General features: G+C 68.8%; 101 protein-coding genes and 7 pseudogenes (1 of these 108 running past the window's edge). 67 read left to right on the top strand and 41 right to left on the bottom strand.

Translation table 11 applies throughout. The features are described from left to right. Positions 1–319: 319 nt before the first annotated feature. Positions 320–1,510 (bottom strand): Fic family protein, encoded by a 1,191-nt coding sequence (locus PSR88_RS36865; RefSeq protein WP_016884937.1) that lies wholly within the window; start codon positions 1,508–1,510, stop codon positions 320–322. Between the two features lie 338 nt (positions 1,511–1,848). On the opposite strand from PSR88_RS36865, the gene PSR88_RS36860 reads away from it, so the two are divergent. The 3 genes and pseudogenes from PSR88_RS36860 to PSR88_RS36850 all read left to right on the top strand — a co-directional run. Next, positions 1,849–2,163 carry a hypothetical protein gene (locus tag PSR88_RS36860; protein ID WP_016884936.1) on the top strand — a complete coding sequence of 105 codons (315 nt, stop codon included), beginning with the start codon at positions 1,849–1,851 and terminating at the stop codon, positions 2,161–2,163. A gap of 1,423 nt (positions 2,164–3,586) precedes the next feature. Beyond that, positions 3,587–4,237, top strand: coding sequence for a hypothetical protein (locus PSR88_RS36855; protein ID WP_029539789.1), 651 nt, complete (start codon positions 3,587–3,589; stop codon positions 4,235–4,237). A gap of 273 nt (positions 4,238–4,510) precedes the next feature. Continuing rightward, a pseudogene (locus PSR88_RS36850) lies at positions 4,511–4,807 on the top strand (hypothetical protein); the annotation flags it as partial. A 307-nt stretch (positions 4,808–5,114) separates the two neighbouring features. Here the strand turns inward: PSR88_RS36850 and PSR88_RS36845 are convergent. Continuing rightward, complete coding sequence (locus PSR88_RS36845) at positions 5,115–5,570, bottom strand: SDR family oxidoreductase (RefSeq protein WP_009472498.1); 456 nt, start codon at positions 5,568–5,570, stop codon at positions 5,115–5,117. Between the two features lie 295 nt (positions 5,571–5,865). Here PSR88_RS36845 and PSR88_RS36840 point away from each other — a divergent pair, with 295 nt between their 5' ends. Then, positions 5,866–7,368, top strand: a complete 1,503-nt coding sequence (locus PSR88_RS36840) for a wax ester/triacylglycerol synthase family O-acyltransferase (protein WP_342338896.1) — start codon at positions 5,866–5,868, stop codon at positions 7,366–7,368. 954 nt (positions 7,369–8,322) lie between these two features. On the opposite strand, the gene PSR88_RS36835 is transcribed toward PSR88_RS36840, so the two are convergent. Then, positions 8,323–8,742: a DUF1931 family protein gene (locus tag PSR88_RS36835; RefSeq protein WP_009472502.1), complete on the bottom strand. Its 420-nt coding sequence runs from the start codon at positions 8,740–8,742 to the stop codon at positions 8,323–8,325. Between the two features lie 347 nt (positions 8,743–9,089). Here PSR88_RS36835 and PSR88_RS36830 point away from each other — a divergent pair, with 347 nt between their 5' ends. Then, positions 9,090–9,458 carry a WhiB family transcriptional regulator gene (locus tag PSR88_RS36830; protein WP_009472503.1) on the top strand — a complete coding sequence of 123 codons (369 nt, stop codon included), beginning with the start codon at positions 9,090–9,092 and terminating at the stop codon, positions 9,456–9,458. 670 nt (positions 9,459–10,128) lie between these two features. Here PSR88_RS36830 and PSR88_RS36825 read toward each other — a convergent pair. Then, complete coding sequence (locus PSR88_RS36825; protein WP_011593342.1) at positions 10,129–10,356, bottom strand: hypothetical protein; 228 nt, start codon at positions 10,354–10,356, stop codon at positions 10,129–10,131. Positions 10,357–11,659: 1,303 nt separating this feature from the next. Between PSR88_RS36825 and PSR88_RS36820 the strand changes: the two genes are divergently transcribed. From PSR88_RS36820 to PSR88_RS36785, 8 genes and pseudogenes are all read left to right on the top strand, one after another. Next, positions 11,660–12,937, top strand: coding sequence for an IS256 family transposase (locus PSR88_RS36820; RefSeq protein ID WP_016884933.1), 1,278 nt, complete (start codon positions 11,660–11,662; stop codon positions 12,935–12,937). A 1,447-nt stretch (positions 12,938–14,384) separates the two neighbouring features. After that, complete coding sequence (locus tag PSR88_RS36815; RefSeq protein WP_016884932.1) at positions 14,385–14,687, top strand: hypothetical protein; 303 nt, start codon at positions 14,385–14,387, stop codon at positions 14,685–14,687. Positions 14,688–14,796: 109 nt separating this feature from the next. Further along, positions 14,797–15,435, top strand: a pseudogene (locus tag PSR88_RS36810) (TnsA-like heteromeric transposase endonuclease subunit); the annotation flags it as partial. Between the two features lie 71 nt (positions 15,436–15,506). Then, positions 15,507–15,773, top strand: coding sequence for a hypothetical protein (locus PSR88_RS36805; RefSeq protein WP_020476878.1), 267 nt, complete (start codon positions 15,507–15,509; stop codon positions 15,771–15,773). After that, positions 15,770–16,570, top strand: a complete 801-nt coding sequence (locus PSR88_RS36800) for a hypothetical protein (protein ID WP_202801325.1) — start codon at positions 15,770–15,772, stop codon at positions 16,568–16,570. Before PSR88_RS36805 ends, PSR88_RS36800 begins: the two co-directional genes overlap by 4 nt. Next, a complete protein-coding gene (locus tag PSR88_RS36795; RefSeq protein ID WP_342338894.1) occupies positions 16,455–17,849 on the top strand; it encodes a Mu transposase C-terminal domain-containing protein in 1,395 nt (464 codons plus the stop codon). Before PSR88_RS36800 ends, PSR88_RS36795 begins: the two co-directional genes overlap by 116 nt. Next, entirely contained in the window at positions 17,843–18,748 is a 906-nt protein-coding gene (locus PSR88_RS36790) for an ATP-binding protein (RefSeq protein WP_342338893.1), read from the top strand. Before PSR88_RS36795 ends, PSR88_RS36790 begins: the two co-directional genes overlap by 7 nt. Beyond that, on the top strand, positions 18,745–18,885 hold the full coding sequence (locus PSR88_RS36785; RefSeq protein ID WP_167540914.1) for a hypothetical protein: 141 nt from the start codon (positions 18,745–18,747) through the stop codon (positions 18,883–18,885). Before PSR88_RS36790 ends, PSR88_RS36785 begins: the two co-directional genes overlap by 4 nt. A gap of 1,052 nt (positions 18,886–19,937) precedes the next feature. Here PSR88_RS36785 and PSR88_RS36780 read toward each other — a convergent pair. After that, on the bottom strand, positions 19,938–20,483 hold the full coding sequence (locus PSR88_RS36780; RefSeq protein WP_011598942.1) for an Lrp/AsnC family transcriptional regulator: 546 nt from the start codon (positions 20,481–20,483) through the stop codon (positions 19,938–19,940). A gap of 156 nt (positions 20,484–20,639) precedes the next feature. Between PSR88_RS36780 and PSR88_RS36775 the strand changes: the two genes are divergently transcribed. The 7 genes from PSR88_RS36775 (at position 20,640) to PSR88_RS36745 (ending at position 27,389) form a co-directional block, all read left to right on the top strand. Further along, the gene (locus PSR88_RS36775) at positions 20,640–22,031 is read left to right on the top strand and encodes an NAD(P)/FAD-dependent oxidoreductase (RefSeq protein WP_011598941.1); all 1,392 of its coding nucleotides are present in this window, start codon (positions 20,640–20,642) and stop codon (positions 22,029–22,031) included. Positions 22,032–22,132: 101 nt separating this feature from the next. Then, positions 22,133–22,780, top strand: coding sequence for a hypothetical protein (locus PSR88_RS36770; protein WP_011598940.1), 648 nt, complete (start codon positions 22,133–22,135; stop codon positions 22,778–22,780). 175 nt (positions 22,781–22,955) lie between these two features. After that, complete coding sequence (locus tag PSR88_RS36765; protein ID WP_192815037.1) at positions 22,956–23,819, top strand: metal ABC transporter substrate-binding protein; 864 nt, start codon at positions 22,956–22,958, stop codon at positions 23,817–23,819. Next, positions 23,816–24,553 (top strand): metal ABC transporter ATP-binding protein, encoded by a 738-nt coding sequence (locus PSR88_RS36760; RefSeq protein WP_011598938.1) that lies wholly within the window; start codon positions 23,816–23,818, stop codon positions 24,551–24,553. The genes PSR88_RS36765 and PSR88_RS36760 overlap by 4 nt, the downstream gene beginning before the upstream one ends. Positions 24,554–24,559: 6 nt before the next feature. Continuing rightward, positions 24,560–25,486: a metal ABC transporter permease gene (locus tag PSR88_RS36755; RefSeq protein ID WP_011598937.1), complete on the top strand. Its 927-nt coding sequence runs from the start codon at positions 24,560–24,562 to the stop codon at positions 25,484–25,486. An 85-nt stretch (positions 25,487–25,571) separates the two neighbouring features. After that, a complete protein-coding gene (locus tag PSR88_RS36750) occupies positions 25,572–26,771 on the top strand; it encodes a Fic family protein (protein WP_016880362.1) in 1,200 nt (399 codons plus the stop codon). Between the two features lie 141 nt (positions 26,772–26,912). Beyond that, a complete protein-coding gene (locus tag PSR88_RS36745) occupies positions 26,913–27,389 on the top strand; it encodes a hypothetical protein (RefSeq protein ID WP_016880361.1) in 477 nt (158 codons plus the stop codon). A gap of 13 nt (positions 27,390–27,402) precedes the next feature. Here the strand turns inward: PSR88_RS36745 and PSR88_RS36740 are convergent, their stop codons facing one another. The 3 genes from PSR88_RS36740 to PSR88_RS36730 form a co-directional block, all read right to left on the bottom strand. Beyond that, the gene (locus PSR88_RS36740; RefSeq protein WP_011598934.1) at positions 27,403–28,614 is read right to left on the bottom strand and encodes an RNA polymerase sigma factor; all 1,212 of its coding nucleotides are present in this window, start codon (positions 28,612–28,614) and stop codon (positions 27,403–27,405) included. A gap of 1 nt (position 28,615) precedes the next feature. Continuing rightward, a complete protein-coding gene (locus tag PSR88_RS36735; protein ID WP_005255108.1) occupies positions 28,616–28,975 on the bottom strand; it encodes a YciI family protein in 360 nt (119 codons plus the stop codon). 119 nt (positions 28,976–29,094) lie between these two features. Then, the gene (locus tag PSR88_RS36730; protein ID WP_011598933.1) at positions 29,095–29,649 is read right to left on the bottom strand and encodes a helix-turn-helix domain-containing protein; all 555 of its coding nucleotides are present in this window, start codon (positions 29,647–29,649) and stop codon (positions 29,095–29,097) included. A gap of 93 nt (positions 29,650–29,742) precedes the next feature. Here PSR88_RS36730 and PSR88_RS36725 point away from each other — a divergent pair, with 93 nt between their 5' ends. From PSR88_RS36725 to PSR88_RS36710, 4 genes and pseudogenes are all read left to right on the top strand, one after another. After that, positions 29,743–30,417 (top strand): AzlC family ABC transporter permease, encoded by a 675-nt coding sequence (locus tag PSR88_RS36725; RefSeq protein WP_011598932.1) that lies wholly within the window; start codon positions 29,743–29,745, stop codon positions 30,415–30,417. Then, positions 30,414–30,737, top strand: a complete 324-nt coding sequence (locus PSR88_RS36720; protein ID WP_011598931.1) for an AzlD domain-containing protein — start codon at positions 30,414–30,416, stop codon at positions 30,735–30,737. The genes PSR88_RS36725 and PSR88_RS36720 overlap by 4 nt, the downstream gene beginning before the upstream one ends. Positions 30,738–30,754: 17 nt before the next feature. After that, positions 30,755–31,579, top strand: coding sequence for an MBL fold metallo-hydrolase (locus PSR88_RS36715; protein WP_016880360.1), 825 nt, complete (start codon positions 30,755–30,757; stop codon positions 31,577–31,579). Between the two features lie 60 nt (positions 31,580–31,639). Further along, positions 31,640–31,845, top strand: a pseudogene (locus tag PSR88_RS36710) (helix-turn-helix domain-containing protein); the annotation flags it as partial. A 39-nt stretch (positions 31,846–31,884) separates the two neighbouring features. Here the strand turns inward: PSR88_RS36710 and PSR88_RS36705 are convergent. After that, positions 31,885–33,084 carry an RNA-guided endonuclease InsQ/TnpB family protein gene (locus tag PSR88_RS36705; protein ID WP_011598929.1) on the bottom strand — a complete coding sequence of 400 codons (1,200 nt, stop codon included), beginning with the start codon at positions 33,082–33,084 and terminating at the stop codon, positions 31,885–31,887. Positions 33,085–33,129: 45 nt separating this feature from the next. Here PSR88_RS36705 and tnpA point away from each other — a divergent pair. From tnpA to PSR88_RS36685, 4 genes and pseudogenes are all read left to right on the top strand, one after another. After that, a pseudogene (tnpA, locus tag PSR88_RS36700) lies at positions 33,130–33,486 on the top strand (IS200/IS605 family transposase); the annotation flags it as partial. A 29-nt stretch (positions 33,487–33,515) separates the two neighbouring features. Next, positions 33,516–34,112 (top strand): annotated as a pseudogene (locus PSR88_RS36695) (transcriptional regulator); the annotation flags it as partial. 13 nt (positions 34,113–34,125) lie between these two features. Then, positions 34,126–34,299, top strand: coding sequence for a hypothetical protein (locus PSR88_RS36690; protein WP_009480519.1), 174 nt, complete (start codon positions 34,126–34,128; stop codon positions 34,297–34,299). Between the two features lie 182 nt (positions 34,300–34,481). Next, positions 34,482–35,876: an NAD(P)/FAD-dependent oxidoreductase gene (locus tag PSR88_RS36685; protein WP_011598925.1), complete on the top strand. Its 1,395-nt coding sequence runs from the start codon at positions 34,482–34,484 to the stop codon at positions 35,874–35,876. 80 nt (positions 35,877–35,956) lie between these two features. Here the strand turns inward: PSR88_RS36685 and PSR88_RS36680 are convergent, their stop codons facing one another. Both PSR88_RS36680 and PSR88_RS36675 read right to left on the bottom strand, forming a co-directional pair. After that, positions 35,957–36,418 (bottom strand): PaaI family thioesterase, encoded by a 462-nt coding sequence (locus PSR88_RS36680; RefSeq protein ID WP_005255099.1) that lies wholly within the window; start codon positions 36,416–36,418, stop codon positions 35,957–35,959. 250 nt (positions 36,419–36,668) lie between these two features. Further along, the gene (locus PSR88_RS36675) at positions 36,669–37,442 is read right to left on the bottom strand and encodes a hypothetical protein (protein ID WP_011598924.1); all 774 of its coding nucleotides are present in this window, start codon (positions 37,440–37,442) and stop codon (positions 36,669–36,671) included. Between the two features lie 185 nt (positions 37,443–37,627). Between PSR88_RS36675 and PSR88_RS36670 the strand changes: the two genes are divergently transcribed. The 3 genes from PSR88_RS36670 to PSR88_RS36660 are packed head-to-tail and all read left to right on the top strand — an operon-like array spanning position 37,628 to position 41,030. Further along, positions 37,628–39,097, top strand: coding sequence for a FecCD family ABC transporter permease (locus tag PSR88_RS36670; RefSeq protein WP_016880358.1), 1,470 nt, complete (start codon positions 37,628–37,630; stop codon positions 39,095–39,097). Beyond that, positions 39,094–40,200 (top strand): FecCD family ABC transporter permease, encoded by a 1,107-nt coding sequence (locus PSR88_RS36665; RefSeq protein ID WP_029537786.1) that lies wholly within the window; start codon positions 39,094–39,096, stop codon positions 40,198–40,200. The genes PSR88_RS36670 and PSR88_RS36665 overlap by 4 nt, the downstream gene beginning before the upstream one ends. Beyond that, positions 40,197–41,030: an ABC transporter ATP-binding protein gene (locus tag PSR88_RS36660; RefSeq protein ID WP_009480514.1), complete on the top strand. Its 834-nt coding sequence runs from the start codon at positions 40,197–40,199 to the stop codon at positions 41,028–41,030. Before PSR88_RS36665 ends, PSR88_RS36660 begins: the two co-directional genes overlap by 4 nt. A 6-nt stretch (positions 41,031–41,036) precedes the next feature. Here PSR88_RS36660 and PSR88_RS36655 read toward each other — a convergent pair whose 3' ends face one another. After that, on the bottom strand, positions 41,037–43,625 hold the full coding sequence (locus PSR88_RS36655; RefSeq protein ID WP_016880357.1) for a phosphatidylglycerol lysyltransferase domain-containing protein: 2,589 nt from the start codon (positions 43,623–43,625) through the stop codon (positions 41,037–41,039). Positions 43,626–43,800: 175 nt separating this feature from the next. Between PSR88_RS36655 and PSR88_RS36650 the strand changes: the two genes are divergently transcribed. The 11 genes from PSR88_RS36650 to PSR88_RS36600 all read left to right on the top strand — a co-directional run bounded on the left by PSR88_RS36650 (position 43,801) and on the right by PSR88_RS36600 (position 57,770). Beyond that, entirely contained in the window at positions 43,801–44,214 is a 414-nt protein-coding gene (locus PSR88_RS36650) for a BlaI/MecI/CopY family transcriptional regulator (RefSeq protein ID WP_005246077.1), read from the top strand. Positions 44,215–44,240: 26 nt separating this feature from the next. Next, positions 44,241–45,194: a M56 family metallopeptidase gene (locus PSR88_RS36645; protein ID WP_009480512.1), complete on the top strand. Its 954-nt coding sequence runs from the start codon at positions 44,241–44,243 to the stop codon at positions 45,192–45,194. A gap of 225 nt (positions 45,195–45,419) precedes the next feature. Further along, complete coding sequence (locus PSR88_RS36640) at positions 45,420–47,318, top strand: DEAD/DEAH box helicase (RefSeq protein ID WP_011598919.1); 1,899 nt, start codon at positions 45,420–45,422, stop codon at positions 47,316–47,318. Positions 47,319–47,470: 152 nt separating this feature from the next. Then, positions 47,471–48,922 carry an NADP-dependent phosphogluconate dehydrogenase gene (gene gndA / locus PSR88_RS36635; protein WP_009480510.1) on the top strand — a complete coding sequence of 484 codons (1,452 nt, stop codon included), beginning with the start codon at positions 47,471–47,473 and terminating at the stop codon, positions 48,920–48,922. Between the two features lie 96 nt (positions 48,923–49,018). Next, complete coding sequence (locus tag PSR88_RS36630) at positions 49,019–50,416, top strand: DEAD/DEAH box helicase (protein ID WP_342338887.1); 1,398 nt, start codon at positions 49,019–49,021, stop codon at positions 50,414–50,416. 5 nt (positions 50,417–50,421) lie between these two features. Beyond that, positions 50,422–51,300, top strand: coding sequence for a DMT family transporter (locus PSR88_RS36625; protein WP_016880355.1), 879 nt, complete (start codon positions 50,422–50,424; stop codon positions 51,298–51,300). 3 nt (positions 51,301–51,303) lie between these two features. Continuing rightward, complete coding sequence (locus PSR88_RS36620; protein WP_009480507.1) at positions 51,304–52,740, top strand: GuaB1 family IMP dehydrogenase-related protein; 1,437 nt, start codon at positions 51,304–51,306, stop codon at positions 52,738–52,740. A gap of 305 nt (positions 52,741–53,045) precedes the next feature. Next, positions 53,046–54,416: a hemolysin family protein gene (locus tag PSR88_RS36615; RefSeq protein WP_011598916.1), complete on the top strand. Its 1,371-nt coding sequence runs from the start codon at positions 53,046–53,048 to the stop codon at positions 54,414–54,416. Continuing rightward, entirely contained in the window at positions 54,409–55,497 is a 1,089-nt protein-coding gene (locus tag PSR88_RS36610) for a hemolysin family protein (protein WP_011598915.1), read from the top strand. Before PSR88_RS36615 ends, PSR88_RS36610 begins: the two co-directional genes overlap by 8 nt. 4 nt (positions 55,498–55,501) lie before the next feature. Then, positions 55,502–56,362 carry a hypothetical protein gene (locus PSR88_RS36605; RefSeq protein ID WP_011598914.1) on the top strand — a complete coding sequence of 287 codons (861 nt, stop codon included), beginning with the start codon at positions 55,502–55,504 and terminating at the stop codon, positions 56,360–56,362. Positions 56,363–56,462: 100 nt separating this feature from the next. Next, on the top strand, positions 56,463–57,770 hold the full coding sequence (locus PSR88_RS36600) for a CoA transferase (RefSeq protein ID WP_011598913.1): 1,308 nt from the start codon (positions 56,463–56,465) through the stop codon (positions 57,768–57,770). On the opposite strand, the gene PSR88_RS36595 is transcribed toward PSR88_RS36600, so the two are convergent. Continuing rightward, the gene (locus tag PSR88_RS36595; RefSeq protein ID WP_011598912.1) at positions 57,754–58,383 is read right to left on the bottom strand and encodes a maleylpyruvate isomerase family mycothiol-dependent enzyme; all 630 of its coding nucleotides are present in this window, start codon (positions 58,381–58,383) and stop codon (positions 57,754–57,756) included. The genes PSR88_RS36600 and PSR88_RS36595 overlap by 17 nt on opposite strands. Before the next feature lie 90 nt (positions 58,384–58,473). Between PSR88_RS36595 and PSR88_RS36590 the strand changes: the two genes are divergently transcribed. Then, positions 58,474–58,941: an OsmC family protein gene (locus tag PSR88_RS36590; RefSeq protein ID WP_029537779.1), complete on the top strand. Its 468-nt coding sequence runs from the start codon at positions 58,474–58,476 to the stop codon at positions 58,939–58,941. Then, positions 58,938–59,975: a nucleoside hydrolase gene (locus PSR88_RS36585; protein WP_009480500.1), complete on the top strand. Its 1,038-nt coding sequence runs from the start codon at positions 58,938–58,940 to the stop codon at positions 59,973–59,975. The genes PSR88_RS36590 and PSR88_RS36585 overlap by 4 nt, the downstream gene beginning before the upstream one ends. On the opposite strand, the gene meaB is transcribed toward PSR88_RS36585, so the two are convergent. The 3 genes from meaB to mutA are packed head-to-tail and all read right to left on the bottom strand — an operon-like array spanning position 59,964 to position 65,174. Continuing rightward, entirely contained in the window at positions 59,964–60,968 is a 1,005-nt protein-coding gene (meaB, locus tag PSR88_RS36580) for a methylmalonyl Co-A mutase-associated GTPase MeaB (protein WP_011598910.1), read from the bottom strand. The two genes, PSR88_RS36585 and meaB, sit on opposite strands and share 12 nt — an antisense overlap. A gap of 1 nt (position 60,969) precedes the next feature. Then, positions 60,970–63,261 carry a methylmalonyl-CoA mutase gene (scpA, locus tag PSR88_RS36575; RefSeq protein ID WP_011598909.1) on the bottom strand — a complete coding sequence of 764 codons (2,292 nt, stop codon included), beginning with the start codon at positions 63,259–63,261 and terminating at the stop codon, positions 60,970–60,972. Next, the gene (gene mutA, locus PSR88_RS36570; protein ID WP_011598908.1) at positions 63,258–65,174 is read right to left on the bottom strand and encodes a methylmalonyl-CoA mutase small subunit; all 1,917 of its coding nucleotides are present in this window, start codon (positions 65,172–65,174) and stop codon (positions 63,258–63,260) included. The genes scpA and mutA overlap by 4 nt, the downstream gene beginning before the upstream one ends. A gap of 117 nt (positions 65,175–65,291) precedes the next feature. On the opposite strand from mutA, the gene PSR88_RS36565 reads away from it, so the two are divergent. From PSR88_RS36565 to PSR88_RS36545, 5 genes are all read left to right on the top strand, one after another. Then, positions 65,292–66,113 (top strand): PaaI family thioesterase, encoded by an 822-nt coding sequence (locus tag PSR88_RS36565; protein WP_016880349.1) that lies wholly within the window; start codon positions 65,292–65,294, stop codon positions 66,111–66,113. 49 nt (positions 66,114–66,162) lie between these two features. Then, positions 66,163–66,873, top strand: coding sequence for a TVP38/TMEM64 family protein (locus PSR88_RS36560; protein WP_272942771.1), 711 nt, complete (start codon positions 66,163–66,165; stop codon positions 66,871–66,873). Between the two features lie 59 nt (positions 66,874–66,932). Further along, positions 66,933–67,514 (top strand): hypothetical protein, encoded by a 582-nt coding sequence (locus tag PSR88_RS36555; RefSeq protein WP_011598905.1) that lies wholly within the window; start codon positions 66,933–66,935, stop codon positions 67,512–67,514. Beyond that, positions 67,511–68,038, top strand: a complete 528-nt coding sequence (locus tag PSR88_RS36550; protein WP_009480493.1) for a hypothetical protein — start codon at positions 67,511–67,513, stop codon at positions 68,036–68,038. The genes PSR88_RS36555 and PSR88_RS36550 overlap by 4 nt, the downstream gene beginning before the upstream one ends. Before the next feature lie 318 nt (positions 68,039–68,356). Then, positions 68,357–68,608 carry an acyl carrier protein gene (locus PSR88_RS36545; protein ID WP_011598904.1) on the top strand — a complete coding sequence of 84 codons (252 nt, stop codon included), beginning with the start codon at positions 68,357–68,359 and terminating at the stop codon, positions 68,606–68,608. Positions 68,609–68,876: 268 nt separating this feature from the next. On the opposite strand, the gene PSR88_RS36540 is transcribed toward PSR88_RS36545, so the two are convergent. Continuing rightward, positions 68,877–69,632, bottom strand: coding sequence for a hypothetical protein (locus PSR88_RS36540; RefSeq protein ID WP_342338886.1), 756 nt, complete (start codon positions 69,630–69,632; stop codon positions 68,877–68,879). Further along, entirely contained in the window at positions 69,614–70,492 is an 879-nt protein-coding gene (locus tag PSR88_RS36535) for a hypothetical protein (RefSeq protein ID WP_342338885.1), read from the bottom strand. Before PSR88_RS36535 ends, PSR88_RS36540 begins: the two co-directional genes overlap by 19 nt. Before the next feature lie 162 nt (positions 70,493–70,654). Here PSR88_RS36535 and PSR88_RS36530 point away from each other — a divergent pair. Continuing rightward, a pseudogene (locus PSR88_RS36530) lies at positions 70,655–70,854 on the top strand (8-amino-7-oxononanoate synthase); the annotation flags it as partial. Between the two features lie 22 nt (positions 70,855–70,876). Here the strand turns inward: PSR88_RS36530 and PSR88_RS36525 are convergent. Then, positions 70,877–72,679 (bottom strand): zinc ribbon domain-containing protein, encoded by a 1,803-nt coding sequence (locus tag PSR88_RS36525; protein WP_016880348.1) that lies wholly within the window; start codon positions 72,677–72,679, stop codon positions 70,877–70,879. 684 nt (positions 72,680–73,363) lie between these two features. On the opposite strand from PSR88_RS36525, the gene PSR88_RS36520 reads away from it, so the two are divergent. The 3 genes and pseudogenes from PSR88_RS36520 to PSR88_RS36510 all read left to right on the top strand — a co-directional run. Further along, complete coding sequence (locus PSR88_RS36520; protein ID WP_063721805.1) at positions 73,364–74,185, top strand: IS110 family transposase; 822 nt, start codon at positions 73,364–73,366, stop codon at positions 74,183–74,185. A 262-nt stretch (positions 74,186–74,447) separates the two neighbouring features. Next, the gene (locus PSR88_RS36515) at positions 74,448–75,155 is read left to right on the top strand and encodes an aminotransferase class I/II-fold pyridoxal phosphate-dependent enzyme (protein WP_411755684.1); all 708 of its coding nucleotides are present in this window, start codon (positions 74,448–74,450) and stop codon (positions 75,153–75,155) included. A gap of 4 nt (positions 75,156–75,159) precedes the next feature. Continuing rightward, a pseudogene (locus PSR88_RS36510) lies at positions 75,160–75,774 on the top strand (thioesterase II family protein); the annotation flags it as partial. A 102-nt stretch (positions 75,775–75,876) separates the two neighbouring features. Here PSR88_RS36510 and PSR88_RS36505 read toward each other — a convergent pair. The 3 genes from PSR88_RS36505 to PSR88_RS36495 are packed head-to-tail and all read right to left on the bottom strand — an operon-like array spanning position 75,877 to position 78,359. Beyond that, complete coding sequence (locus PSR88_RS36505; protein ID WP_009480482.1) at positions 75,877–77,079, bottom strand: SPFH domain-containing protein; 1,203 nt, start codon at positions 77,077–77,079, stop codon at positions 75,877–75,879. Continuing rightward, the gene (locus PSR88_RS36500) at positions 77,080–77,511 is read right to left on the bottom strand and encodes an NfeD family protein (RefSeq protein ID WP_005241863.1); all 432 of its coding nucleotides are present in this window, start codon (positions 77,509–77,511) and stop codon (positions 77,080–77,082) included. A gap of 8 nt (positions 77,512–77,519) precedes the next feature. Next, the gene (locus PSR88_RS36495) at positions 77,520–78,359 is read right to left on the bottom strand and encodes a DUF3097 domain-containing protein (protein ID WP_011598895.1); all 840 of its coding nucleotides are present in this window, start codon (positions 78,357–78,359) and stop codon (positions 77,520–77,522) included. A 67-nt stretch (positions 78,360–78,426) separates the two neighbouring features. Here PSR88_RS36495 and PSR88_RS36490 point away from each other — a divergent pair, with 67 nt between their 5' ends. Beyond that, the gene (locus PSR88_RS36490; RefSeq protein WP_029537773.1) at positions 78,427–79,236 is read left to right on the top strand and encodes a hypothetical protein; all 810 of its coding nucleotides are present in this window, start codon (positions 78,427–78,429) and stop codon (positions 79,234–79,236) included. Here the strand turns inward: PSR88_RS36490 and PSR88_RS36485 are convergent. From PSR88_RS36485 to PSR88_RS36450, 8 genes are all read right to left on the bottom strand, one after another. Further along, the gene (locus PSR88_RS36485) at positions 79,202–80,311 is read right to left on the bottom strand and encodes a ferrochelatase (RefSeq protein ID WP_016880341.1); all 1,110 of its coding nucleotides are present in this window, start codon (positions 80,309–80,311) and stop codon (positions 79,202–79,204) included. The two genes, PSR88_RS36490 and PSR88_RS36485, sit on opposite strands and share 35 nt — an antisense overlap. A 41-nt stretch (positions 80,312–80,352) precedes the next feature. Further along, positions 80,353–81,150 carry an NADH-dependent enoyl-ACP reductase InhA gene (inhA, locus tag PSR88_RS36480; RefSeq protein WP_005241845.1) on the bottom strand — a complete coding sequence of 266 codons (798 nt, stop codon included), beginning with the start codon at positions 81,148–81,150 and terminating at the stop codon, positions 80,353–80,355. Between the two features lie 47 nt (positions 81,151–81,197). Further along, entirely contained in the window at positions 81,198–81,947 is a 750-nt protein-coding gene (gene fabG1 / locus PSR88_RS36475) for a 3-oxoacyl-ACP reductase FabG1 (protein ID WP_005241843.1), read from the bottom strand. 63 nt (positions 81,948–82,010) lie between these two features. Next, complete coding sequence (locus tag PSR88_RS36470) at positions 82,011–82,991, bottom strand: VWA domain-containing protein (protein WP_009480477.1); 981 nt, start codon at positions 82,989–82,991, stop codon at positions 82,011–82,013. Then, positions 82,988–83,962, bottom strand: a complete 975-nt coding sequence (locus PSR88_RS36465; protein ID WP_011598892.1) for a DUF58 domain-containing protein — start codon at positions 83,960–83,962, stop codon at positions 82,988–82,990. Before PSR88_RS36465 ends, PSR88_RS36470 begins: the two co-directional genes overlap by 4 nt. Further along, positions 83,959–85,134: an AAA family ATPase gene (locus PSR88_RS36460; protein ID WP_011598891.1), complete on the bottom strand. Its 1,176-nt coding sequence runs from the start codon at positions 85,132–85,134 to the stop codon at positions 83,959–83,961. Before PSR88_RS36460 ends, PSR88_RS36465 begins: the two co-directional genes overlap by 4 nt. 204 nt (positions 85,135–85,338) lie before the next feature. Then, a complete protein-coding gene (locus PSR88_RS36455; RefSeq protein ID WP_009480474.1) occupies positions 85,339–86,862 on the bottom strand; it encodes an NlpC/P60 family protein in 1,524 nt (507 codons plus the stop codon). 358 nt (positions 86,863–87,220) lie between these two features. Next, positions 87,221–87,826: a DUF6676 family protein gene (locus tag PSR88_RS36450; RefSeq protein WP_009480472.1), complete on the bottom strand. Its 606-nt coding sequence runs from the start codon at positions 87,824–87,826 to the stop codon at positions 87,221–87,223. A gap of 305 nt (positions 87,827–88,131) precedes the next feature. On the opposite strand from PSR88_RS36450, the gene acnA reads away from it, so the two are divergent. Next, positions 88,132–90,936 (top strand): aconitate hydratase AcnA, encoded by a 2,805-nt coding sequence (gene acnA / locus PSR88_RS36445; protein ID WP_009480471.1) that lies wholly within the window; start codon positions 88,132–88,134, stop codon positions 90,934–90,936. A 180-nt stretch (positions 90,937–91,116) separates the two neighbouring features. Continuing rightward, complete coding sequence (locus PSR88_RS36440) at positions 91,117–91,683, top strand: TetR/AcrR family transcriptional regulator (protein ID WP_009480470.1); 567 nt, start codon at positions 91,117–91,119, stop codon at positions 91,681–91,683. Between the two features lie 25 nt (positions 91,684–91,708). Here PSR88_RS36440 and PSR88_RS36435 read toward each other — a convergent pair whose 3' ends face one another. After that, the gene (locus PSR88_RS36435) at positions 91,709–91,924 is read right to left on the bottom strand and encodes a helix-turn-helix domain-containing protein (RefSeq protein ID WP_005255033.1); all 216 of its coding nucleotides are present in this window, start codon (positions 91,922–91,924) and stop codon (positions 91,709–91,711) included. A gap of 73 nt (positions 91,925–91,997) precedes the next feature. Then, positions 91,998–93,629, bottom strand: a complete 1,632-nt coding sequence (locus PSR88_RS36430) for an ABC-F family ATP-binding cassette domain-containing protein (RefSeq protein WP_009480469.1) — start codon at positions 93,627–93,629, stop codon at positions 91,998–92,000. 644 nt (positions 93,630–94,273) lie between these two features. Here PSR88_RS36430 and PSR88_RS36425 point away from each other — a divergent pair. Further along, positions 94,274–95,422 (top strand): lycopene cyclase family protein, encoded by a 1,149-nt coding sequence (locus PSR88_RS36425; RefSeq protein WP_029537770.1) that lies wholly within the window; start codon positions 94,274–94,276, stop codon positions 95,420–95,422. 31 nt (positions 95,423–95,453) lie between these two features. Beyond that, complete coding sequence (locus PSR88_RS36420; protein WP_009480467.1) at positions 95,454–96,350, top strand: Ku protein; 897 nt, start codon at positions 95,454–95,456, stop codon at positions 96,348–96,350. Positions 96,351–96,416: 66 nt separating this feature from the next. Here the strand turns inward: PSR88_RS36420 and PSR88_RS36415 are convergent, their stop codons facing one another. The 7 genes from PSR88_RS36415 to PSR88_RS36385 all read right to left on the bottom strand — a co-directional run bounded on the left by PSR88_RS36415 (position 96,417) and on the right by PSR88_RS36385 (position 103,035). Next, positions 96,417–96,836 carry a metal-sulfur cluster assembly factor gene (locus PSR88_RS36415; protein WP_009480466.1) on the bottom strand — a complete coding sequence of 140 codons (420 nt, stop codon included), beginning with the start codon at positions 96,834–96,836 and terminating at the stop codon, positions 96,417–96,419. Further along, positions 96,833–97,348, bottom strand: coding sequence for a Fe-S cluster assembly sulfur transfer protein SufU (gene sufU, locus PSR88_RS36410; protein WP_009480465.1), 516 nt, complete (start codon positions 97,346–97,348; stop codon positions 96,833–96,835). The genes PSR88_RS36415 and sufU overlap by 4 nt, the downstream gene beginning before the upstream one ends. Next, on the bottom strand, positions 97,345–98,604 hold the full coding sequence (locus tag PSR88_RS36405; RefSeq protein WP_009480464.1) for a cysteine desulfurase: 1,260 nt from the start codon (positions 98,602–98,604) through the stop codon (positions 97,345–97,347). Before PSR88_RS36405 ends, sufU begins: the two co-directional genes overlap by 4 nt. A 6-nt stretch (positions 98,605–98,610) precedes the next feature. Then, positions 98,611–99,420 (bottom strand): Fe-S cluster assembly ATPase SufC, encoded by an 810-nt coding sequence (gene sufC, locus PSR88_RS36400; protein WP_009480463.1) that lies wholly within the window; start codon positions 99,418–99,420, stop codon positions 98,611–98,613. Between the two features lie 45 nt (positions 99,421–99,465). Beyond that, complete coding sequence (sufD, locus tag PSR88_RS36395; protein ID WP_009480462.1) at positions 99,466–100,695, bottom strand: Fe-S cluster assembly protein SufD; 1,230 nt, start codon at positions 100,693–100,695, stop codon at positions 99,466–99,468. Beyond that, on the bottom strand, positions 100,695–102,155 hold the full coding sequence (sufB, locus tag PSR88_RS36390; RefSeq protein WP_009480461.1) for a Fe-S cluster assembly protein SufB: 1,461 nt from the start codon (positions 102,153–102,155) through the stop codon (positions 100,695–100,697). The genes sufD and sufB overlap by 1 nt, the downstream gene beginning before the upstream one ends. Positions 102,156–102,249: 94 nt before the next feature. Beyond that, positions 102,250–103,035: a helix-turn-helix transcriptional regulator gene (locus PSR88_RS36385; protein WP_009480460.1), complete on the bottom strand. Its 786-nt coding sequence runs from the start codon at positions 103,033–103,035 to the stop codon at positions 102,250–102,252. A 96-nt stretch (positions 103,036–103,131) separates the two neighbouring features. On the opposite strand from PSR88_RS36385, the gene mptB reads away from it, so the two are divergent. The 5 genes from mptB to PSR88_RS36360 all read left to right on the top strand — a co-directional run bounded on the left by mptB (position 103,132) and on the right by PSR88_RS36360 (position 109,138). Further along, the gene (gene mptB, locus PSR88_RS36380; protein ID WP_011598888.1) at positions 103,132–104,916 is read left to right on the top strand and encodes a polyprenol phosphomannose-dependent alpha 1,6 mannosyltransferase MptB; all 1,785 of its coding nucleotides are present in this window, start codon (positions 103,132–103,134) and stop codon (positions 104,914–104,916) included. A gap of 6 nt (positions 104,917–104,922) precedes the next feature. After that, entirely contained in the window at positions 104,923–105,867 is a 945-nt protein-coding gene (locus tag PSR88_RS36375) for an ABC transporter ATP-binding protein (RefSeq protein ID WP_011598887.1), read from the top strand. Then, the gene (locus PSR88_RS36370; RefSeq protein ID WP_011598886.1) at positions 105,864–106,664 is read left to right on the top strand and encodes an ABC transporter permease; all 801 of its coding nucleotides are present in this window, start codon (positions 105,864–105,866) and stop codon (positions 106,662–106,664) included. The genes PSR88_RS36375 and PSR88_RS36370 overlap by 4 nt, the downstream gene beginning before the upstream one ends. After that, positions 106,661–108,106, top strand: a complete 1,446-nt coding sequence (locus PSR88_RS36365) for a hypothetical protein (protein WP_016880339.1) — start codon at positions 106,661–106,663, stop codon at positions 108,104–108,106. The genes PSR88_RS36370 and PSR88_RS36365 overlap by 4 nt, the downstream gene beginning before the upstream one ends. Before the next feature lie 69 nt (positions 108,107–108,175). Further along, on the top strand, positions 108,176–109,138 hold the full coding sequence (locus tag PSR88_RS36360; RefSeq protein WP_011598884.1) for a COX15/CtaA family protein: 963 nt from the start codon (positions 108,176–108,178) through the stop codon (positions 109,136–109,138). Here the strand turns inward: PSR88_RS36360 and PSR88_RS36355 are convergent. Further along, on the bottom strand, positions 109,135–109,500 hold the full coding sequence (locus PSR88_RS36355; RefSeq protein ID WP_016880338.1) for a hypothetical protein: 366 nt from the start codon (positions 109,498–109,500) through the stop codon (positions 109,135–109,137). The two genes, PSR88_RS36360 and PSR88_RS36355, sit on opposite strands and share 4 nt — an antisense overlap. 80 nt (positions 109,501–109,580) lie before the next feature. Between PSR88_RS36355 and PSR88_RS36350 the strand changes: the two genes are divergently transcribed. After that, a complete protein-coding gene (locus PSR88_RS36350) occupies positions 109,581–110,546 on the top strand; it encodes a quinone oxidoreductase family protein (RefSeq protein WP_011598882.1) in 966 nt (321 codons plus the stop codon). Positions 110,547–110,655: 109 nt separating this feature from the next. Here PSR88_RS36350 and PSR88_RS36345 read toward each other — a convergent pair whose 3' ends face one another. Beyond that, complete coding sequence (locus PSR88_RS36345) at positions 110,656–111,639, bottom strand: heme o synthase (protein ID WP_009480452.1); 984 nt, start codon at positions 111,637–111,639, stop codon at positions 110,656–110,658. A gap of 216 nt (positions 111,640–111,855) precedes the next feature. On the opposite strand from PSR88_RS36345, the gene tkt reads away from it, so the two are divergent. The 3 genes in view from tkt to zwf are tightly spaced (at most 6 nt apart) and all read left to right on the top strand, a layout consistent with a single transcriptional unit that may run on beyond the window. Beyond that, on the top strand, positions 111,856–113,964 hold the full coding sequence (gene tkt / locus PSR88_RS36340) for a transketolase (protein ID WP_011598881.1): 2,109 nt from the start codon (positions 111,856–111,858) through the stop codon (positions 113,962–113,964). A 6-nt stretch (positions 113,965–113,970) separates the two neighbouring features. Beyond that, a complete protein-coding gene (gene tal, locus PSR88_RS36335; RefSeq protein WP_011598880.1) occupies positions 113,971–115,095 on the top strand; it encodes a transaldolase in 1,125 nt (374 codons plus the stop codon). A gap of 3 nt (positions 115,096–115,098) precedes the next feature. Further along, on the top strand, positions 115,099–115,343 hold the 5' portion of the coding sequence (gene zwf, locus PSR88_RS36330; RefSeq protein ID WP_016880334.1) for a glucose-6-phosphate dehydrogenase. 1,300 nt of this gene lie beyond the right edge of the window; 245 of the gene's 1,545 nt are visible here — the first part of the coding sequence; the start codon lies at positions 115,099–115,101; the stop codon falls past the right edge of the window.

Genomic DNA, 115,343 nt, shown 5'->3' with positions numbered 1-115,343 from the left:
ACCCAGCGGACGCCGCGCGCAACCTCGACATCACCGAACGCGTTCATGCTGCAGTGGCACCAACGACGGGCGTTCAGCGCCTCCGCCTTTCGTGTCCTGCCTAAATCTTTCGTGTCCAGGATCACCCGCGCCGCCCTCGGTGGGGCTTGCCATCGCCGCCACGTCCGTGACCCGGCAGAGCGCCAGCCGACAGTGGCAGGTTCTGCGCTACCGTGTATTTCGTTGCTGCTGCGGAGCTCTCGCCGCCGGGGCCCTAACCGAGCAGCACCCGTCGCCGCGACGGGTGCCGAGGGCGCAGAGCGGCGGGCCCTGCGGAAGGCTACAGGTGCTCGGTGGTGCGCCTGCCGATGGTGGTGCTCAGGGCGTCGAGTTCGGCGAGCACACCGGTGGCGGCCCAGATCTGGTTGCGCTTGCTCTCGGAGAGCACCTCGAGCACCCCGGCCGCGGTGAGCCGGCCCAGCGCGCGGTACGCGCTGGCGTCGGTGGTGCCGGTGATCTGCTGGGCGGTGTCGGCGCCGAAGATCGGCGTGCCGAGGAGGGCGTCGATGATCTTCTCGTCGGCGGAGTTGCTGCGCGGCCGCGCGATATCGCGCCAATAGCTGGGGAGTTCGGCCAGGGCGCGGGCAGAGTCCTGCGCGGCCTCGCTGGAGACGATCGCCGCGCGGGCGACGTACTCGACGAACCCGTCGGCATCACCCGCCCGGTAGCGGGTCAGGTGGTCGAAGTAGCGGCGGGTGTCGGCGAGCATCACCGACGCCAACGGGACGGTGACCCGGTGGGTCAGGCGGCGGCGGCGCAGGATCGCGCTGATCAGGGCGCGGCCGATGCGTCCGTTGCCGTCGGTGAACGGGTGGATGGACTCGAGCTGGGCGTGTGCGATCGCGGCCTGCGCGAGGATCGGCAGGTCGGTGCGGTTCGCGAACTCCAGCAGGTCCGCCATCAGCTCGTCGACCAGTTCCGGTGGCGGGGGCACGAACAGCGCGTCGATCGGGGTGTAGTCGCTGCCGCCGATCCAGTTCTGCACGTCGCGGAGTCGGCCGGAGTCGCGGGCGGTGTAGTAGTCCGGTGCCATCAGCAACCGGTGCGCACCGAGCAGGGTGTCACCGGTGATCGGGCCGTCACCGGCCGCGTCGACCATCGCGATCAGGGCCTTGACCGCGGCGAGCTGGGACTTGGCCTCCGCGCTGGACTTGCCACCGGCCAGCGCCTTGCCGAACGCGCGCCAGCCCGCGTCGATGTGCTCGATCTTCGACGACGCCACCGACTCGCTGCGCAGCAGGAAGTCCGACAGCGGCGCCAGGTGCTCGCCGAACCCTGCTTCGAGGCGGGCCACCGCGATGACCGCCTCCTCGTGCGCGCGGGCAACAACACCGACCAGATCGCAGTCGAGGGCGCCGATCATCGGCGGGATCATCACGTCGACGGTCTCCAGGGTGCGGTCCGCGCGCGAACCCTGCCGATGACGCGGGTTCCAGGGCCGAGTCTCGATACGATGCTCCGGCCAGATCACAGACCTTCTCCCCCTGGTTCGGTGCAAACGTAGACAACAGACATCTTAGCGTACTTTTACTACCTTAAACGTAGTCAACGACATTGATTGGTATACGCACGGCGGCAGGACACCCACCCCCGCAGGTCGGCGCCTGATGTCGTCCACGCCCGGCAGATCACCGCCCGGTCGGGTGACACCGTCACTCGTCGAACCCGACCCCGCACCGTGCCCCGAGCCATGCCGGAACCTGACTTCGCCGCGACCGAAACAACCTGCCCGGATTTGCCGCTCGTTCGAGAAGCTGATGGCGTTCGGCCGCCGCGACGAATGGTCTGATCACACCATGTCCGCCCACAATGATTCGGCACATCCTTCCAAACCTTCTGCGGGACTTAACGGGCAAGCGGTCAGGCGACGACAGGTCTGACGACAACGCCGACGACAGCTCAACCCGTCGCGTCCCGGTCGCGGTGGTCGAGTCGTTGTTGGCCGCTCCCGATGCGCTGACACCCGCACAACCTGAAGAGCTTGTCGCGCAGGCGCGCCGCGTTCAGCGCGAATGGCAGATTCGGCTCCGCAACCTGGGCTACTTCATGGCCGACGACGGGGTGTTCTTCGGCTCGACCATCCTCGACACGGTGTGCAGCACACTCTTCTCAGCCGCACCCTGAACAGCCTCTACAGCGGGCCGATCACACCGTTTCCACAACCGCGGGGACGACCTCGACGGATTGCATACGGCTCTGGCCGCCGCGTTCAAGGAGGTCGAGATCACCGTCGCTGTGTTCGCCGCCCGCCGCCCGCGACGTCCCGGCAGCTGATGCGCCGCGCGGGACCGCTGGCCGCGGTAGTCATCGGGATCGCGGTCTATCTGGCCGCGTTCATCTCTCACCCCCCACAGGAGATTTGCCGCGGACACCACCGCTTCCCCGAGGACGTGCTCAACCAGTACGGACTCGTCATCGCCGAACAGCACTCCAGCCGAGCAAAGATGCCCACCGTGGCCGCGCACTGCACCCTCCACCTCGTCTCCGGCCCCGAACCACCCCCACCGTCTTCGTGGTCGATTGGCACGCGACCGGACTGGCCCTCGCCGGTGTCGTCCTCGCCGCCGGCGGCGTCTGGCTCCGGTGGCGATCCCCGCTCCGCAGCACGGACCGAACGAGTTGGGCCGGAGCGACCGCACCGCCGCGCTGCCTGTGATCCGCCGTTGCCGCCTGCCGACCGAGAGGAACCCCAGTGCCGACACCCGAACCTGACGACCAGACGACCAGACGATCGTCAGTCTGAACGCGGTGCGTCAGAGGACAACCGACGACCTACTGTCCGGGCACGTACCACTGACGTCGCTGCTGTACCGCCGACGCGACCGAATCGCCGCCGACCTACTCGTCTCCGACGTCCTCACCACATACATGCGCGGTCACGGGATCGGCCGGCCGGGGTCATGGTCATGCTCGGCATCGCCGACGACGCCCGGGCCCGCGACCCGACCGCCGAACAGCGCGGGCAGATCACCGACGCGATCGCCGCGACGAGCGAGCGATAGGGGACGTCTAGCTCCGCTGTCCAGATGGCACTACTCGTCCGGGTCAGGACTCGACCGGGACCCACCGCTCCAGGCGGGCATGGCAGGGGAACTGCCCCGGGGAACGTCGCCGCGCATCGACTCGATCACCGTGTCCTCGCCGTCGACGCATGCGCGTGCGGATGATCTGGCGGAGATCGTCGACCAGAGGCGCTCACCGAGCACTACGCCGCCGACTGCATGCCCTGCCCGCCACCGGAATCGCTCCACAGCTCCCCCCTCCGAAGCCGAGGTGTGCACGGGCAGAGTTGGCGGCAAGAGCGCTTCTGGCGTCGAGGACAGACATGCCCACCCTTCGTTGTTGCACCAAATTTGCACACCACTGTGGAAGTCCCGATCCGACAGCGAGCGCACCCCGGAAACTGTCAGCGTCCGATCCAGCACCCGTCGCCGAACCCGCAATCCGGTCCGGCGCGGCATTCATTCCCGTCGCCTGCCGCCGCCGCACCATGGGCGAACTGGTAGACAGACCAGATGTGGTGGAACGCTCTGATCAGGAGGCCCCGATGCCACGACCATCATCATGGGTGAGGACGACGGCCTCCGCCCTCGGTGAGGAGCTGGCACGGATCGGTCTGACCGTCCCCGCCGACCGACTCGAGGACCTGCTCACCGACCGAGTCGCCGCCGTGGCAGAGCGGATGCACATCACCGAACGCACCGCCCGCCGGTACTTCGATCCTCACACACTGCGCACCCTCGCCCGTGAACTGGCCCTGCGCATCAACGATGAGGCACCCGGCGCCGACCTGCTGACACTGCCCCGCACCATCGCCATGCCCCTGCCCACCCTCGGTGCGACAATCGCCGCCCTCGTCGAGGTCGCCGCCCTCGCCGGCGCCGACACCGGTCCCGACGAGCCGGCGACAGCGATGTCGATGATCTCCACCCTCGGCGTCCTGACCAGAGAACACGACGGTCACCTTCCCACTGTCTGGGTGCCGGAGCCGCTCCTCGTGCGAGCGGTGCGGCTCATCGAGAACACCGCCGACCTCGTGCACCACGGCTGCACACTCCCACCAGGCGTCGCCGAGGACGTACGCCCCCACCTGCGGAAGGCACTGAGCGACGACGCCGCCCGGCTACGGGCACTGACCCCCCACACCGGCCGACGGACCGGCCCGGGCCTGTGGGCGGTTCCCGACGATCCCCGGTGAACACCGCGACTGCCCCGAAGGCATTCGTGACACAGAAACGCAGGAGAAACGAGATCTTCTGGGTAGTGGCTTCGGTGGCTTCGGTGGCTTCGGTGTCCTCGGCCGGTTTGCTCACGGACAGGTTGAGCGTGGGCAGCCCGTACTCGTCGGTCGGTGTGGTCCCGGTGACCACACCGCCGCCCGTCGAAGTCAACGCTGCCGCCCGTGCCGATGGACGTCACCCATTCCGCGCCTTTCATTGTCGAGGTGTTGCGTCGACCGGTTGAACCTGGTCGGTTCCGTTCCGGAATGTTCGTAGAATTGTTGGCCTGCAATAGCTTACGAGTTTCTATGAGAAGGTTGGGGCATGGGTGACAATGCGGCGATGGAATCGTTCTTCGCGTTGCTGCAACGCAATGTCCTCGACCGTGGCCGCTGGAGCAGCCGTGAGGAACGACGGTTGGCGACCGTCGGGTGGATCGAGACGGCCTACCACGGCGGCGCCGGCAACGCGGTTTCGGTCGACTGAAGTGCTGCCACACAATCATCACCGGCAGCTGGAAAAGACCGCCAGCAGCGGCCCCGCGATGACGCCCAGTGAAATCCGCGGTCCTTTCCACCCATCATCCGCAACACGCCTCCCGATCACATCCGGGACCCGACATATTCCCAGATCAGAGCATTCGCCCGGGCCACGGCTCTATCCTGTCCATCCTGCGACACTCGCCGTCTCACGTCAGGACGAGGACCGACAGGCGTCCGCGCGGTGAGAGAGCGCGGTGACCTCGACCGTACGATTCGCGTCGTTGATCAGATACAGCCTTTGACTACTCGAGACCGCCGTCGCTCTGGAGAAGTTGGGCGTTGATCCCTCCGCCCTCCGCCGGGCAGAGGAACGTCACCAGATTCGCGCAAGTCCTGCGGCATACCGAGGCGTCCCAGAGATGTGCAGGTGATCATGTGCGCCTTCTGCTGTTCGGTTCATCCACCCGGTGTCGGTCGGTCCGGGATTGATCGCGTTACAGGTCACGCCCAGATCGGCAAGCTCACGGGCGGCGGCCAGCGTGATCCGGTCCATCGCCCCCTTGCTCGCCCCACAGGCCAGGTTGCCGACGGTGTGATCGCTGGTCAGGCTGACCACCCGCCCGGTACCGTGCTGTCCGCGAAATCGCAGCCCGTACCCCCGGATCAGCAGCCACGACGCCCGCGTACTGACCGCGAAGTGCCGATCGAAGCTCTCCACCGTGGTGTCCAACCGGCCGGAATCGACCGACTCGCAATGGCAGAACACCAGCGCGGAGACGTTTCCCAGTTCGCGCTCGACGCTGTCGAAGAGCCGATGGGTCAACCCCACTTCTCTCACGCTCCCCCGGCGGAGGTTCTTTCCGTACTCGGCGCGATCGCCGAGTTCTCTGGTGTCCGGACACGCCGGGATGTCACGAACCCTCGCTGCCGCCCGCGTGCGGCCGCACCGGCGGCGCAATTCGAATCTCGGTGTGCGCCAATTCGAAATTTTCGAGCGAAGCTCAGCGCGGATTCGGTCAACGACCTGCTCGGACACCACGGGGGGCGCGCCGCGGCGTAGCGTTGGGGTGACGCCTTGTGGGCTCGCCCAGCACGTTGGCTCACCCAATCCAGGTAAAACCCTTATGCACCAGCTCAGTTCACTCGATGCGCAGTTCCTCGACGCCGAGACATCCACCACCTCCACCCATGTCGGGATCCTGAGTGTCCTCGGCCCCACCACACCGGGTGGCGGGCTCACGGTGCAGGCCCTCCGGGCGCTCGCCGATGGCCGATTACACCTGGTGGGGCCACTGCGGTGGCGGCTACAGCAGGTACCTCTCGGGCTCGACCGGCCCTACTGGGTGGACTCCGAGTTCCTCGACCTCGGCTATCACATCCGGGAGGTCACCCTGGCCGGTCCCGGCACCGACGAACAGCTCGCCGAGCAGATTTCCGGTCTCGCGGCACGTCCACTGAGCCGCGACCGGCCCCTGTGGCAGTGCTACCTGGTGAACGGGCTCACCGGTGGCCGGCAGGCGATCTACACCAAGGTGCACCCCGCGGTGATCGACGGCCTGACCGCGGCGCAGGCTCTCGCGGTGCTGATGGACACCACCCCGCAACCCCGCACGGTGCCGCACCGGCTCAGCGACGAGCAGTACCAGGCGGCCGGCGCCCTGGGGATGCTCGGCAACAGTGCCTGGCATCTGGCACTGTTGCCCGCGCGGCTGATGTGGTCCTCGCTCCGGCTGGCACCGCACCTGCCCGAGCTCGCCGACGCCCTCACCCACCCGGGCGCGGACCTGCTGGGCACACTCGCCCGGAGGCTGACCCCGCGCACATGGCGGCGGTCGGCCGACGAGGCGACGGCCGGGGCACCGGCACCCCCCGACACCCCATTCCCCGGCCCCGACACCGCGCGCCGACGGTTCGCGTTCACCTCGCTGCCACTCGGCGAGGTCGATGCGGTCAGGACCGCGCTGGGGTTCACCGTCGACGACGTGGTGACGGCGCTGTGCACCACCGTGCTGCGTCGCTGGCTCATCGACCACGATGCCCCGCCAAACACGGCGCTGGCCGCGGCCATGCCGATCGCGCGGCGCACCGACGCACAGTTCGCGGCCGCCGACCATCGACTCTCCCTCCTGCCCATCGCCCTTCCGATCAACGAAGCCGACCCGGCCCGCCGCCTGCACAAGGTGCACACCTCGCTCACGGCGGCACCCCAACGTTTCCGCGCCGCACCCGCCACCCTCGTCCGCGACGTCGGCGCCGCGCTGCCGCGAGCACTGCGCGGCCCGATCTCACGCACACCGCTGCGGGCACTGACCCTGCCCACGCCACCGGTCAACCTGATCATCTCCCACGCCGCCGGCCCTGCTCGGCCGCTGTACACCGCGGGCATCGAGGTAACCGGGAACTTCCCCGTCTCCGCCGTCAGCGACATGACCGGCGGCATCACCATCGCCGCCATGTCCTACGGCCGGCACCTCGACGTCGGCATCATCACCTGCCGAAACCTCGTCCCCGATGTGTGGGACGTCACCGGCCAACTACACCAGGCCCTCTCCGAACTGACCGCGTGCACCCGCAACGTCCGATACCTGCGCCCCGCCCGTCCCCCGCACCGACCGATGTCGAGGTAACCGCGCTCTCGTCATCGGCCCCACCATCTACCGACCCGAAAACGCAAATAGTCCCGGCTCTACCCGGAGGCGATTTTGCGTGGAGGCCGTCCTGTCGAGACGATCCTTGGGCAGGAAGGATTTTCGAGGTTGGCGCGGCGCTCGATTTCCGTCTACGAGGCCGACCGGCTTCAGCCGGGGCCGGCTACCGGAACGCCGCGTCGGCAGTTCCTCGAGGGGAACGGATCGTCGCCACTGAGCGAATCGGTGATCTCGCGATACGCCGGTGGTGGGGCGGCGGCGGCAAGTATGAGTTCGTCCGCGCAAAGGTGCCGGATGCGGCCGTTGGCGAAATGCACGGTCGAATCCGATACTGCCCCAAGGCTTCCATCAGCATGCGGATCAGGTCCAGATGGGAACCCTCCGACCGAAGGGGTCAGGCGGCCCGGAGGATCCGGGCTCTCGCGCGGGTTTGCCGTCCGAGGCCACGCGGCAGCACGCGCATCGGATACCCCTATCCGACCGGTTCACTCCTCGAGCCGACAGGCGCATCGGTCCAGCGCACCGAGGGCGCCTGCCGATCGCATCGGTGACCAATGCCAGGGGCACGGGGATGAGTGCACGGCGGCTCGCCGTGCACCTGTTCCCACGAGCAGCCTGCGGACGTTCGACGGTCACCGCAACGTCGACATGAACATCACGGGGCGCCTCCGGACGGAACTATCCCATCACTGAACATGGAATGTGCTGTGCCATAGCCAGATTGACCGGACAGACGGCGAACGACACGATGCCGATGCTGTCATCGACGCGTCGGACCATCCGGCGCATCCTGCCGCCGCACCCGATCGGGTATTCACCTCAGCCGGCCCGGGCACTGCGTTTCACCCGCAGCCTCGGTCGGCATCGGCACTTCGGCGACCCGGGACGGGACAACCCTTCGGTCTCAGAGGTAGAGGTCGAGAGGGACACCGATCATCGAGCGGTGTCCGACCGTGGGCGCGCACCGTCTTCACCTCGGGATACGGTGCGGAAGGTCCGCGCGAACCTCACGCGCAGCCCGCCGGTGGTGTCGCGGGCAGCCACGACCGGGGTTTCGGTCGCGAGCATCCGGTCGAGCGACGGATAGCCGGCCAGCCACCCGAGGATCGGCTCGACTGACAAACGGTGACCTGAGCCTCGCGGAACAATCGCTGTTCTCCTGTAAACCCATGTGATCGGTATGTCCGTACAATCGATGATGTTGTGGCGAAGGGCCGCGGCAACCGCCGCGGCGACGAAGAGCAGATCGCATATTCTCCTGGCGCCAACCTCGCCGAACCGGCGACAGTCGCCCCTGCCGACGCCGCGAGCGGCCACCACCCGAAAGCTGTCCTCGAACTGATCGAGCGTCATCTTCCATCCCACCCCGGGTGGCCGGCAGGGGAAAGTCGCATACGTACAGCACAAGAGCCACAAGCCTCCCGAGGCGGGAGCCATGACACGGCATCACCCCGATGGGGCCCACACCGCCACCGCCACCGCCACCGCCACCGCCACCGCCACCGCCGAGGATTGGACACTGGACCGCCTAGCGGCAGACACCAGGCCATCCGCACTACCCGTCAAACCAAGGTGCCCGGTTTGTTGTCCGGAACGAGCCGCAACCGAGACCCCACGACACATCGACAACACAGAAATTCAGTTTCCGGAGTCCGGATCTGCCCACAGATCCTCCCGTTCGGGAACGAAAGGAACCGCACTTGCTCCCCGCACGAACCCCATCCACGCCGACCCACCAGGTCCTGAGCGGACCCGAAGGGTGGCGGGACAGCGCCGCGTGCCGCGGTATCGAACCGTCGATGTTCTTCTCCCCCGACAATGAACGCGGCATCGCCCGAAGTCACCGCGAATCACGGGCCCGGCAGATCTGCCAGGACTGCCCCGTACTCACCCAGTGCCGCGAGCACGCCCTGACGACGGGCGAACCGTACGGAATCTGGGGCGGCATGACCGAAAACGACCGCAAACGACACACCAACCGAGCTCGCCGCCGCGAGCACCGACCCCTCGCGCCCCGGCACGCGACACCGGCCACCGCCGACGCCCTGCACCTGAGCTCCGCCCGGTAACGAGCGCGTCCAACGCGGCATCCCGACGACCCCACCACCCCACGGAGAACCCCAGCTCCAGCACCAGAATACGAACCAGATCAACGGTTTTGGACCAACCAGAGTCCGATGGAGCATCGCCGATCGAGACGCCCGAACGCGTCAACGACGCGATGCTCCCGGCCCCGAAAGCGAGCACGGTGCTCTCCGAAGCGACGAAACACCGATTGTCACCGGTCGCGATGACGAACTGCCCTCCCGGAGCAGCGAAGGTCGCCGACCGCAGCGGGCCTCCGGTTCCTCGACCCTTTCAGGTTCGGGCAGGTTGAGCGTGGGCAGTCCGTTCTCGCCGGTCGCAGCGGCGGCCGTCATCGCAGCCTGAGCCGGATCGGGATTGCCCTCGCCCATCGGGTCGTTCGCCACCCCCACGGCGGCAACGCAGGCGGCGGTGATGCCCAACGCGGCTGCGGTCTTCACGTATGGGCGGCCACCCGAAGGGCCACGCATTCCCCGGGCTTTTAGTCGGTAGTCGCTTGGCCGGCCCCCGGCACCGCACCCGCGGTGCGGGCGCCCGGGGGTTGTCACGAGGGTTACCGCTGGCGCCGCCGAACAGAGAAGCGTCCGGAACGCCTGGACACCGAGCACGCGGCCCACGCCCCGAGCGGGTTGAGTTCCTCGAGTCGCTCTCGAGTCACTCTCGGGTCGCTCTCCGCTCTCGGGTCGAGTTCCTCGAGTCGCTCTCGGGTTGCTCTCGGGTCGCGTCGTCACCCGTCTTCGCCAGCCGCTGCCACTTGCCGGAGAGAATGAAGAACTCGTCGAGGACCGCGATCATCAGCGGTAGCTGCGAACCCTCGATCTTCTTGTGGTGAATGTAGGCGTTGCGGGCCATCATCTCGGTGTGCAGCGCACGCACGAACATTGCCGCGCGGAGCGCGTCCTACACGATCGCGCCACAACCGGGGTAACCCTCGAGTGCCGTCGAGTTCGATCATCTTCGGATCGACACCGACGAACGGGATGCCACGGCGCACCGCCTCGGTCAGCAATCGTGCGGATCACGAACCCCTTGCCACCGCCGGTCGGCCCCACGATCACGCAATGCGGCCGGTTCGAACTCGTCGACACATCCCAGAACATCGTCAGGTCCGCCGCGCCGGTCGCATACGGCAGGTGCCGCAGGTCCTCGTCGACCAGGGCGAACGGGTACTCCACCCCGGTCGGCACCGCAGCCACGAGCCGCATCACCAGGTGGCCCTGCGAAGGGGTCCACTCCGTGGTCCAGGTCCGGCCGGACTCGTGCACGCCCGCAAGAGATGCCAGGGCTTCGTCGACCTTCGCTTGGAAGCCGCGGCCACCGGAGTTCATCGACGGCTCGAACGTGCTCTCGACGCCGTTCTCGAGCCGTTCTCGACGCCGTACTCGTCGACCGAGTCGACGGTGACCCTCGCGTCCTTGAGGATTGCGCCGGCATCGAGCGCCGCCTGCAGCGCCTTGTGCCGCGCGGAGCGAGTGTCGGGGATGACTTCGGCGCGGGTGATGAGGATTCGATTCCTGTGCCCCTCATGCTCGACGCGGACCTCCCACTTGCCGCGGCCAGCGAATGCCTCCTCGATGGCCCGGGTCAGCTCGTGAAAACGCCTTCGGCCGGATCACGGTGCCGGGGTGCAGTGTGATCGCCGCCCGGCAGACGGTCCGTCGCCGGGGAGCCAGTGACACGATGACCTTCCGGCGACGGTGACCGGTGGTCTGACGCACCACGGATTCGAGCATCCGAGTCGACTTGTGCGCGCGGTAGCGGGACACATCGAGCGCGCACAGTGCGGCAGCGCCAGCGAGCAACGGGCCACTGGTAGCCGTGCAGCTGGGTGAGGGACGTCGGTCGCGGTCTCGTTGCCGTCGACGGCCGGCAGCAGCCGTGGCGCGTACACCGCGGCGGCGCCGGCCACAGCGATCGGTGAGGTGGGGGTGAAGCGGCCGATGCGCGCCCGGTCGGGCGGCCGAATCGACCTGCGTGCCTGCGCGTGCGGTGTCGCAGTCGCCGAAGATCTCGCGGTACTGCTGAACCACCCAGTCCTCGACCGGGTCACGACGTGGTTTGAGTCCCCTCGGGTGGTGTAAATCCGGAAGGCCCGAGGGTGACCGCGTGTCGTTCCCTATGAGGACGGCCACCGCGTGAGGCTCTGTGAGAAACCGACCAAAGTTTCCACGAGAGGAGCCACGCGATGGCCCTGGACCAGTCTGCCCTACTCGCCCTGACCGAGTCACTGCGCACCGCCGACGGCGGCGACGTGATGCGGACATTGCTGACCACGATCCTGCAGGCACTGATCGAGGCCGAGACCACCGCCCACATCGGCGCCGACCGCTACCAACGCACCGACGAGCGCACCACCAGCCGCAACGGCACCCGAACGAAGACGGTCACCACCACCAGCGGCGACCTGGACGTCAAGATCGCCAAGCTGCGGTCCGGATCGTTCTTCCCGTCGCTGCTCGAGCCCCGCCGGCGCGTCGACCGTGCACTGCACGCGGTGATCATGGAGGCCTACGTGCACGGGGTGTCGACCCGCAAGGTCGACGACCTCGTCACCGCTCTCGGATCGGACACCGGAATCTCCAAGTCCGAGGTCTCGCGGATCTGCGCCGACCTGGACGAGGAGGTGACCGCCTTCAACACCCGTGAGCTGGGCGGACAGGAGTTTCCGTACGTGTTCCTCGACGCCACCTACTGCAAGGCCCGTGCCGGTGGCAGGCGCGGCGGGCGAGGAGCTGCGGTGGTCTCACAGGCGGTGGTGATCGCCACCGGGGTGGCCGCCGACGGGCGACGCGAGGTCCTGGGCTGCGCGGTCGGGGACAGCGAGACCGAGGCGTTCTGGGCCGAGTTCCTGCGGAGTCTGCGTGCACGCGGCCTGCATGGGGTTCAGCTGGTCATCTCCGACCACCACAGCGGTCTACGGGCCGCGATCGACACCGTGCTGCTCGGGGTGGCGTGGCAGAGGTGTCGGGTGCACTTCCTGCGCAACGTTCTCGCCCGTGTCCCCAAGGGGCAGGCGGAGATGGTCGCCGCCGCCATCCGCACCATCTTCAGCCAACCCGCCGGGAAAGATGTGCGGCAACAGGTGGACACCGTCGCGGCCATGCTCGAACCCCAGTTTCCCGCGGTGGCAACGATGTTGAGCGACTGCAAGGAGCAGATCACCGCGTTCGCGGACTTCCCCAAACCGCACTGGTGCAAGGTGTGGTCGACCAATCCCCTCGAACGCCTCAATCGGGAGGTCAAGCGCCGCACTGACGTGGTGGGGATCTTCCCCAACCCCGCGGCGCTGCTCCGGTTGGCGACCTGTGTGCTCATCGAAACCCACGAGGAATGGCAGGTCGGTGACCGCCGCTACCTATCCGAGGAATCGATGGCACAACTGCGCGCCCCCGAGCCGGAATCCTCGGCCGGGCACGCCGACATCCCCGCGAAGAAGGAGGAATCCACCGCCCTTACGGTATGATCACCGCAATCACAGCGCCACGCGCTCAACGATTTACACCACTCCACGGGGCTCTATCCACGACGTGCGTTCACCGCGGGCTCCTTTCGCTCGGCCCGACACCACTGCGGGAGTGATGCGGGAGCACTGTGGCAACAAACGCGCGCCGGGTTCAACGGGGTATGTGGATAACTTCCGAGCGGCGCGTTCGACGAATCGTCCCGAGCCTGTCGGTGCCCCACGTAGAGCATCCCGGCGACCCCCGGATCCCAGCGGTCCGCGCGCCGCTCACCGAGACCCGGTGTGTGCCGCATCGCACGCCGTGGCGAAGCAGGCATCCAGGGGACTCGTTCGCTGTGTCGGCGGTGTTCGCCGCACGGTGCCGGAACGGTGCGGGTGCGGCCGCGGACCCGCCCGCCGCAGCGCTCCGAACAGCAGTCGCGGACCCCCGTCGCAGAGCGCTCGAATCAGCGGTCACGGACCCCCGTCGCAGAGCGCTCGAATCAGCGGTCGAATGAGCGGTCGAGTTCCGGGCGTTTCGACGGTGATTCGACCGCTGCGGCGAGCACGTCCGAGCACGCGTGTGAGACGCCTCTCCGCGAGCGATACCGGCAGGGTCGGTGCGGCGGTCGACGCGGTCCCGATGCCGGCGCGGCGAGTCCACGAAGGGCGCGCCGAACCGGCGCCCCGCTGCGCGGTCGACACAGCACCGCCGCAGGCGTGTGACATGGGGCGTCCCGAAATAGGTTGGCGCGGCGCAATTTCTAGTAGTACACTCCCCCCTAGGCCCGAAGGGCCGGGGGGAGTGACCCCCGAAGGGGGTGGGGTTCCCCCGCTTTTCCGGACGCTCGATTCGGACGCCCGTTCTCATGCCACGGCAGAGCACCCTCCGATCGGTGCCGCAGCACCACCTGTTCGATCCCCATTTCGAGGGCAATAAGACGCGCACTCGTGTGCGCCTGAACACGGGCGGTCCGGCACCACATTGCAGCGCTGAATTTCGCGCTTCCACGGCCCTGCCGCCACCGTTGCTCCGCCGGGTTCTCCGGGCACCACCCCACCGGGCGGCCCGTTGCGGTGCTCGGCGGGCCCCGATCTCTGACCGAGAGGGGTCAAGCGCACACCGAACCACCCACGACCCGTCAGAGGTCCACGCGCGACACCCTCACCGCCCACGCAACCGATGCCCGCGCCCAGCCCATGCGTGGGTCACCAGATGGCCGAAAAGCACGCACCCCCGCTGCGCCGACGACCACCGCTGCGCCTTCGCACAAGGAAGCTATCCACATACCCCGTTGACGTCGGCACGCGATCTTTCTTCACGTCGCCCGCACCACATTTCAAAAGCTGTCGCCAGATCCGACCCGAGAAGAACCCCATCTGTGTTGCGTCCACCGTCGTCGACGCCGCACTCGCTTCACCCACACACCCCCACATCGGTGATCACTTTCTTGCTCCGGAAACCGAGGTGAACACCAACAACCTCGAGGACTGGATCGGCGACAACGTCTTCGCCGGTGATCTTCCCCGCTGGTTGCCTGCGCGATCACACTCGGAGCCCGCCACAAGCAACTTCTCGAAGTCGGCGGACCGATCTGTCGCCGCGATCACCTTCTTCGTGCTCGCCGGTAGCCAGAACGCAATGAACGGGCTCGGAACCTTTTCCCTCAGCCTCTTCGGCGTCGACGTCTCACGCGTGCTCGTCCCTTGCGAACACATCCTCGAAGGGAGTGAGCACGTAAACGCCGACCGACCCGCTCTACCCGCGTAGACGCGCACTACCTCGGCCCCCGCGGGCAGAACCCTCCCCCGACTCGCATCCGGTACTCCGCCGTCGGGGTGAATGCAACGATCGCGGTCACGGCCTCGTCGTCGCCCGCATGATCATCGACGTCCCTCCGGGCTTCACACCACTGGCCGTGATGCTCACGCTCACCGTCTCTCTCACCACCACGATCACCGATACATCAACGCCGACCGACCCCCGCACTTTCCGTGTTCATCGCGGCATGGAACGACGTGGTGGCACCACGACCGCCTCAGACCCGGACAGAGCGCCCCGGCCCCGGCCCGCCGGTGCTCGACCTGTCCACTACCGAAGATCGACGGTGAAATCCGATCAGCCCCGAACAAGGACATCGCCGCCGGTGCTCGACCCGAACTTCGACGAGCCGCAGCCGCCGGTCCTGCCGCCGGAAGCCCCGCCTCCCTCCCGCGCCGCGCCGGTGCGGACGTTCCGCTGGTCGCGTGGGCTCGGTCATTTCCCCGGGTGGTGGTGGTCGGTGACAACCGGCCACCATGTGGGTTACGAGTCCTGGCTGGAGCGCGATCGTGTCCGCGCGCTCGATTTCGATCGGGACGTCGTCGGTATCGCGTCGCAGCCGTTCTGGCTGCACTGGAGCGATGGCAGACGCCAGCGCCGCCATGCCCCGGACTATTTCGCTCGCGTGGTCGACGGGTCGGGTGTGGTGATCGATGTCCGCGCCGATGACGCGATCGAGCCGAGGGACGCCGAAGCGTTCACGGTCACGGCGCAGGCGTGTGAGCAGGTGGTCGGCTGGCGATATCGGCGAGTGGGGTGCTGGATCCGATGCTGGCGGGGAACGTGCGGTGGCTGGCACGCTACCGGCATCCGCGGTGCGCCGGCCGGGCCGAGATCGGGCAGCGGCTGCGGGAGGTGTTCGCGTCACCGGCGCCGCTGCTGGCGACCGCCGAGCGTGCCGGAGACCGGATCGCGGTGCTGCCAGCACTGTTGCACCTGATGTGGCAGCAGGAGCTGGTGGCCGATCTGGCGGCCGCCAGGCTGGGCCCGACCACTCTGGTGGCGACTGTGGGTTCGGTCGGTGGTGCTCGGTGAGCGGGGGATCTGCGCCTCGGCGGCCTGCGCGGTTGTCGATCGGTGATCGCGTGCGGCTGGCGGGAACGTTGCACACGGTGATCGTGGTGTCGGGAACACGAATACAGCTGGCGGACACCGGCGGTCAAGTCGCCGAGGTTGGTCTGACCGACTTATTGGCGGCCGGAGACTTCGAGGCGGTGAGTGCGCCGGCGCAGGCTCCGGTTCCCCCGTCCACGCTGTTGGACGGTGTGCCGGAAGCTGTGGCGGCGGAGGCGTTGTGGTGGGAACAGCACATCGTCGAGGTGTTGCGCGGAATCCCGCCGCAGGCCCCGGCGGGGACCAGGCCGAAACGGGAGTACGACCCGGAGCGGGTGTCGCTGACCCGCCGCGAGCAGGCCAAGGCCGCGGAGCTGACCGGGGCCGGTCGTCCGGTGACCGCGAGCGCGATCACCAAACGCCGACGCCGCTACGAAGCGCGCGGGCTGGCCGGGATGGTCGATCATCGGATCGACAAGCCCGTCACCGCGCACGGTCGGGCCGATCCGCTGGTGGTGGCGGCGCTGCAACAAGCGATCGCCGAGGCGACGCAGGAGTCCTCCCGCACGGCCACCTACCTGTTCTGGCGGACCGGCCAGATCCTGGAGGCCGCCCACGGTCCGGGGGGCCGTTCGGTTGCCGTCGCAGCGCAGCCTTTACCGGTTGCTGGAGAAGCTGGCGGTGGGCAAGCACACCACCGGATCGGCTCGCACCCGCCGGTCGCTGGCCGACCGCCCGGACGGGCCGTTCGGCGAGGCGGACGCGTGGGCGCCGGGTGAGGTGATGCAGATCGACTGCACCCCGCTGGACGTGCTGGTCCGCCTGGACGACGGCGTTACGGGCCGGATCGATTTGACCGGCATGATCGATGTCGCGACCAGGACCGTGACCGCGGCGGTGTTGCCTCCGACGACCAAGTCGGTGGACGCGAGCGTGTTGCTGGCCCGCACCGTCACGCCTGAACCGATGCGGCCGGGCTGGTCGCAGGCGCTGGCGATGTCGCGGTCGGCGCTGCCGTTCGAGCGGCTGCTGGACATCGATGCCCGTATGCAGCACGCCGCGGCCCGGCCGGTCGTCATTCCCGAGACGATCGTGGTCGACCAGGGAAAGGTGTTCATCTCCCGCAACTTCCGGGCCTCCTGCAACTTCCTGGGCATCAACTTCCAGCCCGTCCACGACGCATCCGGCTGGGAAAAGGGGCATATCGAGCGGATGCTCGGCTCGGTCGGCACGCTGTTCGCCCAGTTCGTCGCGGGCTACACCGGATTCAACGCCGAACGCCGGGGCCGCCACGTCGAGCAGCAAGCGGTGTGGTCGGTGACGGAGTTGCAGGAGCTGCTGGACGAGTGGCTCGTGGCAGCCTGGCAGAACCGGCCCCACGACGGGCTCGGCGACCCCGTCCATCCGGGACGGATGTTCAGCCCGAACGAGAAATACGCCGCGCTCATCGAAACCGCAGGCTATGTCCCGGTCGCACTGTCGGCGGACGACTACGTCGAACTGCTGCCCGCGACCCGGCGGGCGATCAACGCCTACGGCGTGAAGATCAGCCATCGCACCTACCACGACAAAGCCCTGAACCCGCTGCGGCACCAGCGATCCGGCGTGACCGACCATCGGGATCTCTGGGAGATCCATTACGACCCCTACGACCTCTCACGCGTCTGGGTCCGCAACCACTGGAAGGGCGGCTGGATCACCCTGTTCTGGAGGCACCTGCACCGCGTCGCAGCACCGTTCGGGGAACTGGCCTGGGACCACACCCACCGCGCCCTACCGGGCGCGACCGAAGAAGAAGTCGCCGACGCTGTCGCCGACCTGCTCAAACGGGCCCACCAAGGTCCTTCCGACAGTGAGGGAAAGGCCTCGGCGAAACTCACCGCCGGGTCGCCGCGCGCACCAAGGCCAGCTCACCGGCTGCCCCGATCCCACCGCGGCCCGCTGCGCGGGACAGCATCGACGAGGAACCGGACCCGGTCCGCAACAACTCGTCCGGGCGCCAAGGTGGTAGCGCTGCCGATCTTCGACCCCTGCGCCGAGGCGGACAAGCGATGGTGACCCGCACGGCCCGTCACGGATCCGATGACGAATCCGGTGATGCCGACTACGGACACCTGCAGCTGACCACGCTGGACGGGTGGCGCGGCTTCGTCGCCGAGATGCACACCGCGCCGAACCTGCTGCCCACAGCGGTGTGGACGGGCCTGGCCGAGGACAAACGCGACTACTACGACGACGATCGCATCGATCACCATTCCCGGTTGCTGGTGGTCCAGACACCCACGATCCGCCAGGTCATCGCCTCCGGTCGCCGCCTGGTCCAGCTGAACCGCAACGCCCACTCCGGGCGATGCGGCTTGATGGTGTCCGGGCCCGCCGGAACCGGTAAGACCACCGCACTGACCCAGCTCGGCAAGACCGTCGAGGTGATCCACCGGCGACGTCACCCGCACGCGGCGGACGACATTCCCCTCGTCTACATCACCATCGCGCCCGCCGCCACCCCGAAGATGATCGCGATGGAGTTCGCGCGGTTCTTCGACCTGCCGATCTCGCGGCGCGCCAACATCACCGACATCGCCGACGCGGTCTGCGGCGTGAGCCGCGACGCCCGCGTCACCCTCGTCGCAGTCGACGAACTCCATAACCTCAACACCCGCACCCGCACCCGCGCGGGCGCCGACGCATCCGACACCTTGAAATACTTCAGCGAGAGGACCCCAGCCACCTGTACATATGCCGGGATCAGCCTGGAACGCACCGGGCTGCTGTCCGGCACCCGCGGCGAGCAGATCGCCGGCCGATTCGAACATGGTCCGCACCGGTCCGTTCAGCCAGGACCAACAATGGACCGCGCTCATCGCCGCCTTGGAAGACAGTCTGCGACTACACCGGCACCGGCCTGGATCACTGCCCGAGCTCGACCGCTACCTGCACAGGCGCACCCACGCAAATGATCGGCAGCCTGCTCTGGCTGATCCGCAGCGCGGCCATCAACACCGTCCTCGACGGCACCGAGAAAATCACCACGAAGTCCCTGGACGCCGTCGACGCCGACATCACCTCCGAATCCTCGGCCCCTCCCGTCGGATAAGCGGCGAGGTCCCACATGCTGCCCCGCGATCGAGCCGAGCTGATACCGGCCCTGGGCAAGGCCGGATGGTCGGTGAACGCCATCGCCGGGGCAGCTCGGCTACAGCCCGACGACGAACCGCTCCTCCCTGACCGGACACACGAGACCCGGAGTCCGAACCGCACGCACCCGCCTGCTCACCGATGCCTGGCCGACTACAGCCGCCAGCACCTCACCGACGACCCACAGCTACGACCCACAGCTACGACCCCACGCCCTGTTCAAAGAGTTGAAAGAACTCCGATTCCAAGCCAGCAAAGCGACCTTCAACCGCGAGATGCAACAGCTCCGGCCACCCGCCGCACAGCCGGCTCCCCCGCGCCCGCTCGGGCAGTCCAGACGAGCACACGGTCGTGCTGCCACGGCCGGTCGCACCGATCACAGGGCAAACGCTGAGCTCCTACCTACCTCGGCTCGCCCGAACCAACCACCTCACCCTCACCGAGGTCCTGGCCACACTGCCGCCCTGGTTCTCCACGAAGATCAACAACCCCGACGAACTCTCCCAGCACCACATGCTCGTCCCCGCGACCACCGACGCACTATCCGCGTCACACAGGCCCCCGTACCGAGATCTTCCTTCCGAGGAGGAGACCAATCAGCGGCAAGCCCGTGCACCCGCTTACACAACAAAGGAGCGGCGTGGACATGCTCACCGATCAGCGAGCAGACAGCGCAGGCGTTGACATGGCATACGCATCGGCGAAGCCGACCATCCCACCCATCCCTGATTGACTTCGCCGGGTGCACGATGGCGGTGCGGCGATCTGCCATCTCCCCATTGCCGATCGCGCGAATACCATTGGCGCACCAAATCTTAGCAACTGATACCCGACATCGAGTCCGAAAACTCGTGCCGGCCACCGACCTCCTCCGACGCCGACAACACCCCGCCCGCCCCCCACAACAGGACGCGCGAACAGCGCCAGGACAACGACACGCCAACCACCGGCAAAGACAACATCCGACCGACGCACCCGATCACATCCATCGCCAAGCAGTTCCGCTCCCCCTCAACGGCCCGAAGACTGCTCGGTCCGGGGCGCTCGGTGCCGCGGGCGCACGTGCTCGAAGATCAGGATGGTCTCCGTCGAGGCGACCGCGGGATGCGCGCTGAGGTGGTCGAGGACGAAGCGCCTCAGCTCTTCGCTGCTCGCGGTGGCGACGTGGATGAGGTAGTCGTCGGCGCCGGCGATGAAGTACACGTTCAGCACCTCGTCGAGGGTGGCGAGTTGCTCGGCGAGCTGCCCGAGATGCTGTCTTGCGTTGGCCTGTACTCGAACTGCGATCATTGCCTGCAGGTCCCTGCCAAGGGTGGCGGGATCGATGTCGGCATGGAAGCCGCGAATCACTCCGCGATCGATCAGGGAACGCACGCGGCCCAGGCACGTCGAGGGGGCGATGCCCGCGAGGGCGGCGAGGGCGTTGTTCGGGGTACGCGCGTCGCGCGAGAGTTGATCGAGGAGGATCCGGTCGATCTCATCGATCGGCGCCCCCGTTCGAACATCATTCGATCCCGAGCCTTCGACATACGGCTCGCCTGAAACATTCTTCTTCACCGGCTCAGTCTAGAGAATTTTGTTCTCTCACCTTGGCTTCCCTGCGCCGCTTGTTCACTATTGATGCCTGTCAGTCGAATTGCTGGTCTGAACCCCGACATCCATCTCCCCCGACACCGAGATCGTCGCCCCTGGGCGTGATCGGAAAGGCTCACCATGAGCAACCCCCAGTCCCCGCCCGCGCGCCACCGCGTCGTCGTCATCGGATCTGGCTTCGGTGGGCTGTTCGCGACGAAGGCCCTCCGCCGCGCGGAGGTGGACGTCACGGTGATCGACCGCACCACCCACCACCTGTTCCAACCCCTCCTGTACCAGGTGGCCACCGGTATCCTCTCCGAAGGCGAGATCGCCCCCTCGACGCGGATGATCCTCAAGGACCAAGCCAACGCCGCCGTCCGACTCGGCGACGTCACCACCATCGACCTGACCGAACGTACGGTGACGTCCGAACACCTCGGGCAGATCACCGTCACCGGATACGACAGCCTCATCGTCTCCGCCGGGGCGCAGCAGTCCTATTTCGGCAACGACCACTTCGCCGAGCACGCACCCGGCATGAAGACGATCGACGACGCCCTCGAACTCCGCGGCCGGATCCTCGGCGCGTTCGAGCAGGCAGAGGTCACCACCGACCCGCGGGAGCGGGCACGCCTACTCACCTTCGTCGTGGTCGGTGCCGGCCCCACCGGCGTCGAGATGGCCGGCCAGATCGCCGAGCTCGCACACCGCACACTCGTCGGGGCGTACTCCAATTTCGATCCCCGGGATGCGCGGATAGTCCTGCTCGACGCCGCCTCGGCGGTACTGCCGCCGTTCGGGGACAACCTCGGTTCCGAGGCGGCGGAAACCCTCGAAAAGCTGGGCGTCGAGGTGCGGCTGGGTGCGTCGGTGACCGACGTTGACGCCGACGGACTGACCGTTCGTGATGCCGACGGCACCGAGCACCGCATCGAGTCCGTCTGCAAGGTCTGGTCCGCGGGAGTGGCAGCGAGTCCCCTCGGTCGCCGGCTCGCCGAACAGTCCGGTGCCGACATCGACCGCGCAGGCCGGGTCGCCGTCGACGAAGACCTCACCCTGCCGGGCAATCCGAATGTGTTCGTTGTCGGCGACATGATGTCGCGCGATCGTCTCCCCGGCGTCGCCCAGGTCGCGATCCAAGGGGGCCGCTACGCCGCGAAGCAGATCGCCGCCGAGGTCTGCGCCGCAGCCAAAGGACGCCCGGTACCGGAACGGAACCCCTTCCGGTACCGCGACAAAGGCGCGATGGCAACCATTTGCCGATTCAGGGCGGTCGCCAAGATCGGCGGCCTCGAGCTGACCGGTTTCCTCGCGTGGATAATGTGGCTGGCCGTGCACGTCGTCTATGTCGTCGGCTTCCGCAGCCGCCTCGCGACCCTGCTGTCGTGGGCCTGGACCTTCCTCGGTACCTGGCGCGGCCAACTGACCAACACCCACCAGCAGATCACCGCCCGCAACGCGACCGCGCAACTGCGCCACCTCGAATGCCGCATCGAGGACACGGAAGCCGACGTCGCGCGGGCGAGCTGACACGACACCGACTCCGGTCCACACGCGACCACCGCCTGGCCGCCAGCCCGCCGTCGCTACCCCGATTGCGGCCGGCGGACCTCTTTGGAAACCTCTAAGACATGATGCTGGCGAACGCCTGCGAGCTGTATCGAGACGCGGGTTTCATCGGGCAGCCGGCGGCCGCCGTCACCAGCCTCGCCTTCGTGATCGCCGGTCTCGCGGTCGTCGCGCGTCGTCCGCACAGTGCGCCGATCGTGACGTACGGCCTCCTCGTCATCGCGGTCGGCGCCGGGTCGCTGGTTGCGCACGGACCCAACCCGCCATGGCAGGCCTACGCCCACGACGTCCCGATCGCGACATTGCTAGCCTTCATCGCCGTCGACGCCGCCTCCGACCGGTTAGGCCGGCGGCTGTCGCCGGTGTGGTGGCTCGTCGTCCCGGTCGTGATGATCCCCGCGGTCGCGGCCGGCCCGACGGCCTCCACGGCCGCGCAGGCCATACTCGCCGCGGTCGCGGTGGGACTCGGTCTGGAACGCGCCCGCGTCCGTCCGCAGCTGCGGCGCACGACCATCGTCGCGGCACTGCTTCTCGCGTCCGGCGCGCTACTCGGCACGGGCAGTGTCCTGCAGGGCCACGCGCTGTGGCACGTTCTCGCCGCCGCTGGATTGTGGCGGCTCGCGCCCACGATCGGGTCCACCGCCGACACGGTCGCGGCACGGCGCTCCCAGACGGGCACCAACGGCGACTTCCGTCGACCGAGATCGTGACTGCGGCGGGTGTGGGCGCATTCGGGGGCACCGTCCCGAGGGGTGGTCACGCGGATGCCACCACTTGTGGTTTCGGCAAGCCGAACATTATGATTCGACCGTGAAAACAACGGGCTTCAGGGTGGGTGTGCGACGACGGCCGGCCGCGGTGCTGACAGCGCTTGCCACGGCGCTGATGTTGTCGGGGTGCGGCACGGGTGACGGGCCGGAAAACGACAAACCGGTGGTGTTGACCACGTTCACCGTTCTCGCCGATATCGCCGCCAACGTCGGAGGCGAGCACGTGACCGTCGAGTCGATCACCAAGGCCGGCGCGGAAATCCACGGATACGAGCCCACCCCGGGCGATATCAAGAAGGCAGCCGAGGCCGACCTGATCCTCGACAACGGGATGAACCTGGAGGCGTGGTTCGCCCAGTTCGTCGACGGCTTGGACGTCGAGCACGTGGTCGTGAGCGACGGCGTCGAGCCGATCGCCATCGGCGAGGATGCCTACGCGGGCAAACCGAATCCGCACGCCTGGATGTCACCGCTGAACGTGCAGATCTACGTCGACAACATGGTCGCCGTGTTCAGCGAACTCGATTCGGCCCATGCGGCCGACTATCGCATCAACGGCGACGCGTACAAGGCGCAGTTGCAGAAGGTGCAGGACGAGTTGGTCGCCGAGCTGGGAGCGCTGCCGGTCAACGAACGGGCGCTGGTCACGTGCGAGGGAGCGTTCTCGTATCTGGCCCGGGATGCCGGGCTGACCGAGAAGTACATCTGGCCGGTCAATGCCGAACAGCAGGCCACGCCCCAGCAGATCGCGTCGACGATCGAGTTCGTCAAGGACAACCGGGTTCCGGCGGTGTTCTGCGAATCCACGGTGTCGGATGCGCCGATGCAACGCGTCGTCGAAGCCACGGGCGCCGCGTTCGGCGGCACCCTCTACGTCGACTCCCTGTCCGAGGCGGACGGGCCCGTGCCGACGTACCTCGATCTGATCCGGCACGACGCCGACACCCTCACCTCCGCACTGAACGGGCAGCAATCATGACCACCCAGCCGACCGTCGAGGTACAGGACGTCACCGTCCACTACGGCGATGTCCTTGCGCTCGACCAGGTCTCACTTGCCCTGCAGCCCGGACGCGTCTGTGGCCTCGTCGGCATGAACGGTTCCGGAAAGTCCACTCTGTTCAAGACGATCATGGGCACGGTCAAACCCGACTCCGGCACGGTCCGCATCAACGGCACGGCGCCGGTCGCGGCACGCAAGACCGGTGTGCTGGGTTACGTTCCGCAGAGCGAGGACGTGGACTGGACGTTCCCGCTCTCGGTGCGTGACGTGGTGATGACCGGCCGCTACGGGCACATGGGGCTGACCCGGCGTCCCGGCAGCGCTGACCGCGAGGCCGTCGACCACGCCCTCGAACGCGTCGAACTGACCGAACTGGCGGACCGGCAGATCGGGCAACTGTCCGGCGGCCAGAAGAAACGCACCTTCGTCGCCCGCGGAATCGCACAGGGCGCCACCATCCTTCTCCTCGACGAACCGTTCGCCGGGGTCGACAAACGCTCCGAGGCCACCATCACCGCACTGCTGCGTGAACTCGCCGCCGCGGGTGCGGCGATCCTGGTCTCCACTCACGACCTGCACGCGCTGCCCACCCTGGCCGACGAGGCGATCCTGCTGATGCGCACCGTCCTCATGCACGGCGACCCGACGGTCGTGCTGCAACCGGAGAACCTGGCGGCCGCCTTCGGCCTCGACGTCATGACAAGGACCTGAGAATCAATGGACGTCATCGACTTCTTCGTCGACCCGTTGCGCTACGACTTCATGGTCCGCGCGCTGATCACCACCCTGATCGCCGCCGTGGTGTGCGCGGTGCTGTCGTGCTGGCTGGTTCTGATCGGCTGGTCACTGATGGGTGACGCGGTCTCGCACGCCGTTCTGCCCGGCGTCGTCCTGGCGTACATCGTCGGTGCCCCGTTCGCGATCGGCGCGGTGATCTTCGGGTTCCTGGCCGTGGCACTGATCGGGGTGGTCCGCGACACCAGCCGCGTCAAGGAGGACGCGGCGATCGGCATCGTGTTCTCCACCCTGTTCGCGCTCGGGCTGGTGCTGGTCTCGGTCACCCCGAGCCAAACCGACCTCAATCACATCATCTTCGGCAACCTGCTGGGCGTGAGCCGGTCCGACCTCGTCCAGATCGCCATACTCGGGGCCGTCGTCTTCGTCGCACTGATCGTCAAGCGCCGCGACTTCACCCTGTACGCCTTCGACCCCACCCACGCCCACGCGATCGGCCTGAACCCGCGCCTGCTCGGGGCCGCGCTCCTGGGGCTGCTGGCCCTGACGGCGGTCGTGGCCCTGCAGGCCGTCGGCGTCATCCTGGTCGTCGCGATGCTGATCATTCCCGGGGCCACCGCGTACCTGCTGACCGACAGCTTCCACCGGATGCTGGTCATCGCCCCGGCGATCTCGGCGGCCTGCGCCGTCATCGGCCTGTACCTGAGCTATCACCTCGACACGGCCAGCGGCGGCATGGTGGTGCTGTCCCAGGGCGCGGCATTCGCGCTGGTCTATCTGTTCGCACCCCAACACGGAATCGTCGGTCGCCGAATCACCGCGTCCCGGCGACGCCGGACAGCACGTGACGACCGCGGGAACACCGAGATTCACGGGGAACGCGATTGGGCGCCGGAACCGAAGTCGTAGATCTGGCGCCCGATCGCGTTGTACACCGTGACTACCGGCGGTCCATACCATTGGATAACTTATTAACCAATGATATGCTGGCTGGGTGGCATCGGTTAACGGCGGACTGTTGTGGCCCCCTGTCGCCTACGAGCAGCATCCCTGGGTCAGCACCGCCGGCGACTACGGCTCTCGGCGCGAGCGACGCCTCACTGCCGGCCCCTACCGTGCGGCAGTACCGGCGTTCATTGCCGATCAGTCCATCTCACTGAGCGGCGAGCTGCAATCGCTGACGGAGGAAGCTGCGACCGAGCTCACCCGTTTCGACGTCGAAGTCGGCCACATCACCGCCCCGTTCGCCTCCATTCTGCTCCGCACCGAGAGTGCGTCGAGCTCGGAGATCGAGAACCTCAGCAGCGGGGCGCGGCAAATTGCGCTGGCCGAACTCGGCGAGCACGCCTCCCGCAACGCCCGCCTGATCGTCGGAAACGTCCGCGCCATGCACGCCGCGTTGGAGTTGTCCGACTCCATCGACGCCGAGGCGATCCTGCAGATGCATCGCGCGCTGCTCGAAAACGGCGATCCGAACATCGCCGGTCGATGGCGGCAGCAGCAGGTCTGGATCGGCGGCGGAAGCCTCGGACCCCACACCGCGCAATTCGTCCCCCCGCACCATGACCGGGTTCCCGAACTGATCGACGACTTGATCGTCTTCGCCAACCGCGTCGATGTGCCCGTGATCGCGCAGATAGCGATCGCGCACGCGCAGTTCGAAACCATCCACCCGTTCCCGGACGGCAACGGGCGTGTCGGACGCGCCCTGATCCAGGCGATGCTGCGCGGCGGACAGCTCACCCGCAGTGTTCCCGTTCCGGTGTCCGCGGGCCTCCTACACGACACCGCAGAGTATTTCGACGCACTCGGCGAGTACCGGTCCGGGAACGTCGAGCCGATCGTCCGGTCGATCGCGGAGGCATCGTTCGGTGCGGTCGCCAACGGTCGCACCCTCGTCCAGGACCTGGAAGCGGTTCGAGCCGACTGGCGCACCCGAGTGACGGCGCGGCGCGGCGCGGCGGTACACCGGCTGGTGGACTTGCTCCTTCGCCAACCGGTCGTCGACAACAAGCTCGTCACATCGACGCTCGGGGTGACCGGCGCCAACGCGCAGATCGCGATCGACCGCCTGGTCGACGCCGGGATCCTCGCCCAGATCACCGACGGGCGACGGAACCGGATCTGGCAGGCCGAGGACGTGGTCCGGGTGCTGGACGAGTTCGCCGCCCGCGCCAAACGCCGCCGACACTGAATGCTCCGATCCCCGGCGGGTGCCGTCGAATGATCCACCGGGGGAACATGACGTGTCGCCCGCCGCCGTTTATACGCCCACACGCCGGGTATCAATACCGCGACGTCCGGAGTGAGACCGCCGAGAACGAAGGTTCCGCTGATGACACTCGTGCCCCGGGCCGCGGTCACGCTGATCGCCGCAGGCCCCCTCGCCCTGTTCCTGGCCGCTCCCGCCGCCGCGGACCCACCCGATGTGACCCTCACCGCCGCCGTGGCCGGGAGCACCGTCACGACGACGATCACGAACGACACCGGCGCGGACATCGTGTGCGGACTCGGCGGACTGCATGCGGCGGACGACATCGTGAACCCCGAATCCGTGGCGGTGTTCCACGCATCGAATGTGGTGATCGGGCCGGGACCGCGGGACTTCGTGTTCGACGCGGTGCCCGACGGCGACTACCTGATCCACTGGATCTGCAGTGAGAACGCGGGCCCCGGTGACGAGGTGTGGGGTTCGGCGCCGCTCCCGGAGACCGCGGACGCGAAGCCGGCGACGGCGGACCCTCTCCCCGTCACTGTGCGCACGGAGACGTGTTTCGGCTCGGTGTGCCTGCCACCGGGGGTGGGTCTCTGACCGGCAGCCCGTATCACCGGAGCGAATCGCGCTGTTCCCGAAGGAATTCCCGCTCGGCCACGTTCTCGGTGCGGTCGCGCGCCGCATCGTAGGCGCGCGCCGCCTCGTCGGGACGTCCGAGGCGGCGGAGCAGATCGGCCCGCACCGCGTGGTATAGGTGGTAGTTGTCGAGGTCGAGTTGGTCGACGAGGGCCAGCCCCTGCTCCGGTCCCCTGACCTCGGCCACGGCGACCGCCCGGTTCAACGCCACCACCGGACTCGCCGCCAGCGGCATCAACTGGTCGTACAGCTGCAGGATCTGCCACCAGTCGGTGTCGGCGGCCGTCGCCGCGTCGCTGTGGACGGCGTTGATCGCGGCCTGAATCTGATACTGCCCGGGCGTGTTCCGTCGCAGGCATTTCCGCACCAGCGACTGCCCCTCGGCGACGAGGTCACGATCCCACCGACTGCGGTCCTGATCGGGCAGGAGCACGAGCCGGCCGTCGCCGTCGGTGCGGGCGTCTCGCCTCGACTCGATCAGCACCATCAACGCGAGCAGCCCGGTGACCTCCGGTTCGTCGGGCATCAGCGCGGCCAGGACCCGGCCGAGGCGGATGGCCTCGGCGCACAGGTCCGCTCGCGTCAGCCAGTCCCCCGAACTGGCCGTGTATCCCTCGTTGAAGATCAGATAGACGACGGCCAGGACGGCGCGGAGGCGGTCCGGCAGATCGGCCTCGTTCGGCACCCGGTACGGGATCCGGGCGTCCCGGATCTTCCCCTTGGCCCTGACCAGGCGCTGCGCGATGGTGGGCTCGGCGACCAGGAATGCGCGCGCGATCTCCGCGGTGCCGAGCCCGCCGAGGAGGCGGAGGGTCAGCGCGACCTGGGCGGCGGGGGCCAGCGCCGGGTGGCAGCACGTGAAGATCAGGCGTAGCCGGTCGTCGTGCACGACGCCCTCCTCCACCGGTTCGTCGCGGGCGAGCAGCAGGGCGGCCTGCGCGTGGCGGTCGTGCCGGGAGGCCTCGCGCCGGAGCCGATCGATCGTGCGGCGCCGGGCGGTGGTGATGATCCATCCGGCCGGGCTCGGCGGCAGCCCGGACGACGGCCAGCGCCGCACCGCCTCGGTGAACGCATCCTGGACGGCGTCCTCGGCGATGTCGATGTCGCCGAACACCCCGACCAGGACGGACACCGCGCGACCGTGTTCTTCAACGAACACGTGTTCGATGTCGGCGGACCCGACCACGTCAGTCGCCGGCTCCGTCGTGGTGAGCGAACGGCCGGACCTCGATCGGGAGGGTCGTCGCCCGGGTGAGCTTGCGACCCCATTCGAGGGCGGCGTCCAGGTCGGGCGCCTCGACGATGGTGAATCCGCCGAGATGCTCCTTGCCCTCGGTGTACGGGCCGTCGGTGACGAGCACGTCACCGCCCCGGGCCCGCAGCACGGTCGCGGTGGTGGGGGCGCACAGTCCCCCGCTGAACACCCACGCGCCCGCGGACACCATCTCCTGGTTGAGGGCGTCGAGATCGTCGCCGATCTTCGCGAGGACGTCGGGTTCGGGAGCGGGTCCGTCGGGTTGGTACACGCTCAACAGGTACTGGGTCATCTCGGGTTCCTCCTCGGATCGGACAGCCGGCGCCTTCGGATATGGCCGGCCCTCACCTCCTATACGAACGTCACCCTTCCGAATCGACACCCTGCACGGAGAAATTTCGCCGAATGACCTCAGTTGTGCTCGGACACCAGGACGGCGCGGGTGCCCGCCTCCAGCGCTTCGAACACATGTGCGACATCGCCAGGGTAGGCGATGTAGTCACCGGGTCCGAGTTCGACCGGATCGCCCGCCACGCCGACCAGTGCGCGCCCGGCGCTGAGGATGACGTGTTCGACCACACCGGGCATGTGCGGTTCGGATTCCCGGGCCGGGCCGGGTTCGACGGCGAGGCGGTACAGATCCCGGCGCGCCGACGGCGGGCTGGACGCGACGAGAGTCGCACGGTAGTCGGACCGGTCGGACGTCAGTTCCGGCCCCTCGTCGGCCCGGATGACCTGGACGCGGGGCCGCGGCGGGTCCAGGAGTTGAGACATCTGCACGTCCAGGGCGACGCAGAGGGCCCACAGGGTTTCGACGCTCGGGTTGCCGCCCCCCGATTCGAGTTGGGACAGAGTGGATTTCGCGACCCCGGCGCGGCGGGCGACCTCGGTCAGGGACATGCCCGACCGTTCCCGTTCGCGACGCAGCGAGGGCCCGATGTAGCCCAGCGGGGACTGCCCTGCCATGGTTCCCCTTCCCGACTTCCGACTTCGTGTTCATTATTTTGGGCGCTGCGTTCGTCTTGACGAACACCGCACCATGTGTTCAGTATAGAAGTCATGCGTTCGATGAAGCGAACACTCGATGTGCGGGTCCTCCGGAACATCGCGCTGGTGTGCCTGGCCGATGGACTGGTCGGCATGTCGTACGGCGCCATCGCGGTGGGTTCGGGCCTGGACGCCTGGTTGCCCGTCGCGCTGTCGGTGCTGGTCCTCGCCGGTTCTGCGGAGTTCCTGTTCATCGGCATCGTCGCGGCAGGCGGCAGCCCGGTCGCGGCGACCATCGCCGGGCTGCTGGTGAACGCGCGGCATGTGCCGTTCGGTCTGGCGGTCGGGGACGTGCTGGGGCGCGGGCTGCGCCGCGTCCTCGGCGCTCATCTGATGAACGACGAGTCGGTGGTGTTCGCCCTCGGTGAGACGGACCCCGGCCGCAGGCGCGCCGCGTACTGGGCGTGCGGTGTGGGGATCGCGGTGTGCTGGCCGCTCGGGGCCGTGCTCGGCGCGGTGGCGGGCACGGCGATCGGCGACCCCGCCGTGCTGGGACTGGACACCATGTTCCCGGCGGTGCTGCTGGCGCTGGTGCTGCCGGCGTTGCGCGATCGGGACGTGCGGGTGCCGGTACTGGCCGGCGGTGTGATCGCCCTGGCCACTACTCCCTTCCTGCCCGCCGGGCTTCCGGTGCTGGCGGCGCTGGTCGGGTTGCTCGCGGGTGTGCGGCGGAAGGTGCTGCGGTGACCGGGCACCTCGTGCTGATCGGGTCGGTCGGGGTTCTCGCGGCAGGCACCTTCGCCTTCCGATTCACGGGCCCGGCGCTGCGGCCGCGGATCGCCACCCGGCCCTGGGTGGAGCGGACCATGGCGACGGCCGCCGTGGTTCTGCTCACCGCACTGGTCGGCACGACGGCGCTCACCGAAGGTCACGACCTCGCCGGGGTGGCGCGTCCCACCGGCATCGTCGTCGCGGGCCTACTCGCCTGGCGGAAGGCACCTTTCGTCGCCGTCGTCTTGTCCGCGGCCGCCACGTCTGCCGGATTGCGGCTCCTCGGGGTGCCGTGAGGATGCATGATCGAGGGGTGTTATTTCATCTCTGCGCCACGTGCGGCGTCGAACAGGACCCGAACACCCCGCTCCCCGACGAGTGCGCGATCTGCGCGGACGAACGCCAGTACATTCCGCTGGGCGGTCAGGAGTGGACCACCGTGGAGAAGCTGGCCGGTGCGGGGTACCGCGCGGTCGAGCACGAGGTCGAGCCGGGGCTGCACGGCCTGTACGTGGACCCGAAGACCGCGATCGGCCAGCAGTCCCTCGTGATCCGCACCCCCGCCGGGTCGCTGCTGTGGGATCCGATCGGGTTCGTCGACGACGCCGCCGTCGCCGCCGTCGCCGCGCACGGCCCGGTCCTCGCCGTCGCGGGCAGCCACCCGCACATGTTCGGCGTCCAGACGCAGTGGTCCAAGGCGCTCGGCGACGTGCCCATCCTGGTGGCCGACGCGGACCGCGGATGGCTGGCACGGTCCGACGGCCCGATCGTGTTCTGGTCCGGCACCCACGAAGTGACGCCGGGTCTGACCCTGCACCAGATCGGTGGGCACTTCCCGGGCAGCGCCGTCGCGCACTGGCGGGACGGCGCCGACGGCCGCGGGGTCCTCCTCACCGGGGACGGCGTGTTCCCCAACCCGGACCGCCGCACGGTGTCGTTCCTCCGGTCGTACCCCAACCGACTGCCGCTGTCCGCGGCGGTGGTGCGGCGCATCGCGGACCAGTTGTCGCACCTCGAATTCGACCGCATCATCGGCAACTTCGACAACGTGATCGACAACGCCGGCCGGGAGGCGCTCGAATACTCGGCCACCCGTCACTGCGCGTGGGTGACCGGGGAGTTCGATCACCTCACCTGACCGCTGACCATGACGTCCGAGGTAATGATCACGACGATCCGGCCGCCCTAGACTGGCCGCATGACCACCCTCGACGATCGGCGAACGTCGCATGTCGGCACCCATCTGCGGACGCGGCGGGAACGCCGCCGGCTCAGTCAGCTGGAACTGGCGAACCGGGCGGACATCTCGGCCGCCACGTCAGCTTCCTGGAGACCGGGCGGTCGAATCCCACCCGGGCGATGCTGCTGCGGCTCAGCGAGCATCTCGACATTCCCCTGCATCAACTACCCGGTCCCGAAGGACGCGGGTTTGCTGCTCACGTTCTAACTGGCTGTTAGAGGGGTGGCTGCTTTAGGCACGGTTGATTGGGCGGCCCGGTAGTTGGTGTGTCCGAGTGCGGCAATGTTGGCGGCGGCGTTATGGTCGGCGTGGCCGGTCCATCCGCAGCCGCGGCACCGGAAGAGTGCTTGACTGTGCCTGTTCGCGGTGTCGCAGTGCCCGCACTGGTGGCATGTTTTACTGGTGTTGCGCGGGTTGACCACCTGTACCGGCAGTCCTGCGGCTTGCGCCTTGTAGGTGATCTGGTCACGCAGTTGCGCGTATGCCCAGGAGTGCAGTTGTTGCCGTTGTCTGCGTGCGAGCCGTACCCGGTCCCGGATCCCCGACAGGTCTTCTACCGCGATTCCTTGACCGGTGCGTTGTGCTTGGGCAACAATCGTTTTCGAGAGTTGGTGATTGATGTCGGTGGCGTACCGAGTCTCCTTCCTACGCCGCTTCTTCAGTTTCCGTTTCGCGGACTTGGTCCCCACCTTCTGCAGCGCGGACCGCATGGTTTCGTTCTTTTTCCGGCGGGCGGTGACCGCACCACCGGACCACCGGACGTCGAGTTCGGCCGGGTCATCTGCGGTGGTCACCGCCAGGTTCACGATCCCCAAGTCCACGCCCAGCCACCCGTTGGGGTCGTCCGCGGGGACCAGCTGATCCGGTGCGTCGGTGTCGACGTTGGCGTGCAGGTAGAAAGATCCGTCGCGGAAAATCAGATCCGACTCGCCTTTGCGGTCGGCGAGCATTTTCAGCTGCCACGGCGCGCACACGAATCCGACGTTGCGCATCCGGCCCTCGGTCGTCCAGATCGACACCGTCGATCGATCGATCTGCCACGACAAACACCGATCGTCGAACGGTTGGCCCGCGTCCTCGCGGAACACGATCGCCTTACCTGCCACCTTCGCATACCGTTTCGATCCTGGCGTGCCGTAATTCCCGTTAAGCAGGTTCGCCTTCCGGGTCGCGTACGCATCCGCGACTTTCTTGAGGACCCGGATCGCCGGTTGCGCCGACAACCCGCGCGCTTTGAGCTGGGCATAGACCTGCTTTTGCAGCGCGAACGGGCGTCGATCAGTGGCGGTGTGCGCGAACTGCGAAACCATGTTCGCCCCCGCGTTGCACAACTCCAGCGTCGATTTCAGCGCCACATACTGCCCCGGGGTGGGAGCCAGCTTCACGACAACGATCCGCTTCACACCCTGCGCCTTTCCCTGCTGAGGCCCATTGGTCTATGTCACCGGCAGATCATGGCAGAGGTGTGTGACAAGTTCGGCGCAACGTTGACCGAGTTCAACGGAGAAACCGACCACGTCCACCTATTGATCCACTTCCCACCCACCGTGCAACTCTCCACCCTGGTCAATAGCCTCGAGGGCGTCTCCGCTCGATACCTGCGCCAAGAGTTCCCCGACCACATCCGGAAATACCTGTGGCGCAATCACTTCTGGTCACCGTCCCACTTCGCCGCCTCCGCAGGTGGACGCCCACTCGCCATCATCGCCGAGTACATCACTAACCAAAAACGACCAGAACCCACGAAAGAAAGCGACCCCGCTACGGCGCTCGCGCAGACAGAATCAGCTTCCTCCCGGCCCTGAAGGGCCAGGCTTCCTCTGTTTAATCCGGTGAGCGCAATTCGCTGCTCCTCGCGGGCGGTTTCGCGCCCGCCTTCCCGGAGCATCGACTGTCGGATGTGCCGATGGCGTCGATCGCCGATGCCATCGGGAAGATCCTCACCGCGCATTCTCCGTACCCGGCGGTGGTCGTCGACCGGCACTGGAACATGGTGGACGCCAACGACGCGGTCGCGGTGCTGACCGAGGGGTGCGCCGCGGAATTGCTCGAGCCGCCCGTGAACGTCCTGCGATTGAGCCTGCACCCGGACGGCATGGCACCGCGCATCCTGGACCTGGCGCAGTGGCGGGGGCATCTCCTGCACCGGCTGCGGCATCAGATCGCGGTCACCGGCGACGACGGACTGCGTGACCTGCTGCGGGAGTTGGAGGGCTACCCCGGTGGCACAGTCGGCAGCGCCGAACTGCCGGGGTCGCTCGTCGTGCCGTTGCGGATCCGGCACCACGAGACGGTGCTGGCGTTCCTCAGCACGACCACGATGTTCGGCACTCCCCTCGACGTGACGGTCGCGGAGCTGGCCATCGAATCGTTCTTCCCCGCCGACGCGGTGACAGCGGCTACCCTCCGCAGTAGCGTGAGCAGCGACTGAGGAGGTAGGTCTGATGGACTTGACAGCAATTGGTGTCGGTTTCGGCTACGTGGTCGTAGTCCTCACCATTCTTGTCGTCGTGGTCGGGGTGTCGGCACTGTTCGTGTTCTCGATCAAATCGGATTTCATTCCGCCGGAATCGCCGGGGACTCCCACGGGGCGGAAGCGGATCGGCCGGGCGGAATAGCCGCGTACGCACCGGAAGGCGGGCGGTTCCTCACGGAGGGCTGCCCGCCTTCGCGTCGGCACTCGGCCGCCGGTTTCTGGATCGATTCCGCTGTGCGGGCCGGGGGAAGCAACGCTTACTGAGACGCTCGGGAACAAGGCGACTACCGTGACAGGAGTCGCCTATTTATCGAGGAGCACGGAATGAGTATCAAGTCGGTAGAGTCACGCCGCCATCGCGTCGTGGTCATTGGATCCGGCTTCGGTGGGTTGTTCGGCACACAGGCGCTGAAGAATGCCGATGTCGACATCACCATGATCGCGCGCACCACCCACCATCTGTTCCAGCCGTTGCTGTACCAGGTGGCGACCGGCATTCTCTCCGTCGGCGACATCGCTCCCGCCACCCGGCTGGTTCTGCGCAAGCAGAAGAACACCAAGGTCCTGCTCGGCGATGTCGACAAGATCGATCTCGAGGCGAAGACGATCACGTCCCGGTTCCTGGACCGGACCACCGTCACCCCGTACGACAGCCTGATCGTCGCGGCGGGCGCAGGCCAGTCCTACTTCGGCAACGATCATTTCTCCGAGTTCGCGCCGGGCATGAAGACGATCGACGACGCCCTCGAACTGCGCGGCCGCATCCTGGGCGCCTTCGAGCAGGCCGAATTGTCGAGCGATCCCGCCGAACGCGCCCGGCTGCTGACGTTCGTCGTCGTCGGCGCCGGTCCGACCGGTGTCGAGCTCGCCGGCCAGATCGCGGAACTGTCGCGGCGCACCCTGTCGGGGGCGTTCCGCAACATCGATCCCCGTGAGGCGCGCGTGATCCTGCTGGACGGCGCGGACGACGTGCTGCCCGTCTACGGCGGCAAGCTGAGCCGCAAGGCCCGCCAGCAGCTGGAGAAGCTCGGCATCGAGATCCAGCTGGGGGCGATGGTCGTCGACGTCGATGTGGACGGCCTCGTCGTCAAGGACAAGGACGGCACGCAGCGCCGGATCGAGTCGCAGTGCAAGGTGTGGTCGGCCGGTGTGCAGGCGAGCCCGCTGGGCAAGCAGATCGCGGAGCAGTCGGACGCCGAGATCGACCGGGCCGGTCGCGTCCTGGTGAAGCCGGACCTGTCGGTGCCCGGCCACCCCGAGGTGTTTGTGATCGGCGACATGATGGCGCTCGACAAGTTGCCGGGTCTGGCGCAGGTCGCGATGCAGGGCGGCAAGTACGCGGCCAAGCAGATCCAGGCGGGACTGAGTGGTCACAAGCCGGAGGACCGGCCGCCGTTCAAGTACTTCGACAAGGGCAGCATGGCCACCATCTCGCGGTTCAGTGCGGTGGCGAAGGTCGGGAAGCTCGAGATCAGCGGGTTCATCGGCTGGGTGGCCTGGCTGGCGATCCACCTGATGTACCTGGTCGGGTTCCGCAGCCGGCTGTCGACTCTGCTGTCGTGGACGGTGACGTTCCTCGGCCGCGGGCGCGCGCAGATGGCGTCCACGGAGCAGTGGGTGTTCGCCCGCAACGCGATGGAGCAGCTGGAGCGGCACGAGCGGGAGAAAGAGGCCGCCGAGAAGTCGTCCGGCGGCGCGCAGCGCAAAGCCGCGGGGTGACGCAGACGCGCCCGTGACGTGAACAGAGCGGAGGGGACGGACCTGTCGGGTCCGTCCCCTCCGCCGACCGCGGGTGGTCGTCAGTTGCCGAGGCGGCCGGTGTCGGTGATGTTGGCGAGCCGGACCTGCCCTTTGGAGACGAGTCGGTCCTGTTCGTCGGTGATCCGGACCTCCCACAGCTGCTGGGTGCGTCCGCGGTGGACGGGGCTGGCTTCGGCGGTCAGCGTGCCCTCCCGGGTCGCGCGGAGGAAGTCGGTGTTGTTGTTGACACCGACGACGTGTCCGCGTCCGCCGAGCCACACCGTGCCCGCTGCGCTGGCCACCGATTCGATGACGGAGCAGTAGACGCCGCCGTGCTGGATTCCGGCCGGCTGCTGCAGGTCCGGGGTGACCGTCCATTGCGCTCGCACACGGTCGGGTGAGAGTTCGGTGTATTCGAGTCCGATGAGGGCGTCGAAGCCCTTGCCCAGTTGATCGGCCAACGCGGCGGTGTCGATCCGCCCGTCGCCGTTCGATGCCTGCTGTTCCCCGGAATCCACCATCACACTCTCCATCGGATCGCTGTGCGCTCTCGCGGCGCACCCGATGTCCTGCCTACACGACGGGGCGGGGGGCGGGAAAAGCAGGTGGGGCAAACGGATCGGCGGGCCTCACACTGTGTCAGCGTGAGGCCCGCCGTGGGATGGACCTGGGAGTCACTGCAGCCCTCAGGACTCCGGCGCGGTCCGGTAGTTCGGTTCTCGGCGCCGGCATTTCTGCTCGACGACTGGAACGAGTATAGGCAAGGCTGCCCTAATTAAGCAAGCGCTTCCTCGCCTGCCCGAGCCGGCCGCAGTGCGGGCGCGTGATCCGGCTCTTCGAGCGGACCGGCACCCCGGCCGCCACGAAGGCGTCCAGGATCCCCTGACCACGACGCTGCGCGGCGGCCTCGCCGCCACCGGCGAGGATCGGCACGTATGTCGCGGCCCCGAGCACGGCCTCCCCCACGAGCCCCCAGAAGCGGGACGCGTCGATCGGCGTCAGCCGGGCGACGGCGTCGAACACCGCATGCAGTGACGTGAGACTGCGGTGCACCGTCCAGAGCAGCAGCGCCCGCTCGCACGGCACGGTGACCGTCCGGGGTGCGCCGGCGTAGGGGTCGTCCGGCAGCACGCGCATGGTGTCGTCGGCGACACCCGCCCAGTCGACCCCCTCGTCGCTGTCCATGTGGATCCACAGGTTCTCGAGCCCCGGGTCCCACGCGCGGCCCTCCAGGACGACGAGCGCCGTGACACGCCCGATCACGGCGTGGATGAGCGCGGTGGCCACCTGCATCGCGGCGACGTCCGGGTCGGGAACATCCTCGAGCGAACGGGCCCACATCCGGGGCACCCGGTCGCCGTCGAGGTCGTCCGCCAGCGACCACCACCGGCGTTTACCCTCGTCTGCCATCGTCGCGACCGCGTACATACGCGGATATTCGGCGTTCAGCGCGCGAAGTCGTGTGCAGGACACGTCCAGTGCGGTCGCGGGGGCGGACAGGGTCGAAGTCACCGTGCACTCCAATCGGTCGGGATGGAACACCACCAAACATAGGTGAGCCTAACCAAATATCAAGAGTTGACATCATGTGATGTGAGGCACCCCCGCCGACCGCAACGCCCGGGGCGTCCCGCCGGATGTGGCATCAGAGATAGGGTTCCGTAACCTAAGTAGTTGAATTCGGTGCAGATCCGGTGCACAGGCACACACGTCAGGAGCCTCCCCCGCCAGTGACGACGACGAGACAGTTCGGCAGCGACATCCCGCACCTGCCGACCGACGAGCCCTACGGGAAGCGCGACGTCCCGCGCGGTCCCGCCCCGCTGTACCTCCGGGCACTCGCGGGACTGCTCGACATCGGGATAGTGGCCATCCCCCTCGTCCTCGGCTGGTACATCGTCGACTCCCTCCGCGACGACAACGGCGGCGGGCAGGCGGACCGGGTCGTCTTCGGCGGCGCCGCTGTCGCGATCGCCCTCGGACTGGCCGTGTGGAACCGCGGTTTCCGCGAAGGCAACACCGGCCGGAGTTCGGGCAAGGGCTGGGTCGGCCTGGTCACCCGCGACACCCACACCCACGACGCGGTCGGCCCGAAACGGTCGCTGCAGCGGGTGTTCCGGCGCTCCGGAACCGAGGTCGTGCGGGAGAGCACCGCGTCCGACGAGGGCTTCACCGTCCGCGAGAAGGACGTGTCGGTCGCGGCGATCCGGCGTCGTCGGCTCGTCGGGCTGGGCGTCCTCGTGGTCCTGCTCGGGTTGGTGCTGCTCGCCAGCGTCGCCGTCGGGGCGCGGCCGCTGTCGTTCGCGGAGATCTTCCACGCCCTGTTCGATGCGGACGGTTCGCAGACCGACATCATCGTGCGCACACTCCGCGGCCCGCGTACCGCGCTCGGACTCGTCGTCGGGATGGCGCTCGGCGTCGCGGGCGCCCTCATCCAGGGGCACACCCGCAACCCGCTCGCCGACGCCGGCCTCCTCGGTCTCAACGCGGGCGCCGCGTTCCTCGTGGTGCTGTCGATGTACCTGTTCGGGTTCAGCGCGCCCAGCGAATACCTGTGGTTCGCGTTCGCCGGGTCGTTCGCCGCCAGCGTGGTCGTGTTCGGGCTGTCGTCGATCGGAAGCGGGGCGGCGAGCCCGCTGAGCCTGGCCCTGGCCGGCGCCGCCGTCGCGTTCTTCCTGCAGGCGATGACCAACGCGATCATCATCGTCGACCAGTCCAGCCTCGACTCCTACCGCTTCTGGGTGGTCGGGTCGGTGGCCGGCCGCGGCTTCGACGTGCTGTGGCAGGTGCTGCCGTTCCTCGCCATCGGTCTGATCCTCGCCCTCGTCAGCACACCGGGCCTGAACGTCCTCAGCCTCGGCGAGGACGTGGCACGATCGCTGGGCACGAACATCGCGGCCAGCCGCGCACTCGGCATCGTCGCCATCACCCTCCTCACCGGTGCGGCCACCGCGGCGTGCGGTCCGATCGCGTTCATCGGTCTCGTGGTCCCGCACGTCGCGCGGGCGATCACCGGACCCGACTACCGGTGGCTGGTCCCCTACGCCGGGCTCCTCGGCGGCGTCATGCTCGTGACCGCCGACGTCATCGGACGCGTCGTCGTCCGGCCGGGCGAGCTGCAGGTGGGAATCGTGCTGGCCGTGTTCGGTGCACCGTTCTTCATCGCGTTGGTTCGGCGCAGAAAGTTGGCAAGCCTGTGAGCACTCGTGACGAAGTGCGCCCCGACCTCGGGGCCGCCCCGGCGTCCCGCGTCCCGGCCCGCCCCGCGTTCCGGCTCGGACCGATCTCCCTGGTCCTGCGCCCCCTCGGCATCGCCGTGAACGTGGCCCTGCTGGTGGCGCTGTTCCTGGTGCTGTGCCTCAACATCGGTCGCGGCGACTACCCGCTGTCGATCCCCGAGGTCACGCGGGTGCTGTTCGGTGGCGGCACGAAGGCCCAGAACTTCATCGTCATGGACCTCCGCCTGCCGCGGTCGCTGACCGGGGTGTTCATAGGCATGGCCCTCGGCCTGGCCGGCGCCATCACCCAGTCGATCGCCCGCAACGCCCTGGCCAGCCCGGACATCCTCGGCATCACGTCCGGCGCCAGCGCCGCCGCGGTCGCGCTGATCGTCCTCGGCGGCGGCGGCAGCTTCGTCGGCCTCCTCGCCACCCTGGGCATCCCGCTGGCCGCCCTGTTCGGCGGACTGCTCACCGCGCTGGTCATCTACCTCCTCGCGTGGCGCGGCGGGGTGGAGGGTTACCGGCTGATCCTGATCGGCATCGGCATCAACGCCATGCTGATCGCGGTCACCGGCTGGCTGCTGATCTCCGCGGACATCAACGATGCCTCGCGGGCCCAGGTGTGGCTCAACGGGTCCCTCAACGGCGCCGCCTGGAGTCAGGTGTGGCCCGTCACCATCGCCGTCGTCCTCGTCGGCGGCTACGCGGTGATCTCGTCGTTCACGATGGGCGCCCTCCGCCTCGGCGACGACAACGCGGTGTCGCTGGGTGTGCGCCTGCAGTGGTCGCAGGCCCGGCTCCTGCTCATGTCCGTCGCCCTCGCCGGCATCGCGACCGCGGCAGCGGGTCCGGTCGGTTTCGTCGCGCTCGCCGCACCGCAGGTGGCGCTGCGGTTGGTGCGGTCCGCAGGCCCGCCGCTCATCGCGTCCGCCCTGACCGGCGCCGTGCTCGTGGTGGGCAGCGACGTCGTCGCCCGCACGATCCTGCCCGTCGAGCTGCCGGTGGGTATCGTCACCTCCGCACTCGGTGGCCCATTCCTGCTGTATCTGCTGGTTCGCAACAATCGGAAGGTCTCGGCATGACCGTGCAGACTGACTCTCGACTGATCGCCGAAAACCTGAGCCTCGGGTACGGCGACCGGGTCATCGTCGACAACCTCGACCTCGAGGTGAGGACCGGGGTGATCACCACCGTGATCGGGCCGAACGGCTGCGGCAAGTCCACGCTGCTGCGCGCGCTGGGGCGGCTGCTGAAACCGCGCAACGGTTCGGTGCTGCTCGACGGCAAGGCCATCGGCTCGATGCGCACCAAGGACGTCGCCCGCACACTGGGCATGCTTCCCCAGGCGCCGCTGGCCCCCGAGGGGCTCACGGTGGCCGACCTGGTGGCCCGCGGCAGGCACCCGCACCAGTCGTGGCTGCGGCAATGGTCGTCCGACGACGAGGGTGAGGTCGCCGAGGCGCTCGCGCTGACCGGGGTGTCCGATCTCGCGGACCGCCCCGTCGACCAACTCTCGGGCGGTCAGCGTCAGCGGGCCTGGATCTCGATGGCCCTGGCGCAGGGAACCGACATCCTCCTGCTCGACGAACCCACCACCTACCTGGATCTGGCGCACTCGATCGAGGTTCTCGACCTGGTGGACCGGATGCACGAGGAGTTGGGCCGCACCGTGGTAATGGTGCTCCACGACCTGAACCTCGCGATCCGCTACAGCGATCAGCTGATCGTCATGCGGGACGGCACCATCGTCGCGGCCGGCGCACCGAAGGACATCATCTCCGCCGAACTCCTACTCGAGGTGTTCGGCCTCGAGGCTGCGGTCATCGCCGACCCGGTGTCCGATCGCCCGCTGGTGGTGCCGATCGGCACCCGCCACGTGTACGGCGCGGTCGGCGGACCGGACACAAAGTAGCGGCCGTCAGCGCCTGCCGCCGATCATCGTCCGCACCAACCGGTAACTCTGACCCAGCGACACCGTCGGCAGGTACGCCCTGCCGACGGCGTTGCCGATGCTCGGCAGGGCGGCCGGGTCGGCGAACGTCATGTGCATGGCCACGTACCGGGGCTGGAACTTCGACTTGAACGCGAGCAGCGAACGGAACCCGTACACCGGTTCCAGGGTCCGGCCGAGCAGATCCAGGACACTGTCCATCACCGCCGACAGGCTCGACGACTCCGACCGTTCCCGCTCGTCGGCGTCGCCGTCCGGTTGCTCGACCTTGGCGAGCGGGGCGCCGGACAGGCTCAGGAACTGCGCCCCCTCCTCCTCCAGTTTCAGCGCCGCCGACGCGATGAGGAACTCCATCGCCGGCCGGAATCCTTCCGAGCGCCGCCGCATGAAGTCGAGGGTCCAGCCGACCACCCGCCCGTCCTGGTACACCGGCAACCAGGACGTGACGCCGTGGACGGTGCGGTCCTCGTCGACGGCGATCAGGCAGCGCACCTCGGGGTCGTCGACCTCGTCGAGTCCGCCGAGTGTGAATCCCATCTCGGGCATCCCCTTGTCGGCCACCCATTCCTCGGAGATCGCGGTGATCTGGTCGGTGATCGATCGCGGGGCGCTGGGGAAGCTGACCCATTCCGCGGTGATCCCCGATTTCTTCGCCTTGTTCAGGGCGGTCCGGACGTCCTGGAACCGCTTGCCGGTGAACGCGATCTGCCCCAGATCCAGCACCGTCTCCTCGGCGACCTGGATGCCGCTCCAGCCGAGGGCGTCCGTGACGGCGCGGACCTCCCCGGTCACCGAATAGAAGCACGGGATCCACCCGTTAGCGGCGGCGAACTCGGCGAAGTGTTCGACGTTGTCCCGCAACCGGTCCGGCGGGCCGACCGGGTCGCCGGTGGTGAGCGCGACACCGGCGAGGACCCGGTACGCGACGTAGCCGGTGCCGTCGGCGGAGAACCAGTAGTTGTTGCCGCGCCACGTCGTCATCCAGGACAGTGGGCTTCCGCTCCCCGACTTCAGCAGGGCGCGGGCCCGTTCGGCGGACTCCGAGTCCGCTCCGATGGCGGGACTGAGGAACGTCGCGGCGACGAGCGCGCACGCCGCCACCCAGAACACCACCCCGGTCCACTCGTACAGCAGGGTCGCGGGAATGCTCACCGGCAGCAGTCGGGGGTCGAGCCATTGCAGGTACACGGGCGGGATGAGCCGCTCCGGGAAGTCGGCGAGCAGGGTCGTCGTGCCGGGCCGGGGGTCGAAACCGTTCCGCGCCCACAGCCCGCCCAGGACGTAGAGGACGGCGAGCCCGCCCAGGACGGACACCAGGACGACGGCCAGCCGCCGATAGGTGCCGGCCGGGGCGGAGACGTCGAAGAACCTCCGGGTGGCGAGCAGCACGATCAGGATCGCCAGCGGTGTCAGGAACGGCACCAGCGTCCGGTACAGGTTCGGGTCGGCGAGACCGTAGAACAGGGAGTCCTCGTCGAGGGAGTCGACGAACCGGACCGCGAAGTTCAGCAGCGACAGCACCAGCAGGATCACCTGCGCGATCACGGACGCGACCCACGCGAAGCGACGGCCCCGTCGGAGGCCGTCGCTGAGGGTGAGGAGGAACAGGGACGGCATCAGACTCAGCAGGGTCGGCCCGACCCCGGACAGGCGCAGTTCGAGCAGCCCGCGCCGGCATTCGGGGTCCGACGCCGACACCTCGCACAGGTCGCGCACCTCGCCGGCCGTGTAGGGGATGCCGCGGAACAGGTCGCGGAGCACGGCGAGCGGTCCGACCGCCTCCGCGGACAGCGCCGCGATCATCGGGCCGATCGCACTGGCCGCCACGATGATCGCGACCAGCACCCGGCCCTCACGCTGGGTGCCCGCGATCCGTTCGCCGCGGGCGGAGCGGCCGACGATCCAGCGGCCGATCACCAGCCCGACCACGGCCGCGGCGAGCCGGACCACGTCCTGCAGCGACCCACTGAACAGTGCCAGGGTGATGGTGAACACGAGGACGCCGACGCGGATCCGCCGACGCCACAGGGTGCCCATGTTCGAACTGGCCACCATCGCGGCACCGACGATCCACGTGCTCGGTCCGACGGCCATGCCCACGTGCAGCCGAAAACCCCAGTTCGCGTCGACGACCTTCGCGACGGCGGCCACCGACAGTGCGAGCAGCCCGCCGAGCACCTGGGTGGCGACCGCGGCCAGCGCGAACCGAGCCGACCCCATGCGGCGTTCCAGCGGTGCGGCCGCCACGAGGACGAGGACGGTCGTCGACAGGTACGCCAGGATGTCGTCGCCCCACAGCCCGGCCGTGAACAGGGTCCACACCCACCCGTTCTGGAACGCCCGGATCCCGATCGCGACGTGCTGGGACAGGTCGTGGGAGGGGCCGCTGATCACACTGGACGTGGCGATCGCGAGGATCCAGATCACGACCAGCAGCGCCATGCTGATCGGTGCGCCCCGCACCCCGCCCCGGACCCGTTCCGCTGCCCGCCCGGTCTGACCCTTGACCCTGGACGCCGCACCGTGCCCGGTCGCCGCGCTGTCGTCGGTCTTCATCCGCCAGGTCCCCACTCTCCGCGATGTCGAGAACGAACGCTTGCCCGGCGGGTCGGCCGCTGCCAACCCGACCGTAATCCACCCCTTCGGAGTATGGCCAATACCACACGCCGTGGCGCAGTTTTACTACTACCAGTAGTACGTATCTGCGTCGTCGTATCCGTAGAATCGGTTTATGGCTGGACTCGGCGAACTCGAACGCGCAGTGATGGATCACCTGTGGTCCACTTCGGAACCGCAGACGGTACGGCAGGTACACGAGGCACTGGCGGCACGCCGTGAACTCGCGTACACGACTGTCATGACAGTGCTCCAGCGACTGGCGAAGAAGCACCTCGTCATTCAGCAGCGCGACGACCGCGCCCACCGGTACCTGCCGGTGCACCAGCGCGAGGAGCTCGTCGCGAGCCTCATGGTGGACGCACTGCAGCAGGCCGACAAGTCCGGGAGCCGCGCCGCCGCACTCGTGCACTTCGTCGGCCAGGTCGGCGCCGACGAGGCCGACGCGCTCCGCGAGGCCCTCGCCGCGCTCGAGGCCAAGGAGCGGTCCACCGGAGACAATCAGTCGGGAACCGTTCGCGCCGGCTGACGTTCGTCATGCATGATGAGTAGGACATGGACGCCACCACCGCGCTGGTATTCGGAGTACTCGCACTTCTTCTCGCAGGGCCTGTCCCTGCGCTGTTGAGTCGTGCCCGATGGCCGCATCGCGCCCCCCGAGCAGCACTCGTGCTGTGGCAGGCAATCGCCCTCGCCGCAGTTCTGTCCGCATTCAGTTCGGGCCTCGCGATCGCCAGCCAGCTCCTGGTCCCCGGACCGGACGGGCGCCCCACCACGGCGCCGGTCGCCGAGATCGACGCCCTGGGCCTGCCCCTGTGGCTGCTGTACGTGGTGGTCTTCGCGCTCACCCTCCTCGTCGGCGCCAAACTGATCTTCGCGATCGTGCAGGTCGGGGTCCGCACCCGGCGCCGACGCGCCCGGCACCGCATGCTGGTCGACCTCCTCGACCGCTGCGACTCGTCGTCGCCGCTCGCCCGCACCCCGGACCTGCGGGTCCTCGACGTCACCGAGCCCATCGCCTACTGCCTGCCCGGTCTGCGTCAACGGGTGGTGCTGAGCCAGGGCACATTCACCAACCTCGACGACGCGGAGATCACCGCGATCCTCACCCACGAGCGGTCCCATCTGCGGGCCCGGCACGACCTCGTCCTCGAGGCGTTCACCGCCGTCAACGCCGCCTTCCCCACCGTCGTGCGCAGCAAGTCAGCGCTCGGGTCGGTGCAGTTGCTGGTCGAGATGCTGGCCGACGATTCCGCCGTCCGCGCCACCGGGCCGACCGCACTGGCCCGCGCGCTCGTCGCCTGTTCGGGGTCGATCGCCCCGAAGGGCGCCATGGCCGCGGGTGGTCCCAGCACCCTGCTGCGGGTACAGCGCCTGGCCTCCACGGAGGCGGGTACCCCCGTGGCTCTCGCCGCCTACGCCGCGTCGGTGGCCATCCTCGTGGTGCCGACCATCGCCGTCGCCGTCCCCTGGCTCACCGAGCTGAGCCGGTTGTTCAGCGCCGTGTAGTCACCCAGCTCACACCCCGCCGGGTTCGATAACCGGGTGCCCCGTCGCGTACACTGGTCGACGGTCGCCACTGCGGCCCATCAACACTGAAACGGCACACAGCCCAATTCCCCGCACTTCCGCGAATGGATTGACCAGGTGACATGTGCCCTGGCTCGTCCCTTTGTGCGTGCTGCATGACAGCCCCCGCTCCGCGACGCGCCCTATGCCCGGAGAGGTATTTGCGTGACCAACGCTGTCCAGACGACGTCTGCCCCACTAGAGCAGACCGAGACCGAAACCCCTGACCAGAACGCCACCGTGACGTTCGCCGAGATCGGCCTGCCCGCACCCCTGGTGCAGGCCCTGGCCCGCAACTCCATCACCGTCCCGTCGCCGATCCAGGCGCTGGCCGTCCCCGACGCGCTGGCCGGCACCAACGTCCTCGGCCGCGCACAGACCGGATCGGGCAAGACCCTCGCATTCGGCCTGCCGATGCTCACCCGCCTGTCCCGGCACGAGGACCGGCCCGCACCCAAGCGTCCCCGCGCACTGGTGCTCGTTCCCACCCGTGAACTCGCGTTCCAGGTGGTCGACTCCCTCAACTCGTACGCCGGGGCCATGGGACTGACCGTCCGCCCCGCCGTCGGCGGCACCCCGTTCAGCAAGCAGGTCGACCAGCTGCGCCGCGGCGTCGACATCCTCGTCGCCACCCCCGGCCGGCTGAACGACCACCTGCGGCAGGGCACCTGCATCCTCGACTCCATCGAGATCACCGCGCTCGACGAGGCCGATCAGATGGCCGACATGGGCTTCCTCCCCGAGGTGCGGGCCATCCTCGGGGAGACCCGGGCCGACGGCCAGCGTCTACTGTTCTCGGCCACCCTGGACCGTGAGGTGCAGTCGCTGGTCCGCCAGTTCCTGCCCGACCACGTGCAGCACTCCACCGAGGACGGTCGCGCCAGCGTCGACACGATGGAGCACTACGTGCTCCTCGTCGACCGCGGCCAGAAGGACAACGTCCTCGCCGAGATCGGTGCCCGCGACGGCCGCACGATCATGTTCGCCCGCACCAAGCTCGGCTGCGAGGGCATCACCGACCGCCTCCGCGCGGTGGGAATCGCCGCCGAGGCGCTGCACGGCGGCAAGGCGCAGAACCAGCGCACCCGTGTCCTCGAACGGTTCAAGAACGGCCGCACCCCCGTGCTCGTCGCGACGGACGTCGCCGCCCGCGGCATCCACGTCGACGGCATCGACCTGGTCGTGCACGTCGATCCGCCCGCCGACCACAAGGACTACCTGCACCGTGCAGGCCGGACCGCCCGTGCAGGCGAGAAGGGCACCGTCGTCGCGATCGTGCTCCCCAACCAGAAGCGCACGTTCCGCCGCCTGACCGGGATGGCCGGTGTCGACGCCACCGCCGTGCCCGTCACCCCCGGCTCGGAGAAGCTGGCCAGCATCACCGGCGCCAAGGCGCCCAGCGGAGAACCGGTGCGCGACACCTACTCCCGCGGCGAGCGTGGCGGCGACCGCAAGTTCGGTGACCGCGGACCCCGCCGTGAGGGCGGATATGCCGGCCGCGACGGCGGCGGCTACCGCGGCAATCGCAACGACCGCGGCGACCGTGGTGAGCGCAGCTTCGGCGACCGTCCGTCGGGTGGTCGCAGCTTCGAGGGTCGTGGCCCGCGCCGCGACCAGACCGACAACCGGTCCGGCGGCTACCGCGGCGACCGCCCGCAGCGCGACGGTGACAACCGTGGCGGCGGCTACCGCGGCGACCGGGACAACCGGACGTTCACCGATCGGGCCCCGCGCCGCGACTTCGGTGACAGCGCACCCCGACGCGAGTACGGCGGCGGCACCACCGCACCGCGCCGCGACTTCGGCGACCGCGGCGACAGCCACCGCGGAACCGGCGAGCGCAGCTTCGACCGCAGCGCACCCCGCCGCGACTTCGGCGACAACCGCGGTGCGGCAGGCGGGTTCCGTCGCGACGATCGCCGGGATGACCGCCGTGACGATCGCCGCCCCGCGGCCACGCCGGAGCGTCGCCCCGCGGCGACGACCGGTGGCGGGTTCCGTAGCCGCACGGAGCGTCGCTCGTACGACGGCTTCGACGGCCCGCGGCGTGAGCGCCGCAGCTGATCGATCGCTGATCCGACAACCGAATATCGAAGTGTGAGAGAAGGCCGGCCGTCGCATGTGCGACGGCCGGCCTTCGTATGTTTGGCTTAGGCGGTCGAGCTTTTCGTAGCCGCCGATTTCACTACCGCCGAGCGAGAGGGAATGCTGTATCCATGACTATCGACAACACTGAGGGTGCCCGCGCCCAGATCGGCGTCACGGGACTGGCCGTCATGGGCTCGAACATCGCCCGCAACTTCGCCCGGCACGGTCACACGGTCGCGCTGCACAACCGCAGCATCGCCAAGACCGACGCCCTCATCGAGGAGCACGGCAGCGAGGGCGACTTCGTCCGCACCGAGACGATCGAGGAGTTCGTGGGCGCGCTGCAGAAGCCGCGCCGCGTGCTGATCATGGTCAAGGCCGGCGACCCCACCGACGCCGTCATCGAGGAACTCGCCGCGGCGATGGAGCCCGGTGACATCATCATCGACGGCGGCAACGCCCTGTACACGGACACGATCCGCCGGGAGGCCTCACTCCGGGAGCGTGGCCTGCACTTCGTCGGCGCCGGCATCTCCGGCGGCGAGGAGGGCGCGCTCAACGGTCCGTCGATCATGCCGGGCGGCCCGAAGGAGTCCTACGCGGCCCTCGGACCGCTGCTCGAGTCGATCGCCGCCCAGGTCGACGGCACCCCCTGCTGCACGCACATCGGCCCCGACGGGTCCGGCCACTTCGTGAAGATGGTGCACAACGGCATCGAGTACGCCGACATGCAGCTCATCGGCGAGGCGTACAACCTGCTCGGGTCCGCCCTCGGCTACGACGCCGACAAGATCGCCGACGTGTTCACCGAATGGAACGGCGGCGACCTCGAGAGCTACCTCGTCGAGATCACCGCGGAGGTGCTGCGGCAGAAGGACGCCAAGACCGGCAAGCCGCTCGTCGACGTGATCGTCGACGCCGCCGAGCAGAAGGGCACCGGCCGCTGGACCGTCAAGTCCGCGCTCGACCTCGGTGTCCCCGTCACCGGGATCGCCGAGGCCGTGTTCGCCCGCGCCCTGTCCGGGTCCCGCGAGCAGCGCAAGGCCGCGGTCGGGCTGGCGTCCGGCGTCCTCGCCGACAAGCCCACCGATGCCGCCCAGTTCACCGAGGACATCCGGCAGGCCCTGTACGCGTCGAAGGTCGTGGCCTACGCGCAGGGATTCGATCAGATCGCGGCCGGCAGCGCCGAATACGACTGGGACCTGCACCCCGCCGACCTCGCGACCATCTGGCGTGGCGGCTGCATCATCCGGGCCCGGTTCCTCAACCGCATCAAGGATGCGTACGACGAGAACCCGAAGCTGCCGAGCCTGATCCTGGCCCCGTACTTCCGGGACGCCATCGAGACGGCCATCGACAGCTGGCGCCGGGTGGTTTCCACCGCCACGCTGCTGGGCATTCCGGTGCCGGCTTTCGCGTCGTCGCTGTCCTACTACGACGCGCTGCGCGCGGAGCGGCTGCCCGCGGCCCTCACGCAGGGGCAGCGTGACTTCTTCGGCGCCCACACTTACGAGCGGGTCGACGCGGAGGGCAAGTTCCACACCCTCTGGAGCGGTGACCGCAGCGAAGTGCAGGCCTGAGCGTCGCACACTGCCCGTCCCCGGCCGTGACGTACCGCGGGTACGTCACGGCCGAGGCGTCGGAGGCCCCTACTCGGAGGCGGTAGCCTTCTCGATATGCCCGACGACGAGTTCTCCTCCCCCGCACCGGTGGGTGAGACGTTCCTCGCGCTCGGTCTCCCCGCGGTGATGACCCACGCCCTCGACCGCAGCGGTATCGGGGCGCCGTTCCCGATCCAGGCGGCCACCATTCCCGACGTCCTCGCGGGCCGCGACGTCCTCGGCCGCGCGCCGACCGGGTCCGGGAAGACCCTCGCCTTCGGACTGCCGATGCTGGTGCGGCTCAAGGGCGCCGCGAGCAGGCGGGGCTTCCCCCGCGGCATCGTGCTGGTGCCCACCCGTGAACTGGCGTTGCAGATCGAGCGGGCGCTGGACGAGCCGGCCCTGTCCGTGGGATTGCGGGTGGCGAACGTCGTCGGCGGGATCCCCATCAAACGTCAGGTCGAGATCCTGTCGCGGGGGGTCGACCTGCTGATCGCGACGCCGGGACGCCTCGCCGATCACGTGGCGCAGGGGTCGGTGTCCCTGGACGACGTGACCGTACTGGCGCTCGACGAGGCCGATCACATGGCCGACCTGGGGTTCATGCCGCAGGTCACGACGATCCTCGACAAGACCCCGGCGGACGGTCAGCGGCTGCTGTTCTCGGCGACCCTCGACGGGGAGGTCGACACCCTCGTCCGCCGGTACCTGCGGGACCCGGTCACCCACTCGACGGCGCCGGTCACGGCGTCGGTGAGCACCATGCGCCACCACCTGCTGTTCGTCGACCGGGTCGACAAGAAATCCGTTGTGGCACATATCGGTTCACGGGTGGGTCGGACCCTCATGTTCGTGCGCACCAAGTACGGGGTGGACCGGCTCGCGCAGCAACTCCACGAGGCGGGCATCTCCGCGGGCGCCCTGCACGGCGGCAAGGCGCAGAACAACCGCACCCGCACCCTCGAATCGTTCGCCGAAGGCACCACCCCGGTCCTGGTCGCCACCGACGTGGCGGCGCGCGGCATCCACGTCGACGACATCTCGCTCGTCGTCCACGTCGACCCCCCGGCCGACCCCAAGGACTACCTGCACCGCGCGGGCCGCACCGCCCGCGCCGGCGAGTCCGGCGTGGTGGTCACCCTCGTCACCGAGGACGAACGCGCCGAGGTCGAGAAGCTGACCCGCAAGGCCGGGATCGAGGTGGACGGCGTGCGGGTGCGGCCCGGCGACACGGTGCTGGCCGAGATCACCGGCGCCCGCCCCCCCACCGGGAAGCCGGTCCCCGCGCCCGACACCCGGGCACCGGCGCAGGACACCCCGAAGAAGGGCAGGCAGGCGCACGACACCGGGGGTCGCCCGGGCCGCCGCGGCCGCCCCGGGGACGGCGGGGCACCGCGGGCGGGTGCCCGACGCGGCCGGAAACCCGGACCTGCGTCAACTCCGCACGGACACCGCAACCGCGGGGCACACTGAGAGGCATGTCCCTGCCGTTCGCGTCGATCGTGTGCGCACTGATCGCGGCGTTGCTGTTCGCGTGCGCGTCGGTCGCCCAGCAGAGCGCGGCGTCCGCCGTCCCCGAGGACGCCGCGCTGATGACCACCCTGCTGCGCAGTCCCCGCTGGTGGGCCGGCTTCGTCGGAGACGGCGGCGGGTACGCGATGCAGGCGGTGGCGTTGGCGCTCGGATCGGTGCTCGTGGTGCAGCCGCTGCTGGTGACGGCACTGCTGTTCGCGTTGCCGTTGTCGGCGAAGTTCTCCGGGTACCGGCTCAGCCGCACCACCTGGGCCCTCGCCGTCGCACTGGCCGTCGCGCTCGCGATCTTCCTGGTGATCGGCGACCCCACCGAGGGCAACATCGACGCCCCCTTCCGCGAATGGGTGTTGCCGCTCGGCATCCTCCTGGCGGTGGTGGCGGTCGCGGCCGCCGCGGGGATGTCGAAGATCGACCCCGGATGGCGTGCGCTGCTGCTCGGCGGGGCGGGCGGCATCCTGTACGGGGTGGCGGTCGCGTTCACCAAGTACGTCGTCGAACTGGTGCCCCGCGGGCTGTGGGCGGTGCTGAGCAGCTGGCAGGCGTGGGCGCTCGTCGCCGCCGGCCTGGTCGGGGTGTACCTGCAGCAGCGCGGCTTCCAGGTGGGACCGTTGTCCGCGTCGCTGCCCGCGCTGACCATCGCCGAACCACTCGCCGCCGTGTTCCTCGGCATGACCGTCCTCGACGAGCGGCTGCGGGTGGCGGGCCCCGGACTCGTGGTGGTCGGCTGCGCGGTCGCGGTGATGCTGGTGGCCACGATCGGACTGTCCAGGTCGCAGGCCCAGCGGACATCCGACACCACCGCAACTTCCCCGGTATCGTCCTGACATGTGCAGTTCCTCGACGGGCATCGCCCTCCCTATGACCTGACGTACGACGACGTGTTCCTGGTGCCGAATCGCACCGAGGTCACCTCCCGATTCGACGTCGACCTGGCCACCTCGGACGGGTCGGGCACCACCATTCCGATCGTCGTCGCCAACATGACGGCGGTCTCGGGACGCCGGATGGCGGAAACGGTCGCCCGCCGCGGCGGTCTGGTGGTCCTCCCCCAGGACCTTCCGGCGCCCGCCGTCGCGGAGACCGTGTCGTTCGTCAAGAGCAGGCACCTGGTCGCCGACACCCCGGTCACGCTCGGCCCCGACGCCGCCGTCTCCGACGCCCTGGCGCTGCTGCCGAAGCGGGCGCACGGCGCCGTGGTCGTCGTCGAGAACGACCGCCCCGTCGGCGTCGTCACCGAGGGCTCCTGCACGGACGTCGACCGGTTCGCGCGACTGCGCTCGGTGGCGCTCACCGACTTCGTCACCGCCCCCGACTCCGCGTCGCCGCGGGAGGTGTTCGAACTCCTCGAGGGCAAACACGACTCCCTCGCCGTGATCGTCCACCCCGACGGCACCCTCGCCGGGGTCCTCACCCGCACCGGCGCCATCCGGGACGGCATCTACCAGCCCGCCGTCGACGGCAACGGGAAGCTGCGGGTCGCCGCGGCCGTCGGCGTCAACGGCGACGTCGCCGCGAAGGCCCGCGCCCTGGTGGACGCGGGCGCGGACCTGCTGGTCGTCGACACCGCACACGGCCACCAGCAGAAGATGATCGACGTCCTCGGCGCACTGAAGAAGGCCGACCTCGGTGTCCCCCTGGTCGCCGGCAACGTCGTGTCCGCCGCAGGCACCCGGGACCTGATCGACGCGGGCGCCGACATCGTGAAGGTCGGGGTCGGGCCGGGCGCGATGTGCACCACCCGGATGATGACCGGGGTGGGCAGGCCGCAGTTCTCCGCCGTCGAGGAATGCGCCACGCAGGCCCGCGCGATGGGCGCGCACGTGTGGGCCGACGGAGGCGTCCGTCACCCCCGCGACGTCGCCCTCGCCCTCGCCGCCGGCGCGTCGAACGTGATGATCGGATCGTGGTTCGCGGGCACCTACGAGTCGCCCGGCGACCTGCGGGTGGACCAGTCCGGCAACGCGTACAAGGAAAGCTTCGGCATGGCCTCCAAGCGTGCGGTCGCGGCGCGCACCGCCACGGACACCGCGTTCGACCGGGCCAGGAAAGGCCTGTTCGAGGAGGGTATTTCGAGTTCGCGGATGCGTCTGGACCCGGAACGCCCCGGCGTCGAGGACCTGATCGACCACATCTGTTCGGGTGTGCGCAGTACCTGCACCTACGCGGGCGCACGGACGCTGGCGGAACTGCACGAGCGGGCCGTTCTCGGTGTGCAGTCCGCCGCCGGGTTCGCCGAGGGCCGCCCGCTGCCGGCCGGCTGGTGACGACCGCGTCCTGATGCGCCGGTGGGTGTCCTGTTCCACGGAACCGGACATCCACCGGTATCATGGGTCGCTCAACCACACCATTCTCGGCGCCGGACCCGTCCGGGCCGTCGAGGCCGAACGAGAGGACTCCGGTGCCCGCGGCACCCACACACGAAGCAAGCGCCCCACCCGCCGTCTCCGGGAGTGCCGTCGCCTCCTGCTCCGTGGAACCGGACTCCGATTCCGCCGGTTCGGAGGGCTCCTCTAGCGAGCCGGGAGACAAACCCGGCGACCCCCGTTCCTCAGCTCGGCGGCGATGACACATGGACATCGCGCTCAGCATTCTCGCCCTCCTCGGCTTTCTCGCCCTGACCGCAGGTACCGCGTTGTTCGTGGCGGCCGAGTTCTCCCTCACCGCCCTCGAACGCAGCACCGTCGACTCGCACGCCCGCGACGGTGACCGCCGGGCCCGGCAGGTGCAGCACGCCCACCGCACCCTGTCCTTCCAGCTGTCCGGGGCGCAGCTCGGCATCACCATCACCACGCTGATCACCGGCTACCTGTCCGAGCCGGTCCTCGCACGGTTCATCACCCCGGTGCTGTCCGCGATCGGGTTCAGTGAATCCGCTGCCGCGGCAACGTCGTTGGTGATCGCCCTCGTCCTCGCGACCTCGTTCTCGATGGTGTTCGGCGAACTCGTGCCGAAGAACCTCGCCATCGCCCACCCCCTGCCCACCGCACGCGCGACGGCCGGCATGCAGGCGGCGTTCTCGCTCATCTTCAAGTGGGCCATCAACGGGCTCAACGGAACCGCGAACTGGCTGGTGCGACGCCTCGGCATCGAACCGGCCGAGGAACTGCGGTCGGCGCGGTCCCCGCAGGAGCTGGGGTCGCTCGTGCGGACGTCCGCGCAGCGCGGCGCCATCGACAAGGGCACGGCGCTGCTGGTGAACCGCTCGCTGCGGTTCGGGGAACGCACCGCGGAGGAACTGATGACCCCCCGCGTGAAGATCGTGACCCTGTCCACCACGGACACGGTCGCCGACCTCATCGACACCGCCTCCCGCACCGGGTTCTCCCGCTTCCCCGTCGTCGAAAGCGACCTGGACGACGCCGTCGGCGTCGTCCACATCAAGCACGCGTTCGCGGTGCCCGCCCACCGCCGGCGCACCGCCCGCCTCAACTCGCTCGCCCAGAAGGTCCCGGTGGTGCCCTCCAGCCTGGACGGTGACGCCCTGATGGAGCGGATCCGGTCCGACGGCATGCAGGTCGCGTTCGTCGTCGACGAATACGGCGGCACCGCCGGGATGGTCACCATGGAGGACCTGATCGAGGAGATCGTCGGCGACGTCCGCGACGAGCACGACGAATCCGAGATCGACGTCCAGCGGGTCGGGGACGGCTGGTCCTGCTCCGGGCTCCTCCGCGTCGACGAGGTCTCCGACACCACCGGCTATACCGCACCCGAGGGTGAGTACGAAACCCTCGGCGGACTCGTCCTCACCGAGCTCGGGCGGATACCCGACGAGGGCGACGAGGTGGAACTGCCACTGCCCGAGGGCGCACACGACCCCGGCGGCCGATGGGTCGCCACCGTGACCCACATGGACGGCCGGCGCATCGACCGGGTGCTGCTCACCCCCAAGCCCGACGAGACCGGCGACACCGACAGCGAGGAGGACGACGATGAGTAACCTCTTCGGTGTGCTGCTGACCTTCGTGCTGCTGGGAGGCAACGCTTTCTTCGTCGGCGCCGAGTTCGCGCTGATCTCGGCCCGCCGCGACCGGCTCGAGGCCCTCGAGTCGCAGGGCAAGAAACGCGCCCGCACCGTGATCACGGCGGGCGAGAACCTGTCGCTGATGCTGGCGGCCGCGCAGCTCGGCATCACCATCTGCTCGATCCTGCTCGGCAAGGTCGCCGAACCGGCGATCGCGCATCTCCTCGAGGTGCCGCTCCACGCGGTCGGCCTGCCCGCCGGGCTGCTGCACCCGGTGGCGTTCACCATCTCGCTGGCGCTGATCGTGGTGCTGCACATCCTGCTCGGTGAAATGGTGCCGAAGAACATCGCGCTCGCGGGCCCGGAGCGGACGGCGATGCTGCTGGTCCCGGTGCACCTGCTGTTCATCAAGCTGGCCCGCCCGCTGATCTCCTTCTACAACCTGTGCGCCAACCTGACGCTGCGGTTGCTGCGGGTGGAACCGAAGGACGAACTCGACGTCACCGTGTCGGCGGTCGAGCTGTCCGAGATGATCGGCGAATCCCGATCCGAGGGACTGATCGACGCGGAAGAACACCGCCGGCTCACCCAGGCGCTGGAGACCACCGACCGCACGGTCAGCGAGGTGATGATCCCCCTCGACAAGGCCCGGACCATCCCCCTGTCGGACGGCGGCACCCGGCTCGGCGCCATCGAGCAGGCCGTCGTCGAGACCGGGTACTCCCGGTACCCGGTGCGCGCCGACGACGGCTCACTGGTCGGGTACCTGCACCTCAAGGACGTGCTCGACGACATCCTCGACGAGGAGGCCGGACCCGACACCGTCATCCCGCGGTCGGACATCCGTCCGCTGCCGCGCATGTCGACCACCACCCCCCTCGCGGAGGCCCTGGCCAGTCTGCGGCGTGCCAGCTCCCACCTGGGGGCGGCGGCGGACGCGTCCGGGCAGATCGTCGGCATCGTCGCCCTCGAGGACCTCGTCGAGGAATACGTGGGCACCGTCCGCGACGGCACCCACCGCGTCAACGGCGTCAATCCGGGACAGCGAACGAGCTGATCGGATGGACGTTCTGGACGCGTCGGAGTGGATCCCTCGCCGCGACCGGCACCGGGCGAGGGTGTCCGCGCTGATCGGACCGCACCTGCAGCGCCGGGAACGCGGCGAGACCCACCCGGTGATCGACTTCCTCTTCACCTATTACAGCTACCGGCCGAATCAGCTGCTGCGCTGGCACCCCGGGTGGGGAACGGTCCTCGCCGACGGGCAGGAGTACGCCGAACTCCGCGGGTATCACCGCACCGACCGCGGGGTCACCGTCGACCCCGAATTCCTGCAGCGCCGCTCGGACACGGTCGCCTTCACCGCACGACTGATGGAGGCGACCGCCGGGCGTCCCACCCACCTGTCCTGCTTCGGCCTGCACGAGTGGGCGATGGTCTACCGCTCCGAGGAGGTGCGGCACGGCAGCGTCCCGCTGCGGCTCGGGCCGGGCGGCACCGACTCCGTGGTGGAGTCGCTGAACCTGCGGTGCACCCACTACGACGCGTTTCGGTTCTTCACCCCGGCCGCCGAACCGCGGAACAGTGAGCCGTTGACCCGCGAAGACCAGCTCGGGCGGGAACAGCCCGGGTGCCTGCACGCGTCCATGGATCTGTACAAGTTCTGCTACAAGCTGGCGCCGATGATCGACTCGGACCTGACCGTCGACTGCTTCGAGCTGGCGCTCGCCGCACGGGAACTCGACATGCGGGCCAGCCCGTACGACCTCACCGCCTACGGGTACACCCCGATCCCGATCGAGACCCCGCACGGCCGCGCCGAGTACGTCCGGGAGCAGTCGGCGCTGGCCGACCGCGCCGCACCGCTTCGTGCCGCAGTGCGCGACCGGTGCAACCGGTTGCTCGCTACCGTGAGCCCATGACTCTCCCGGGTTATGACCGCTACCGTTCCGAGATCGTCACGCAGACCGAACTGCCGGCCGCCACCATCGACGGCGCGGATATGACAGTGCAGGTGCCCGGATGATCCCCACCGTGATCGACTACGGCGACCCCGGCAACTACCTGGCGGCCCGCCTCCCCGTGCTCACGTTGGCGGCCGGTTCGGTGGCCGCGCTCACCGGCGCCGTCGACCGGTACGACAGCGCGCACGGCCGCGACCCCCGGTCGTGGCGGCTCGATCCCGAGCGGATCGCCGCCTCGTTCGCGAGCGACCGGCTGCTGCGGGTGTCAGGGGCCCCGGTGTCCGGTTTCGCGGAGCTGTCGGGGTTCTTCGCGGCGTCGGACGGCTGGGTGCGGACCCACGCCAACTACCCGCATCACCGCACGAGACTGCTGGCGGCACTCGCCCTCTCGGACGACGCAGGCCGCGACGCGGTGGCCGCCCGGATCGGGCGCCTGACCGCCGCCGACGTCGAGGACCGTGCCGCCGCGGCGCAGGCCATCGCTGTGCGCGTGCGGACCGCGGCGGAGTGGGCGGCGAGCGCGCAGGGGGCGGCCGCCGCGTCCGGCGACCTCGTCTCCACCGTCGTGCACGCCGAGAGCTCCCGTCCCCGGACACGGCACCGCTCCCACCGGGTGCCCGGCTCGGGGCCGTTGGCGGGGGTGAAGGTCCTCGACCTGACCCGGGTGATCGCCGGCCCCGTCGCCACCCGCACGCTGGCGCTGCTCGGCGCCGACGTGCTGCGGATCGATCCGCCGTCGATCCCCGAGATCGTCGTGCAGCACCTCGACACCGGGCAGGGCAAGCGGACCGCGCTGCTCGATGTGCGGTCCGCGGACGGCAGGCTGGTGTGGGGCAGCCTGCTCGCCGAGGCCGATGTGGTCGTCACCGGGTACCGTCCGGGCGCACTGGACGGGCTGCTCGACGACGCCCCCGGCCATCTGGTGCGGGGACGGGTGTGCGCGTGGGGTGGCTCCGGACCGTGGGCGCGCCGCCGCGGCTTCGACAGCATCGTCCAGGCGGCGTCGGGGATCGCGACGATCGAGGGCGGCGACACCCCGGGTGCGCTGCCCGCGCAGGCACTCGATCACGCCACCGGTTATCTGCTCGCCGCCGGCATCGTCGACGCCGTCGCCGCGGGGCACGTCGACGGACGCGGCCGCTCCGTCGACGTGTCACTCGCCCGCACCGGCGCGTGGCTGCTGACCGCGGACGGCCGATCCGAGGATCCGCCGCCGCCCGCCATGCCCGGGCCCCGCTGCCTCACCGCGCACGGCGACCTGGTGACCGCCCGTCCCGCCCTGGCCGAATTCGACGACTACCCGTTCCCGGCCCGGCCCTGGGGCGGCGACGCCCCCTCCTGGCCCGGGCTCAGCCCGTCGCTGTGAACCGTGCGCTCGGATCCCCGCTCAGATGTCCCGGCGGCAACCGGCGACCGCACAGCACGAGGAGCAGGTCCTGGGCGGAACCGCGCAGCGGCGCACCCGCACCGAAGGTCCAGGGGTGATCGTCCGCGGTCAGCTGCACTCCCGTCAGGTCGGTGCCGAAGTACTTGACGTGCTTCGGGCCGACGCCGCCGAGCACCCGGTCGAGGCGGTCGTCAGGGACCCGCCTGCCCAGGCCGAGCGCCACCGACACGTCCAGACCGTGGATCACGTCGTGGGACAGTGCCCCCTCGAAGCCGCCGCCCGGCGGCTTCCACGGGTGCGCGACGTTCTCCTCCAGCGTGTGCAGCAGCGCGTCGGCGGTCACGGTCCGTGCGTCCTCGCGGGCCTGCGCGTCCGACATCCGGTTGAAGTTGCCGCGCGCCTTCACCATCTTCAGCAGGATCCGCGGCGTCGACAGGCGGTACGGCATGGTGATGTGCGCGATCACCTCCCGGCTGCGCCACCCCGCGCACAGCGACGGCGCGTCCCATTGCTCCGGCGTCAGTCCCGCCAGCATCGACGCCAGGTCGCGCCGCTCCCCAGCGACCCAGTCCGGTGCCGTGTCCCGTGCCATGTCCGTCTCCTCCGGTCGCCGTGTCGTGCCCTACGGAGGCAGACCGTGCCCGCCGGCGAAACTCATCGCGCGGCCGTGAAGAATGGTCGGGTGAGCACACACGACTACACGCTGACGGTCACCTGGACCGGCAACCGCGGCGCGGGAACGGCGGGCCCGGACGCCTACGACCGCGACCACGTGATCGCGGCGGCCGGGAAACCCGATCTGCCGGGCAGCGCGGACCCGTCGTTCCGCGGCGACGCCACCCGCTGGAATCCGGAGGAACTGCTCGTCGCGTCGCTGTCGCAGTGCCACATGCTGTGGTACCTGGGGCTGGCCGCCGCGGCCGGTGTGGTCGTCGTCGACTACCGGGACGACCCGACGGGCACGATGGTCGAACACCCGGACGGGGCGGGCGAGTTCACCGAGGTCGTGCTGGCGCCGGTCGTGACCGTCGCCGACGGGTCGATGGTCGCGCGCGCCGAACAGCTGCACACCCGCGCACACGAGAAGTGTTTCATCGCCCGGTCGGTCAACTTCCCGGTCCGGCACCGTCCGGCGGTGCGCGTCGCATGAGCGCCCCCGCACACCGGCTGATCGTGGACGTCGACACCGGCATCGACGACTCCCTCGCCCTGCTGTACCTGCTGGCCAGTCCGGAGGCCGAGATCGTCGGCATCGCCAGCACCGCGGGCAACGTGCCCGTCGAGCAGGTCGCGGCGAACAACCTGAACTGGCTCGCCCTGTGCGGCGCACCCGACATCGAGGTGGCGCTCGGCGCCCGGGTGCCGCTGGACTGCCCGCTGCGCACCACCGAGGACACGCACGGACCCCAGGGCATCGGGTACGCCGTCCTCCCCCCGTCCGGGCGGTCGCTGTCGGAGCGGGACGCCACCACCCTGTGGGTCGATCTGGTTCGCGCCCACCCCGGCGAGCTGACCGGGCTGGTGACGGGACCGCTGACGAATCTGGCCCTCGCGATCCGCGAGGAACCGGAGCTGCCCCGGTTGCTGCGGCGCCTGGTCGTGATGGGCGGGGCGTTCAACCACCCCGGCAACACCACCCCCACCAGCGAGTGGAACGTGTCGGTGGACCCGGAGGCGGCCAAGGAGGTGTTCGACGCGTTCTCCGGGCTGCCGGCGGGCAGGCGCCCGATCCTGTGCGGACTGGACGTCACCGAGACGATCGAGATGACACCGGACCACGTCCGGCGGCTGGCGGAGGCGGCGGGCAGCACACCGGCCGAGATCATCTCCCCCGACGACGGGCCGCAGGTGCGCTCGACCGCGTCCAACCCGGTGATCCGGCACCTGTCCGACGCCATCCGCTTCTACATGGACTTCCACCGCACCCACGACCAGGGTTTCCTGGCGCACATGCACGATCCGTTCGCGGCGGCGGTGGCGTTGAACCCGGCGATCACGAGGACCCGTCCGGCCACCGTCGACGTCGAACTGCACGGCCGGCTCACCCGGGGCACCACGGTCGCCGACTGGGTGGGGCACTGGAACCGGGAACCCAACGTCGACATCGCGGTGCGCACCGACCCGGCCGCGTTCTTCGACGATCTCGTCGACCGGGTCGGGCGCTTCGCGAAATCAGTCGGCTGACGCGTCGGTGCCGTCGAACGCGTCGAGGATCTCGGCGGCGGCCAGCGCCGCCGTCAGCGAACCGTCCCGCACCCGCTGCTCGACCTCGCCGCGGATCGCCTTGACCCGGGTGTTGGACGCGAGCCGGCGCAGCAGCTGATCGTGGACCATCGTCCACGTCCAGTCCACCTGCTGGCGGCGCCGGTTCTCCTCGAACTGCCCGGCCGCGGTGAGCACCTCACGGTGCCGGCAGACGGTGTCCCAGAAGTCCTCGAGACCGACGCCCTCGAGGCCGCTCATCGTGATCACCGGCGGCGTCCAGACGGCGTCGTGCGGGTAGATCAGCCGCAGTGCACCCGCGAGTTCCCGGGCGGCGCCCTTCGCCTCCCGCTCGTGCTTGCCGTCCGCCTTGTTGACGGCGACGAGGTCGGCGAGTTCGAGGACGCCCTTCTTGATGCCCTGCAACTGGTCGCCGGTGCGGGCCAGGGTGAGGAAGCAGAAGCAGTCCACCATGTTCGCGACCGTCACCTCGGACTGCCCGACGCCCACGGTCTCGACGAGGATCACGTCGAATCCGGCGGCCTCGAGCAGCACGATCGTCTCGCGGGTCGCCTTTGCGACCCCGCCGAGCGTGCCCGACGTCGGTGACGGCCGGATGTAGGCGTCCTTCTCGACGGTCAGCCGCGCCATCCGCGTCTTGTCGCCGAGGATCGACCCGCCGGTGCGCGTCGACGACGGGTCGACGGCCAGGACCGCGACCCGGTGCCCCTGCCCGATCAGGTGCATCCCGAGCGCGTCGATGAACGTGGACTTCCCGACGCCGGGCACACCGGTGATACCCACCCGGTGCGCCTTCCCAGATTCCGGCAGCAGCTCGAGCAGCAGCCGCTGCGCCGCCTCACGGTGGTCGGTCCGGGTGGACTCGACCAGGGTGATGGCCTTCGCCAGGCCGGCGCGCTGATTGTTGTGCACGGCCTGGGCGAGGGCATCGATGTCGACTGGAGGGCGCCCCATGCTATTCCGGGGTGCCCGTCAGGTCGTGGCCGAGCTGCGCGGCCAGCTTCTCGAGCAGACCGCTGGCGGCGTCCGCGATGACCGTCCCGGGCGGGAAGATCGCGGCGGCACCCGCCTCGTACAGTTCGGCGAAGTCGCCGGGCGGGATGACGCCGCCGACGACGATCATGATGTCGGGACGTCCCACCGCCGCGAGGGCTTCCCGGAGCGCAGGCACCAGCGTGAGGTGACCTGCGGCCAACGACGACACACCGACCACGTGGACGTCGTTGTCGGCCGCCTGGTTGGCGACCTCTTCCGGGGTCTGGAACAGCGGTCCCACGTCCACGTCGAATCCGATGTCCGCGAAGGCCGTGGCGATCACCTTCTGGCCGCGGTCGTGGCCGTCCTGCCCCATCTTGGCGATGAGGACACGGGGACGCCGGCCCTCCTCCTCCGCGAACTTCTCGACGAGTTCCGTTGCCTTGCTGATATTCTCGACCTTTCCGGCCTCGTCCCGGTACACCCCGCTGATGGTCCGGATCTCGGCCTGGTGGCGCCCGTACACCTTCTCGAGCGCCTCGGAGATCTCCCCGACGGTGGCCTTCGCGCGGGCCGCGTCGATCGCCAGGGCCAGCAGGTTGTTCTCCATCGAGACATGACCCGTCGCTTCGCTCGCCCCGGCCTCGGTGGTGGCCGCGGCGCGGCTCAGCTCGGCGAGCGCCGCCTCGACGGCGTCCGAATCGCGGTCGGCGCGCAGCCGGTCCAGCTTCTCGAGCTGCTCCTTGCGGACCCGCGAGTTCTCGACCTTGAGGACCTCGATCTCGTCGGCCTCGTCCGGCACGTATTTGTTGACGCCGACCAGCGGCTGCCTGCCGGAGTCGATGCGGGCCTGCGTGCGGGCCGCGGCCTCCTCGATGCGCAGCTTCGGGATGCCCTCGCTGATCGCCTGCGCCATGCCGCCGGCCTCTTCGACCTCGGCGATGTGCGCGCGCGCCCGGTTGGCCAGCTGGTGGGTGAGCCACTCGACGTAATGCGATCCGCCCCAGGGGTCGATGGGACGGACGGTCCCCGACTCCTGCTGCAGCAGCAGCTGGGTGTTGCGGGCGATGCGGGCGGAGAAGTCCGTCGGCAGGGCCAGCGCCTCGTCGAGCGCGTTGGTATGCAGCGACTGGGTATGCCCCTGCGTCGCCGCCATCGCCTCGACGCACGTGCGGGCCACGTTGTTGTATACGTCCTGCGCGGTCAACGACCAACCCGACGTCTGCGAGTGGGTGCGCAGCGACAACGATTTCGCGGACTTCGGCTCGAACTTCGCGACCAGTTCACTCCACAGCAGGCGACCCGCCCGCAGCTTCGCGACCTCCATGAAAAAGTTCATGCCGATCGCCCAGAAGAACGACAACCGGGGCGCGAACTTGTCGATCTCCATGCCGGCGTCGAGGCCGGCGCGGATGTACTCCACACCGTCCGCGAGGGTGTACGCCAGCTCCAGGTCGGCGGTGGCCCCGGCCTCCTGGATGTGGTACCCGGAGATGGAGATCGAGTTGAACTTCGGCATCTTCGCGCTGGTGTACGCGAAGATGTCGGAGATGATCCGCATCGACGGCTTCGGCGGATAGATGTAGGTGTTGCGGACCATGAACTCCTTCAGAATGTCGTTCTGAATGGTTCCGGCCAGCTGCTCCGGGGCGACACCCTGCTCCTCGGCGGCCACGACGTACAGCGCGAGGATCGGCAGCACCGCACCGTTCATGGTCATCGACACACTGACGCGGTCGAGCGGGATGTGGTCGAACAGCTGACGCATGTCCAGGATCGAGTCGATCGCCACCCCGGCCATGCCCACGTCGCCCTGCACCCGCGGATGGTCGGAGTCGTAGCCGCGGTGCGTCGCCAGGTCGAACGCCACCGACAGACCCTTCTGTCCGGCCGCGAGGTTGCGGCGGTAGAAGGCGTTGGATTCGGCGGCGGTGGAGAAGCCCGCGTACTGCCGGATCGTCCACGGCTGGTTCACGTACATGGTGGGGTACGGGCCGCGCACGAACGGTGCGGCGCCCGGGAAACTGCCCACCGGGTAGCCCTCGGCCTCGGCGGCGTCGCGGTCGGCCTTGGTGAACACCGGTTTGACGTCGATGCCCTCGGGGGTGGACCACACCACCTGTTCCGGGCTGTAGTGGTTCGCGGCCGCGGCGGCCGCGATCAGCTCCTCCGTCTGCTCCGGCGTCGGGGCGGACGGCTGCGGAAACTGCGGATCCTCCAGTGGCACGTCGGCGAAGCTGCCGATCGCGTGCTTGACCTCGCGAGTAGTCACTTCTTGCTCCCTGTGTCGCCCGAGGAGTCGCTCGAGCTCTCGATGGTGTCGAGCAGGCCGGACAGGACCGAGACTGCGTCGATACGGGCGGTGACGAATCCGTCGGGCCGGGCGGAGCCGTCGGCGTCGGCGACGACCTTCTCCGGGCCGGCGAGCAGCACGGTGCCGACACCGGCCGCGCGCAGTTCCTCCACCGCGGCGGTGGCCTCGGCGGCGTACCGCTTGTCGGTACCGCAGATCACCGCGATACCGGCGCCGGAGTCCTTCGCGGCGGCGGCGATGCTGCCGTCTCCGACTGCGAGCGGGCCGGGGTTGCGGGCCTCGATGCCGCCCGACGCCAGCAGGTTCGCGGCGAACGTGGTCCGCACGTTGTGCTCGGCGACGGGGCCGAGCGGGGCCAGGAACACGGCGGGTCGCGCACCGTGCGCCGCCAGGTAGGCGTCGGAGCGGTCCCGCAGCGCCTCGAACGCGGCGGCGTACCGGGCGACGCTGCCGGTCTCGGCGGCGCCCGCGGGCAGCGGTGCCTCCGCGAGGTTCGGGAACTCGTTGACGCCGGTGACGGTGGTCTTGCGGTGCGCGATGTCCGAATCACGTTGGGCGCGGGTAGCGGCGATGCGTTCGGAGATCAGGCCGGCGTCGAGCGCGGCGAGGTAGCCGCCGGCCGCCTCGATCTGCTGGAAGAACTCCCACGCCTTGGCCGCCACCTGCTGGGTGAGGTCCTCGACGTACCACGATCCGGAGGCCGGATCGAGCACCCGGCCGAGATGCGACTCCTCGAGCAGCAGCAGCTGGGTGTTGCGGGCGATGCGGGCGGCGAAGGTCTTCGACACTCCCAGCGCCCCGGCGGGCAGTGCGGCGTCGAACGGCAGCACCGTGACGGCGTCCGCGCCGCCGACACCGGCTCCGAACGCGGCGAGCGTCGTGCGGAGCATGTTCACCCACGGATCGCGTTGCGCCATCATCGCGGCCGAGGTGACCGCGTGCTGGGGGGCGCCGCCGAAGTCGGACGCGCCGCACACCTGGGCGATCCGCGCCCACACCAGCCGCGCCGCCCGGAACTTGGCGATGGTCTGGAACTGGTCGTCGGTGGCCGAGAACCGGAAGCCGAGCTGCCCGAGCGCCTGCCCGATGGTCAGGCCGCTCTCGGTGAGCGCCCGCAGGTATTCGAGGCCCGCCGCGATCGCCGCGCCGAGTTCCTCGGCGTCGGACGCGCCGGCGTTGTGAAATGCGGTGCCGTCCACGGTGATTGCCCGCACACTCTCCGCGCGCGACGCGGCCTCGGCCGCGAGGGCCACCGCGTCGCCGAGTGCCACGTCGGCGGTACCGGAGAACGCGCTCGTGAGCGGGGCGGTCCCGAGGCCGACGCGGACCGCGGTGCGGTCGGTGACCCCGTCACCCGCGGCGGCACGCGCGTCGAGCAGCGCGAACAGTGCCCGCGCCGCGAGCGGTGCGTCCGTTCCGGCGTCGAGGGTGAGCGGTGCCAGGTCGAGGAGGACCCCGTCGAGCGCCGTCTCCAGCGACCGGACCGGAAGGTCGGCGCCGCCGACGGCGAGCCACAGCGCGCTGACACCGTTCTCCAGGGAGTCGAGGACGGCGCGGTTGACGTCCGCCGCCTCCGCGCCCTCGCCGAAGCGGGCGCTGACCAGCCAGCCCGCGTTCACGTCCCGGGTGGCGTCCGCGCCGCGCACGTAGGGGAAGGTGCCGGGCAGGGGCTGCTCCGGACGCTCGTCGCGCGGGCTGTACAGCGGCGCGACGGTGACACCGTCGTAGGTGACGGTCTCGAGGAGCTTCTGGGGTTCCGGACCGAGTTCCGCGGCGTCGATCCGACGCGACTTCGCGAGGACTCCGGCCACGGAGTGCTGCCAGTCGGCGTACGCCCGCGCAGCTTCCTCGGCTTCTGAAGCTAATGACACGGTGTCGGCTTCCTCTCCCTGATGAGCGATCGATCAATACATTGTGTGACTGTGATGCTAGCCGCAGTTCGGCGCCCCCTATCGTGAGGATCACCACACGATGAATAACCTCAGGTCATGAGCATTGCGCACGAACCGGTGGTCACCGATCGCACCGCCACGCAGCGGTTGTTCGGCCTCGGCGCGCCGACCCGGGACGTCGACGACCGCGGCGAACCACTCAATCGTATGAGCATGGACATCGGTGCGCTCGCCTCGAATACCGCCCGCACCCCCTACGGCGGCGTCCTCGCCGTGCTGCTCGACGATCTCCTCGGATTCACCGTGTGGGACCGGCGCGGAGCACGCGACGGCCTGGTCACGGCCGAATTGTCGGTGGACTTCCTCACACCCCGGCGGTGGCAGGGCCCGACGCTGCGGGCGGAGAGCCGGCTCCTCGCACTCACCGCCGACGGCGGCACGTCGACCGCCCGCGTCCACGACTCGGCGGGCACCCTCATCGCCACCGGCACCCTGTGGGGCAACTTCGTGGACCTGCCGGCGCCGGCGGCGGCCGGGTCGGCCCTGCCCGACTTCCCGGAACCGGGGGCCGCGCCGCTCGACTGGATCGGCGGGCGGATCGAGGACGGACCCGGCGCCCGGGTCGTGGTGCCGGCCAACCCGCTGGTCGCGAACAAGCTCGGGTTCATGCACGGCGGCGTCCAGGCATGCGCGGTGGACCTCGCGGCGCGCGCGGCCCTGAGCCGGGGCGGCGCGGACATGGACACGGCCTCCGCGCGGATCAACTACTTCCGCCCGGTTCCCCTCGACCGCGACACGACGTTCACCGCGGACGTGGTCAGGGCGGGCCGCTCGGTGGCGGTGGCCCGGGTGGCCGGGACGTCCGGCGGGCAGGTCTGCGTCGAGGCGACCGTGACGGGGCGCCGCCGCCCGTCCTGACCGCCGCTCGCGGCGCCCCGCACCGGTCACCCGGGTAGCCTGGTGCCCTGTGAAGAGACGCCTCGGGGACCGCAGGGTGATCGGCGTCGCAGTACTGGCAGTCGCGCTGGTCGTCGTGGCGCTGCTGGCCCCGCACCCGTCCGTGCTGCAGGTGCGGGAATGGGCGCGATCCGTCGGGCCGGCCTTTCCGCTCGTCTTCGTCGCCGTGCACGCGGTGATGACGGTGTTCCCGTTCCCCCGCACGGTGTTCACGCTGAGTGCCGGTCTGCTGTTCGGTGCGTGGCTGGGCATCGCGATCGCGGTGCTGGCGTCGACGGTCAGTGCCGTACTCGCCCTCTACCTGGTGCGCGCCGTCGGCCGGGACGTGGTGTGGCAGCGCATCTCCAACCCGACGATCCGCCGGGTGGACGAGCGGATCGCCCGGCGCGGCTGGCTCGCCGTCGGTTCGCTGCGCCTGATCGCGTTCGTCCCGTTCTCCGTGGTGAACTACTGCGCCGGGGTGTCCTCGATCCGGTTGGTCCCGTACGTGCTGGCCACGGTGGTCGGTGTGCTGCCGGGAACCGTCGGCATCGTCGTTCTCGGCGACGCCCTCACCGGGGAGACGAAGCCGGGACTTCTCGTGCTGTCCGCGGTGTGCATCGTCGCCGGAATCGCCGGGCTGGTGGTGGACTCCCGGCGGCCGCTGGACGGTTCCGGCGACGCGATGCCGGACGTGGCCGTGGACCGCCCCGCCGAGGACGAGTCAATAGCGCAGCCTTGAACCAAGTAAGTCAAGCTTTGAGTCTTGACATCGTGGTATCCAGTTTCTAACCTTGACCCATGTTCGTGTTGACGGTCGACCAGCGCGGAAGCCGCCGCGACGTCGACCGCGTCGCCCAACTCCTCACCGAATTCGCGCACCGCGACCTCGTCCGCCCGTTCCAGCGGACCGCCGGCGACGAGGTCCAGGCCGTGGTCGCGGACCCGGCCACCGTCGTCGACCTCGCCCTCGACCTCGTCGGACGCGAACACTGGAGCATCGGCATCGGCGCCGGCCCCGTCGAGGAACCCCTCCCCGCCGAGACCCGGGCCGGGCGCGGCCCCGCGTTCGAGTCCGCACGGGTCGCCGTCGACCGCGCCAAGAACGCCCCCGGCCGGGTGGCCGTCGAAGGCTCCGACCCCGACGGCGCCGCCGACGCCGACACCGCCCTCACCCTCGTCGCGATCCTCGTCGCGCGCCGCACCGAGGAGGGCCGCGAGGCCGTCGAACAAATGCGGCACGGCTCCACCCAGACCGAGGCGGCCCGCGCGCTGGGCATCAGCAAGCAGGCGGTCTCCCAACGACTCTCCACCGCCGGCTGGCACGTCGAGAGCGCCGGACGACGACTGGCCGAACGACTCCTACGCAAGGCGGACACGTGACGACCCTCGCACTCATCGCCCTCGGCGTCGCCGCCGTCGCCCCGCTGGTGCTCGCGGCGCCGCGCAGCCCCCGCTGGATGTCGCAGTGGGCGGCGCCGATCGTGGTCGCGCTCGCCCTGGCCGTCGCCGCGCTCGCCGCGTCCGCCACCACCCCGGTCACGGGCTTCGCGCTCGCCGCGACCCTCGTCCTGTGTGTCGCGGCCGCCGCCACCGGCGGGGCGCCCCTCGTGCTGGCCGCGTTCCGGATCGCGCGCCGCCAGCCCGACGCCGGTTCCGACCCGCGGCCGGACGCCGGGCCGCTGCGCGGCGGACGGATCATCGGACTCCTCGAGCGTGCCGCCGTCGCGGTGGCGATCCTCGCGGCCTGGCCGGAGGGCATCGCCGTCGTCCTGGCGGTCAAGGGACTGGCCCGCTACCCAGAACTGCGCGAACCGCACGCGTCGGAACAGTTCATCATCGGCACGTTCACCAGCGTGCTCTGGGCGATCGCGGTGTGCGGAACGGGACGCGCCCTCATCACGTAGTCGCCCCCGGGCGACATCCACGAGCCGGGTGCCCGAGTCCGCCGACGGCTCAGCGGATACGAGTTCGCGACCACCGCTCGCTTCTGGACACCCGACGAGGCACCCGCGGCCGCGCCGACCCCGCACCCGCCCACGCGACGCCCGACGCCCGACCCGGAGACACCACCAGGGAACAACCGATCGCGCTCTTCCGGGAACAGGCCGCCGTCCTCGCTGCTGCCGCCAACGGCGTTCCCGGAGTAGCCCTCCCCGTGCCGGCGGCGACGCCGGACGCCGGGCCGGGTCCCCGCTACACCGGTCGGCGACGTCGCGACGAGGGTGCGCGCGGAAGTCGCCCGGGTCAGCGGATTCCCGGCAGCGGCGCTGAAGGCGATACATACGCTCGTCGGCGACCTCGGATTCAACTCGATCATGATCACCGACCTGTTCGGCGGGGTGAGCCGCGCATTCCCCGGTCTCGTCGTCGAACCGCAGTGGTTCTCCCCTAGCCGCACCCTCGGCGATGTCATCGCGCACGTGACCTCGCACCACGCACCCGTGTCCCCACGGCCGGAACCGTCGGTTTCGTAGGAACCGGAGGCCCTACGCACCGCGGTCGCACCCGAGTTCCGCATCGCGGGGTTCCCGGAGGTTCAGGCGCTCGCCGCACGGCTGAACACGGCCGAGGGGCTCGGGTCAGCAACCCGTACTTCCTCGTCAACGACGGCGCCACGCGAGACACGTCGATGATCTGGGGCGCGGAGGTCGTCAACTTCTCCAGCTAGGTAGCTAAAGATGGCGTAGCCGGATTTTGGGGTCAAGTTTGTGGTGTTCGGGTCACGTTCGACGGCTTGGTGTTTCAGGCTGCGAGTTGCGCTGTGCCGGTGAGGGTATCGACAGCGTTGCGATACGTGGTAGCAGCCGATCGCAGGCGACCGGGAGTGGTTGTCGGCGTGGCGAGTTCGGCCAGGCCGGTGCGCAGGACCCGATCGTGGACACAGGTGAGGAACTTCGCGGTGTCGAGTCCGTGGTTGGTGACCTGATACCGGTGGGTGCCCTCGATCCGGACGATGAGGTTGCGGGTTTTCAGCCGGCGCAGGTCGTAGGTCATCTGCCCAGTAGACACCGTGTCCGGGTCGAGTCCGCGCAGCTCGCCGGTGAGGGTGCGCAAGTCCTTGTTGGTGAAGCCGTTCGGGTGCAGCCGGAAGACCAGCAGCGCGGAGAGCAGGGCGTGGCTGCGCTGGTCGGCGAACCGCAAGCCCGGGACGCGGGTGCCGGTGGCGGTGGTGAGGGGGCCGGTGATGGCGGCGAGGGCGTCGGCGCCGGTGATCGGGTCGTGGCTGAGTCGCCCGGCGCGCAGCAGGCGTCGGTTGGCGTGAAAGCCGATCTCCCGCAGGGCGGGCAGATGTGTCAGTCGTTTCCCGAGGTGGAAATCGCGGGTGTCGTTGATGGTGGTCTCGGTACGCAGGGCGCGTCCCTGTTTGTGGTACTGCTTGATGGTGGTGTGCTTGTAGTCGACGTGCAGGCTGGGGATGACGCCTTCGGTGATCACCCGGGTGCGGAATCGTCCCGGGGTGGCACGCGGCCCCCGGCGCATCAACCGCCGGTCGAACACCAGCGTGACCTGATCGGGGCGACCGAGATCGAGTTGTCGCGGATGACCTGCTCGAAGAACACCCGCCCCGAGACCGGGGCGTCGAGCATCTGGGTCAGGGAGAACTCGGCCTGGAGGATCGACAGGTCGTAGCGGTAGCCGACGTCCCGATCGGCGTCGGTGAACGGATCCGGCAGAATCGCCAGCCACTTGCGGAGCAGGGCATCGATCCGGGGACCGGTCAGCCGATCGCAGATCGCCTGCAGCGCGTCGGGGTCGTCGACGGCGGCGAAGGCGTTGTCGAGCGCGGTGAACCCGAGCCCGGCCCTCGCCGCCTGACGTTGGGCCCAATGGTGGCCGTTGATACAGAGTTTGGCGTTGTAGGGGAAGTACGAGCAGAACTTGAGGAAGAAAGGTCCGAAGTCCGCGTCGACGCAGTAGAAGTAGTAATGGTTGACCATGCCGGTGGTTTTGACGATCCACGGGTAGCTGTTGCCGTCCGCGTCGCGGCGTTTCTCGGTGCGGAATAACGGGGTCTTCTCCTGCGCCCGTCCGATGAACACCACTCCCTCGGCCGCGGTGAAGTGCTGCAGGTGCTCGTGCATGACGTCGTCCTTGCGCTGACCCTTGACGAAGTCGACCCACGGGATGTGTCGGGTGTCGGCGAAACGGTGCACCGCCGCCGAGAAGCGGTCGGTGATCCTCGCCAACGGGGCGGTCGAGGCGACCGGCAACCCGAGTTGTCGGTGCACGTAGGCGACGAGACCCGGGGCGTATTGCAGCCCGGGAACGTAGACGTTGAGGTACATCCGGTCGATGCATTCGACCTCGAAGAGCGTGTGCGTGGTCAGCACATCGGCGACGCTGCGCGGTATGGTCATGATGAGCTCCGGACGATCGGGCGGCCGGTAGGCCAACCAACCGCTACGACGGTTCATACACCCGATCGACAACGTCGACCAGGGTCATCACCCGACTGGCCGGGGCCCCTGACTGCAGCCCGCCCCCACATGCCTCGTCGGGCTGGGGCGCAGCCCCGGTAGAACTACCTCGGCATGTCCGGGCACCCCGCCGTCGTGTCGGCGGTGCAGGACGCGGTCGCCCGCGACGGCAGTTCCCGCTCGGCCAGTCGGCTGCTGTCCGGGGAGAATCCGGTACACCGCGAACTCAAAGCCGAATTGGCCGGCCTGCTCGGCACCGAGGACGGATCGCCCTCGTGAGCGGACACGCCACCAACGTCACTGCCTGGTCATCCACGACAGCGTCTACGTAGATCTCATGTCCTTTGCCACTGGTGTGGCGGGCGTTAGAGATGGACGTGTGTCACGGCTACCCGCATCACCGTGCGGCGGTGCGGGTTCGACCGTGTCCCACACCGACGCTTGTGATGCAGGAACATACTGTTTCGGATTCACCCCCAACCGCCGTGGTGCGGTGGGCAGGCTGCGGCGGACCCGGCGATGCCGTGGCCGACTCGGGGTGGGACCGTGTTTGTCTCGCGATGGCCGCACCGGCGCGTGCTTGGCCACCCGGACCGCGGGTAACTGCCCACGCCGACGGGTGACCTTGCCTTTTCCGAGCAGTGCGCGTTTGGCCAGGTTCACCCCGGCGACGTGGTCGCGGTTGCCGCCGACCCGGCAGCGAGGGCACCACGCGGTGTGGTAGCCGCCGGGGCGTGCAAGTGGTTCGTCGCAGCCCGGACACTGTGCGGACGATCCCCGGGCGGGCACCGAGACCACCGTGATGCCGGCACCGGCGGCGGTGTGGGCGAGGGCGGCGACGGCTTGTCGGCGGGCGGACTGCGCGGCCCGGTTGTTGTTGACCCGGCCGTGCCCGCGGGTCTCGAGGGTGGTGAGATCCTCGACCGCGATCAGCTGCGCCTGGGCGGTGGCGGCGTAGTCGGTGACCTGGCGGGCGAAGTGGAACGCGAGTTCCCGGTTGATTTTCCCCCGCTTGATACCCACCGCTTTGCGGTGGGCGTCGAGGACGGCGATCTTCTCCTCCAGCTGGGCGCGGACCTCGGGCGGGGCGGTGGCGGCCAGTTGCGTCAACCGGGCCGCCTTGGCGTGCAGCAGCTGCCCCTCGGCCTGTAGGCGGGCCAGTTTGATCCCGAGGCCGCGGTCGTCGTAGGTGAAGCCCCGGTAGTCCGACACCAGCCCGTCCGGGTTGTCGGCGGTCAGGGCGGCGGCACCGAGAGTGGACGGGGACCAGTCGACCCCGACCGCGACGGTGGCCGAGTCCAGGTCGTCGGCAGGGACGGGTTCGGTCGCCGCGCACCGCCACAGCAGGCCCCGGCGGTCGAGGACCAGGGTCGGCAGATGCCAGTCGATGACAGCTCTGCCGTGCAGGTGCGCGGGGATGGCGGCGGTCAGCCGCACCCGCCGCCACTGCGCCCGCCCCGACGGGGCCGGGCTGGTGGGCAGCTTTACCGTCAACACCAGGTCACGGTCTGTGACGGCGATCTGTGCGAGCTGTCGATCGGCGGCCGACAGCCAGGCCATCGCGCTCGTCTGCGGCAGTCCCTGGACGTCGCTAATCCGCAACCGGCCGGCCGGTGCCCCACCGCCGCGGGCGCGGGCGGCGAGCTGACGTCGCACGCCGCGGAGGAAGCCCGCCGACACATGGTCGCCCGGCTCGGTCGGCCACGCCACAGCTCCGGTGGCCGGGTCGAATCGGTGAGAGAGCGCCGTGATCGCGGTGTCCCGGTGCGTCAGTGTCCGCAGGGTGGCCATCACCTGAGCGGTAACCACCCGCGTGACCCGTGACGGCACATAGACCCCGTCCGGGTAGGTCGGGTTCCAGCCGAGGCGGGCCGCGGCGACATGACCCTGTGCGGGCAGTCTGCGGTCCTGGCGGTCCCGACCGGCGGCGAGCACATCGAACGTTGCCGGCTTCCACAGCCGCGATACCAACTCGGCACCCGCCGCCGCGATCAGGTCCAGCAGCCACCCCACCCGGATGTCGACGTCGTCGAGGCCGATCGGCTCACCGGTCACGGCGTCGACCGCCACATGGGCGCGGGTGGTGAACGCGAACTGCCGCGGCACGGTCGATCCCGGCCCGGTCATGCCGGGCCCAATTCATGAGCGGCGAGCACCGTCGCAGTCCGAGACGACTCGCGATCGCCCGCCATGCTCACCGTCCCGGCGACTCCCACGACGCGGCAGGTTTGTGCAGGAGTGGTGCGTGGATCGGCGAGTGGATCCGTCGGCGCGGCGGCGCCGCCCCACAGCCGGTGGTGATTCCGTGTCGACCGCAGCGCAGAGAACCGACCGGACAACGATGCCGGCACCGCCCTGACGTCATCCATCAACCCTCCCACCAGCACATGTGGCACCCCTTGTCTCGCAGGACCTCGACTGTAACGCCGACCTCCGACATTTAGCCTCGGAGGGAGTCCGCAGGCGGGCCGAACGTCCGACCGGGACACCTGGTGATCCCTGGCTTTCTGAGTGGTCGTCTGCGGGCTCGGTGTCTCGTCGAACGGTGTCCTTGTTCGGGATCTTGGAGCCGGCCGGTAGGCGTGGACTCCTGCTTAGAGAATGTCTGGGCCGTGGCCGCGATGGTCAGTCACCTGGTGAACAGGGATGTGGACCGACAGGAGTAATGACGATGGCATTGACGTTGGGGATCGACGTGGCTGTCCGGGCGGAGCATCAGGCAACGCTCGCCCGTGATGGTGCCACGGTATGGCGTGGCCGGAAGTTCTGGAACGGTTGTGGGCGGACTTGGACCTGCCCGATCCGGCAGAGCTGACCGTGGTGGTCGAGCCGACCCGGAACGCGTGGATCGTGTTGGCGGAGTGGTTCCGTCGCCACGGTGCACGCGTGGTGATGGTCCCGACCACCCAGTCGGCCGACCTGCGTAAGTACTACTCCAAGCACACCAAGAACGACCGGATCGACTCCGAATTGCTCGCCCGGCTGCCCTTGCTAGACTTCGCCGAGCTCGCTGAGGACATCGCCCACGAAGCCGAACAGGCACTGTTCCTGACCCGTCAGATCAAGCAGATCGACGAGCGAGTCGCGAACCTCTACGCCGACGCCGACCCGGCCGGCATCGTTGCCTCTGCTCCCGGCGTGGGGGCGGTGATCAGCGCGGTCATCGCTCTGGTTCCCAAGGTCAGCCAGTCCGGGGTGAGCAAGGTCGAGTCCTCGATCACCAAGGCCGGGGATCCGCTGTTGCGTGAGATGCTGTGCACCGCTGCCGACCAGGCCCGCAGGGTCGATACCCAGTTCGCGGCGAAGTACCAGCGGTTGATGGTCGGCGACCGGCACCACGAGTCCGCGATCTGTCATCTGGCCACCCATCTGGTCACCCGGATCGCCGCCTGTATGCGTGCCGGCCAGCCGTACGCCTTGCGGGACGTCGACGGCACGCCGATCACCGAGGCCGAGGGCCGGGCGATCGTCACGGCGCGCTACAAGATCGACCCGCGGCGGCGCGACAACGTCCGATACCAGCGGATGCGTGAGCGCCGCAAGCACGTGGCGGGCCAGGAGTCCCAGGAGTCGCGATGCGCTCCAACAGCCCAGCCCGCCAAGACCAAGCCTACGAGCCGCCAGGTGGCCTGACCTCCGTCAGGAACTCAAGCACCGCCCGAACCACGCCACCGGCGAACCGGCCCTCGGGCGCGCCGTCGAGCATCCGGCTCAACCCCGCCTGCTGCCCCGCGGACTCGAACCGCGATCCGTGCATACCTCGATACACCTCACCAGAAGTGCTGTCCCGCAACATCTTTTTGGATTGACCAGCGACGCCCCCCGCTCCGGCGTCGCTCCCACACACTCCCATCCGGGCCTGCCCAGATAAGAATCGAGCTCCGCACGGTCACAGATTCGGTCACCCGGATCTGTGCGCCGAGAAGGCCACCGGCCCTCCCATGCCGCCTTGCACAGCCCAACCACCGACATCCCCGACCTGCCCGCGATGATCGCGGTGAAGAAGAAGCATCGGGCGCTGATGATGATCGACGAGGCGCACAGTATCGGGGTGCTCGGCGCCACCGGCGGGGGCATCGGCGAGCACTTCGACGTCGACCGCGACGACGTGGAGCTGTGGTCCGGCACGATGTCGAAGGCCCTGGCCGGCTGCGGCGGCTACGTGGCGGGCAGCGCCGAGCTCATCCGCTTCCTGAAGTACACGACGCCCGGCTTCGTCTACAGAGTCGGGATCACGCCGATGAATGCCGCGGCGTCCCTGGCCGCGATCCGGCAGATGCGCGCCGAACCGGAGGCCCTGGACCGGTTGCGCCGCAACTCCCGGCTCTTCCTGCAGCTCGCCACGGACGCCGGAATCGACACCGGGGACTCGGAGGACACCCCGGTCATCCCGTGCATCGTCGGGGATTCACTCCGCACCCTCGCCCTGTCCAACGCCCTGCTCCGGCGCGGCATCAACGTGAACCCCATCCTCTACCCGGCCGTGCCGGAAGACCTCGCGCGGCTGCGCTTCTTCGTCACCTCGTGCCACACCGAGGACCAGATCCGGTCCACGGTGGCAGCTCTCGCCGACGAACTCGCCACGCTCGTCGCGGCCGCGTAGCGCCGTGCCCGGCACCCTCCGGCTGTTCTGCTTCCCCCACGCCGGCGGCGGACCCTCGACGTACCGGCACTGGCACCGCGCCCTGAGCCCGCACGTGTCGGTATGGCCTGTTGCCGTGCCAGGCCGGGAGAGCCGTGCCGGCGAAGCCGGGTTCACCGGCGTCGAGTCCCTCGTCACCGCACTCGAGTCCGAGCTCGCCGAACCACTCACGCAGCCGCACGTCTTCTTCGGGCACAGCATGGGGGCGCTCATCGCGTACCGGCTCGCGTGCCGCCGGCGCGCGGCCGGGCACCCGCTCCCGCGGGCGCTGCTACTGTCCGCGTACTCGGCGCCGCACCTGCCCTCGCCGCTGCCGCCGGTCGACGACCTGGACGACCCGGCCCTGATCGAGTTGCTGCGCGCCACGGGCGGGCTGCCCGCCGACCTCCCGGCCCGGCCGGCGTGGCGGGACCGCTGCCTCCCCGCACTGCGGGACGATCTCCGCCTCTGCACCGGGCACCGCGATCCCGCAGACCCGCCGCTTCCCTGTCCGATGCACGTGCTCGAAGCGAACGCCGATCCGCTGGTCGGCGAGCGGGATCTGCACGCCTGGGATCGGCACACCACCGAGCTGCGCGAGGTGCGCATCATGACGGGCGATCACTTCTACCTCGAGCACACACCCGAACAGCTCTTCGGAGTACTCCGGCCGTTGCTGGCCGCTACGCCGCGTCGGAGTCGGTCAGTGACCCGGCGGCGTGACGGGCGGCGGCAGCTGCCCGGGCGCGCCACCCGGATCCAGCGGCGGATGCTCGTCGGCGCCACCGGACTTCGCGAGCGGTCCCGGCCCGTCGACTGGACGACGTGCCTCGACCTCGGCGGCGCGGACGGCCTGCGCGATGGCCGGGTCGGACTTGGTCTCGAACCAGTCGGCGACCTCCTCCGAATCGTCCTCGGGCTTGGGCAGATCCTCCTCCGTGGTGGACGGCTCGTACCGGAACACCCCGTCCTGCCCCTGCGCGCCGAGGGTCTTCGCGAAACCCTTGAGGGCGTCACCGAAGTCGCTGGGCACCAGCCACACCTTGTTCGCGTCGCCCTGCGCCATCTGCGGCAGCGTCTGCAGATACTGGTAGGCGAGGAGCTCGGGGGTGGGCTTGCCGGATTTGATTGCGGCGAACACCTTTTCGATCGCCTTCGCCTGCCCCTGCGCCTGCAGGTACTTCGCGGCCCGGTCACCCTGCGCCCGCAGGATGCGGGACTGCCGCTCACCCTCGGCCGTGAGGATCGACGCCTGCTTCGCGCCCTCCGCGGCGAGGATGCGGGACTGCTTGTCGCCCTCCGCCGTCTTGATCGCCGACTCCCGGTGACCCTCGGCGGTGAGGATGGTGGCCCGCTTCTCGCGGTCCGCCTTCATCTGCTTCTCCATCGACTCCTGGATGGACGGCGGCGGATCGATGCTCTTGAGTTCGACCCGGGCGACGCGCAGGCCCCACCGGCCGGTGGCCTCGTCCAGCACGCCGCGCAACTGCCCGTTGATGGAGTCACGCGAGGTGAGCGTCTCCTCCAGCGTCATGCCCCCGACGACGTTGCGAAGCGTGGTGGTGGTCAACTGCTCGACGCCGACGATGTAGTTGCTGATCTCGTACACCGCGGCCTGCGGGTTGGTGACCTGGAAGTACACGACGGTGTCGATGTTCAGTGTCAGGTTGTCCTGGGTGATCACCGGCTGCGGCGGGAACGACACCACCCGTTCCCGCAGATCCACCTTGGCCCGGATGCGGTCCGCGAAGGGGATCAGGAACGTCAACTGGCCCGACACGGTCCGCGCGTACCGGCCGAGTCGCTCGATCACCGCGGCCTCGGCCTGCGGCACCAGCGCCACCGATTTGGCCACCACCAGGGCGACGAACAACACGAGCACGATCAACACGATGAGCGCTGCCATCTACGGTCCCCTCCACACGACGGCGGTCGCGCCGTCAATTTGCATTACCGTCACGGTCGTTCCCGGTGGATACACTTCCGTGCTGTCGAGCGGGCGGGCCGTCCAGACGTCGCCGCCGAGCTTGATCTGCCCCGCGTGTTCGGCGACCTCCTCGAGCACCAGGGCCTGCTTGCCGGTCAGCGCCTCGATCCCGGTCGGGGTCGGCGGCGGGGTCTCGAACTTACGCAACAACACCGGCCGCACCCCGAGGATCAGGGCGAGGGACAGCACCCCGAAGATCACCGCGTCGACCCAGACCGGGAAGTCGGTGATCGCGGTGACCCCGGCCGTGGCCAGCGCACCGCCCGCCAGCATGAGGAGGAAGAAATCCCCCGTCAACGCTTCCGCGGCGGCGAGCAGCACCCCCGCTACCAGCCAAATCAATGCAGCCACAACACCATCTAACCAGAATCTCCGGAACCGACGGTGACGAAGTCGACCAACTGTTCGACCGCCCCGATCAGCGGCGCCTCCAGGTCCCGGAACGTGTTGACGGCCGAATAGACCCGGCGCCAGCCGTCGCGCGGTGTCCCCCACCCCAATTCGCGGCACACCCCGGTCTTCCAGTCCTCACCGCGCGGGATCTTCGGCCACGCCTCGATGCCCACCGCCGACGGGCGGACCGCCTCCCACACGTCGATGAACGGGTGCCCGGTCACGAGCACGTTCGGCCCGAGTCCCTGCGTCAGCTGCGTCTCCTTCGATCCGGTGACGAGGTGATCGACGAGGACACCGACGCGCCGTCCGGGGCCGGGCCGGAATTCGGCGAGCCGCTCCCCGAGATTGTCGAGACCCTCGAGGTGCTCGACGACGACACCCTCGACGCGCAGGTCGTGCCCCCACACCCGTTCCACGAGGGCGGCGTCGTGCACGCCCTCCACCCAGATCCGGCTCGCCAGCGCCGTCCGGGCCCGCAGCCCCGCCACCTTGGTCGATCCCGACGCCGATCGGGTGGTGGCCGGTCCGGCGGGCTTGGCCGCCGGGCGGACCAGGGTGACCGGTTTCCCGTCGATCAGGAACGCCGCCTCCCGCATCGCGAACAACCGGGTGCGGCGCGCCCCGTCCTCGAGGCGGACGAAATCGCCGTCGTAGGTGCGCTCGAACCCCACCACCGCCCCGCAGAAACCGGTGCCCGCATCCTCGACCACCAGGTCCCGCTCGGCCGGGACCGTCGGCGTCACGGGCTTGCGCGCGCGTGGGTGCCCGGAAAAGATGTCGCCGTATCTGTCGCCTCCGCTCACGGGCGCTGACGCTATGCCAGCGGCGCCATTACGCACACGCCGCCACGCCGACATATGCTCGTTTATCGTGACTTCACCCAGCGCCACTCTCACCGTGTGGGCCAGTTCCTGGCTCGCCGGGAACAGTGCACCCGACGACGTCATCGACGCCCTCCACGCGTGGGCGCCGATGCATCTCGCCTGCGCCGAGGACGAGGAGACGGCCGGCCGCACCGGGCTGCCGTGGCCCCACCCGCGGGACGCCGGGGTGACGGCGCTGCTGCAGGCGATGCGCCGCTCGGTGTCGCAACCCGAGACCGAGATCCGGCTGGTGCTGCCCGGCCCGGGAGACGTCCGCGGGCTTCCCGCGGGCACCGAGTTCGCGTCCGCCGCGATCAGCGCAGGCGAGGGTGTGCTCGTCGGACCGCCCGGCCGGTCCGGAACGGGGTTGGTCCCGCACGTCGAGGGTCCCGACGTGCTGCGCTGGACGGTGTCGACGATCGAGCGGCTTCCCCTCGACGCCCACCACACCGGGCTGGGTGAGGCCGAGTTCTCGATGCGGCAGGCGGTGCGCGACGCCGCGGCCGCGCTCGAGGCGCTGCACATGCTCGATTCCGGTTTCGGCGCCGATCCGCGCGCGCTGATCGCCGATGCGCTGGCGCAGTCCGCGCGGCACCGGTATCCGACGACGATCGCCCCGCGGGCGCTGCGGATCCTGGACTCGGCCGATCAGGTGGCCGCGATCCTCACGGTCGCCGAGCAGATGGCCCCCGCACGCACCGTGTCCGCGTCGGGTGCGGCCACGCTCGAGGACCTGCTGCGGCCGCTGCGGTCGGCGGTGCGCTCGGCGCGCACCGCCGCCGTCAATGCGTGTGCGCGGGGCGGCCTGACGGCCTGACGACGGCCTTGCAGCAGTCGACCGCGCAGGACTGACCGTCGAGGGTCGAACCGAGCAGCGGCTCGGACCCGAGCCGCTCGGCGGGCGTGCCGGACAGTTGCTCGGTCACGAGTGCGACGACGAGTTCCGCGAAACGCCGATCCGTTCCGGGGGTGGCGGCACGGACGAAGTCGATGCCGAGGTCGGCCGCCCTGTCCCGGGCCTCGGTGTCGAGATCCCACACCACCTCGAGGTGATCGGACACGAATCCCACCGGGCACACGATCACCGCGCCCACCGCGCGGGCGGCGAGGGCGTCGAGGTGGTCGCAGATGTCCGGCTCGAGCCACGGCACCTGGGGTGGCCCGGACCGGGACTGCCACACCAGGTCGAAGTCGTCGAAGCCGGCGGCGCGGGCGGTGAGCCGGGCCGCCTCGGCCACCTGCCGGCTGTAGAGATGACCGCCCTCCGCGGGCGGTCCCGCGTTGAGGTCCGCGGACACCGGCACGGAATGCGCGGTGAACACCAGCCGTGCGTCGGCCCGCCGGTCGGCGGGCAGCTGCGCCGCGGCCTCGCGGACGGCGTCGGCGAACGCACCGATCAACAGCGGGTGGTCGTAGTACTGCCGCAGCTTCCGCAGGTGCGGTGCCCCGTCTCCGGCCGCGGCCCGTGCCCGGGCGACGTCCTCGTGGTACTGCCTGCAGCCCGAGTACCCGCCCGACGCCGACGTCGGGAACACGAGCGCGGATCGCACCCCGTCCGCGCCCATCCGGGCGACGGTGTCCTCGACCATCGGATGCCAGTTCCGGTTACCGAAATAGACGGGCAAATCCATTCCGGCGCTTGCCAATTCGGATTCGACGCGGGAGATGATGTCGCGATTGAGGGCGTTGATCGGCGACACACCCCCGAAGTGCAGGTAGTGCTCGGCGACCGCGTCCAGACGTTCGGGCGGCACCCCCCGGCCCCGGGTGACGTTCTCCAGGAACGGGCGCACGTCGGCGGGCTGCTCCGGACCCCCGAACGACAACACGAGAAGGGCATCGAACCGGGAACCGGAACCGTCCGTCGAATTCGCAGCGATCATGATCCCCATCTTCCGTGGTGCCGTTCGGGGCGCACTCCCCGGGTCGTGCCCTAGCCGGCCATCGCGTGGGCGCCACCGTCGACGTAGATGATCGACGCGGTGGTGCCGGGCAGCCAGTCGGACAGCACGGTGCACACGGTCTTCGCGACCGGCTCCGGGTCATCGACGTTCCAGCCGATGGGCGCACGCTCGTCCCACGCCGTGTTGAGTTCGTTCATCTGCTTGGCGTCGTCGGTGGCGGTACCGGCGATGGCCTTGGCGGCGAGGGTCTTGATCGGGCCGGCCGCGACGAGGTTGGAGCGGATACCGCGTTCGCCGACCTCCTTGGCGACATACCGGTTCACCGACTCGAGCGTGGCCTTGGCGACGCCCATCCAGTTGTAGAACGGCACCGCGCGCGCGGGATCGAAGTCCATGCCGACGATCGACGCGTTGTCGTTCAGCACCGGCAGCAGCGCCTTCGACAGCGACGCGTACGAGTAGGCGGAGACCTCGAACGCCACTCCCACATCCGACCACGGTGCGTCGAAGAACGGGCTGCCCAGGCAGGACCGCGGCGCGAACGCGATGGAGTGCACGACGCCGTCGACACCCTCGGGCGCGATCTCCCGGATGCGGTCGGCGAGGCTCGCGAGGTGCTCCGGGTTCTGCACGTCCAGTTCGAGCGCGGGCGGCACCGGCTGCGGCAGGCGCTGCGCGATGCGATCGATCAGCCGGAGACGGTCGAATCCGGTGATGATCACCTTGGCGCCCTGTTCCTGGGCGACCTTGGCGACGTGGAACGCGATGGACGCGTCCGTGATGATGCCGGTGACGAGAATGGTCTTACCTTCGAGCAATCCGCCCATGAGGTGTCCTCCTGTGAGAAAAAGTCCGGGAAGTGGAGTGGGGAGAGCTAGTGGCCCATGCCGAGGCCGCCGTCGACGGGGATCACCGCGCCGGAGACGTAGGCGGAATCGTCGGAGGCCAGGAAGCTCACCACCGCGGCGACCTCCTCGGGCTTGCCCTGCCGCTGCAACGGAACCGCGCCGGTGATCATGTCCTTGTACTTGTCGTCCAGGACCGCAGTCATGTCGGTGTCGATGAATCCCGGGGCCACCACGTTTGCGGTGATCGACCGGGAACCGAGCTCACGGGTCAGCGACCGTGCGATGCCGACCACGCCGGCCTTCGACGCCGCGTAGTTCACCTGGCCGGGACCACCGGCCAGACCGACGACGGACCCGAGGAACACGAACCGGCCGAACCGCGCCCGCAGCATCGACCGTGTGGCCCGCTTCGCGACACGGAACGCGCCGGTCAGGTTGGCGTCGACGACGGAGGTGAACTGCTCCTCGGTCATCCGCATGATCAGCGTGTCGTCGGTGATGCCGGCGTTCGCGACGAGAACCTCGACGGGACCCTGGTGCGCTTCCACCTCCTTGAAGGCGCGGTCGACCGACTCGGTGTCGGTGACGTCGCACTGGACGCCGAACAGGCCGTCCGGCGCACCCGAGCCGCGGTGCGTGACCGCGACCTTGTGGCCGTCCGCCGCGAGGCGCTGCGCGACAGCGAGGCCGATCCCGCGGTTGCCGCCGGTGACGAGCACCGACCGAGGAGTGGACACCGTCCTAACTGACGCGTCAGTAGTTTGTGGGGTAGACATGGGGATCAACCTATCTGTTCAGATGTGCAGGAGTGGAAGCGCGGGGCCGCGGTGGAACGCAGATCACGGCAGCCGTTGACGCAGGACCAGCGCGAGGATCAGCCCCGCCGTGGCGGACAGGACACCCAGCACGAGCCAGGGGCGGCTGGCGTCGCCGCGGGTGGTCTCGAAACCGATCTGCTCCTCGAGGGTGTCGTAGACGTCACGCAGTTCCTCCAGGCTCGACGCCGTGAAGAAGCTGCCCCCGGAGAGATTCGCGATCTCCCGCAGCGACGGATCGTCGACGGGCACGGGGATGCGTTCGTCCTCGATCTCGACCTTGCCGTAGCTGGTGCCGAACGAGATCGTCGAGATGGGGACGTCCTTGTCCTTCGCCTGCCGGGCCGCGGTGAACCCTCCGCGCGGATCGTCCGGGTTCTCGGGGACCGTCTGCTTGCCGTCCGAGAGCAGCACGATGCGGGCGGGCGGCGCCTGATCACTGCCGCCGAGCACCGCGGCCAGGGTGTCGATCGACTGCAGCGACGTGAAGATCGCCTCACCGGTGGCGGTCCGCTCGCTCAACTGCAGATTGTCGATCGCGACCTTCGACGCCTCCCGGTTGGTGGTCGGCGACACCAGCACCGAGGCCGTGCCGGCGAAGGCGACGAGACCGAGATTGATGCCGGGGGTGAGCCCGTCGGCGAACGACTTCGCGGCGTCCTGCGCGGCGGCCAGCCGGGTCGGTTCCACGTCGGTCGCCTTCATCGACAACGACACGTCGATGACGAGGATCACGGTGGCCCGGTTCCGCGGAACCCGCTTGTCCTCCGTCGGTCCGGCCAGCGCCACACTGAAGAACACCAGCGCCAGCACCATCAGCAGCGCCGGAATGTGCCGGGCCCGGCCCGGCCGCGACGGCGCCACCTTCTCGAGGAGCGCGAAGTTGGTGAACCGGAGGGTGTGCTTCTGCCGCTGACGCTGCACCCACACGTATCCCGCGACCAATGCCACGACGACCAGGAGGAACAGCAGCCACCACGGTGAGGTGAACTGGGAAAGGCTCACCGGCGGGACCTCTGGTTCGTCGCGGTCCCGTAGCTGTGCTTCCGGGCGGACACGAACCGCACGACGTCCGAGATCCAGTCCCGGTCGGTCCGCAGACTGAGCAGCGGGGCGCCGCAGCGCCGCAACGACTGCTCCACCTGCAGGCGGTGCTCGTCCGCTGCCCGCGCGAAGTCGGCGCGCAGTTGAGGTGTGGTCGTGAACTCGCGGGTCCGTCCGGACTCCGGATCGTGCAGCACTACATCCCCTATGTCGGGTAATTCCAGATCTCGCGGGTCGAGCACCTCGACACCGAGTACGTCGTGGCGGCCCGAGATCGCCCGCAGCGACCGCTCCCAGTCGATCGGCCCCAGGAAGTCACTGATGACGACGGCCAGACCGCGGCGACGCTGGGGTCGGCGCAACGACTCCACCGCACCCTGCAGGTCACCCCGCACCCCGTCCGGGGCGTGCGGGGTGGTCGCGATCTGACGCAGCATCGCCTGCGCATGAATGCGGCCGCCCCGGGCCGGGATCCTGGTGGTCTGGGCGCCGGTGGAGACGATCGCCCCGATCCGGTTCCCGCCGCCGCTGGTCAGATGCGTGACGGCGGCGGCAGCCGCCACCACGAGGTCCCGCTTCTCGCAGCCGGCGGTCCCGAAGTCGAGGCTCGACGACAGGTCGACGACGAGCCACGTCTCGAGTTCCCGGTCGGCCACCGACTGCCGGACGTGCGGGTGCGTCGTCCGGGCGGTCACCGACCAGTCCATCTGACGGACGTCGTCGCCCGGCTGGTACTCGCGGGCATCACCGGGTTCGGAACCCGGGCCCGGGATCAGGCCCAGATGGTCGCCGTGCAGCACCCCGTCGAGGCGGCGGCGGACGGTCAGTTCCAGCGTCCGCAGCGCGGCGGACAGTTTGGGATCACGGAGTTCGCCGGAGCGAAACGACGGCGGCGGGCCGGAACTCTGCGCACCGGCGGTACGCGCACTCACCGTGGCTGGCTCATCGCCGTCGGTCCGGGCACCGACGTGGACGGGACAGGCGGTCCGTGGTGACCGGCGGGGCCGGCCGGGACCGTCGTCGGCTGTGCGGCGATCTGCGGCAGACCCACGGTCTGCAGCACACGGGAGATGACGTCGTCCGGGCTGACCTCGTCGGCGAGAGCGTCGTAGGACAGCACGAGACGGTGACGAAGCACGTCCGGGATCACCTCGAGCACGTCCTGCGGCACCACGTAGTCACGCCCACGCAGCAACGCCAACGCGCGGGCCGAGGAGATGATGCCCAGCGTCGCGCGCGGCGACGCGCCGTACGCGATCCAGCCGTCGACCTCGGGGAGACCGAACTCGGCCGGCGTGCGCGTGGCCGCGATGACCCGCACCACGTAGTCGACCAGCGCGTGGTGCACGAAGACGCCGCTCGCGACCTTCTGCAGGCGGACGAGTTCCTCGGGATCGAGGACCTGGTGGGGTTCGGGCGCATCGACACCCATCCGGTAGACGATCTCGCGCTCCTCCTCCACCGTCGGGTAGTCGACGAGGATCTTGAACAGGAAGCGGTCGCGCTGCGCCTCCGGCAGCGGGTACACCCCCTCGTTCTCGATCGGGTTCTGCGTCGCCATCACCAGGAACGGGTCGGGCATGTGGTACCGCTTGCCGCCGATCGACACGTGCCGCTCGGCCATCACCTCGAGCAGCGCCGACTGCACCTTCGCCGGCGCGCGGTTGATCTCGTCGGCGAGCACAAAGTTCGCGACGACGGGACCGAGTTCGGTGTCGAACTCCTCGCGCCCCTGCCGGTAGATGCGCGTACCGATCAGGTCGGTGGGCACCAGGTCGGGGGTGAACTGGACACGCGAGAAGGATCCGCCGACCACCTTCGCGAACGTCTCGACGGCCAGGGTCTTCGCGACACCCGGCACACCCTCGAGCAGCACGTGCCCTTTCGCGAGCAGACCGACCAGGATCCGCTCCACGAGCCGGTCCTGCCCGACGATCACGCGCTTGACCTCGTAGATTGCGCGTTCCAGCGTCTGGACATCGGCGGCGAGATTGGGCGCGACCGTCTTCGTCGTCGCGCTCTGCGTGCCCGCGTTCTGTGAGGGTGCATTCGGCGCGGTGACGTTCTGGGGACCCGATCCGTTGGCCGCACCCCCGTTCTTCACACCTTCGGGAGCGGCCTTCGCGGGCGACTCCTTCCGGGCTGCACCCTCCGATACCGCATCATCACGTGAGGTCACCAAGAATCCACCGCTTTCACCTAGATCGTTCCGCCCGTTCACGTACTTGCTCAACTATTCCAGGTGCAAGCAACCCCCGCCGCAACCAAGCACGATCCGCACTGCGGACTACTTCATCGACATCATGGATCACGACACCATACGGACAGCGTAAGGGGTCATGCCGTCCCATCGCACCGGGGAGATCTGGACGGTCGATCCGGACTGCGGGGCCTCCAGCATTTCGTCGTTTCCGAGATACAGGGCGACATGCTGGCTGGCGTTCGGGCCCCAGAAGATCATGTCGCCGCGCTGCATCTCCTCCGAGGGAACCTGCTCGCCCGCGGTGTATTGATACCCGGTGTAGTGAGGCAGGGAAATGCCGATCCCGGCGAACGCGTAGATCATCAGACCGGAACAGTCGAAACCGACCTTGTTGAAGTCGCCGTAACTGTCGGCGACACCGCCGTCGCGGATGCCGAGGGTGGGTCCGTTCTCGTCGCCGCCGCCCCACGCGTACTCCACACCGATCTGGGACAGGCCCCGGTCGATGACGGTCTCGATGGCCTCGCTGCCGGTCAGGTCCTCACCGCTGGTCGACGGTTTCGACTTGGGGGTGGACTTCGGTGTGGTCGTCCCGCCGTCGGCGGAGTAGTCGGAGTCCTCGTCCTCCGAGTCCTCCTCGATCGTGGTGTGCGCGCGCTGCCCGGCGGCGAGTTCCGCGGCGCGCTGTCGAGCCGCCTCGTTGGCGGCGACGCGCGCGGCGGCCTGTGTCGCGGCTTCCCGGGCCGCGGCGGCGATGGCCGCCTTCTGCGCGTCCTCGGCGCGTTTCTGCTCCTCCCACGTCGCGTATGCCTCACGCTGCCCCTGCAGCCCCGCGACGTTCCCGCGGGCGGCCTCGAGCTGGGCCTGGGCGGCGGCGCGGTTGCTCTCGATCTGTGCCTTCTTGGCAGCCTGATCCTGCAGCGCCGACCGGGCGATCGCGATCGCCTGCTCCGCGAGCGACTTCTTCGCCGCGGCCTGGTCGGCGGCCACGTCCGCCTGCTGCTTGGCCTCGCGTGCCGCGGAGTCCTTGTTGGCCTGCGCGGTCCGTGCCCGCTGCAGACCCTCGAGCACCGCATTCTGGCTGGTGGCCAGGAGTTTCAGAACCTGCGCGCGATCCAGGACGTCGCCGGGCCCCTGGGCGCCCAGGTAGGTCGAGATCGAGGAGACGTTGGTGCCCTGCGTGTAGCTCGACCGGGCGTACTTGTCGAAGTCCTTCTGCGCGAGTTCGATCTGCGCCCCGGCGTCGCGCAGCGCCTGCTGGGAGGCCCCGACCACATTGGCCGCCAAATCGGCTGCGCTGCGGGCGTTCTGCAGATCGACCAGCGCCCGGTTCACGTCCTCGCGCTTGATGGCGACCTCGTTGTCGAGCTGAGCGAGCTGCTGATCCGCGGAGGCCACCTGGTTGATCAGTTCACTGACCTGTCCGAGGCCCGCCGACACCTGGGTCTGGGCCTGCGCGATGTCGTTGTCGGACGGATTCGGCGGCGGGGGTGGTACCGCGGCGGCCAGGCCGGGCGTGCTGCCCACCAGAGCTCCGACGATGCCCAATCCGATCAGGAGGCGCGCCGTGCGAGTGTGCCCGCGGGAGAAGCTACGGTGCCCCACTCCAGCTCGTGCTTGTCGCTTCACAACTCTCTCCCTCGGTTCTGCACCGATCACGCACACCGCGCCGTGCTCGTCGTGGGGAGAAATTTGCGGAAGCCACACCTACCCGTGCTTCGACGACACCGGCATACACCGGATCGCCGTCACTCTGGACGTCAATCACCAGCCTGCGACACTTCTTCCCCAAGAGCGCCAAATGCACCGTACGACACTTCCGGACTCTATGGAAACTTTAGTCACAAATAACACATGAGTAATTTGACCAGCGGAAATGTCGAACTGTGAATCGTCGGCGCTATTTACGCGCATCGACGCAGGCAGCGGCCACAGTCGGGCGAATCGTGAAAATTGCCGCCGAGTTATCCCGGAAATTCGGGAGGCGTCAGGGCTTCTGTCGCTCGTACGACGTGCCGGCCCCCGCGGCGTTGTCGCCCTTTTCCGCGGTGTCGTCACGCGATCCGGACCTGCGGCGCGATTTCGCGAAGAACGTGGCGCCCGACGCGATCACGACGATCGCGACGATGACGGCCGTGAACAAGGCCCACGGGGGTCCCGGCTCGATCACCTCGTCGACGAAGTGATTGGCGGAGACCACCGCATCGCCGGTGTAGGTGCGGTCCTGACCCGATTCGAGCAGGACCCGGCTGATCGAATCGCTGTACGTGCCGACCCAGCTGGGACTCAGCACCAGAACGGTGCCGCCCTCTTCCGCCCCGACCTCGGTCGCGAGGTCGCGCAGCTGCGAATCGCGGCCGGGATCCTCGTCCAGCACCACGATGCTCAGCTTGATCCCGTGGTCGGCCGCGCGATCGACCACGGCGGCGAGGTCACTCGCCTCGTCGGACGGCGCCGACACGCCGTCGTCGGACACGTCCGCGACCACGTCGGAGACGTCGATGTCTTCCGGAAGGTCCGTCGACAACGGGAGGGCCGACTGGACGGGGAGCATGACACTGGCAGGAAGTGCGGTGGCGATAGGGGCAGGCATCTCTCATCCGGGTTTGCTGTAGGAACGTAAGCCTCGCGTGAACACTACGTGAGGAGTCCCCGAAGTTCCGTTCCGTCCGCGCGCGTCCCGCATCGGAGTCGAGCAGAATCGCCGGGGGGTCCACGCTCGATCCGCCCCGAATTCTCACAGGACAAGCGTACTGTTAGACTATCGGAGGTACCGCGGTATGGGCCGATTCCGTCATCGCTAGCACGACAGCGCACACGGATCAGCCGTGCCCGCAGTGCCTGCAGCCGTCGACACAGCCCCGTCGGCGGCGACCCTCATAGACGAGTGGAGCTGACGTGAGCACGAGTATTGATTCGTTCGGCGCCAAAGGCACCCTCGAGGTCGGTGAGAACTCCTACGAGATCTTCCGCCTCTCGGCCGTGCCCGGCACCGAAAAATTGCCCTATGCACTGAAGGTTCTCGCCGAGAACCTGCTTCGCACCGAGGACGGCGCGAACATCACCGCCGACCACATTCGCGCCATCGCGAGCTGGGATCCCTCGGCCGACCCGAACGTCGAGATCCAGTTCACGCCTGCCCGCGTGATCATGCAGGACTTCACCGGCGTCCCCTGCATCGTGGACCTCGCCACCATGCGTGAAGCGGTCACCGCACTCGGCGGCGACCCGAACAAGGTGAACCCCCTCGCACCCGCCGAAATGGTCATCGACCACTCGGTCATCATCGACGTCGCCGGCCGCGCAGACGCCTTCGAGCGCAACGTCGAGATCGAATACTCCCGCAACGGTGAGCGCTACCAGTTCCTCCGCTGGGGCCAGGGCGCGTTCGACGACTTCAAGGTCGTCCCCCCGGGCACCGGCATCGTCCACCAGGTCAACATCGAGCACCTGGCCCGGACGATCATGGTCCGCAACGGCCAGGCGTACCCCGACACCTGCGTCGGCACCGACTCGCACACCACCATGGTCAACGGCCTGGGCGTGCTGGGCTGGGGCGTCGGCGGCATCGAGGCCGAGGCCGCCATGCTCGGCCAGCCCGTCTCCATGCTGATCCCGCGCGTCGTCGGCTTCAAGCTGACCGGTGAGATCAAGCCCGGCGTCACCGCCACCGACGTGGTCCTCACCGTCACCGACATGCTCCGCAAGCACGGCGTCGTCGGCAAGTTCGTCGAGTTCTACGGCAAGGGTGTCGCCGAGGTTCCGCTGGCCAACCGCGCGACGCTCGGCAACATGAGCCCCGAGTTCGGTTCCACCGCCGCGATCTTCCCGATCGACGCCGAGACCGTCAGCTACCTCCGCCTGACCGGCCGCACCGAGGAGCAGCTCGCCCTCGTCGAGGCGTACGCGAAGGAACAGGGTCTCTGGCACGACGCCGACCACGAGCCCGAGTACTCCGAGTACCTCGAACTGGACCTCGGTGACGTGGTTCCGTCCATCGCAGGCCCGAAGCGCCCGCAGGACCGAATCCTGTTGTCGGACTCGAAGAACGCGTTCCGCAAGGACATCCACAACTACGTGGAGGAGCACCACCCCACGGGTCACTCGCAGCTCGACGAGGCCGTCGAGGAGTCGTTCCCCGCGAGCGATCCCGCCGCCCTGTCGTTCGCCGACGACGGCGCCGTCGACGTGCAGTCGGCCGCCAACGGAGCCGAGGGACGCCCGACCAAGCCGGTCAAGGTCCTGTCCGAGGACAAGGGCGAGTTCATCCTCGACCACGGTGCGGTCGTGATCGCGTCGATCACCTCCTGCACCAACACGTCCAACCCGTCGGTCATGCTCGGCGCCGCCCTGCTCGCCCGCAACGCCGTCGAGAAGGGCCTGTCCGCCAAGCCGTGGGTCAAGACCTCCATGGCACCCGGTTCGCAGGTCGTCACCGACTACTACAACAAGTCCGGCCTCTGGCCGTACCTGGAGAAGCTCGGCTTCTACCTCGTCGGCTACGGCTGCGCCACCTGCATCGGCAACTCCGGCCCGCTGGACGAACAGATCTCGCAGGCGATCCAGGACAACGACCTCACCGCCACCGCGGTGCTGTCTGGTAACCGCAACTTCGAGGGACGCATCTCCCCCGACGTGAAGATGAACTACCTGGCTTCCCCGCCGCTGGTCATCGCGTACGCCCTCGCCGGCACCATGGACTTCGACTTCGAGCACGACGCCCTCGGCCAGGACGCCGACGGCAACGACGTGTTCCTGAAGGACATCTGGCCCTCTCCCCAGGAGATCCAGGAGACCATCAACTCCTCGATCAGCCAGGAGATGTACGTCAAGGGTTACGCGGACGTCTTCAAGGGCGACGAGCGCTGGCGTGGACTGCCCACCCCGGAGGGCAAGACCTTCGAGTGGGACGCCAACTCCACCTACGTGCGGAAGCCACCCTACTTCGACGGCATGCCGAAGGAGCCGACCCCGGTCAGCGACATCAAGGGCGCCCGCGTGCTCGCGCTGCTCGGCGACTCGGTCACCACGGACCACATCTCCCCGGCAGGCAACATCAAGGCCGGAACGCCCGCGTCGCAGTACCTGGACGCGAACGGCATCGACCGCAAGGACTACAACTCCTACGGCTCGCGTCGCGGCAACCACGAGGTGATGATCCGCGGCACGTTCGCGAACATCCGTCTGCGCAACCAGCTCCTCGACGACGTCTCCGGTGGCTACACCCGCGACTTCACCCAGGACGGCGGCCCGCAGGCGTTCATCTACGACGCGTCGCAGAACTACCAGAAGGCCGGCATCCCGCTGGTCGTGCTGGGCGGCAAGGAGTACGGCTCCGGATCGTCCCGTGACTGGGCCGCCAAGGGCACCAGCCTCCTCGGCGTCAAGGCCGTCATCACCGAGTCGTTCGAGCGCATCCACCGCTCCAACCTCATCGGCATGGGCGTCGTGCCGCTGCAGTTCCCGGCCGGCGAGTCCGCTGCGTCGCTGAAGCTGGACGGCACCGAGGTCTTCGACATCGAAGGCGTCGAAAAGCTCAACGAGGGTGTCACGCCGAAGACCGTCAAGGTCACGGCAACCCGCGAGAACGGTGAGAAGGTCGTCTTCGACGCGGTCGTGCGCATCGACACGCCCGGCGAGGCCGACTACTACCGCAACGGCGGCATCCTGCAGTACGTGCTCCGCAACATGATCAAGGGCTAGGCGCTCTAGGCGCTACCGCGCCTGTGCGCGTTTTCGGCCAGGACAGGCACTAAGCGCGCACGACCATCTTCGAGCGGATCTCACCGTCCCGGACACATGGTCGTGCGCGCTTAGTGCATGAGGTGACCTTTCTCGCGAAGGGCCGAAACGCGCACAGGCGAACGACGAAGGAGGAAGCCTTTGCCCAAGGTCAGTGAAGACCATCTCGCGGCACGGCGCAGTCAGATCCTCGACGGCGCCCGCCGCTGCTTTGCCGAATACGGCTACGACGGCGCCACCGTCCGCCGGCTCGAAGAAGTGACCGGACTGTCACGCGGGGCGATCTTCCATCACTTCAAGGACAAGGACGGCTTGTTCCTGGCGCTCGCCCACGAGGACGCGACCAGGATGGCGGACGTCGTCGCCCACGAGGGCCTCGTCCAGGTGATGCGGGACATGCTCGCCCAGCCCGAACAGTTCGACTGGCTGGGAACCCGGCTCGAGATCGCCCGGCGGCTGCGGAACGATCCCGACTTCCGCAGAAGCTGGTCACAGCGGTCGGCGGAACTCACCGAGGCGACCATGGCGCGCCTCGCGCGGCAGAAGTCCGCGGGCCGCCTCCGCGACGACGTACCGACCGACGTCCTGATCGGCTACCTGGACCTGGTTCTCGACGGCCTCGTCGCACGCATCGCCTCCGGGCACGCCGGCGACAACCTGTCGGCCGTGCTCGACCTCGTCGAGGAATCCGTCCGACGCCGCGACTGACACCGCACTCCCCCACCGACACCGGTCAGGTCTTGCGACGGTGAGCTCCGCCTCGTCCGCGGAGCTCCACCTCGGACTCCGCAAGAATGTTGCGGACGAATCCGTACGATCTCCCCATTTCACGGGCGAGGGAACGAATACTCGCTCCGGCCTGGTAGCGCTCCTTCAGCTCCGCCTGCAGATCGGCGCGCGACGGTCCCGTGATCCGAGCGCTCTTGGCGAAGACCCCGATGTCAGCCATGAACTCCTCCAGTCGGCGAGCGACGGTGGTTTCCACGGTAGAGCCCCGCGACGGCGATATCTACGCGCAGTGCTCAGGCGAGCTGGATCAGTTCCAGGTAGTCCTGCGACCAGTGGTCCTCCGTGCCGTCGGGCAGGAGAATGACCCGTTCCGGGTCGAGTGCCTCGGCCGCACCCGGGTCGTGTGTCACCAGCACGACGGCACCGGTGTAGCTGCGGAGCGCGTCCAGCACCTGCTCGCGGGAAACGGGGTCGAGGTTGTTCGTCGGCTCGTCGAGCAGCAGGACGTTCGCCGCGGACGACACGAGACCCGCGAGCGCGAGACGCGTCTTCTCACCACCGGACAGGGTGCCCGCGGGCTGCTCGAGCTGCGGCCCGGTGAACATGAACGCACCGAGCAGCGAACGCAGCTCCTGCTCCCCCGTGTCGGGGGCCGCGTGGCGAATGTTCTCCCACACCGACGCGTTGTCGTCGAGTGTGTCGTGCTCCTGCGCAAAGTAGCCGATCTTCAGCCCGTGTCCGGGAACGAGTCCGCCCGCGTCCGGCGTCTCGACGCCGCCGAGAATGCGCAGCAGCGTCGTCTTACCGGCACCGTTGAGACCGAGCACGACGACGCGTGACCCACGGTCGATCGCGAGGTCCACTCCGGTGAAGATCTCGAGCGAACCGTAAACCTTGGTCAGGTTCTCCGCCATCAGCGGAGTCTTGCCGCACGCGGCCGGCTCGGGGAACCGGATCCGGGCCACCTTGTCGGACACGCGTTCCGCGTCGAGGTCGGACATCAGCTTGTCGGCGCGCTTCGCCATGTTCTGCGCCGCCACCGCCTTGGTGGCCTTCGCGCCGAGCTTCGCGGCCTGCGCGCGCAGCGCACCGGCCTTCTTTTCCGCATTGGCGCGCTCACGGCGACGACGCTGTTCGTCGGTCGCGCGGGCGTCGAGGTACTTCTTCCAGCTCATGTTGTACACGTCGGCCTCGCCGCGCACGGCGTCGAGGAACCACACCCGGTTCACGACGTCGTTGAGCAGATCGACGTCGTGGCTGATCACGATCAGACCACCCTCGTGGTTCTGCAGGAATCCCCGCAGCCAGGTGATCGAGTCGGCGTCGAGGTGGTTGGTCGGCTCGTCGAGCAGAAGGGTCGTGTCCGACCGTCCGCCGCTACCGTCCGATGCCGCGAACAGGATGCGCGCCAGTTCGACACGGCGGCGCTGACCACCCGACAGGGTGTGCAGCTGCTGACCGAGGATGCGGTCGGCCAGGCCGAGGCTGTTGCAGATGCGTGCGGCTTCGCTCTCTGCCTCGTACCCCCCGAGGGCCGAGAAGCGGTCCTCGAGATTGCCGTACTTGCGCACCGCCTTGTCGCGCTCGGCGTCGTCGACGACCTCCGACATCAGGATCTGCTGCTTCTCCATGTCCCGCAGCAGCGCGTCGAGGCCGCGCGCGGACAACACGCGGTCCTTCGCGAGGACGTCGAGGTCGCCTTCTTTCGGGTCCTGCGGGAGGTATCCGAGGTCGCCGGTGCGCACCACGGCACCCGCATACGGCTCCCCCTCCCCCGCGAGAATGCGGAGGGTGGTCGTCTTGCCGGCACCGTTGCGGCCGACCAGCCCGATGCGGTCGCCGGGCTGCACCCGCAAAGCCGGCCCGGGCGCGGACAGCAACGTCCGCACTCCAGCTCGAACTTCCAGGTCGGTAGCGGTGATCAACAAGACTCCTAGGAAAATGACGCTCGCGTTGAATGAGAAAAACTGCGCAAAGAACACACGAACCAGCAATTTTACCCGACCGCCGGCGACTCGGAACACGCCCGCCAGTGATCCCGCTAACGTTCGCGGCCGTATCCGCTCGTAGAAAGCCTCTGGCCTCTTCGTCGTCGGCCTGGCGATCGGGTGTGATGCAGTCGCGAGGTGTGCGCTGCGGTGACGACGGTTGGTGGGATGAGTGAATGCCACCACGGTAGTTCGGGAAACTAGGATGTTCCGTCCGGGCCCGACTCAGTACACCGACTCCCAACCTGGTGGACCGGGAAGCGCGACCGGCATGTTTCGGGACCTCGCAGGCGCATCCGGGTTCCCCGCCCCGCGCAATTGCATCTCGTCCAACGCACCGCGCTCCCCCACGCCCGCTTAGCCGGGCCACGCGTCAGCACTCCCCTCAACGCCCCCACTGGTCCGGGCCGGCCGTGGCGAGTCGACGGGAGCGCGACGTGCGCCGGGTGGAGCCCCACTCCCCCGAGCCATTCGGAGTGTACGACGATGAGTTCGGTAAATATTGTAGTTCCGTCCGGGTCTGACTTTGGAACGGAGGCTTGTTTCGACAGGGATCTCGGCCCCCGTGTCAGGCTTGCTGCGTGACAGCATCTCCCCGCCCAGCGATCTGGGACGTTGCGATCGTGGGCCTCGGGCCTGCCGGCCGCGCCCTGGCACACAGGGCCACGGCTCTCGGTGCGACGGTCGTCTCGGTCGACCCACTCCCCCGCAGATCGTGGACCGCGACGTACGCGGCGTGGGAAGACGAGCTCCCCAGCTGGCTCCCGAGGGACGCGGTCGAAACGAGAACTTCTCGCCCGGCAGCCTGGACGACACGTCGCCACATCATCGATCGCACCTATTGTGTTTTGAATACACCCTTACTGCAATCAATACTCAGTAGGGAATGTGGAACTGTTCTCCCAGGCAGAGCCGTGGACCTCTCCCCCACCTCCGTCCAGCTGGACGGAGGGTCCACGCTGGAGGCGCATGTCGTCGTCGACGCCCGCGGCACCGGCGACAGCCCCGACCTCGCCCAGCAGACGGCATACGGCGTCGTGGTGGACCCCGACACGGCCGCACATGCGCTCGCCGGCGAGGCCGCGGTGTTCATGGACTGGCGCCGCGACAACGGCACATCACCCTCGGACGCGCCGTCCTTCCTCTACGGGGTTCCGCTCGCGCACGACCGGTTCCTGCTCGAAGAGACCTGCCTGGTCGGTCGCCCGCCACTCCCGATCTCGGAACTCGCCACCCGACTCCACGACCGACTCCGACAGCGGGGCGTCACCGCGCCGTCCCATTCGGACGTCGAGAGAGTCAGATTCGCCGTCGAGCCACCTCCCGAGGCGGGTCGTGCCCACAGCTCGGATCAGGTGCGCTTCGGGGCCCGCGCCGGGTTGATGCACCCCGGAACGGGCTACAGCGTCGCAGCGTCGCTCCTGTGCGCAGATGTTCTAGCCCGCGATCTTCGTGACGGTTCGAACGCGCGACTGTGGTCGTGGAAGGCCCGCACCGTCGCGTCCCTGCGGTCGGTTGGTCTCCGCGTCCTCCTGAATCTGGATGCGGAACACGTCCCCGAATTCTTCGAGCATTTCTTCGATCTGCCGCCACAACTCCAGGCGGCATATCTATCTGAACGATCGAATCCGCGCGGCACCCTGTCGGCAATGGGGCGGATGTTTCGGGCATCCTCCGGCGATATCCGCAGTGTGATTCTCCGTTCGACGCTTCGCCGGGAAGTTCGATGAACTGTCGCGCGAACGCGAAAAGGAGACCATCATGGAACGCATGCGGTCGATATGGAAGGGCTCGATAGCGTTCGGACTCGTGAATGTGCCGGTCAAGGTCTATTCGGCAACCGAGGATCACGACATCAGGTTTCACCAGGTCCATGCCAAGGACGGCGGCCGGATCAAATACAACCGCGTCTGCTCCGAATGCGGCAACGTCGTCCAATACGCCGATATCGACAAGGCCTACGACTCCGACGACGGCGTGCGCGTGGTGTTGACGGACGATGATTTCGGGAAACTGCCTGCCGCCGAGAAACACGAGATTCCCGTTCTGCAATTCGTGCCGACCGAACAGATCGATCCCATTCTGTTCGAGAAGAGTTACTTCCTCGAACCGGATTCCAGCTCTCCGAAGGCGTATGTCCTTCTCGCGACTGCCCTCGAGAACAGCGACCGCACAGCCCTCGTCCACTTCACCCTCCGGCAGCGCACCCGACTGGCCGCGATGCGGTCACGCGACGGGGTGCTGGTGATCCAGACGCTGCTGTGGCCGGACGAGGTACGCGTCGCCGAGTTCTCCTCGCTCGACGGCGTCGACAAGCCGAAGGCGAAGGAACTCGCGATGGCCGAGACGCTCGTCGACAGCATGGCCGACGACTTCGACCCCACCGAATTCACCGACGACTACCAGGTGCAGTTGCGTGAACTGCTCGACGAGATGATCGAGTCGGGCGGCAAGAAGGTCATCCCCGTCGCCGAGGTCGAGAAGAGCGGCGAGGACGCCGAAGTGGTGGATCTGGTGGCGGCCCTGCAGCGCAGCGTCGACGCCGCCGGGAAGAAGGCCGCACCGGCCAAGAAGAAGCCGGCGAAGAAAGCTCCGGCCAAGACGGCGGCGAAGAAGGCCACAGCGAAATCATCCAGTTCGGAACGCAAGCGCGCCTGAACCGACGCGGAGGGGCTCGGCGAGATGCATCTCGCCGAGCCCCTCCGCGTTACCCGTGGTGGGTGGTCAGACCGTGAAGCCGAGCGCGCGCAACTGCTCGCGGCCGTCCTCGGTGATCTTGTCGGGGCCCCACGGCGGGAGCCACACCCAGTTGATCTTCAGTTCGTTGCACAGACCGCTGCGCACGAGCGCGCCCCGCGACTGGTCCTCGATGACATCGGTCAGCGGGCAGGCCGCCGACGTGAGCGTCATGTCGAGGGTCACGACGTCCTCTTCCTCGGTGATCCCGTACACGAGACCGAGGTCGACGACGTTGATGCCGAGTTCGGGGTCGACGACGTCACGCATCGCCTCCTCGAGCTCCTCGAGGCGTTTCGGGTCGGTAATCGCACCCGACGCGGCGGTGGCGGTCTCGCCGCCTTGGTCGGCCGTCGCCTGCTCCGGTACGGCCGTGGCGTCCGCCTCCGGCGTCTGCGTCTCGCTCATGATGCCTGTCCTCCGATTCGAGCTGGTTCGCCGTCTGCTGTCGGAACGGCCGAATCCCGTTCGTCCACGACCCGGTCGTCCACTATTTGAACAACCGCGTCCTTGAATGCCATCCATCCCAGTAGCGCACACTTCACGCGAGCCGGGTACTTCGAGACGCCGACGAAGGCGATGCCGTCCCCGAGGACGTCCTCGTCCCCCTCGACGGTACCGCGGCTGCTGACCATCTCGTTGAATGCGGTAACGGTCTGCAGGGCCTGCTCGACGGGCATCCCCACCACCTGATCGGTGAGCACCGATGTCGACGCCTGGCTGATGGAACAGCCCTGGCCGTCGTACGACACATCCACGACGGTGCCGTCGTCGGCGAGCTGCACACGCAGCGTCACTTCGTCACCGCACGTGGGATTGACGTGGTGTACTTCTGCGCCGAACGGTTCGCGCAGGCCGCGGCCGTGGGGATGCTTGTAGTGGTCCAGGATCACTTCCTGGTACATCTGTTCCATTCTCATGCAGGAACCTCCCCGAAGAACTCCTGTGCGCGCCGCACCGCCGCCGCGAGCGCGTCGATCTCGTCGACCGTGTTGTACAGCGCGAACGACGCCCTCGCCGTGGCCGCGACACCGAAACGACGGTGCAGGGGCCAGGCGCAGTGGTGGCCGACGCGGATGGCGACCCCCTCGTCGTCGAGGATCTGACCGAGATCGTGTGCGTGGATCCCGTCGACCACGAACGACACGGCCCCGCCGCGGTCCTCGGCCGTCGTGGGTCCGATGATGTGCACGCCGTCGATGGCACCGAGCGCCGCCAGTGCCGCCTCGACCAGGGTGTGCTCGTGCGCCGCGACCGCGTCCATCCCGATCTCCTCGAGATACCGGACTGCTGCGCCGAGCCCGACCACCTGCGACGTCATCGGAACGCCCGCCTCGAACCGCTGTGGCGGCGGCGCGTAGGTGGTGCGTTCCATCGTGACGGTCTCGATCATCGAACCACCGGTGATGAACGGCGGCATCGCGTTCAGCAGTTCGCGGCGTCCGTACAGGACACCGACGCCGGACGGGCCGAGCATCTTGTGCCCCGAGAAGGCCGCGTAGTCCACGCCGAGCGCGTGGAAGTCCACCGCCATGTGCGGGACCGACTGGCACGCGTCGAGTACCACCAGCGCACCGACCGCGCGGGCGCGACGCACCAATTCCTCGACGGGTGCCACCGCCCCGGTGACGTTGGACTGATGGGTGAACGCCACGACCTTGACGGCGTCGGTCAGCTCGAGCGAATCGAGATCGATCCGGCCGTCGTCGGTGACGCCGTACCAGCGCAGCGTCGCACCGGTACTGCGCGCGAGTTCCTGCCACGGCACGAGATTGGCGTGATGCTCGAGTTCGGTGATGACGATCTCGTCGCCGGGGCCGAGGTGCCGCTCGAAGCGGTCGTCGCCGAGGACGTGGGTGACGAGATTCAGCGATTCCGTCGCGTTCTTGGTGAACACGAGTTCGTCGCTGTCGGCACCGACGAACGCGGCGATCGCCGCGCGCGCGTTCTCGTACGCGTCGGTGGCCTCTTCGGCGAGTTGGTGAGCGCCTCGGTGCACGGCCGCGTTACAGGTGGTGAGGAACTCCCTCTCGGCGTCGAGCACCTGGTTCGGGCGCTGCGACGTCGCGCCCGAATCGAGGTACACCAGCGGTTTTCCGTCGCGGACCGTACGCGCCAGGATCGGGAAGTCCTCCCGGATCCGGGTGACGTCGAACACGCGCACCGAGGTGGTCATCTGCGTTTATGCTCCTTGCGTTGCTGCAGCCTGGGTGAAGCGCTCGTAGCCCTTCGCCTCGAGCTCGTCGGCCAGTTCCGGTCCGCCCGACTCGACGACACGACCGCCGACGAACACGTGGACGTACTCCGGCTTGATGTATCGGAGGATGCGCGTGTAGTGCGTGATCAACAGGATTCCGCCGTGCTGGCGCTCCTTGTAGCGGTTCACGCCCTCGGAGACGACGCGCAGGGCGTCGACGTCGAGACCGGAGTCGGTCTCGTCGAGGATCGCGATCTTCGGCTTCAGGAGACCGAGCTGCAGGATCTCGTGGCGCTTCTTCTCACCACCGGAGAAGCCTTCGTTGACGCTGCGCTCGCCGAACGAGGGGTCGATGTCCAGCTCGGTCAGCGCTTCCTTGACTTCCTTCACCCAGTGACGGAGCTTCGGGGCCTCGCCGCGGACTGCGGTGGCCGCGGTGCGCAGGAAGTTGGACATGGAGACGCCGGGAACCTCGACGGGGTACTGCATCGCGAGGAACAGTCCGGCGCGGGCACGCTCGTCGACGCTCATCTCGAGGACGTTCTCACCGTTGAGGGTGATGGTGCCCGAGGTGATCTGGTACTTGGGGTGACCCGCGATGGCGTACGACAGCGTCGACTTGCCGGACCCGTTGGGTCCCATGATCGCGTGGGTCTCGCCGGAACGAACCGTCAGGTTCACACCCTTGAGGATGTTGATCGGGTCAGCGTTCTCGTCGGTGTTCGCGACGTCGACGTGCAGGTCCTTGATTTCCAGGACCGAGATTTCGGGGGTGGAAGCGTCAGGGGTAGACATTGTGATCCTTCGAAGAAATGGGAAGTAGTGGTCCGGCGGCTCGGGTCACACGCCGACTGCGGCGAGTTCGGCCTCGACAGCTGCCTCGAGGCGCTCGCGAATCTCGGCGACGGCGATCTTGTTGATGATCTCGTGGAAGAACCCGCGCACGACGAGTCGCCGTGCCGCATCTTCGGGGATTCCGCGGGCGCGCAGGTAGAACAACTGCTCGTCGTCGAATCGTCCCGTGGCGCTGGCGTGGCCGGCACCCACGATCTCACCGGTCTCGATCTCCAGGTTCGGTACCGAGTCGGCGCGTGCACCGTCCGTCAGGACGAGATTGCGGTTCAGCTCGAACGTGTCGGTACCTTCGGCCGCGGCGCGGATCAGCACGTCGCCGATCCACACGGTGTGGGCGTCGGGCTTGCCCGAATTCGGATCACCCTGCAGGGCGCCCTTGTAGACCACGTTGGACTTGCAGTGCGGCTGCGAGTGATCCACCAGCAGTCGCTGCTCGAAGTGCTGTCCGGCGTCGGCGAAGTACAGGCCGAGCAGTTCGGCGTCGCCGCCCGGGCCGTCGTACTTGACTGTCGCGGACAGGCGGACGAGGTCGCCGCCGAGGCTGATCGCGTTGTGGCGGAGCACCGCGTCACGGCCCAGCCGCGCGTGATGCGACGCGACGTGCACGGCGTCGTCCGCCCAGTCCTGGACGGCGACCACGGTGAGGCGGGCGCTGTCGCCGAGAACGAATTCGACGTTCTCGGCGAACGTGCCGCTGCCGCGCTGGTCGATGACGACGGTCGCCTTCGCGAAGGCGTCGAGCCGGATCTGCAGGTGCCCGAAGGCAACCTTGTCCTCGCCCGGGCCGGTGACCGTGATGTTGATGGTCTCGGCGACCTCGACCTCACGGCCGACGGTCACGACGGTGGCCGTCTCGAAACCCGAGTAGGCCTGCGCGGCAACCCGGTCGGCGGGCACGCCGGCCTTGCCCAGCCGGTCGTCGTCTCGTCCGACGGTCTCGACCTGGACGGAGTCCGGACCGGCGACGTCGACGGTGACCGTGCCGTTCGCGACGGCCGTTCCGTCGTGCAGTCCGCGGAGTCGGCGCAGCGGTGTGAACCGCCAGACCTCGTCGCGACCACCCGGGACCTCGAAGGCGTTGACGTCGAACGAGGTGAAGACCTCACCCTTGTTCTTGATCGGCGAGCCGGTGGCGGTTCGCGCTATCCGCGGATTCTCGCCTGCGACGGCTCCCGCGACTCCGAGATTCTGGACACCAGTTTCTGGCGTGGTCACTAACCCACCGCCCCTTCCATCTGCAGTTCGATCAGGCGGTTCAGTTCCAGGGCGTACTCCATCGGGAGTTCCTTGGCGATCGGCTCGACGAAGCCGCGCACGACCGTGGCCATGGCCTCGTCTTCGGTGAGCCCGCGGCTCATCAGGTAGAACAGCTGGTCGTCGCTCACCTTCGAGACGGTGGCCTCGTGGCCCATGGTCACGTCGTCCTCGCGGATGTCGACGTACGGGTAGGTGTCCGAGCGGCTGATCTGATCGACCAGCAGCGCGTCACACTTGACCGTCGACTTGGAACCGTGAGCACCCTTGTTGACCTGGACGAGTCCGCGGTATGACGCGCGTCCGCCGCCACGTGCCACCGACTTGCTGATGATCGTCGACGACGTGTACGGCGCGAGGTGCAGCATCTTGGCACCGGTGTCCTGGTGCTGTCCCTCACCGGCGAATGCCACGGAGAGAACCTCGCCGCGGGCGTGCTCGCCCATCATCCAGACGGCCGGGTACTTCATGGTGACCTTCGACCCGATGTTGCCGTCGATCCACTCCATGGATCCGCCTGCCTCGACCTTGGTGCGCTTGGTGACCAGGTTGTAGACGTTGTTCGACCAGTTCTGGATGGTCGTGTAGCGGCAGTGGCCGCCCTTCTTCACGATGATCTCGACGACCGCGGAGTGCAGGGAGTCCGACTTGTAGATCGGCGCCGTGCAGCCCTCGACGTAGTGCACCGAGGCGCCCTCGTCGACGATGATCAGGGTCCGCTCGAACTGGCCCATGTTCTCCGTGTTGATGCGGAAGTAGGCCTGCAGCGGGATGTCGACGTGCACACCCGGCGGGACATAGATGAAGGAGCCACCCGACCACACCGCGGTGTTCAGCGCGGAGAACTTGTTGTCGCCGGCGGGGATGACCGTGCCGAAGTACTCCCGGAACAGCTCGGGGTGCTGCTTCAGGCCCGTATCGGTGTCGAGGAAGATCACGCCCTGCGCCTCGAGGTCCTCACGGATCGAGTGGTACACCACCTCGGACTCGTACTGAGCCGCGACACCGGCGACGAGGCGCTGCTTCTCTGCCTCGGGGATGCCCAGCTTGTCGTACGTGTTCTTGATGTCCTCGGGCAGGTCTTCCCAGCTCTCGGCCTGCTTCTCGCTCGAGCGCACGAAGTACTTGATGTTGTCGAAGTCGATGCCCTCGAGGTTCGAACCCCAGTTCGGCATCGGCTTCTTGTCGAAGGTCTTCAGCGCGCGCAGGCGGATGTCGAGCATCCAGTCCGGCTCACTCTTCTTCGCCGAGATGTCGCGCACGACGTCTTCGGACAGACCGCGCTGCGCACTGGCACCGGCCTCGTCGGAATCGGACCAGCCGTACCCGTAATGCCCGAGTGACGCGATGGTCTCTTCCTGCGTGAGCGGCTCGGCGTTGGCCGACGCAGTGGATGTCACCTGGTCTGATGTGACGGTCATGCGAGCTCCTTCCGGAGTCTTGTTACGAGACCGGCGAGGGCTGGTCGCCGGTGGAAAACGGTTGCTGACTAGGGGATCTATCGGGAAAGCGTTGTTATTTGGGACCGGACGGCGGGACGAGTGGAACGTGGGTGGTGCATGCGCAGTCGCCGTTCGCGATGGTCGCGAGCCGCTGGACGTGGGTGCCGAGCAATTGGGCGAACGCTTCCTGCTCGGCTTCGCACAGTTCCGGGAACTCCTCGGCCACGTGCGAGACCGGGCAGTGGTGCTGGCAGATCTGCACGCCGTTGCCCACCGGGCGTGTCGACGCCGCGAACCCCGCGGTCGTGAACGCGTCGGCGATGGCGTCGGCGGTGGTTTCGAGGCCTTCGGCGCTCTGATCGGCGGCCGGGGTCACGTTTCCGACGATCGCCTGGACTCTGCGACGAGCGAAATCGGTGATCGCAGCGTCTCCCCCGACCTCCCGCAGTTGACGCATGGCCGCGCCGGCGAGGTCGTCGTACGCGTGTCCGAGCCTGCCGCGGCCCTTGGCGGTGATCTGGAAGTATTTGGCGGGTCGCCCTCGTCCGCGGTGACGCACGGCGACGGAGGACGCCTCGCGCGCCTCACCGGAGTCCAGGAGTGCGTCGAGGTGCCGGCGGACACCGGCGGCACTGAGGCCGAGGCGGGTTCCGATTTCCGATGCGGTGATCGGTCCCTCCTCGAGGAGGAGCTTCACGACGGCAGCGCGGGTATGGCCTTCGTGGCCGACGGCGACGGGTGACGCGGTTCCGACAGGCGCCGCCGAGGAAGGCGCGTGAACTGCGCTTTCCGTCGTTGCACGTGGTGTCGTTTCCGTTTTCACAACACCAGTGTGACGGAATTCGGATCGCAGGTCCACTAAGGGTGCCCTGCCTTACACCTGTGATTATGTGCCGCCCGGCCCCGGGAATACTGGCCGAACCGCTTGTGTTGGGCGCACCGCTACGCTGCCTTTGTGCCGCAGACCCCCGAGAACCCGGAGCCGACCCGCGCGGAGCCGACCTTCACGGCTCGCGCCGCTCTTCGACATCCGGCCGAGCTCGCCCGCCGGGCGCTGGGCATCGACGGCCGCTCCCCGCGCGCCTCGGTGGCGGCCGCGTTGCACGGCGACGAGCCGGAAACCGCGGGGCTGAACAAGCAGGAAACCGCACAGCTCCGCGGGATCCGCCGGTTCGGCGCCACCGGAGCCGTCCTGATGGCGGTGGGCGCGCTGGGCGCAGGCGCCCAGCCGGTCCTGCAGAACCCGGTCCAGGGGCTTCGCGTCATCGGGCTTCCCGCCCGGATCCCCAGCGTCGCGTTGACGCTCACCATGACCGGCACCGTGATGATCGTGCTCGCGTGGCTCCTCCTCGGGCGCTTCGCGATCGGCAGCCTGCAGTCCGGGGCCGTGCGTCGCCTCAACCGGTCCCAGCTCGACCGCACCCTTCTGCTGTGGATCATCCCGCTGTCCGTCGCGCCGCCGATGTTCAGCAAGGACGTGTACTCGTACCTCGCGCAGAGCGAGATCGCGGCCCGCGGGCTCGATCCCTACGCGATCGGTCCCGCCGGTGCGCTCGGGGTCGATCACGTCCTGACCCGGACCGTGCCGACGATCTGGCGCGACACCCCGGCGCCGTACGGGCCGCTGTTCCTCTGGATGGGGCGCGGGATCAGCTGGCTGACCGGCGAGAACATCGTCGCGGGGATTTTCCTGCACCGGCTGCTGGCCCTCGCCGGTGTGGCCATGATCGTGTGGGCACTCCCCCGGCTGGCGCGGCGCTGCGGTGTCGCCGAGGTCAGCGCCCTCTGGCTGGGCGCCGCCAACCCCCTGCTGCTGTTCCACCTGGTCGCCGGAATTCACAACGAGGCCCTGATGCTCGGCCTCATGCTGGCCGGAATCGAGCTGGCGCTGCGGGCCGTCGAACGATCGGAGCCGATCCGCGGGCAGTCCCTCCTCCTAATGCTGTCGGGGGCGGCACTCATCGCCCTGTCGTCGACGATCAAGATCCCCTCCCTCCTCGCATTGGGATTCGTGGGGATGGCGCTGGCCCGGAGATGGGGCGGAACACCGAAAGCGGTGCTCACCGCGGCCGCCCTACTCTGCGGGGTGGCCCTGGTGGTCACCCTCGTCATCAGCACGTCCAGCGGACTCGGCGTCGGCTGGGTACACACCCTCGGCACCGCGAACGCGGTCCGCAGTTGGATGTCCATCCCCACGCTCCTCGGGCTGGGCACCGGACTGGCCGGGGTCCTGCTGGGCCTCGGCGACCACACGACGGCGGTGCTGAGCCTGACCCGGCCGATCGCGGCCGTCGCTGCGGCGTTCATCACACTGCGGATGCTCGTCGCGACGCTCGTCGGCCGGATCCACGCGGTCGGCGCGCTGGGGCTGTCCCTCGGCGCGGTCGTCCTCCTCTTCCCCGTGGTGCAGCCCTGGTATCTGCTGTGGGCGGTCCTGCCGCTCGCGGCCTGGGCCACGGCACCCGCCTTCCGTGTCCCCGCCATCGTCTTCTCGTCCATCGTCAGCGTCATCCTGATGCCGAACGGCGGCGAGTACCAGCCGTTCGTCATCGTGCAGGCCGCCATCGCCACCATCTTCACGGCCGGAACGCTGATCGTGATCACCCGCAACCGGCTGCCGTGGCGGGTCGGTTCGGAGCAGCAGCCGACCGTGCCGGAAACCCCGGATCCGCCCCGGGACGACGCCGACGCGGAAAGCCGGGGCACCGGCCGGGTCACACCAGGCCAGGGCTTACGCTGATTCCCCGTGACCTCGCGAACGCCCGGATCGGCGCAACCTGCTGTACGCCTGGAAGGCGTGGTGAAGACCTTCGACGGTGTGAGGGCCGTCGACGGACTCGATCTCACCGTCGAACCTGCACAGGTGGTCGCGTTGCTCGGTCCGAACGGCGCGGGTAAGACCACCACCGTCGAAATGTGTGAGGGCTTCGTCCGGCCGGACAGCGGCACCGTCCGCGTCCTCGGACTCGACCCCGTCGCGGAGGCCGGCGCCGTCCGGGCCCGGATCGGTGTGATGCTCCAGGGCGGCGGCGCCTACCCCGGTTCCCGCGCCGGAGAGATGCTCGACCTCGTCGCGGCCTACTCGGCCGACCCCCTCGACCCGGACTGGTTGCTGCGCAGCCTCGGACTCGAGGATTCCCGTCGCACCCCCTACCGCAGGCTGTCGGGCGGGCAGCAGCAGCGCCTGTCCCTGGCCTGCGCGCTGGTCGGCAGGCCGGAATTGGTCTTCCTCGACGAACCCACCGCCGGACTCGACGCCCAGGCCCGCCTGCTCGTGTGGGAACTGATCGACGCCCTGCGCCGCGACGGCGTCAGTGTGCTGCTGACGACGCACCTGATGGACGAGGCCGAGGAACTCGCGGACCGGCTCGTCATCATCGACCACGGGTCGATCGTCGCGGCAGGCACGCCCGCCGAGGTCACCAGCCGCGGCGCCGAGGGCCAGTTGCGGCTCAGCGCGCCCGCCGGTCTGGACACCGAGCCCCTCGCCAAAGCCCTCCCCGACGGTTTCCGGGTGGCCGAATCCGGACCGGGCACCTACCTCGTCGAAGGGCCGATCGATCCGAAGGTGGTGGCGTCGGTCGCGTCGTGGTGTGCCGATCTGGACGCCCTGATCAGCGATATCCGCGTCGACCAGCGCAGCCTCGAGGACGTCTTCCTCGAACTCACCGGCCGGGAACTGAGGGGATGACGATGAGCACCAGTGACCGTCTGACGGAGAATCGTTTCGCCCCGGGCACGTTCGCACCCGACCCCCGACCGAGTGGCGCGGCGGTCATGCTGCGGGCGCAGACCGCGCTCGAACTCAAACTGCTCCTACGCAACGGCGAACAGCTGCTGCTGACCATGTTCATCCCGATCACACTGCTCATCGGCCTGTGCCTGCTGCCCATCGGCGACCTCGGAACGTCGCGGGTCGACAAGGTCGTGCCCGCCGTCATGATGGTGGCGGTGATGTCCACCGCGTTCACCGGCCAGGCCATCGCGGTCGGCTTCGACCGCCGGTACGGGGCCCTCAAGCGACTCGGCGCCACCCCCCTGCCGAGGTGGGGGATCATCGCCGGGAAGAGCGCCGCCGTGGTCATCGTCGTCGCCCTGCAGTCGGTGCTCCTCGGTGCGATCGGACTGGCGCTCGGCTGGCGTCCGAGTGCGTGGGGACTGGTTCTCGGCGCCGTAATCATCGCCCTCGGCACCGTGACGTTCGCGGCGATGGGACTGCTGCTCGGCGGCACCCTCCGCGCCGACATCGTCCTCGCCCTGGCCAACATCCTGTGGTTCGTGATGGTCGGCGTCGGCAGCGTGGTGTTCGCCACCGGCGAGCTGCCCTGGCTCCTCCACACCGGGGCCCGGCTGATCCCGTCCGGTGCGCTCGCGCACGCGCTCGACGCCGCACTGTCGGGGTCGGTGGATCTGCTCAGCGTCGTCGTCCTCGTCGTCTGGGGTGCGGCCGCGGGAGCCCTGGCGGCCCGGACGTTCCGATTCACGTGATCCGCCGACCTGCAGCCCGGCGCGCCCGCAGCGCCGGCACCGTTCTGGCAGTCCTGCTCGCCGTCCTCGGCTGCGGCACCCTGCCCGCGGGCGCCGCACCGCAGTGGGGTCCGCCCGCCGCGCCGAACCCGTTCCTCGGACCCGCGGGCACGTCCACGATGCACGGCGACGCGGGATCCACCGACGTGACTCCGCTGCCCGGTCCCGGCACCGGCCCGTTCACCCTGTCCGCATACCCGCTGGTCTCGGCGTGCCCCACCCTCCTGCAGGGTTCCGACCGGCTCGTCGTCGCCTTGTGCACAACCGTGGCCGGCCAGGTCCCCACCGTTCACCTCATCGACCCCGCCGCCCCCGCCGCCCCGTTCGGCAACTCGCTCGCCACGTTCGCGCTGGCGAAGGGCAGCCTCCTGGGCGGCGTGTACGCGTTCCTCGACAACGACAACCGGCTGGTCGTGGTGGACGGCAACCGTCAGCTACTGCGCCTCGGACATTCGCAGGATCCCGAAGGCCGCTGGCGGATCACCGTCGACTCGCGCGTCGACCTGTCCGGCAGTGTTCCGGCGGGCGACAACGTGACCGGGCTGACGCCGGACTGGCAGGGCAACGTCTGGTTCGCCACGGGTGGCGGCGTCGTCGGAGCCGTGGATCGCGCCGGCGTCGCGCATGCTCTGCCGTTGGCCGCGGGCGAACAGGTCCAGAACAGCATCTCCACCTCGCCCGCCGGCACCGCGGTCGCGACGACGCATGCCCTGTACCAGTTCACGCTCCGCGACGGCGCGGTGCGTGTGGACTGGCGGCGTGACTACGACCGCGGTCCGGACCGTAAGCCGGGGCAACTCAGCCACGGCACCGGGTCCACCCCCACCTACTTCGGACCGTCGACCGGCAGCGATTTCGTAGCGATCGTCGACAACGCCGACCCGGAGGTGAGTCTTCGGGTCTTCCGCGCCGATTCCGGTGACGAGATCTGCTCCGTCCCGGTGCTCGGCAGCCCGGGCGGCAGCGAGAACTCCCCGATCGGCATCGCCAATTCGGTGTACGTCGCGGGGACGTACGGCTACCCGTATCCCGCGGTTCCGGACGGCGCGGGCCCGGCGGTGCCGACGAACGCCCCGTTCACCGGCGGCATGACCCGTGTCGACATCGACCCGATCGGCTGCCACCAGGTGTGGAGCAACGACGTCCGCAGCGCGGCGGTGCCCCATCTCTCGACCGGCGACGGGCTCCTGTACACCGTGATCCGTCACGGGTTCGACGTCACGACGCCCCTGGACGGCTTCTCGTTCGCGGTGATCGATCCGGCGGACGGTTCGGTCGAGCACACCAGCCCACTCCCCGGCACCGCGGTCAACGACACCCTGCAGATGTCCGGACTCGTCACCGACACCGGCGACTTCTGGCAGGGCACGGTGACCGGCATCCTGCGTATTCGCGGTGAGTAGCACGGAGTCGAACGCGTCGCCACCGGCCCAACGACACGCTGTAGTTGACGGCCCTCTACCATCGACGTCGTGCTGTATCGCGGGTTTCTGAGCCTGGTAGACCGTCTTCCCCTTCCGTCGCTGACCGTGCAGCGTGTCATCGCGTTCGCGGTGATCCTCACGCAGGGCGGTATCGCCGTCACCGGGGCCGTCGTGCGGGTGACCGCGTCCGGCCTCGGGTGCCCCACCTGGCCGCAGTGCTTCCCCGGCAGTTTCGTGCCGGTCGGGCACGGCGAGGTCGCCGTCGTCCATCAGGCGGTCGAGTTCGGCAACCGGTTGCTCACGTTCGTCGTCGTCGTGGCCGCGGCTCTGATCGTTCTCGCGGTCACCCGCGCCCGCCGTCGTCGAGAGGTCCTCGTCTACGCGTGGATGATGCCTCTCGGCACCGTCGTGCAGGCCGTGATCGGCGGTGTCACGGTGCTGACCGGACTGCTGTGGTGGACGGTGGCGGTGCACCTGCTCGCGTCGATGGCGATGGTGTGGCTTGCGACCGTGATGTACGCGAAGATCTGCGAACCCGACGATGCACCGGCAATCGACGTGATCCCTGCCCCGCTGCGATGGCTCACCGCGCTGTCGGGTGTCGCTCTGGCCGGGGTGCTCGCCGCCGGAACGCTGGTCACGGGCGCCGGACCGCACGCGGGAGACAAGAGTCTCGACCGCGTGGTTCCGCGCCTCGAGGTGGAGATCGTCACGCTCGTGCACCTGCATGCCCAACTGCTGGTGGGCTACCTGGCGTTGCTGGTCGGCCTGTGCTTCGGCCTGTACGCCGTGGGCGCCACCCGCGCGGTGAAGATCCGCGTGCAGGTTCTGCTCGCACTGGTGGTGGCGCAGGCGCTGATCGGACTCGTCCAGTTCTTCACGAACGTTCCCGCGGCCCTGGTGGCATTCCACGTCGCGGGTGCCGGGTTGTGCACCGCGGCCACCGCGGCGGTGTGGGCTGCGGGACGCACCCGCGAGTACGTCACGCAGCCGGACACCGCGAGCGTCTAGCGCTCGTTGCGTGCCTTCGGGAACCGCGTCTGCCGCGCGACCCAGCCGGCCATCTTCTGGAAGTGACCCTTGCGGGGCGTGACGATGCTGGTGATCGCGCGGTCCCACTCCGAGACGGTGACGTCGTCGAAGGATGCGACGACGGCGTTCGCGGTGGCGAGATCCTTGACCACCTGGTCGCCGAGGATGCCGTCGGCGCCGACGAGCGTGATGCGGACGCCGGCGAGTCCGATCGGCTGGATGACGGCACTGGCGGAACCGCCGTGCTCGGCCACGAACTTTTTGATCGCGTCGACCGTGTGGGACGGCAGCGAGGGCGCCGGGCTCGCGGGCGCCTGTTCGGCATGGGTGTCGGTACTCATGACCCCGAGAATACTGGGCGGTAGCGGCATCGTGTCCGCCAGGCTCCGTACGGCGGCCCGCGCCGTGTAGAACTGAAACCATGCGCGCTATACAGGTTTCCCGTCTCGGTGGTCCCGACGTCCTCGAACCGGCAGAGGTTCCCGAACCCCGGATCGGGGCGACGGATCTTCTGGTTCGCACCGACGCGATCGGCATCAACTTCATCGACACCTACTTCCGGACTGGGCTGTACCCACGGCCGTTGCCCTACGTTCCCGGAGACGAGGGCTCCGGTGTCGTGGAGGCCGTCGGCGGCGACGTGACCGGTATCGCTCCCGGTGACCGGGTGGCCTGGTGCTCCGGCCCCGGCAGTTACGCCGAGAAGGTGGTCGTCCCCGCGGCGGTCGCAATCGCGGTCCCGGACTCCGTGCCCGCCCCGCAGGCCGCTTCCGCTCTGCTGCAGGGAATGACGGCCCACTACCTGGCCCACTCCACCTACCCGATCCGGTCCGGCGACACCGTCCTCGTCCACGCCGGAGCGGGCGGAGTCGGTCTGCTGCTGACCCAGATGGCGACCACGCTGGGCGCGCGGGTGATCACCACCGTGTCCTCCGACGCCAAGGAACAACTGTCCCGTGACGCCGGCGCCTACGAGGTGCTGCGATACGACGACGACATCGCCGCCCGGGTGCGTGAACTGACGGACGGCGACGGGGTCGCAGCCGCCTACGACGGGGTCGGAGCGTCCACGTTCGAGGCCAGTCTCGCGTCGGTACGGATCCGGGGGACGGTCGCGTTGTTCGGTGCGGCCAGTGGCCCGGTGCCGCCGTTCGATCCGCAACGGCTGAACCCGGCCGGTTCGCTGTTCCTCACCCGGCCGACCCTCGCGCACTACATCCGAAACCGTGAGGAACTGACGTGGCGGGCCGGAGACGTGTTCTCCGCCCTCGCCGACGGTTCGCTGACGGTCCGGGTGGGCGCGGAGTACCCGCTCGCGCGGGCCGAGGAGGCGCACCGCGACCTGGAGGCGCGTGCGACGACGGGATCGATCGTGCTGGTGCCCTGACGCGGAGCGTCGAGTCAGGCCCTGACGCGGAGCGTCGAGTCAGGCCCTGACGCGGAGCGTCAACTCAGGCCCTGACGCGGAGCGTCAACTCAGGCCCTGACACGGAGCGTCAGCTCAGCAGGCTGCCGACGGTCTGCAGTCCCAGCACCGAGTCGACGGCGAGACCGACGAAGACGACAGCCAGATAGTTGTTGGACTGCAGGAACAGGCGGAGCGGTTTCACGGCCGCTCCGCCTCGGACGCTGCGGTACAGCTGATGGGCCATCAGCAGGAACCAGGCGCCCGCGACGAGGGTCACGGCGGCATAGACGACACCCGCGGCCGGGACGAGCGTGAGCGACGTGATCACCATCGCCCAGCTGTACAGCAGGATCTGCTTGGTGACGTGCTCCTCGGTGGCGATCACCGGCAGCATCGGGACACCGGCCGCCTTGTAGTCCTCCTTGTACCGCATGGCGAGGGCCCACGTGTGCGGCGGCGTCCAGAAGAAGATGACCAGGAACAGCACGATGGGCTGCCAGCTCAGCGACCCGGTGACCGCCGACCAGCCGACCATGACGGGCATGCAGCCGGCGGCGCCGCCCCAGACCACGTTCTGCCATGTCCGGCGTTTGAGGACCATCGTGTACACGAGCACGTAGAACGCGATGGTCAGGACGACCAGGCAGCCGGCGAGCAGGTTGGCCCGCCACCACAGCCACAGGAACGACGCGACACCGAGCGTCATGCCGAACACGAACGCGTGGGACGTCGGGACCGCGTCGCGGGCCAGCGGCCGGCGGGCGGTGCGCTTCATGACCTTGTCGATGTCGGCGTCGACGACGCAGTTGAGCGAGTTCGCACTCGCCGCACCCATCCATCCGCCGAACAGCGTGCTGAGGATCAGGGCGATGTCGACGTTGCCGCGATCCGCCAGCAGCATCGCGGGGATCGTGGCAACCAGCAGCAGCTCGATCACCCGCGGCTTGGTCAATGCGATGTAGGCCAGGACCTTGCCCGTGACGCGACCCAGCACCGTACCGGTGTCGGTCGCGCGGGGGGCGGGGCTGGGGCTGCCGAAGCCGTGTCCGCTCGGCTGATGCCCTGTCCGCACGTTCTCTCCTCGCACCACGCGTAATTCCATATCCGAATGCCGGCGCCTGCTCCCGAAGTCCTTCGCGACCGCCGGCCGTCTACTACAAACGATGGTAGACCGCCGTAATGCGCGAACCGAATCGACCCGGATACGACCGCACACTAGGCTGGAGTCGCACAAGAGGCCCACGCATCCTCAGGCTCCACGTTCACCCATGTCAGGAGACTTCTGCCCGTGTCGATCACAGACGACATCCACGTCCTCACGCAACCGGTTCACCCCGCCGACTGGACCGAACTGGACACCAAGGCCGTCGACACCATCCGGGTGCTCGCCGCGGACGCGGTGCAGAAGGTCGGCAACGGCCACCCCGGCACGGCCATGAGCCTCGCGCCCCTCGCCTACACCCTCTTCCAGCGCGTCATGCGCCACGACCCCACCGACGCCGACTGGATCGGCCGCGACCGGTTCGTGCTGTCCTGCGGGCACTCCAGCCTCACCCTCTACATCCAGCTGTACCTCGCCGGCTACGGGCTCGAACTCGACGACCTGGAAGCATTGCGCACCTGGGGCTCGAAGACCCCCGGCCACCCCGAACACGGCCACACCCGCGGCGTCGAGATCACCACCGGACCGCTCGGTCAGGGCCTCGCCTCCGCCGTGGGCATGGCCATGGCCGCCCGCCGTGAGCGCGGCCTCTTCGACCCCGAGCCCGCGCTCGGCGACAGCCCGTTCGACCACCACATCTACGTCATCGCCTCCGACGGGGACATCGAGGAGGGCGTCACCTCCGAGGCCTCCTCCATCGCCGGCGTCCAGCAGCTCGGCAACCTGACGCTGATCTACGACGACAACAAGATCTCCATCGAGGACGACACCGCGATCGCGCTGTCCGAGGACACCGCCGCCCGCTACGAGGCGTACGGCTGGCACGTGCAGATCGTCGAGGGCGGCGAGAACGTCGTCGCCATCGAAGAGGCCCTGAACAAGGCCCGCGAGGTCACCGACAAGCCGTCGCTGATCCTGCTCCGCACCATCATCGGCTTCCCCGCACCGACCAAGATGAACACGGGCGCGGCGCACGGCGCCGCCCTCGGTGCCGACGAGGTCGCGGCCGTGAAGAAGGCTCTCGGCTTCGATCCGGACAAGACGTTCGAGGTCGCCGACGAGGTCATCGCCCACACCCGCAAGGTCGTCGAGCGCGGCGCGCAGGCACACAAGCAATGGCAGGCCCAGTACGACGAGTGGACGCAGCGCGCCCCCGAGGGCAAGAAGCTCCTCGACCGTCTGATCGGCCGCGACCTTCCCGCCGGCTGGGCCGACGTCCTCCCCACCTGGGAGCCGGATCCCAAGGGCGTCGCGACCCGCAAGGCATCCGCCGCCGTTCTCAACGCCGTCGGGCCGGTGCTCCCCGAACTGTGGGGCGGCTCCGCCGACCTCGCCGAGAGCAACAACACCACCATCAAGGGCGCCGACTCGTTCGGTCCCGAAGCCATCTCCACCCGGATGTGGACGGCCCAGCCCTACGGCCGCACCCTGCACTTCGGGGTCCGCGAACACGCCATGGGCTCTATCCTCAACGGCATTGCGCTGCACGGACCGACCCGCCCCTACGGTGGCACCTTCCTCGTCTTCAGCGACTACATGCGTCCCGCCGTGCGGCTCGCCGCGATCATGAAGACCCCGGTCACCTACGTGTGGACGCACGACTCCATCGGACTCGGTGAGGACGGGCCCACCCACCAACCGATCGAACACCTCGCCGCGCTGCGCGCGATCCCCGGCCTGTACGTCGTGCGGCCCGGCGACGCCAACGAGACCGCCCACGCCTGGCGCGCCGTCCTCGAGAAGGGCGCCGACGAGGCCACCCGCGCTCCCGCCGGCCTCGCCCTGACCCGCCAGGACCTGCCCGTCCTCGAGGGCACCAGCTACGAGGGTGTCTCCCGCGGCGGCTACGTCCTCGCCGACGCCTCCACCGGCGCACCGGAGGTCGTGCTCATCGGCACCGGGTCCGAGCTGCAGCTCGCCGTGGCCGCCCGCGAGACCCTCGAGGCCGACGGCATCCCCACCCGGGTCGTGTCCATGCCCTGCGTCGAATGGTTCGACGCCCAGGACCAGGCCTACCGCGACGGCGTCCTCCCCCCGACGGTCAAGGCGCGGGTCTCCGTCGAAGCCGGCATCTCCATGCCCTGGTACCGCTTCGTCGGCGACGCGGGCGAAATCGTGTCCATCGAGCACTTCGGCGCGTCCGCCGACTACAAGACCCTGTTCCGCGAGTTCGGTTTCACCGCCGAAGCCGTCACCGCCGCCGCACAGCGCTCGCTCGCACGCGTGAAGGGATAGACCGCCATGACTCAGAACCCCAACCTCCAGAAGCTCTCCGAAGCAGGCGTGTCGGTGTGGCTCGACGACCTCTCCCGTGACCGCATCGAGTCCGGCAACCTCGCCGAGCTCATCGCGACCAAGAGCGTCGTCGGTGTCACCACCAACCCGTCGATCTTCCAGGCCGCACTCAGCAAGGGCCACGTCTACGACGCACAGGTCCGGGAGCTCGCCGAGCGCGGTGCCGACGTCGAGGCCACCATCCGCACGGTGACCACCGACGACGTGCGCGCCGCCTGCGACGTCCTCGCCCCGCAGTTCGAGGCGAGCCACGGCGTCGACGGCCGGGTGTCCATCGAGGTCGACCCGCGCCTCGCGCACGACGCCGACAAGACGGTCGCGCAGGCCGTCGAACTGTGGAAGATCGTCGACCGCCCCAACCTGTTCATCAAGATCCCGGCCACCGAGGCCGGTATCCCGGCCATCGCCAAGGTGCTCGGTGAGGGCATCAGCGTCAACGTCACGCTGATCTTCTCCGTGGAGCGCTACGAGCTCGTCATGGGCGCCTACCTGGACGGCCTCGAGGCCGCGAAGGCGGCCGGTCACGACCTGTCCCGCATCCACTCGGTGGCCTCGTTCTTCGTCTCCCGCGTCGACACGGAGATCGACAAGCGGCTCGACAAGATCGGCACCCCTGAGGCGCTTGCGCTGCGCGGCAAGGCGGCGCTCGCCAACGCCCGCCTCGCGTACGCCGCGTACCAGCAGGTCTTCGAGGTGCAGCCGCGGTTCCAGGGTCTGCTGCCGGACGGTGCGCGCCCGCAGCGCGCGCTCTGGGCGTCGACCGGAGTCAAGAACCCCGACTACCCCGACACCCTGTACGTCTCCGAACTGGTGGCTCCGAACACAGTGAACACGATGCCCGAGAAGACTCTCGACGCGTTCGCCGATCACGGTGAGGTCGTCGGCGACACCGTCTCCGGCACCGCGGTCGAGTCGCAGGAGGTGTTCGACAAGCTCAGCGCCGTCGGCATCGATCTCACAGACGTGTTCAAGGTCCTCGAGGACGAGGGTGTGGACAAGTTCGAGGTGTCCTGGACCGAGCTTCTGGAGGCCACCGCGGAGCAGCTGCGCGCAGCAGGGCAGAAGAGCTGATACGTGAGCGAACCCGCAGCGTCAGACGATTGGGTCAATCCACTCCGCGACGGTAGGGACAAGCGCCTACCACGCATCGCCGGGCCGTGTGCGCTGGTGATCTTCGGTGTCACCGGCGACCTGGCCCGGCGCAAGTTGATGCCCGCCATCTACGATCTGGCCAATCGTGGTCTTCTGCCGCCCGGGTTCGCTCTCGTCGGGTTCGCCCGCAGGGATTGGTCGGACGAGGACTTCGGCAAGATCGTCCA

Source organism: Rhodococcus sp. DK176 (assembly GCF_038447315.2).
GTDB classification, from domain to species: domain Bacteria; phylum Actinomycetota; class Actinomycetes; order Mycobacteriales; family Mycobacteriaceae; genus Rhodococcus_F; species Rhodococcus_F jostii_A.
This window is presented reverse-complemented; position numbering and strand designations above follow the sequence as displayed.

Bases quoted from the DNA above. Each gene is read 5' to 3' on its own strand.
- PSR88_RS36860 (WP_016884936.1), top strand. From the start codon at position 1,849: ATGATTCGGCACATCCTTCCAAACCTTCTGCGGGACTTAACGGGCAAG.
- PSR88_RS36855 (WP_029539789.1), top strand. From the start codon at position 3,587: ATGCCACGACCATCATCATGGGTGAGGACGACGGCCTCCGCCCTCGGT.
- PSR88_RS36840 (WP_342338896.1), top strand. From the start codon at position 5,866: ATGCACCAGCTCAGTTCACTCGATGCGCAGTTCCTCGACGCCGAGACA.
- PSR88_RS36835 (WP_009472502.1), bottom strand. From the start codon at position 8,742: ATGACGCTCGATCAGTTCGAGGACAGCTTTCGGGTGGTGGCCGCTCGC.
- PSR88_RS36825 (WP_011593342.1), bottom strand. From the start codon at position 10,356: ATGTTCGTGCGTGCGCTGCACACCGAGATGATGGCCCGCAACGCCTAC.
- PSR88_RS36820 (WP_016884933.1), top strand. From the start codon at position 11,660: ATGGCCCTGGACCAGTCTGCCCTACTCGCCCTGACCGAGTCACTGCGC.
- PSR88_RS36805 (WP_020476878.1), top strand. From the start codon at position 15,507: ATGCTGGCGGGGAACGTGCGGTGGCTGGCACGCTACCGGCATCCGCGG.
- PSR88_RS36790 (WP_342338893.1), top strand. From the start codon at position 17,843: ATGGTGACCCGCACGGCCCGTCACGGATCCGATGACGAATCCGGTGAT.
- PSR88_RS36785 (WP_167540914.1), top strand. From the start codon at position 18,745: ATGATCGGCAGCCTGCTCTGGCTGATCCGCAGCGCGGCCATCAACACC.
- PSR88_RS36775 (WP_011598941.1), top strand. From the start codon at position 20,640: ATGAGCAACCCCCAGTCCCCGCCCGCGCGCCACCGCGTCGTCGTCATC.
- PSR88_RS36770 (WP_011598940.1), top strand. From the start codon at position 22,133: ATGATGCTGGCGAACGCCTGCGAGCTGTATCGAGACGCGGGTTTCATC.
- PSR88_RS36765 (WP_192815037.1), top strand. From the start codon at position 22,956: ATGTTGTCGGGGTGCGGCACGGGTGACGGGCCGGAAAACGACAAACCG.
- PSR88_RS36760 (WP_011598938.1), top strand. From the start codon at position 23,816: ATGACCACCCAGCCGACCGTCGAGGTACAGGACGTCACCGTCCACTAC.
- PSR88_RS36755 (WP_011598937.1), top strand. From the start codon at position 24,560: ATGGACGTCATCGACTTCTTCGTCGACCCGTTGCGCTACGACTTCATG.
- PSR88_RS36745 (WP_016880361.1), top strand. From the start codon at position 26,913: ATGACACTCGTGCCCCGGGCCGCGGTCACGCTGATCGCCGCAGGCCCC.
- PSR88_RS36735 (WP_005255108.1), bottom strand. From the start codon at position 28,975: ATGACCCAGTACCTGTTGAGCGTGTACCAACCCGACGGACCCGCTCCC.
- PSR88_RS36730 (WP_011598933.1), bottom strand. From the start codon at position 29,649: ATGGCAGGGCAGTCCCCGCTGGGCTACATCGGGCCCTCGCTGCGTCGC.
- PSR88_RS36725 (WP_011598932.1), top strand. From the start codon at position 29,743: ATGCGTTCGATGAAGCGAACACTCGATGTGCGGGTCCTCCGGAACATC.
- PSR88_RS36690 (WP_009480519.1), top strand. From the start codon at position 34,126: ATGGACTTGACAGCAATTGGTGTCGGTTTCGGCTACGTGGTCGTAGTC.
- PSR88_RS36685 (WP_011598925.1), top strand. From the start codon at position 34,482: ATGAGTATCAAGTCGGTAGAGTCACGCCGCCATCGCGTCGTGGTCATT.
- PSR88_RS36680 (WP_005255099.1), bottom strand. From the start codon at position 36,418: ATGGTGGATTCCGGGGAACAGCAGGCATCGAACGGCGACGGGCGGATC.
- PSR88_RS36660 (WP_009480514.1), top strand. From the start codon at position 40,197: ATGACCGTGCAGACTGACTCTCGACTGATCGCCGAAAACCTGAGCCTC.
- PSR88_RS36655 (WP_016880357.1), bottom strand. From the start codon at position 43,625: ATGAAGACCGACGACAGCGCGGCGACCGGGCACGGTGCGGCGTCCAGG.
- PSR88_RS36650 (WP_005246077.1), top strand. From the start codon at position 43,801: ATGGCTGGACTCGGCGAACTCGAACGCGCAGTGATGGATCACCTGTGG.
- PSR88_RS36645 (WP_009480512.1), top strand. From the start codon at position 44,241: ATGGACGCCACCACCGCGCTGGTATTCGGAGTACTCGCACTTCTTCTC.
- gndA (WP_009480510.1), top strand. From the start codon at position 47,471: ATGACTATCGACAACACTGAGGGTGCCCGCGCCCAGATCGGCGTCACG.
- PSR88_RS36630 (WP_342338887.1), top strand. From the start codon at position 49,019: ATGCCCGACGACGAGTTCTCCTCCCCCGCACCGGTGGGTGAGACGTTC.
- PSR88_RS36625 (WP_016880355.1), top strand. From the start codon at position 50,422: ATGTCCCTGCCGTTCGCGTCGATCGTGTGCGCACTGATCGCGGCGTTG.
- PSR88_RS36615 (WP_011598916.1), top strand. From the start codon at position 53,046: ATGGACATCGCGCTCAGCATTCTCGCCCTCCTCGGCTTTCTCGCCCTG.
- PSR88_RS36610 (WP_011598915.1), top strand. From the start codon at position 54,409: ATGAGTAACCTCTTCGGTGTGCTGCTGACCTTCGTGCTGCTGGGAGGC.
- PSR88_RS36605 (WP_011598914.1), top strand. From the start codon at position 55,502: ATGGACGTTCTGGACGCGTCGGAGTGGATCCCTCGCCGCGACCGGCAC.
- PSR88_RS36600 (WP_011598913.1), top strand. From the start codon at position 56,463: ATGATCCCCACCGTGATCGACTACGGCGACCCCGGCAACTACCTGGCG.
- PSR88_RS36595 (WP_011598912.1), bottom strand. From the start codon at position 58,383: ATGGCACGGGACACGGCACCGGACTGGGTCGCTGGGGAGCGGCGCGAC.
- PSR88_RS36585 (WP_009480500.1), top strand. From the start codon at position 58,938: ATGAGCGCCCCCGCACACCGGCTGATCGTGGACGTCGACACCGGCATC.
- meaB (WP_011598910.1), bottom strand. From the start codon at position 60,968: ATGGGGCGCCCTCCAGTCGACATCGATGCCCTCGCCCAGGCCGTGCAC.
- PSR88_RS36565 (WP_016880349.1), top strand. From the start codon at position 65,292: ATGAGCATTGCGCACGAACCGGTGGTCACCGATCGCACCGCCACGCAG.
- PSR88_RS36555 (WP_011598905.1), top strand. From the start codon at position 66,933: ATGTTCGTGTTGACGGTCGACCAGCGCGGAAGCCGCCGCGACGTCGAC.
- PSR88_RS36535 (WP_342338885.1), bottom strand. From the start codon at position 70,492: ATGACCATACCGCGCAGCGTCGCCGATGTGCTGACCACGCACACGCTC.
- PSR88_RS36525 (WP_016880348.1), bottom strand. From the start codon at position 72,679: ATGACCGGGCCGGGATCGACCGTGCCGCGGCAGTTCGCGTTCACCACC.
- PSR88_RS36505 (WP_009480482.1), bottom strand. From the start codon at position 77,079: ATGGCAGCGCTCATCGTGTTGATCGTGCTCGTGTTGTTCGTCGCCCTG.
- PSR88_RS36485 (WP_016880341.1), bottom strand. From the start codon at position 80,311: ATGGGGATCATGATCGCTGCGAATTCGACGGACGGTTCCGGTTCCCGG.
- inhA (WP_005241845.1), bottom strand. From the start codon at position 81,150: ATGGGCGGATTGCTCGAAGGTAAGACCATTCTCGTCACCGGCATCATC.
- fabG1 (WP_005241843.1), bottom strand. From the start codon at position 81,947: ATGTCTACCCCACAAACTACTGACGCGTCAGTTAGGACGGTGTCCACT.
- PSR88_RS36450 (WP_009480472.1), bottom strand. From the start codon at position 87,826: ATGCCTGCCCCTATCGCCACCGCACTTCCTGCCAGTGTCATGCTCCCC.
- PSR88_RS36435 (WP_005255033.1), bottom strand. From the start codon at position 91,924: ATGGCTGACATCGGGGTCTTCGCCAAGAGCGCTCGGATCACGGGACCG.
- PSR88_RS36420 (WP_009480467.1), top strand. From the start codon at position 95,454: ATGGAACGCATGCGGTCGATATGGAAGGGCTCGATAGCGTTCGGACTC.
- PSR88_RS36415 (WP_009480466.1), bottom strand. From the start codon at position 96,836: ATGAGCGAGACGCAGACGCCGGAGGCGGACGCCACGGCCGTACCGGAG.
- sufU (WP_009480465.1), bottom strand. From the start codon at position 97,348: ATGAGAATGGAACAGATGTACCAGGAAGTGATCCTGGACCACTACAAG.
- PSR88_RS36405 (WP_009480464.1), bottom strand. From the start codon at position 98,604: ATGACCACCTCGGTGCGCGTGTTCGACGTCACCCGGATCCGGGAGGAC.
- sufC (WP_009480463.1), bottom strand. From the start codon at position 99,420: ATGTCTACCCCTGACGCTTCCACCCCCGAAATCTCGGTCCTGGAAATC.
- sufB (WP_009480461.1), bottom strand. From the start codon at position 102,155: ATGACCGTCACATCAGACCAGGTGACATCCACTGCGTCGGCCAACGCC.
- PSR88_RS36370 (WP_011598886.1), top strand. From the start codon at position 105,864: ATGACGATGAGCACCAGTGACCGTCTGACGGAGAATCGTTTCGCCCCG.
- PSR88_RS36355 (WP_016880338.1), bottom strand. From the start codon at position 109,500: ATGAGTACCGACACCCATGCCGAACAGGCGCCCGCGAGCCCGGCGCCC.
- PSR88_RS36350 (WP_011598882.1), top strand. From the start codon at position 109,581: ATGCGCGCTATACAGGTTTCCCGTCTCGGTGGTCCCGACGTCCTCGAA.
- tal (WP_011598880.1), top strand. From the start codon at position 113,971: ATGACTCAGAACCCCAACCTCCAGAAGCTCTCCGAAGCAGGCGTGTCG.